Genomic DNA, 113,837 nt, shown 5'->3' with positions numbered 1-113,837 from the left:
CATGTACCCCGCCGGCGAGTACGACCTGGCGGGCTTCGCGGTCGGCGCGGTCGAAAAATCGAAGATCCTCACCGGCCAGAACGTGAAGCCCGGCGACGTGGTGCTCGGCCTGGCCTCGGCCGGTGTTCATTCCAACGGTTTCAGCCTGGTGCGCAAGGTGATCGAGCGCGCGGGCGCCGACCTGCCCGCCACGCTCGACGGCAAACCCTTCCGCGAAGCCGTGATGGAGCCCACCCACCTCTACGTGAAGCCGGTGCTCGAGGCGCTGGCCAAGCACCCGATCAAGGCACTGGCCCACATCACCGGCGGCGGCCTGCTCGAGAACATTCCGCGCGTGCTGCCCGAAGGCACCGCCGCCCACCTCAAGAAGGGCAGCTGGCCGCAGACCGAGCTCTTCGCCTGGCTGCAGAAGGTCGCCGGCATCGACGACATCGAGATGAACCGCACCTTCAACAACGGCATCGGCATGGTCGTGGTCATCGATGCGGCCGAAGCCGCCGCCTGCGCTGCCACGCTGCGCGCATCGGGCGAAAAGGTGCATGAGATCGGCGTCATCGCCGAGCGCGGCGCAGGCGCCGCGGTGGTCGTGGGCTGATCGCCCCAGGCTCCTGCCACAACCACACCGAGCAGCGCACCCGAACCCCGGATGGCCAAAAAGCCGCAACCCACCTTCGCCAACGCCGCCGCATCCCCCGCGGCGCCCATCGTCCGGCCCACGGCCTCGCGCGGCGTGATGCTCGCCAGCTACCTGCTGATGCTGGGCGCGCTGATGCTGGTGATGTGGGAGCACCTGCTGCCCGGCCTCATCTGCGTGTGCATCGGCTTCCTCGTCACGCGCCGGTTCGCCCGCCTGCTCGAAAAGGGGTTCCTCCGCATTCCGGCCATGCGCTCCAGCGCCGCTGGCTGGGCCGGGGTGCTGGCGGTGATCGTGGTGTTGCTGGCCCCGGCCGCGCTGGTCACGCTGGGGCTGTCGCAGGCGCGCGAGTACATCGTCGATGCGCCTGACCAGTACCGTGAACTGCTCGACTACACCGCCCGCACGGTGCTCGAACTGCGTTCCAAGCTGCCGCCCGACATCGCGACCTATCTGCCCGAGGGCGCGGCCGAGATCCAGCGCGTGATCGCCAACTACCTGCGCGCGCAGGCCGGCTCGCTCGCGATGGCTGGGCGCGCCTGGCTGCACGGGCTGCTCTTTTCCTATGTCGGGCTGATCGTCGGCAGCCTGGCGGCCGTGGCCGCGGTACCGCTGCGGCGCAAGCCCCTGGCCGAGCAGCTGCACCAGCGCGTGGAGACTTTCGGCGAAGCCTTCGCCCAGATCGTGGCGGCCCAGTTCTGGATCGCCGCCTTCAACACGCTGCTGACCGCCATCTTTTTGCTGTTCCTGATGCCGCTGTGGGGCGCCCACCTGCCCTACACGCCGGCACTCATCACCCTCACCTTCCTGGCGGGGCTGGTGCCGATCGTGGGCAACCTGGTCTGCAATTCGGTGATCACGCTGGTGGGCCTGTCGGTTTCGCCGGTCACGGCGGCGGCCTGCTTGATCTTCCTGATCGTGATCCACAAGGCCGAGTACGTGATCAACGCCAAGGTGGTGGGCGCCCGCACGCAGATGAGCGTGTGGGAGCTGCTGGCGGTGATGTTCGTGGCCGAGGCGGTGTTCGGGCCGGCCGGGCTGGTGGCGGCGCCGCTGTACTACGCGTACCTGAAGAAAGAGCTGCAGGCCGCATCGCTGGTCTGACGGCTTGGCAGGACAGCATCGATGTCCTGATCTGATCGGTTCTGGTCCGCTTCGGCGCGGACCGAACCCCTGGCGGCGCACAAGAATTGGCGGCATCATCCACTCCGCTTCCGCGCCAGCCACCGCCATGAAAACCTGTCTGATTGTGATCGACGCCCAGGAATCGTTCCGCCAGCGCGCCTATTGGAACGAAGGCGTCGCGGCGCCCTACTTCGCCGCCCAGAACGCGCTGATCGAAGGCGCCGCAGCGGCGGGCCTGCCGATCGTGCGCATCTTCCACGTCGACGAGCCCAGCAACGCGAGCAACCCGTTCGCCGTGGAATCGGGCCATGTCCACCCCATCGGCGGGCTCGTGCCGTTCCAGGCTGCCGCCACCTTCACCAAGCACCGCCACAGCGCGCTGGTCAACAGCGGGCTCGATGTCTGGCTCACCGAGAACGGCATCCGCCGGCTGATCGTGAGCGGCATCCGCACCGAGCAATGCTGCGAAACCACCACCCGCCACGCCTCGGACCTGGGCTGGGAAGTCGACTACGTGACCGATGCCACGCTGACCTTCGACATGGTTCAGCCGGATGGCCGGCCGCTGCTGGCGGCCGACATCAAGTCGCGAACGGCCGCCGTGCTGGCCGGCCGTTTCGCGACGATCTGCAGCGTGCCGCAGGCGCTGGAACGCGCTGGTTCAGCGGCATGACCGCCCTGCGCGTGCTGATCCTGGCCTACGACGGCGTCGAGGCGCTGGATTTCGTCGGCCCCTTCGAGGTGTTCACCACCGCCAGCCGCGTCAGCCAGCGCCTGCGGCGGGGCACGGCGGCGCCGTTCGAAGTCGCGTCGGTCGCGCTCGCATCGCCCGGCCAGCCCTTACAGGCGCGAGCCGGCCTGCAACTGCTCGCCGACCACACCATTGCAAGCAACCCTGTAGCCGACGTGCTGATCGTTCCCGGCGGCGTGGTCGATGCGCCAATGGCGAGCCCCGAGACCTTGCACTGGATCGCCGATTGCGCGGCCGGCGCGCAGATCGTCGCCTCGGTCTGCACCGGCGTCTTCCTGCTCGCCAGGAGCGGCGTGGTCACGCAGGAGGCCGTCACCACGCACTGGGAAGACATCGCCGACCTGCGCGCGCAGTTCCCGAAACTCGAAGTGCGCGACGATGTGCGCTGGGTCGACACCGGCCGCATCGTCAGTTCGGCCGGGATCAGCGCAGGCATCGACATGAGCCTGCACCTGGTCGAGCGCCTCGCAGGCCGTGCGTTGGCCGAACGCACCGCACGCCAGATGGACTACGCATGGACCCACAACAGCAGCCACCCATCCGCGTAGTTTTCGTGCTGCTCCCCGGCAGCCTCGTGCTCGACTGGGCCGGGCCGGCCGAGGCACTGCGGATCGCGAACCAGCGGCTCGTGGCGTCGGGCCGGCCCGAGCGTTTCGCGATCGAGTTCGCCAGCCCGCGGCCGACGTCCATGGCCTCGGTCGGCGTCGCGCTCGCCGGGCTCTCGCCCCTGCCCGCGCAATGGGACGGCCCCGCCTGGGTCGTGCTCGTCGGCCTGACCGGCCAGACCATCGCCATCGACAACCCCGAGACACAGGACCTGCTGCACTGGCTGCGCGGCCAGCGTTTCGAGCGCGGCCGCGTGGAGTTGGTCACGGTCTGCGCAGGCGCGGTGCTGGCCGCGCATGCCGGCGCGCTCGCTGGGCGGCGCGCCACCACGCACCACCATCACCTGGACGAACTGCGCATGGTCGAGCCGCGTTGCGACGTGGTGAGCAACCGCGTGTTCGTGATCGATCCGCCGCTCTACAGCAGCGCGGGCGTCACGACCGGCATCGACCTCGTGCTGCACCGCATCGCCGAAACCTGCGGCGAAGCGCTCGCGGCGCAGGTGGCGCAGACCATGGTGGTGGCGCAGCGGCGCGGCCCGCACGATCCGGAGCTCTCGCCCTTTCTCGCCTACCGCAACCACCTGCACGCCGCGCTGCACCGCGTGCAGGACGCCGTCAGCGAACAGCCGCAGGCTGACTGGAGCGTGCCGCGCATGGCGGATGTGGCCCACACCTCGGCGCGGCACCTCACGCGGCTCTTCGTGGAGCATGCGGGCGTGGCGCCGCTGGCCTATCTGCGGCGGCTGCGGCTTGCGGCGGCGCAACTGGCGCTGTCGTCAGGCGCGAGCGTGACGCGGGCGGCGGAGCTGTCGGGCTTCGGCTCCGACACGCAATTGCGGCGGGCGTGGCATCAGTTCGGATTGCCGGGCTCGCCGTCGGAAGCGAACGCGGCGCTGAAAAGCTAACGGTCAGTCCGTGCAGGCCCGCGCACGCGCACGCAGCAACGCCTGCTCGCGCGTGTTGCGCGTGAGCGAGGCGGCGCGATCGAATTCCTTGCGCGCCTCGTCGCGGCGGCCGAGCTTGAAGAGCAAGTCGCCTCGCACTGTCGGCAGCAGGTGGTAGCCCTTGAGCGCCGGCTCGTCCATGAGCGCATCGACCACCTCGAGCCCCGCCGCCGGCCCGAAGGCCATCGACAGCGCGACCGCGCGGTTGAGCTCGACGATGGGCGACGGCGCGAGTTCGGCCAGCGCGTCGTAGAGCGCGGCGATGCGCGGCCAGTCGGTTTCGTCGGCGGTGCGCGCGCGGCCGTGGCAGGCGGCGATGGCGGCCTGCAGGGCGTAGGGGCCGAGCGCGCCAAGCGCTTCGGCGCGCGCCAGGCCTGCGAGGCCGCGGCGGATCAGCATCTGGTCCCAGCGCGCGCGGTTCTGTTCGAGCAGCAGCACCGGTTCGCCCGAGGCGCCGACGCGCGCGGCCGTGCGGGAGGCCTGGATTTCCATCAGCGCCACGAGGCCGTGCACCTCCGACGCATCGGGCACCAGCCCGGCCACGATGCGGCCCAGGCGCATCGCCTCGTCGCAGAGCGCGGGGCGCATCCAGTCGTCGCCGGCGGTGGCGGAGTAGCCCTCGTTGAAGATCAGATAGAGCACCTCGAGCACCGAGGCCAGGCGCCCTTCGAGTTCGTGGCGGCGCGGCACCTCGAAAGGCACGCGCGCCTCGAGCAGGGTGCGCTTGGCGCGCACGATGCGCTGCGCCACGGTGGCTTCGGGCACGAGGAAAGCACGGGCGATCTCGTCGGTCGTGAGGCCGCCCATGAGCCGCAATGTGAGCGCCACGCGCGCCTCGGTCGAAAGCACCGGGTGGCAGGCAGTGAAGACGAGGCGCAAGAGGTCGTCGCCGATGTCATCGTCAAGCGCCGCATCGACCGCCTCGGCGAAATCGGCCTGCGCCATCTCGTGCTGCGCGTCGAGTTCGCGGCCGATCTCGGGCGCCTTGCGTTCGGCCAGCTGGCCGTGGCGCAGGCGGTCGAGGGCTCGGTGCTTGGCCACCTGCGTGAGCCAGGCGGCGGGGTTGTCGGGCACGCCGGCCCCGGGCCATTGCTCAAGGGCGGCGACCAACGCGTCCTGCGCCAGTTCTTCGGCCAGGCCCACGTCGCGCACCATGCGCGCGACGGTGGCGATGATCTTGGCCGATTCCATGCGCCAGACGGCGTCGATGGCGCGGTGGATGGCCGCTTCGTTGCTGCTGTCGCTCACGCTACATCCGCCTCTTTTGCGCTCATTGCGCGCGCTAGCATGCGGCCATGAAACAGTGTCTTCTGATCCTGTGCCTCATCCTGGGCAGCGCCCAGGCTGCCGAGGTGGAACGCAACAGCCTCGGCATGGCCTTCGTCAAGTTGCCGGCCGGCGAATTCATGATGGGCAGCGACGAGACGCCCGAAGCGCTGGCCGCCGCCTACCCCGAGCTGCCGAAGGAGCGTTTCACCAAGCTGGGCGACGAAGGGCCGGTGCATCGCGTGCGCATCACGCGCTCGTTCTGGATGGGTCAGCACGAGGTGACGGTTGGCCAGTTCCGCCGTTTTGTCGAAGCCTCGGGCTATGTGCCGGAATCGATCGCCGATGGCACCGGCGGCTACGGCTGGCGCGCCGACTACGACCCGGCCACGACCCGGCGCGGCGATGCCTTCGAAGGGCGCGACGTGCGCTACTCCTGGCGCAACCCGGGCTTTGCACAAAGCGACGAGCACCCCGTGGTCAATGTGACCTGGAACGACGCGCAGGCGCTTGCCGCTTGGCTGAGCAAGTCCGAAGGCAAGCACTATCGGCTGCCGACCGAGGCAGAGTGGGAATACGCCTGCCGCGCCGGCACCCGCACGCGCTACAGCGCGGGCGACGATCCGCAATCGCTGCTGCGCACGGCCAACGTGTTCGATGCGCGCACCGCCAGGTACTGGCCGCGCTGGGCGTCGATGGCGCTGAAGGGCGACGACGGCTTCGCGTTCACCGCGCCGGTCGGCAGCTTCGCGCCGAACGCCTGGGGCCTCTACGACATGCACGGCAATGCCTGGGAGTGGGTGGCCGATTGGCATGGCGAGGAATACTACGCGCGCTCCCCGGTCGACGACCCGCAGGGCCCGGCCGAGGGCACGGTGCGGGTGCGCCGCGGGGGCTCCTGGCACACCTGGCCCTTCTACGCGCGCGCCGCATACCGCAACTGGAACGCACCGGACACGCGCTACACGCTCGTGGGCATCCGGCTGGTTCGCGAACAGTAAGACGGTTATTTTTTCACCGTCTGCATCGACGGGAAGCTCTCGGCCACGGCCTGCAGGTCGGGCGAATAATCTTCCAGTTCCTGGATCTGCCGCACCTCGATGACCTCGTTCTCCCCGCCCGGGCAGCGCGTGGCCCATTCGATGGCCTCGGCGCGCGAGGCGACCTCGATGACCCAGTAGCCGCCCAGCACTTCCTTGACCTCGGCGAAGGGGCCGTCGACCACCTTCGGCTTGCGCCCCGGAAAGCTCACGCGCGCGCCCATCGAGGGTGGATGCAGGCCGTCGCAGCTGATCAGCACGCCGGCTTTCTGCAGGGATTCGTTGTAGGCCATCATCGCGGCCATCGCCTCGCGGTCCTCGGGCATCGTGCCGGGCGCGGCCGTCTCGTAGCCGTGGGGAATCATCAGCATCATGAATCGCATGGTGTGTCTCCTTGGGATTCGATGGGCTCAGCCGGCGGCGCCGGTGCGCTTGGCGGATTCGGTGCGCAGGCGTTCTTCCTGGGCCAGCAGTTCGGGGGTCATCGAATCACCGAAGTCGGTGGCTTCGAACACCTGGCGGATCTCGATCTCGCCTTCCTGGAAGGGGCTGCGCTTGATCCACTCGATGGCTTCTTCCTTCGACTTGACCTGCAGCAGCCAGAAGCCGGCCAGCAGTTCCTTGGTTTCGGCGAAGGGGCCGTCGATGACGGTGCGCTTCAGGCCCTCGCAGCGCACGCGCGCGCCCTTGGAACTGGGATGCAGGCCCTCGCCCGCCAGCAGCACGCCGGCCTTGACCAGCTCTTCGTTGAATTTGCCCATCTCCGTGAGGATCTCGGTGCTGGGCATCACGCCTGCTTCGGAATCCTTGTTCGCCTTGACCAGAATCATGAATCGCATGTCGTTTCTCCTGAGGGTTGATGAAATCGGGAGCCGTTGAAATTGCGTGCTCCTGTACTCACGTCGGACGAGCGGACGCCGGATCGACACCCTCGCATCGGTCCAGTTGTAATTTTGTATTTCTGAAATTCAGGGCAGGTAGCCGCAGAAACGCAGCACGTGGCCGTCGGGTTCGCGGATCGCGAATTCGCGCAGGCCCCAGGGTTGGGAGACGGGCGGCTCGATGACCGTCACGCCGCGCTTCACATAGGCGTCGTGCAGGCCGTCGATGTCCTTGCCTACATGGATGACGATTTCGCCGCGCCAGGGTGGAGTTCCGCGGGTGTTGCACTGCCAGAGGCGCAGGTAGACGGGATCGCCGTAGCTGCGGTCGCCCTTTTTCACCCGCGCATAGCTGGGCGGCTCGCCGGCGATGAAGTCGAGTTCGAAGCCCAGCACGTCGCGAAACCAGCGTGCGGCGCGGGACACATCCGATACGGGCAAGACCGGCTGCACACCATGGAATTCGTGCAGGGTGCCCAGGTCGGGCGCCGTGCCGCTCACGCCGGCCTTGGCGGTCATCCGTTGGCCGTTCGGCGCAAGGCGGCCACGCGCTCGGCGATGGCGTCGATGTCCAGGGCGTCCTCGGCGTGGGTCAGGTAGACCTCCAGGTCGTGCACCGCCAGCGCGGTGTTGCCCTGCTCCGCGTGCGCGATGCCGCGGTCGCGGTACTCGCCCCAGGCGCTGGGCAAGAGCGCGATCAGGCGATCCTGCACCGCGATGGCACGTTGCCAGTCTTCCTGCGCGCGGTGCACTTCCTTGAGGTTGCGCAGCATGCGGCCGATGATTTCGCGCGAACTGGCCGGCTGCAGGTAGAGGCCGAGCGGCACGTCGAAGTCGCCGACCAGCCCGTTGCTGCGCTTGTAGGGCTCCAGCCGCTCGCCCAGTTCTTCGCGCGAGAGCGACTTGCCGGTGAACGGATCGATCACCACCTGCCCCTTGGGCAGTGTCACCTTGAGCATGAAGTGCCCCGGAAAACCGATGCCGCGCGCCTGCAGCCCGAGGCCCTGCGCCAGTTCCATCCACAGCACCGCCAGCGAAATCGGAATGCCGCGGCGGGTGCGCAGCACGGCGTTCAGGTAGCTGTTGTCGGGGTCGTAGTAGTCGTTGACGTTGCCGCCGAAATTCAGGTCGTTGAAGAAGAACTGGTTCAGCGCGCGCAGCCGGGCGAGCGGTGCGGCGTCAGCCGGCAGGCGGCGCTTCAGGCGGGCGAGGAGCTGGTCGACGTCGCCGAGGACCTGCTGGACGTCGAGCTCGGGGTATTCGTCCTGCGCCAGGCTGGCGGCCGCCTCGAGCAGCGGGAAATGGTCATCGCTGCGGACGAGCGATTCGAAATATTCCAGAGCGGTTGGGACCTGAAATGTGAACGTCATGTGTCTTTGTAGAGGAGCATCCGGGGAGCGTCAAGGCGGGACACATGCGTATTGCACAGGTATCGCCAGGTGGCCTAACGGCGCATGAAACTGCGCAGCCGCACCCCGACGGCCGCCAGGATGGCGAAATAGATCAGCGCGGCGCCGGCGACTAGCGCGGCCAGAAGGCCGATGCGGTGCAGGGGCTGCGCGCGCAGGCCGATCCAGTCGAAATAGCGTGCGCCCCACACCAGGAAAGCCGCCAGCACCAGCGTACCGGCCAAAACCTGCAGCGTGAACTTGCCCCAGCCGGGTTCCGGCTTGTAGCTGCCGCGGCGCACGAGGCCCACCAGCAGCCAGGTTGCATTGACCAGCGCGCCGATGGCGATCGTGAGCGTCAGCGCCGCATGCTGCAGCACCGGCACCAGGAAGAAATTGAGCACCTGGGTGAAGACCAGCACGCCCACCGCGATCAGCATCGGTGTGCGCGTGTCCTGCTTGGCGTAGTAGCCCGGCGCGAGGATCTTGATGGCCACGATGCCGACGAGGCCCACGCCGTAGCCCATCAGCGCCAGGGTGGTGCGTTTCACGTCCTCGTCACCGAAGGCGCCGTTGTGGAAGAGCACGGCGACCAGCGGCTGCGCGAAGAACAAAAGCGCGATGGCGCACGGGGCCGAGAGCAGCACCACGAGGCGCAGGCCCCAGTCGAGGAGCGCGGAATAGCGCGCGTCGTCCTTGGCTGCGCGCGCGCTGGACAGCTGCGGCATCAGCACCACGCCGAGCGCGACGCCGAGCATCGCGGTGGGGAACTCCATCAAGCGGTCGGCGTTGACCACCCAGGTCACGCTGCCGGTTGCGAGGTGCGAGGCGATCTGCGTGTTGATAAGCAGCGAGATCTGCGCGACGCTCACGCCCAGCAGGGCAGGGAGCATCAGCTTCATCACCTTGCGGGTGGTCGGGTCGGTCCAGGCGGCGCGCAGCGCCTTGAAGCTCGCGCCGACGCGCGGCATCAGGTTGAGCGCGCGCAATGCCGGGATCTGCAGGGCCAGCTGCAGCACGCCCCCGACCAGCACGCCCACGCACTGCGCGTAGATTGGCTCGATGCCATAGCGCCGAAACAGCGGCGCGCCGACCACGATGGAAAAGATCAGCGCCAGGTTCAGCAGCACCGGCGACGCCGCCGGCACCGCGAACTTGCGCCATGTATTGAGAATGCCGCCCGCCAACGCCACCAGCGACATGAAGCCGATGTAGGGGAACATCCAGCGCGTCATGACGATGGCCGCGTCGAATCCCTTCAAGCCGCTGGCCATGGCCCAGACCAGGAGCGGCGCGCCGACCACGCCGGCCACGCAGACCACCAGAAGCGTCCAGGTCAGCAGCGTCGCGACGTGGTCGATCAGCTCCTTGGCGCCCTCTTCGCCGCCTTCGGTCTTGCGCCCGGCCAGCACCGGCACGAAGGCCTGGCTGAAGGCGCCTTCGCCGAAGACCCGCCGGAACAGGTTGGGGATGCGGAAGGCGACGTTGAAGGCGTCGGTGAGCGCGCTGACGCCGAACACCGAGGCAAAGAGCACATCGCGCACGAGGCCCGTGATGCGCGAGGCGAGGGTCAGGAGGGAGACGGTGGAGGCGGATTTGAGCAGGGACACGGTGGGCGAGTGTAGGGCCCCGAAAGCGACCGGAAACCGCGCCCAAAAGACCCGATTCGGAGGAAAAGCCAACCCGGCCTATAATGGAAGGCTTTGCTGCATCATCCTCAGACACCTAAGGAACTAAATCATGGCATCCGCCAAGCCCAAGAAAAAGAACCCGCGCCTCGCCTCCGGCCGTAAGCGCGTCCGCCAGGACACCAAGCTCAACGCTGCGAACACCTCGCTGCGCTCCAAATACCGTACCGCGGTCAAGAACGTCGAAAAGGCTGTTCTGGCTGGCGACAAGACCAAGGCAAGCGAACTGTTCGCGAAGGCCCAGAGCATCGTCGACACCGTCGCCGACAAGGGCATCTTCCACAAGAACAAGGCAGCCCGCGACAAGAGCCGCCTGTCGGCCAAGGTCAAGGCCCTCGCCCTCGCGCCTGAAAAGGCCGCCGCCTGACACCAGTCAGGCAAGCCCGGACCGGAATTCTCCGGTCCGCCGTTTGATCGGGGTGCGCTGCAGCAAAGTGTAAAAAACCGCCTTCGGGCGGTTTTTTCATGGGCGTTCGGTTTCGGATTTGCCGGTCAGTCGGCTTTGGGCTGCTCGACGGGAATCACTGGCGCGGCGGGCTCCGACCGCACAGCAGCCGCCACCGGCGTTTGCGCGGCCTTAGGTGCAGCCGGTGCGGGCGCCGCCGGACACACCTCGGAGACCTGCAGGTCGTTGTCCTTGGCGAAGTTCACGCAGAAATCCCAGGCCATGGGCTCGGCATCGCGCAGGTCGCGGTTCACGATCACGCACTTGACCCCGTTGATGCTCGTCGGCACGCACCACGGCGAATAGCTCAGATAGCTGCCCGGAAAGGCGCCGCCGGGCCGGAAGGAGCTCATGACGCCCGCCAGCCGCTCGGCCCAGTCGCTGGGGCGGAAGGTCCGGCCATCACGGGTGATGCCCTGGATGAAGATTTCTTTGGCGGTGGGGGAAATCATCGTTGATTGAGGCGACCGAAACAGGTGCTGCGGTGCAGCAACGGATTCTATCCGGGGCACTTTTTGCATCCTGAAGAGCGGGCATTGCTGTAATGCGGAATCCTCAACGAAGCCGTCAAAACGCACGCCTAGAATCCGCGTTCCCTATCTGGAGAACCCAATGAGCGCTACCGCCCAACCCACCTCGCCCCACGTCATGAACACCTACGGTCGCCTGCCGATCGCACTGTCGCATGGCCAGGGCTGCCGAGTCTGGGACACCGCGGGCAAGGCCTACCTCGACGGCCTGGGCGGCATCGCCGTCAACACGCTGGGCCACAACCACCCCGAGCTGGTGCCCGCGCTGCAGGACCAGCTGGCCAAGCTGATCCACAGCTCCAACTACTACCACGTGACCGGCCAGGAACAGCTCGCCACCAAGCTGACCGAGCTCTCGGGCCTGACCAACGCCTTCTTCTGCTGCACCGGCCTCGAAGCCAACGAAGCGGCCCTGAAGCTGGCGCGCAAGTACGGCCACGACAAGGGCATCGAGCGTCCCGAAATCGTCGTCTACGAAGCCGCCTTCCACGGCCGCAGCATCGCCACCCTGTCGGCCACCGGCAACCCCAAGGTGCAGGCCGGTTTCGGCCCGCTGGTCGAGGGCTTCATCCGCGTGCCGCTGAACGACATCGAGGCGCTCAAGAAGGCCACCGAAGGCAACCCCAACGTGGTGGCCGTGTTCTTCGAGACCATCCAGGGCGAAGGCGGCATCAACCCGATGCGCGTGGACTACCTGAAGCAGGTGCGCCAGCTTTGCGACGAGCGCGACTGGCTCATGATGATCGACGAAGTGCAGTGCGGCATGGGCCGCACCGGCAAGTGGTTCGCCCACCAGTGGGCGGGCATCAAGCCCGACGTGATGCCGCTGGCCAAGGGCCTGGGCTCGGGCGTTCCGATCGGCGCCGTGGTGGCCGGCCCGAAGGCCGCCAACATCTTCGGACCGGGCAACCACGGCACCACCTTCGGCGGCAACCCGCTTGCGATGCGTGCCGGCGTGGAAACCATCCGCATCATGGAAGAGCACAAGCTGCTCGAGAACGCCGCCACCGTCGGCGCGCACCTGAAAGCCGCACTGGAACGCGAAATCGGCGGCCTGCCCGGCGTGAAGGAAATCCGCGGCCAGGGCCTGATGCTCGGCATCGAGCTCGATCGTCCCTGCGGCGTGATCCTGAACCGCGCATGCGACGCCGGCCTGCTCCTGAGCGTGACCGCCGACAAGGTGATCCGCCTCGTGCCACCGCTCATCCTGAGCATTGCCGAGGCCGACGAAATCGTCGCGATCCTCGCGCCGATCGTCAAAAACTTCCTGTCGGAGCCTGCCGCGCAATGACGACCGCCACGACACAGCCCACCATCCGCCACTACCTGCAGTTCGCCGACCTCACGGCCGACGACTACGTCTACCTCTTCGATCGCATGGCGATCATCAAGAAGAAGTTCAAGACGTATGAAAAGCACCAGCCGCTGGTCGACCGCACGCTGGCCATGATCTTCGAGAAGGCCAGCACGCGCACCCGCGTGAGCTTCGAGGCCGGCATGTACCAGCTCGGCGGCAGCGTGGTGCACCTGACCACCGGCGACAGCCAACTGGGCCGCGCCGAACCCATCGAGGACAGCGCCAAGGTCATCAGCCGCATGGTCGACCTCGTGATGATCCGCACCTACGAGCAGACCAAGATCGATGCCTTCGCTGCGCACTCGCGCGTGCCGGTCATCAACGGCCTCACGAACGAGTTCCACCCCTGCCAGATCCTCGCGGACATCTTCACGTACATCGAGCATCGCGGCTCGATCCAAGGCAAGACCGTGGCCTGGGTGGGCGACGGCAACAACATGGCCAACACCTGGCTGCAGGCGGCCGAGATCCTGGGCTTCACGGTGCATGTGAGCACGCCCAGCGGCTACGAGGTCGACCAGTCGATCGCGGGCATCCGCTCGGGCGACAGCTACAAGGTCTTCAAGGACCCGATGGAAGCCTGCCGCGGCGCCGACCTCGTCACCACCGACGTCTGGACCAGCATGGGCTACGAGGCCGAGAACGAGGCACGCCGCAAGGCCTTTGCCGACTGGTGCGTCGACGAGGACATGATGCGCATCGCGCAGCCCGGCGCCCTCTTCATGCACTGCCTGCCCGCACACCGGGGCGAGGAAGTACAGGCCGAGGTCATCGACGGACCGCAGTCGGTGGTGTGGGACGAGGCCGAGAACCGCCTGCACGCACAAAAGGCGCTGATGGAGTTCCTGCTGCTCGGCAGGCTCTGACGAGCACCTGAAGAAGAAGGCGCAGCCGCGTGTCCCCTTGCCAGCAATGCGGCGCCTGCTGCGCCAGCTACCGGGTCGACTTCAGCGTGCATGAGCTCGACGACAACGGCGGCCGCGTGCCGTCGGGCCTTGCGGTCGAGGTGAACGACGCGCTCTGCCGCATGCGCGGCACCGACCACACGCCGATGCGGTGCGCAGCGCTCACCGGAAAGATCGGCCAGACGGTCGCCTGCGGCATCTACGAATGGCGCCCCAACCCGTGCCACGAGCTGCAGTCCGGCAGCGACGCCTGCGAACGGGCGCGCGCCCGGCACGGACTCCCCGCGCTGGACGCCTGAGCCACAGCATCTGGTCACGCGGTGTGTTGGAAATAACCGACACCACGACCCCTCGCCCGGCGCTAACTTCGCGCCATGCGTTCTCTGCAACCCCAACCCCGCGTCTGGGACATCTCCCCTCCGGTGCATGAAGGCGCGCCGGTGTTCCCCGGCGACACGCCCTACCAGCAGCGCTGGGCCGCGACCATTTCACCGGAGTGCCCGGTCAACGTCAGCGAGATCAAGCTCTCGCCCCACATCGGCGCGCATGCCGATGCGCCCCTGCACTACGACCCCGAAGGCCAGACCATCGGCCACGTCGATCTCGCGCCCTTCCTCGGCCCGTGCCGGGTGATCCATGCGATCGCCAAGGGGCCGCTGATCGAGTGGGAGCACATCGCCCACGCGGTCACCAGCGACCTGCCGCCCCGCGTGCTGGTGCGCACCTACGCCACCATGCCGGTCGGCCACTGGGACCCGCAACTGGCGGCCTACGCGCCCGCCACCGTCGAGCGGCTCGCCGCCATGGGCGTGAAGCTCATCGGCATCGACACCGCCAGCATCGACCCGGCCGACAGCAAGACGCTGGAGAGCCACCAACGCATCCGCCGCCTGGACCTGCGCGTGCTCGAGAACCTCGTGCTCGACGCCGTGCCCGAGGGCGACTACGAACTCATCGCGCTGCCGCTCAAGCTGGTGAGCGCCGATGCCTCCCCCGTTCGCGCCGTGCTGCGCGATCTTCCCCGCTGAAACCTGCCCCCATGACAACCCTTGCAGACTGCCGCGCGCTCGACGCGCAAGACCCGCTGCGCGCCCTGCGCGATCAGTTCATCCTTCCCGAGGGCGTGCTGTACCTCGACGGCAACTCGCTCGGCGTACTGCCCAAGTCCGCACCAGCCCGCATCGCCGAAGTGGTGACCAAGGAATGGGGCGAAGGCCTCATCCGCTCCTGGAACACCGCGAGCTGGTTCGACCTGCCGCAGCGCCTGGGCGACAAGGTGTCCCGGCTCATCGGCGCAGCGCCCGGCGAAGTGGTGTGTACCGACAGCACCTCGGTCAATCTCTACAAGGTGCTGTTCGCCGCGCTCTCGCAGCAGAAGGAAAGCGGCCGCAAGCTGGTGGTGAGCGAGCGCAGCAACTTCCCGACCGACCTCTACATCGCCGAGTCGCTGTGCCGCGAGCGCGGCTTCACGCTCAAGCTGATCGACGCGAGCGAACTTCCCGCGGTGCTGACAGACGAAGTGGCCGTGCTGATGCTCACGCACGTCAACTACCGCACCGGCGCCATGCACGACATGAAGGCAATCACCGCCGCCGCGCACGCAGCCGGCGCGCTCACGGTGTGGGACCTCGCGCACAGCGCGGGCGCCGTGCCGGTCGCGCTCAACGACAGCAACGCCGACTACGCGATCGGTTGCGGCTACAAGTATCTGAACGGCGGCCCCGGCGCACCGGCTTTCGCCTGGGTCAATACGAAGCACGCGGGCCAGTTCGAGCAGCCGCTGTCGGGTTGGTGGGGCCATGCGGCGCCCTTTGAATTCACGCCGCACTACCGGCCCGCGCCAGGCGTCGGCCGCTATCTCTGCGGCACCCAACCCATCATCGCGCTGGCGGGTCTGGAATGCGGCCTGGACACCGTGCTTGCCGCCGAAGCCTTCAACAAGGACCAGGGCGCGATGGCTGCGCTGCGCACCAAGTCGCTCGCGCTCACCGACCTCTTCATCGCACTGGTCGAAGAACGCTGCGCCGGACAAGGGCTCTCGCTCATCACCCCGCGCGACCACGCACAGCGCGGCTCGCAGGTCTGCCTCAGCCGCGAAGAAGGCGCCTACGCCATCGTGCAGGCGCTGATCGCGCGCGGCGTCATCGGCGACTACCGCGCCGGCGATTCGCAGATGCCCGACATCCTGCGCTTCGGCTTCACGCCGCTGTACGTCGGCTTCGAGGACGTGTGGAACTCGGTCGAACATCTCGTGCAGGTGCTCGAATCCGGCGAGTGGAAGCGCGAAGAATTCAGCCGCAAGAACGCAGTGACCTGAGCAACGCCTCCGCATGAAACACCGATTGATCGCGTTCTTCGCGTCGCTCCTGATGCTGGCTGCCCCGGCCTTCGCGCAGCAGCCGAACTTCACCCTGCCCCAACTCAAGGCCTTCGTCGCCATGTCTCCCGACGCCTTCCGGCAGGAGATCAAGCGCCAGGGCTTCTCTTACCGGGACAAGACCACGACCGAGTGGGTCAGCATGATCGAGTACGACAGGTTCGCGGGCGACCACACCACCAACGTCATGAAGTCCACCTATGTGGAAAGCCGCGCCGGCGAGGACAGCATCCAGTTCTCCACGACCGACAAGGCCGTCTTCGATGTGCTCGTGAAGGAAGCTCGCGCCGCGGGCTACGCACCGGCCGACAAGGGCCGCATCCCGGGCGGCGAGACCTACCAGGAGTTCAAGCGCAAGAACGAGGTCGTGCGCTTCGTCTATCCGAAGAAAGAATCCGGCATGGGCCTGTCTTCCTACACCGCCGTGGTCTGGCGATGACCGGCCGGCACACATCATGAGCATCGACAAATCCCCCGAGAACATCGTCCACGAAGAGAAAGCGCAGCTGGACTTCAGCAAGTCCATGAGCTACGGCGACTACCTGCACCTCGACGAGATCCTCAACGCCCAGCACCCGCTTTCGCCCGCGCACGACGAAATGCTGTTCATCGTGCAGCACCAGACCAGCGAACTCTGGATGAAGCTGATGCTGCACGAGCTGCGCGCCGCCACCACCTGCATCGCCAACGAGAAGCTGGCCGACGCCTTCAAGATGCTCGCGCGCGTGAGCCGCATCATGGAGCAGCTCGTGAGCGCATGGACCGTGCTCTCGACCATGACGCCGCCCGAGTACACGGCGATGCGCCCCTACCTCGCCAACTCCAGCGGCTTCCAGAGCGCGCAGTACCGCTGCATCGAGTTCGCGCTCGGCAACAAGAACGCCGCGATGCTCAAGCCGCATGCGCACCGCGCCGATCTGCTCGCGCAGGTCGAGGAGGCCTACCGCTCGCCGTCGCTCTACGACGAGTCGCTGCGGCTCCTTGCGCGCCACGGCCTGCCGGTGCCTGCCGACCGGCTGGAGCGCGACTGGACGCAGCCCTATGAATCGAGCGACGGCGTCGAGGCGGCATGGCTCGTGGTCTACCGCAACCCGCACGACCACTGGGACCTGTACCAACTCGGCGAGAAGCTCACCGACCTCGAAGACGCCTTCCGCCTCTGGCGCTTCCGCCATGTGACCACGGTCGAGCGCGTGATCGGGTTCAAGCGCGGCACCGGCGGCACGGGCGGCGTGAGCTACCTGCGCAAGATGCTCGATGTGGTGCTGTTTCCCGAAATCTGGAAGCTGCGCACCGACCTCTGAGCGTCACAGGCCGCGTGCAACAATCGCCGCGGCACCGGACCTTCAAGACTCGACAAGGCAGGCGATTCGTCGCTTTCCTTGTGCTGCGGGGCACCCCCGCGGTGGATGGATGGGTACACATTTCGGCGCGAAAGCATCACTGCGCTGTCGCGCAGCGCAGCTGGCGCATCACCGGCTGGTTGAAGGGCCGGTTGCCACCTTCGTTCCACTTCACCGCCTTCATGACGACGCGCGAACCGAGCTACAGGGAATGGATTGCACGCGGCCTCGCGCATGCCCTGTTGGCGGATGCGAGGCAGCCCGGCGGCACCACGCCGGATGCGTTGCGTGCGCGGGCCGAGGCGGCGTTGGGCGTCAACCTGCCGTGGCTGAAGCTGCTGGCAGAAGAACTCGGCAAGCGGTCGCTCGCAACTTGGGAGCGCACCGATCTTCCCGGACTGACGCAGGCGATCCTCGATACGCCAGCGCTGGAACTCGCCTTCGAACAGGATGAACTTCCCCGCATCCACAGGCTCATCCTGCGGCCTGCCGAGATGCTCCCGCGCCCGATGGGCCTCGATCACTTCGCCTTGCCTCGATTGCCCACGCTGGCCGATCTCGCGCTGTGGCTCGAACTCGAACCCGACCGCCTCGCGTGGCTCACCGCCGCGTCGCAAGCCTTCCGTACACCCGACGCATCGAGCCCTCGCCCCGCATCGCACTACCGCTACCAGTTGCAGCCCAAGCGCCTCGGCGGCCTGCGGTTGCTCGAGATTCCCAAGGCTGACCTCAAGCGTGTGCAGCGCCGCATCCTCGAAGACCTGCTGCAGCGGGTGCCGGTGCACGAGGCGGCCCATGGTTTCGTGCAGGAGCGCTCGGTGGCGAGCCATGCGGCCGCGCACGTTGGCCAGGAGGTGGTGATCGGCTTCGACCTGCGCGACTTCTTTCCCAGCGTTCGCGCCTCGCGCGTGCACGCGCTGTGGCGCACGCTGGGCTATCCCGAGGGCGTGGCGCGCGCGCTCACCGCGCTGTGCACGCACCGCACGTCGGCAGCGGTGATCGAACGCCTTCGCGACGATGGCGGGCTCGACTGGATGGGCGCCAAGCGTCTGGCCGAGCCGCATCTGCCGCAGGGTTCACCCTGCTCGCCCGCGCTGGCGAACCTCTGCGCCTTTCGCCTCGACCTGCGGCTCGAGGGCCTCGCGTGGGTTTTCGGCGCGACCTACACGCGCTATGCGGACGATCTCGTGTTCTCGGGGCCCGCGTCGCTGCGCGGACGGTTCAGCGCGCTGCGTGCCTGGGTCGATGGCATCGCCGCCGACGAGGGTTTCGCGCTTCATCCGCGCAAGGTGCGCTGCATGCCGCGGCATCACCAGCAGCGCGTGACAGGCGTGGTCGTGAACGAGAAAGCGAATACGCCGCGCGCCGACTTCGACCGGTTGAAGGCGGTGCTGCATCAGTGCGTGCTGCACGGCCCCGCGAGCCAGAACCGCGCGAAAGTGGCCGACTTCCGTGGCCACCTGCTCGGCCACATCGCGTGGATCGGCCAGTTCAATCCGGCGCGCAAGGCGAGGCTGATGCGCCTCTTCGAACGCATCGAATGGCCAGTCGTTTCGCAATCAACAGGCTGAACGCTCGCATGTACCGGTTGCCACACCCGCGCAAAGCGCTACATTTTTGGCAACAACGACGGAGGCCACTGCCATGCACAACATCCGGTTCTCACCCGACGAGATATCCACCTTGCGGGCACACGGCGTCGTGATGTTCGCGGACCGCGTGATCTTCGATGCGCAGCCGCCAATGCCGGCGCAGCAGATCGCCGCCGTGCAGGCCCTCTGCGCAGGACCGATTCCCGAGGCACTGGTCGCGTTGTGGCAAGAGACGGCGGGCGGGCGCCTCGACTACGACCTCGCGCTGCCGATGAACGGCAACATCGAGAGCGTGAGCTGGTCGGAACTCTTCTGGGACGGCAGCGACGGTTACCACGACCTGCAGGGCTGGATCGAGCACGAGCAGGCGCTGGCCAAAGACGCCGCCGCCGAGAACGGCGCGCCCTGGAACGGCAAGCTCACGCACCTGCCGTTCGGCGGCTTCGAGTACCTCGACCGCATCTACGCCGTGGTCGAGCCCGGCGAGGCGTACGGCCGGGTCATCGCATGGAAGCAGGGCCTGCCGCCGGCCTGGACGCACGCCTTGCACGAAGACACGTTGAGCACCATCGCACCGGACCTGCAAGACGCGTTCGCCGCGCTGCACCTCGACGAAGACCCGCTGGCCCCCACGAGCGATTACTTCTCGGGCCAGACCCTGCTGCAGTACCTGGACGACCGCCACCAGGACCACGGGCTGGACCTCGACCTGATGGACAAGCTGGTCACCTTCTATTGCCGCGCCGTGGTCGACTGGCGCACGCCGCTCGCGGACGGCACGCTGCGCCATCACCCGGCGCTCGCGCGCGCGGCGCTGCATCACGCAATCGCGACCGACGATGCGCCGCTGGTGGTCGATCTGGCGGCTTCGGGCGTGAGCTTCGACGGGCCGCAGCAAGGCAGCGCCCTCGCGACCGACGTGGCGTTGAGCCAGAGTGCCTTCTCAGCGGCCGCGGCCTTGGTGCGTGCGGGCGCGCCGGTGGCGGCCGACGCCTTGCGCAACGTCGATGGCCAGATCGCGCCCGAGCTCACGAGCGCGCTGCTGGCCAACGGTGCCGAGCCGAGCGTGGCGGCCATCGTCAAGTGCGTGGCATGCGGTGCGCCCGCGAGCGCGCATCTCATCGCCGATGCCTGCACCGAAGCCGGCATCGACGTGCCGCCGGCCTTTGTCGCGGAACGCGATGCGATGCTGGCGGAACTGGAAACGACGTTGGTGAAAGTGCGCGATGGCTCGCTCGGGCACTACCTCGGGCCGGAAGGGCTGGCGGAACGCATCGAGCACCTGCAGACCTTCAGGCTCTGAAGGTCCGAGGGTTCATTCAACCGCCGTACAGCCAGGGCTGGTCGAGCAAGCGCGCACCGAGCGTGCGCATCGCGAGGTCGCGCCCCAGGCGCACAGCGCCGGTCGCATGGAAGACCTCACCGTTGCGCCGTGCGCGCGCCTGCACCTGCGCGTTGCGCTGCCAACGCGCCTCGGCGTAGCGCGCGAAGGCTGCGGGCACCTCGGCCGCGCTGCCTTCGCCCAGTGCGTCAGCCAGCGCGACCGCGTCTTCGATGGCCATGCCGGCGCCCTGCGCAAGGTACGGCACCATCGGATGCGCCGCATCGCCCACCAGCGCGACACGTTCGTGCGCCATGTCTGCGGCGGAGGTCAACGGCGCGCGGTCGCTGAGCGACCAGGCGCGCCAGCCGGGCATCGCTTCGAGCAGCGCCTGCAGGCCGCCGCCGCTGCGGCCTGTGGCCTGCTGCAGGGCCGCGATGCTGCTGGACTGGTCCCAGTCACGTGCATCGCCGGCCGGTGCGGATTCGGCGATGACCACCACGTTGAGCCAGTCGCCGCCGCGCACCGGGTACGCCACGGCGTGGAGATGCGGGCCCAGCCACACATCGATCTGCCGGCGCCGCAATGCCGCGGGCAGGTCGGATTGCAAGGCCAATGCGCGCCATGCCGTGTGGCCGGTGCCGCGTGGTGGCTCCGCAGCCGCGGGCGTATCGAGTTGGCGCCGCACCATGCTCCAGAGGCCATCAGCGCCCACCAGCGCCTCGCCCTCCCAGGCGCGGGCATCGGCGCTCGAAACGCACACGAGGTCGTCGCTGGTCTCGACCTGCTTGATCTGCTCGGCCGTCACCAGCATGCCGGTGCCGCGCGCGCGCACCGCTTCGAGCAGCAGTGCATGCAGGTCGGCACGGTGTGCGCAGAAGTAAGGGGCGCCGTAGCGCTGCTGCATGGCATCGCCCAGCGGCAGGCGGGCCAGCACGGCATCGCTGCCGGCGCTGCGGACCACCAGTGCATCGGGGCGCGCCGCGATCTTCGCGAGGCCCGTGGCCAGGTCCAGTTGTTGAAGGCGCCGCGTGACGTTGGGTCCGAGCTGCACGCCCGCCCCGATCTCGCCGAAGACCGCCGCCTGCTCGAAGACATCGGCGCGGTGCCGGCCCCGCGAAAGCGCCAGTGCCGTGGCCAGCCCCCCGATGCCGCCCCCGGCGACGAGGATGTGCGTGGGCATGGATCTCAGCGGCTGTTCGAGAGGGCCGTGTCGGCTTCCGTGGCCTTGGTGTTGCCGGGTTTCTTGGGCGCGCAGCTGCCGCAGGTGTCGCACGAGCCGCAACCCGAGGTCTTGGCGAGCGAGGCGGCCAGCTGGTTGGCGCGCTCCTGATCGACCAGGCCGGCGCGCTGCGTGCCGGCTGCCAGCTTATGGGCCGCGCTGCGCCGCCAGCCTGCGGGCATCCAGCGCCAGACCGCGTAGAACGCGGCGGCTGCGACGATCAATCCGACGATCAGTTGTTGCGTCATTTCTTCTTCAAACCTTTCAGCGTCAAGGGCGGTTTTAACCCGCTCCGAGTGCCACTGCAACGTGGTAAGTGATGAAGCACGCCGCGTAGGCGAGCGCGAACAGGTAGCCCGCCATGATCCACACGTACTTCCACGAGGCCGTCTCGCGCTTCACGGCGGCCAGCGTCGAGATGCATTGCGGCGCGAACACGTACCAGACCAGGAGCGACAGCGCCGTCGCCAGCGACCAGCTGCCGGCGATCAGCGGCTCGAGCGCACCGGCCACGTCGTCGCCGGTGGCCGAGAGCGCGTACACCGTGCCCAGCGCGCCCACCGCCACTTCGCGCGCCGCCATGCCCGGCACCAGCGCGATCGAGATCTGCCAGTTGAAACCGATGGGCGCGAAGATGTATTCGAGCCCGCGGCCGATCATGCCGGCCAGGCTGTATTGGATGGCCGGGCCGGTCGCGCCTTCGGGTGGCGACGGGAAGGTCGAGAGGAACCACAGCAGGATCGTGAGCGTGAGGATGATCGTGCCCACACGCTGGATGAAGATCCAAGCCCGCTCGTAGAGGCCGAGCGCCAAGTTGCGCAGGTTCGGCCAGCGGTAGGCCGGCAGTTCCATCAGCAGCGGCGAATGCTGCGTGTTGTCGCGAAAGCGCTTCATCACCCAGGCCACGGCCATCGCCGAGACGATGCCGAACACGTACAACGCAAAGAGAACCACGCCCTGCAGGTTGAAGATGCCGCCAACGGTGCGCGCCGGAATGAAGGCCGCGATCAGCAGCGCATACACCGGCAGCCGCGCCGAGCAGGTCATGAGCGGCGCGATCATGATCGTCGTGATGCGGTCGCGCCAGTTGCTGATGGTGCGGGTCGCCATCACGCCCGGAATGGCGCAGGCGAAGCTGGAGAGCAGCGGAATGAACGAGCGGCCCGACAGGCCCACGGTGCCCATCACGCGATCAAGCAGGAAGGCCGCGCGCGGCAGGTAGCCCGAGTCTTCGAGCGCGAGGATGAAAAGGAACAGGATCAGGATCTGCGGCAGGAACACGATCACGCCGCCCACGCCCGCGATCACGCCATCGACCAGCAGGCTCTGCAGCATGCCTTCGGGAATGGCGGTCTTGAGCAGGCCGCCGAGCGCCTCGGTGCCGGCCTTGATGGCGTCCATCGGCACGTTGGCCCAGCTGAACACGGCCTGGAACATCAGGAACATCGTGACGGCCAGCACCAGCATGCCCCAGACCGGGTGCATCACCACGCGGTCGATGCGATCGCTGGTGGCGAGGCTGCCGACCGGCTCCTTCACAGCGAGGCCGAGGATGCGGCGCACCTCGCGCTGCGTGGCCAGAACGTCGTCCAGACCGGGCGCCTGCCAGGACTGCGGTGCGACGGCGGCGACCGGTGCGTCGAGCGCTTCGAGCAAATTCTTCGCGCCGCCGGTGTGAACGCCGACGGTTTCGATCACCGGCACGCCGAGTTCGCGCGAGAGCACGGCGGTGTCGACCGCGATGCCCTGCTTCTTGGCCATGTCGGTCATGTTGAGCGCCACCACCATCGGCAGGCCGAGCTTCTTCGCCTCGAGCACGAGGCGCAGGTTCAGGCGCAGGTTGGTCGCGTCGGTCACGCACACCAGCAGGTCGGGCAGGGCTTCGTTGCTCTTGCCGGTGACGATGTCGCGGGTGACGGCTTCATCGGCGCTGAGGGCGTTCAGGCTGTAGGCGCCCGGCAGGTCGAGCACGAAGACGCGGCGGCCCGTGGGGGTGCGCAGCGTTCCCTCCTTGCGCTCGACGGTCACGCCGGCGTAGTTGGCGACCTTCTGGCGGCTGCCGGTCAAGAGGTTGAAGAGCGCGGTCTTGCCGCAGTTGGGGTTGCCGAGCAGCGCGATGCGCCCCGGCTGGGCGGTGGGCGCGAAGCCGCCGGGTCCCTGGATGACGGCTTCAGCCATGGTTGGCGGCTCCCGGCGTGACGTGGATGAGCGCGGCCTCGTGGCGGCGCAGCGCGAAGGTGGTGTGCCCCAGGCGCACTGCCAGCGGCTCCCGGCCCGGAATGCCGCTCGCGACGATGCGCACCGCCTCGCCCGGCACGAAGCCGATTTCGGTCAGCCGCAGCACGAGCTCGCGGTCGTCCGCGCCCTCGGGGCGCGCCACGTCGAGCACGGTGGCCCACTGGTTGTTCGGAAGCTGGTCGAGGCGCAGGGCGACGGCCGTGGTGTTGGCCGGCGCGGTGCCGAAATCGTTTGTTCGCACGGTGGGGCGGCGCCCTGGAGACCGGGCGCACCTGTAAGCAAAACCTAGATGCTATCAATTCTCAATTGCAGCCACCTGACTAAAGCCCTATGACCACGAAGATCGGGGCTTTTCTACAGAGGGAATTCAGACGAGCTCGACGATGCGCGCCGACACCGAATTGCCATCGACGATGAGCTCGGCGACCGCGATCGGCAATTTGAATCGCCGCGGGCCGGCGCTGCCCGGATTGACATAGAGCACGCCGTCGCGCTCCTCGATCTTCGGCTTGTGGGAGTGGCCGGAGACCACCACACGGACGCCCGCCCCAGCGGGATCGATGTCAATCTGCGAAAGGTCGTGGATGGCGTAGATCACCACGCCGCCCACCTTCAGGAATTCCGACTCGCCGATGCCGTCGGCCCAGGGCTCCCAGTCGTTGTTGCCGCGCACGACCGTCAGCGGCGCGATGGCGGCCAGCGCTTCGAGGATGCCGGCGTTGCCGATGTCCCCGCCGTGCACGATGAAGTCGCAGCCTTGCAGGAAGGCGGTGGCTTCCGGCCGAAGGAGGCCGTGCGTGTCGGAGATGAGGCCGATGCGATGCATAAGTTGAAAGTTCTTCTCGCTAACCCGAGGGTGCGGCAATGCAGGTCGGGGGTGCCGTTTGGCAAAGGCATGATCGCCGCCATGCCCGAGGACATCATCGCACCCCCCACCGTTGCCGAAACGCCCGAAGCGGCACCGGCCCTTCCCCTTTCGCCACCTGCCGACCCACACGCTGCGCCCCATGCGAGCCTGCTGCACTGGATCGCGGCGGGCCTGCGCACCGCCTTCCTGCAGCCGCCGCGCATCGAAGCCGGGCCCGCGCCCTGGCAACTGTTGCTGCTCGTGCTGCTGCCGGAGTTGGTCTGGCTCGGCCTCGGCCGTTTCGAGGTGCGCGGGCCGGTCGAGCTCAGCCCCACGGTCGCGCTCTACCAGTTCTGGATGTGGGGCGCGCTCGCATGGCTGGGCTGGGGCGCGTTGCAGGGGCGGCCGGGCCGGCTCGCACGCTGGCTGGTGCTCGCCACCTGGGCCTCGTTCCCCGTCAACCTGCTGTTCATGAGCCTGACGCTTGCCCTCGCGTACGGCTGGTCCCCTGCGTTCCTCAAGAGCACGACGAACGTCTGGCTGGTCTACGGCGTCGGCTATGCGTGGATGCTGATCGCGATCACTCGCCTCACGGTGCGCGAGGCCGTCGTGCGCTGGCGGATCGCCTTGTTCGTGCCGGGGCTCGTGGTGCTGATGGCACTGGGTTTCTGGCAGTCGCTCAACATGCAGGAGCGCGTGTGGCACGTCGACTACGCCGCCGCGGCGGCCGCCCAGCCCCAGCGCCCGACGCTGGAACTCACGCAGGAAGTCTTCGAGCAGCAGCAGGCGCTGTGGGAGCACACGGTGGCCGGCCTCGGCGAGCGGCAGCCGGGGCAGGTCAATGTCTACGGCCTCGTGTTCGCGCCCTACGCCGCCGAAGACGTGTTCTTGCGCGAAAGCACGATGGTCGCCAAGCTGCTCGAAGAGCGCTTCGATGCGAAGCAGCGTGTGCTGCATCTGGCCAACCACGCGACCACCGCCGGCACGCTGCCCTGGGCCACGCCGCTCAACCTGCAGCGCGCCATTGCCGCGCTCGGCCAGCGCATGGACCGCGAGAACGACCTGCTCGTGGTCTATCTCACCTCGCACGGCGCGCACGACCACCAGCTGGCCGCCACGAACGGCGTGCTGACCGTGCCGTGGCTCACGCCCGAAGACCTGCGCAAGGCGCTGGACGACGCCGGCATCCGCCACCGCGTGCTGGCGATCTCGGCCTGCTACTCGGGCGGCTGGATCGAACCCCTGGCGAGCGACGACACGCTGCTCATGACCGCCGCCGACGCCACGCACACCTCGTACGGTTGCGGACGCCTGTCGGAGCTGACCTTCTTTGGCCGCGCGATGTTCGACGAGGAACTGCGCAAGACACACTCGTTCGAAACCGCCTTCGCGGCCGCGGTGCCCGTGATCAAGCAGCGCGAAATTGACGCCGGCAAGGACGACGGTTTTTCCAACCCGCAGATCAGCGTCGGCGAAAAGATCCGCCCGGTGCTCGACCAGCTTGCACTGCGGCTCGACGCCGCCGGCAAGTAGGCACGGCTACAAAACGGCGGCGACGATCAGGCGGCCAGCAACTGCCGCAGCACGAACGGCAGGATGCCGCCGTGCTTGTAGTAGTCGACCTCGATCGGCGTGTCGATGCGAAGGCGCACCGTCACCTCCTGGTGGTTGCCGTCGGGGCGGTGCACGACCAGCTTCACGTCCATCTGCGGCTTGAGCTCGCCGCCGATCACCACGTCGATTTTTTCGTCGCCCGTGAGGCCCAGCGTCTGCCATGAATCGGCGCCGCGGAACTGCAGCGGCAGCACGCCCATGCCGACCAGGTTGGCGCGGTGGATGCGCTCGAAGCTGCGCGCCACCACGGCCTTGATGCCCAGGAGCTGCGTGCCCTTGGCGGCCCAGTCGCGCGAGGAGCCGGTGCCGTATTCCTCGCCGCCGAACACCACCGTGGGGGTGCCCTCTTCCATGTACTTCATGGCGGCGTCGTAGATGAACATCTTCTGGTTGCCGGGCTGGAACAGCGTGACGCCGCCCTCTTCCTGCGTGCCGTTGGCATCCGGCGGAATCATCAGGTTCTTGATGCGCACGTTGGCGAAGGTGCCGCGCATCATCACGTCGTGGTTGCCGCGACGCGAGCCATAGCTGTTGAAGTCGGCCTTGGGCACGCCGTGCGCCTTGAGCCAGATGCCCGCGGGCGAGCTTTCCTTGATGGAGCCGGCCGGCGAGATGTGGTCGGTGGTGATCGAGTCGCCGAACAGCGCCATGATCCGTGCGCCCTTGAAGCCCGCATCGGCGGCATGCGGCTTCATCTTGAAGCCCTCGAAGAACGGCGGCTCGGCGATGTAGGTCGACTTGGGCCAGTCATACACCTGGCCCTCGGTGCCCTTGATGCTGCTCCAGAACTTGCCCGGGTCGGTCTTCACCTTGTCGTAGTTCGCGCGGAACGACTTGGCGTTCATCGCAAAGCGCAGGTTCTCGTCGATTTCCTTCGGGCTAGGCCAGATGTCGCCCAGGTACACGTCCTTGCCGTTCTTGCCCTTGCCCACGGGCTCGGTCATGAGGTCGGTCATCACGTTGCCCGCGATCGCGAAAGCCACCACCAGCGGCGGCGAGGCCAGGAAGTTGGCCTTCAGGTTCGGATGGATGCGCGCCTCGAAATTGCGGTTGCCCGACAGCACGGCCGCACCGATGAGGTCGTTCTTGGTGATGGCTTCGTTGATCTCGGGCGTGAGGTCGCCGGCATTGCCGATGCAGGTCGTGCAGCCGTAGCCCGCGAGGTAGAAGCCCAGCTTCTCCAGGTACGGCAAGAGGCCCGCCTTCTCCAGGTATTCGGTCACGATGCGCGAGCCCGGGGCCAGCGAGGTCTTGATGTGCGGCTTGACCGTGAGGCCCGCCTCCACCGCCTTCTTGGCCAGAAGGCCCGCCGCGAGCATCACGCTCGGGTTCGAGGTGTTGGTGCACGAGGTGATGGCCGCGATCAGCACGTCGCCGTTGCCGATGGTGACCTGGCCCTTGGGCGCGGGCGGCGCCGTCGCGCTCGTGTGGGCCGCGGCCTTGGTCGAGCGGTTGGCGACCATCTCGACCAGTTCGCGCGGCGAGCCGGCGGGCGGTGCGGCGGCCTCTTCGTCGTTGCCTTGGCCGGCAATGGCGAGCGGATAGCGCTGCTTGAGCTTCTCGGGCGGCTGGTTGAAGCCGTTCGCGTCGTTGGGCTTGCTGTAGAGCTCGGAGAACTTGGTGGACAGGTGGCCGAGGTCGATGCGGTCCTGCGGGCGCTTGGGACCCGCGAGGCTCGGCGACACGGTGCCCAGGTCGAGCTTGACGATCTTGGTGTAGTCGATGTCGCCCGGCGCGGGCATGCCGAACAGGCCCTGCGCCTTGTAGTAGGCCTCGAAGCGCTCGACCTCTTCCTTGGTGCGGCCGGTGCCTTCGAAGTACGCCACGGTCATTTCGTCGACCGGGAAGAAGCCCATCGTCGCGCCGTATTCGGGCGCCATGTTGCCGATGGTTGCGCGGTCGGGCACGGCGATCGATGCAGCGCCGGGGCCGAAGAATTCGACGAACTTGCCGACCACCTTTTCGGCGCGCAGGATCGCGGTGACGTACAGCACCAGGTCGGTCGCCGTCACGCCTTCGCGCAGCTTGCCGGTGAGCTCGAAGCCCACTACGTCGGGCGTGAGCATGTAGACCGGCTGGCCCAGCATCGCCGCTTCGGCCTCGATGCCGCCCACGCCCCAGCCGACCACGCCCACGCCATTGATCATGGTCGTGTGGCTGTCGGTGCCCACCAGCGAGTCGGGGTAGTAGGTGGGCACGTCCGCGTTGTCATGCGGGCTCTTGTAGACGCCGCGCGCGAAGTATTCGAGGTTGACCTGGTGCACGATGCCGAAGCCCGGCGGCACGACACGGAAGGTGTCGAAGGCCTGCATGCCCCACTTCATGAACTGGTAGCGCTCGTTGTTGCGCTGGAATTCCAGCTTCATGTTGAGGTCGAGCGCCTTGGGCGTGCCGTAGTAGTCGACCATCACCGAGTGGTCGACCACCAGGTCGACGGGCACCAGCGGCTCGATGGTCTTGGGCGACTTGTTCAGCTTGGCGGCCACGCTGCGCATGGCGGCCAGGTCGGCCAAAAGGGGCACGCCGGTGAAGTCCTGCAGCACCACGCGGGTGACGACGAACGGAATCTCGTCGGTGCGCTCTGCATTGGGCGCCCAGTGGGCCAACTCTTCGACATGCTTGGGCGAGACCTTCTGGCCATCGCAATTGCGCAGCACCGATTCGAGCACGATGCGGATCGACACGGGCAGCCGCCCGATGGTGGGATATTGCTTGGCCAGCTCCTTCAGGGACCAGTATTTGCCGGACTTGCCCGATGCGGTCTTGAAGGTCTTGAGGGTGGACGCAAAGGCGTGAGCCGGTGCTTTGGCCATAGGGGAACTCCTGTTGTTTCGTGGAAGCTCCTCAAGGATAGCGGGGTTCAATGTCAGCTGTTGTAGTCGGTCTTCCCTCTCGCGCTCCCTCCGCGCTATGTTCCTCATAGCGAGAAATGCCGGGTAGACGGGCGTTGCCGGCACCTCTCGCGTCGCCTCTCGTTCAGGCCAGTGCCATGCCGGTGCGGCTGCGGGTGCGGCGAAGGCCCGTCCACTGCAGCTCGGCCAGCACGACCACGCACAAGGCCTGCGCCAGCACCCAGGCCACGCCCAGCGCAGTGACCGCGAACATGCCGCTCACCAGCAATGCGATGCAGGCCACGGCCCAGCCGAAGTTGCCGAAGATCACGAGGCCGATCAGCGTGCGCGGCGGTGTGCTGCGGCTGGCCATGAAGGCGGCGAGCGCCGCATACGCCAGCAGGAACACGCCGGTGCCCATCAGCAGTGCGGCGGGCAGCCCGGTGAGCGCTGCCAATGCGTCGGTGAAGGCCACCTGCAGCGCACCGGTCGCGGCGCAGGAGGCGGCGTCGGCCCACATCACGTTGGGCAGGAAACGGGGGGAAGCGAAGACGGACATGTGAATCTCCTTGGGGGTCACTGGGGTGGTACGCCGCAAGCCAGTCCTGCCGCGTTGGAGCCAATGATTCCGCGGGGCATGCATCGCGTCGATGACTTGGGAGGTCATGGCGCCGCGCCGGCACCGCGCCAGAATGCGGGCCATGAACACCACCCGCAGCACCCATTCATCCAAGGCCGGCCAGCCCGGCGCGCGCGATCCGTTCGGCGCGCACCTACGGCACTGGCGCACCCACCGTCGCCTGAGCCAGCTCGACCTGGCGCAGGAGGCCGAGGTCTCGACCCGCCACCTGAGCTATGTGGAAACCGGCCGCGCCGCGCCCAGCCGAGAGATGGTGCTGCGGCTGGCCGAACGGCTGGAGGTGCCGCTGCGCGAGCGCAATGCGCTGCTGGTGGCCGCGGGCTTTGCGCCGATGTACCGGCAGCGTTCCCTGGACGATCCGGCGATGGCCGCGGCACGGCGCGCGGTCGACCTGGTGTTGAAGGGGCACGAGCCCTTTCCCGCGCTGGCCGTGGACCGTCACTGGAACCTGGTGGCGCACAACGCGCTGGTGCCGCTGCTGATGGAAGGTGCCGCGCCCGAGTTGCTGAAGCCGCCCATCAACGTGCTGCGCCTGAGCCTGCATCCCGAGGGCGTGGCGCCGCGCATCGCCAACCTTGCGCAATGGCGCACCCACCTGCTCGAGCGGCTGCTGCAGCAGATCGCGGCCACCGGCGACGCGGTACTGCAGGCGCTGCACGACGAACTCGCGGCCTACCCCGCGCCCACCGTGAGCCACGACGCGCCCGTCATCGACACGGCGCTGTCGGCCGTGGCCGTGCCCTTCCAGGTGGTCATGCCGAGCGGCGTGCTGAGCTTCATCAGCACCATCACGATCTTCGGCACGCCGGTCGATGTCACGCTGCAGGAACTCGCGGTGGAGTCGTTCTTTCCGGCGGACGAGCAGACGGCGGCGGCGCTGACGGCGTTGGCGGCGGCGCAGCAGGCGGGTTGACTGACGAGCCGGCAGGCCGATCGAGATCGCCCCGGCCGTCCGCGTTGCGCGGCGGGCCTTCGAAATCATCCACCTGGATGACCTTGTCCGCCGCCTTCAGGTAGGCCAGTGCCAGCTCCGGATCGGGCGCCGAACGAGCCGCCTCTTCCAGCGAGTTCGTGCGGCGCAGCACTTTGTTGAGCGCCGCCGCCGTGTCGCCGAGCTGCGCGCCCAGTTCCATCGCATGCATCAGGTCGCGCAAACCTCCGGCCGCCGCTTCGCTGAGGTCTGGCGCCAGGCGTTCGACGATGCGTGGGTTCGTGCGCAACAGGTCCGCGAGTTCGATGAGCTGCACATCGCGCAGCGGCGCCAGGTGCGCGGTGCGGCGCAGCACCAGCGCGCCAATCACGCGCCGGCCGGCTGTCGGCAAATTGGCATACAGATCGCGCAGGATCTTGCCGGCCTCGTCGAGCTGCAGCCGGATCGCGGCCTGCGCAAACGGCAGCAGCTCCGGCGCCGCATCGACGCGATAGCGCCAGACACAGGCGCTCGCCAGGTACAGGCGCGCGAGCACATCACCCAGCCGCGCCGACAGCAACTCCATGCGCTTGAGCTTGCCGCCGAGCATGCCCATCGCGAGGTCGGCGGTGAGCGCGTACTTGGCGCTCATGCGCGCAATGAGCCGTGCCTCGCGCGCCAGTTCCTGCGGCGGTGCGCCGAGCACCGGCGCGCCGAACAGGCTATGCCACAGGTTGACCGCCACATGCTTGCCGTGCGCGATGAGCGCCTTGCCGAGCGCGGCTTCGTCTTTCGCCTGCACGGCCGCCATTTCATCCAGCACATGCGGATGGCAGCGCACCGCGCCCTGCCCGAACACGATGAGCGCGCGCGTGAGGATGTTCGCGCCTTCCACCGTGATGGCGATCGGCGCCTGCCGGTACGCGACGCCCAGCAGGTTCGACGGGCCCGAGATGATGCCCTTGCCGCCGAGGATGTCCATGCCATGGTTGACCGCGCGGCGCCCCGCTTCAGTGAGCTGCACCTTGAGGATCGCGCTCGCCACGCTGGGCCGCTCGCCCTTGTCGAGCGCGGCGGCGGTGAAGCGCCGCGCCGCATCGCTCGCATAAAGCTCCGCCGACATCTGCGCCACCAGCCCGGCAATCGCATGGAACTTGCCGACTGGCAGGCCGAACTGTTCGCGGATCTGCCCGTAGCCGTTGCTCACGTACAGCGCCGTCTGCTGCATCGAAGAACCGAGTGCCGGCAACGAAATCGCGCGCCCCGCGGCCAGGCATTCCATGAGCATCCGCCAGCCCTGTCCGACTTGTTTTTCGCCGCCGATGATCCAGTCCATCGGCACGAAGACCTGGCGGCCGTGGATCGGGCCGTTCATGAAGGCGCTGTCCATCGGGCGATGGCGCCGGCCGATTTCCATGCCCTCGTGCGGCACGGGAATCAGCGCGCAGGTGATTCCCAGCTCGCGCTGGCCCTCGGGCCGGCTCTCGTCCACCGCATGGAAGGCCAGGCCCACCACGGTGGCGACGGGAGCAAGCGTGATGTAGCGCTTGTCGAAATCGACCAGGAAGCCACGCGTCAATTTGCCGTTGAACTCGCGCTCGACGATCACGCCTCGGTCCGGAATCGATGCGGCATCGGAACCGGCATAGGGCGATGTCAGCCCGAAGCACGGCAGCTCGCGGCCATCGGCCAGGCGCGGCAGGTAGTGCTCTTTCTGCGCGTCGGTGCCATAGCGCAGCAGCAGCTCGGCCGGCCCGAGCGAGTTGGGCACCATCACGGTGACGGCCGTGGCCACGTTGACGGTCGCGATGCGCGCCACCACCGTGGCGTGCGCGTAGTGGCCGAAGCCGAGGCCGCCGAACTCCTCGGGAATGATCATGCCGAAGAAGCGCTTCTCGCGGAGGAACCGCCACACCTCGGGCGGCAGGTCGTGCGCCTGGTCGATGGCGTGGTCGTCGAGCATGTGGCACAGCGCGCGCACCTCGTTGTGCAGGAAAGCCTGCTCGCGCTCAGTGAGTTGGTTGGGCCCCATGGACGTGAGCGCATCGAAGTCCGGACGCCCCGCGAAGAGCTGGCCTTCGTAACCGACGGTGCCGGCCTCGAGCGCCGCACGCTCGGTGTCGCCCAGCGGCGGCAGCGCCTTCGAGAAGGGCTGCATCGCCCATCGGCCGATCAATGAAGCCAGAGGCATGGGGTCTCCTTCGCCGCGACGGATGCGCGGATCGGCCTTCATGCTGAACTTCAGCGCGCCCGCGCCGGGCCGGTCAAGGGCGTCCCTGCGTGTCGGATGCGGACGCGCCCCAGCCCGCCCGCGATGAGGCCGGCTAGCGGCGCTTGGGAGCCTGTCCGGCCGGAGCTGCCGCAGGTGCCGGTGCAGCGGCGGTGGCCGACGGATCGCGCCAGCCGTATTCGACATAGCGGCGGATCACGAGACAGCCCGGCGGCGAATCGATCAGTGACACCGACGAGGTCGGCTCCCTGGGATCGGTGTAGACCGCGTAGATGGGCAGCAGGCGCGTCATCTGGTAGTCCTTGAGTTCCTGCTCGGCGACGCTCTGGCAGGTGAAGGGCGCCACCGAGATGCGCTCGGCCGACACGGTGCAGCTGCCGCCGTCGCCGGGAATCGCGGTGATCGAAGCCGCCACCCCGGCGTTCGGGTATTGGATACCGACCAGCGAGAACATCGGGCCGTCGTCGGGACGCTTGCGGTCCCAGTCGAGCAGCACGTCGTGGCCGCGGCTGCCCTGCACGGTGAGCGTCGCGAGCCGCGTGATGGCGGGCAGGCAGCGCTTGATGCCCACGCTGGTGGCGGCGCGCGTGAGCGTGTCCTGCGGCGCTGCGGCCGGTGCCTGGGGGACCAGCACGCCTTGTGCGAGCGCAGTGCCGGCAATGGCCCACGCAGCCACGGTTGTCGCAATGGACAGCAGCCGCGCGGATCGTTGTGTTGCAGCAGTCTTCATCCGGGGTCTCCTCTCACGTGTGCTCACGTGTAAAGGCTCTCGATGGCGGCGGTGTAGATGCGCACGTTCTCCTCGCCCTCGGGATCGAGCCTGGCGACGAGTTGGCGTGCGCGCTCACGGTAGGCCGGCAGGTTGGCGTCGTGCGTGGCAAAGGCCTCCTGCAGCGCGCGGCCGCCCTCCTCGCAGTCGAAGTCGTGGTAGCGGTAGCCGCAGTCGCCGATGAGGTGCGAGTTGTGGATCAGCGGATAGCCACCATAGAGCGCCTCGTAGTAGAGGTAGTTCTGCGCGTTCTCCCAGTGGTGCGCGAAGACGGCATCGACGTTGCCCGGCAGCACCTGGTACAGCGGAAAGCGACCCTCGAAGGTCGCCAGCCCGTGCTGCACGATGTTCAGGCTCTGCGCGAAGCCGACGAACAGCGGTTTTTCCTTGAGATGGAAGCTGTTGTAGACCCACACCCGCTCGAGCAGCCGCGGCTGCGCACGGTGCGCCGCCTCGCAGCCGAGCATGGGAATGAAGCTGGTCTTCACCATGCAGATGTTGGGCTCGAAGATGGCAACGCGCCAGTGCTTGCGGCCAGGCACGTAGTCGAAGCCCTTGTCCTTGTCGTCGCCTTCGGCACGCGCCATGGCTTTTTCCAGAACCATCGGGCTCCAGAGGTGCGGCATCAGCCGCACCGGCGCGCGGAAGGTGCTCGCGAAGTACGGCTTGCACGACACCTCGTACTCCGGCAGCGTCCAGACCTCGTCGTAGGGCGCGCCCGAGACCAGCATGCCGTGCGGCTTGTTGAAGATCATGCGTTCGATGTCGATCACGTAGTCGTTGCCCACGCGCATCGAGACGATCTTGCCGCCGCGCGCCTTGAACGCCACCGACCACTCGCGCGCCAGCTGAGCGCTCATCTCGATCATGAGATCGAGCTCCTGCGCGGCGGTGGCCATGTCGATGATCGGCACGGGCGAATCGGCCAGGAAGTTGGTGGCGTCCGCCGGGCCGCCGTCGCCGCCGCCCGCCACCAGCACGGTGCTGCCCACGCGCGGCGAGCGCATCAGGAGCATCACGAGAAACAGGCAGTTCTGGTAGACGCCGTTTTCCCAGAGGCTCTGCTCGCCCTTGCGGATGAAGATGGAAACGCCGACGCGGAGCTTCGCGGGCATCGCAGCGGCGGGTGAAGAGGTGTTCTGCGCTTCGCTCATGCGGCCTTCCTCACGCCATCGGCACGGAATGCGGGGTCGCCGCCCACGAGGTGCAGCAGCCGCTGCGCGTAGCCGTCGATGTTCGCCTGATGCAGTGGATCGATCGCATCGAACATGCGCTGGCTGCGGGCGCGGTAGTCGTCCAGTTGGGCGTCGTGCCCGCGCACCGCCTGCAGCAGCTGATCGGTGCCGGCGGCGATGTCGAAATCGGGGTAGTAATAACCGGCATCGCGCAGCCAGGGCGAGTTGTGCACCAGCGGGTAGTTGCCGTAGAGCGCGTCGAGATAGCTGTAGTTCTGATCGTTCTGCCACTGGTGCGACACCACCGCATCGGCAAACTGCACCATGAACCCCGCGAAGTCGTGCCGCCCGTGGAAGATGGCCTTGTGCTGTCGCACGATGTCCAGCGAGTTGGCCATGTAGAGCATCGTCGCGTGCTCCTTCAGGTGCAGGGTGTTGAGCACCTGCATCGAAGTGACGGCGTTCGGGTCGATGCGGTAGGCGCCGTCGCAGATCAGCATGGGCACGCTGCTGGACTTCACCACCGAGATGTTGGGCTCGAAGATCGCCACGCGGAAGCCGGGTTGCTCGGCGGTGCGCGGCGTGTAGCCGAAGCGATAGCCCGACGCTTCGACCTCGGCCACGCGCTGCTCCAGGAACTGCGGCGACCAGAGGTACGGGACCTCGTGCACCGGGCAGCGGTGCAGGGTGCGCATCATCGGTGCGAAGACGCCGTCCTTGGGCAGCAGCCAGACCTCGTCGCAGCGGTCGGGCTTGCTGAAGTGGCCCTTGTCGCTGAACACGATCGGCTCGGCCAGTGCCACGAAGGGTTGCCCCACACAGTGGAAGACGGCGCGCCCGCCGCAGGCGCGGAAATAGGAGAGCCATTGCACGTCGAGCGCACCGGCCATCTCGATGACCACGTCCAGCGCATCGGTCAGCTCGCGGGCGCGTCCGAAGGCCAGTCCCATGGCGGACAAGTCGACTTGAGGCGGCATGGCCTGCTGATCGCCCGCATCGACCAGCGTGACGGACTCGACGAAGTCGATGCGTTGCAGCAGCCGGGCGAGAAACAGGACGTTCTGCCCCATCCCGTTTTCCCAGATGTTCTGCCCCGCGTGGGTGAGGACTGAAATACCAATGCGCATGGGGGTGAGTGTGTACCAAAAAAAATGGCTCCCGCACCATCGGTGCAGGAGCCACGTTGCCGAGGCAACGCTGATTCAGTGGCTTATTTCCACTTCCAACCGATGCCGGCGTTCACGCCCCACTCCTTGCCGGTGGTCGACAGACCCGCGCCCCAGGACATCTTGCCGTCGTCCGACAGGGCCTTGAAGGTCAGCGCCACGGCGCTGTAGCCCTTGTAGTTGCCGAAGCCCACGCCCACGGTCTTCTCACCCGGGTAGAGCGTCGGCAGGTACGTGCCCGACATCGCAAAGGCCATCGCCGAGCCCGAGTAGGCGATGCGCGCCACCTCGCCGACCTGGCCCTGCACCTGGTTCAGCTGCTGCACGTTGACCGCATCGCCCGGCAGGATGCCTGGCGCCACGTTCGAGATGCGCGTGCCGCCCGGCGCCTGGCCGCCACCCAGCGTGATCTGGTTGTAGTTGACCGAGCCGTCCGGGTTGGTCGCGTACTGCACGCTGCTGGCCTTGGCTGCGGTCGATGCGGCCCTCAACTGTGCGACGTTGGTCGCATCGCTGTCGGCCGAGCCTGCCGCCACACCAGTGATCTGGCGGAACTGGCCATTGGCCGCGTCGCCCACGGACACTGCAGCTTGGGTGCTGGTCGTGGCCCTGATGGCTGCTTCCTGCTGCGCATTGGCGCTGCCGGGGATGTAGCCGACCATGCCGGCTGCGGTCGTCGCCTTGGACCCCGCGCCCAGCGCCACGCCACCGCTCTGTGTGACCACCGCGCCGAAGCCGATGGCCGTGCCTTGGGAAACGTTCTGCGCCTGGCTCAATGCAGTGCCGCCGGCGTCAGCCTTGTCACCAAACGCTGCACCACCGTTGCCTGCACGGGAATCCGCACCGAACGCCTGTGAACCCGTCGCCAATGCTCCGGCACCGATCGCGATGGCGTTGGCGCCGACAGCCTGGGCGCCAGAACCGATCGCGATAGCGTTGGTTTGGGTGGCTTGTGCGCCGAAGCCGATCGCAACGGTGCCGCTGGCCGTCGCCTTCGCGCTGTTGCCGGCTGCGAAAGAGTTGTCGCCGCTGGCCACCGACTGCGGGCCGATCGCCACGGCTTCCTGGCCGCTGGCCACCGCGTCAGCAGCGGTCGACTTGGCGTGGAAGTACTTGGTGCCGCCGTTGTAGATGCTGCTGACCGACGTGCTCAGGCTGCTGATGCCGCTGGTGGCAGTGCTCAGGCCCGAGGAAGTCGAGGTCGACAGGCTCGCCAGGCCGCTGGTCGCGCCGCCGACGCTGGTGGACAGGCTGGACAGGTTGCTGTCCGTCGTGCTCAGGCCGGTCGACAGGCTGTTGATGCTGCTCGTCGCAGTGCTCAGGCCGCTCGACGTGGACGTCGACAGGCTGTTGACGTTGCTGTTCGTCGTGCTCAGGCCCGTCGACAGGCTGCCGACGCTGCTGGTCACGGTGCTCAGACCGGTCGACAGGCTGCCGATGCTGCTGGTCGCAGTGCTCAGGCCGCTCGACGTGGAGGTCGAGAGGCTGTCGACACTGCTGGTGACCGTGCTCAGGCCAGACGATGTCGAAGTCGAAAGGCTGTTGATGCTGCTCGTCGCAGTGCTCAGGCCGGACGATGTCGAGGTCGAAAGGCTGTTGATGCTGCTGGTGGCAGTGCTCAGGCCCGACGAAGTCGAAGTCGACAGACTGTTGACGTTGCTGTTGGTCGTGCTCAGGCCGCTCGACAGGCTCGAGATGCCGCTGGTGGCGGTGCTCAGGCCCGTGGAGAGGCTGGTGATGCCGCTGGTGGCAGTGCTCAGACCGATGGACAGGCTGCCAATGCCGCTGGAAGCCGTGCTCAGGCCGGTCGACAGACTGCCGATGCTGCTCGTCGCAGTGCTCAGGCCGCTCGAAGTGGACGTCGAGAGGCTGCTCACGGTGCTGTCGGTCGTGCTCAGGCCGGTGGACAGGCTCGTGATGCCGCTGGTGGCGGTACTCAAGCCGCTGGACGTGGAAGTCGACAGGCTGTCAATGCTGCTCACTGCAGTGCTCAGACCAGACGACGTGGAGGTCGACAGGCTGCTCACGTTGCTGTTGGTCGTGCTCAGACCGGTAGACAAGCTCGATATGCCGCTGGTCGCGGTACTCAAGCCGCTCGACGTCGAAGTCGACAAGCTGTCGATGCTGCTGGTGGCAGTGCTCAGACCCGACGATGTTGAGGTCGACAAGCTGCTGATGCTGCTCGTCGCTGTGCTCAGACCCGACGAGGTCGAAGTCGACAGGCTGTCGATGCTGCTCGTGGCAGTGCTCAAGCCGGACGACGTGGAAGTCGACAGGCTGTCAATGCTGCTCGTGGCGGTGCTGAGACCCGACGATGTGGAGGTCGACAGGCTGCTGATGCTGCTGGTGGCCGTGCTCAAGCCGCTGGACGTCGAGGTCGACAGGCTGCTCACGTTGCTGTTCGTCGTGCTCAGGCCGGTAGACAGGCTCGAGATGCCGCTGGTGGCGGTGCTCAGGCCCGACGATGTGGAGGTCGACAGGCTGTCGATGCTGCTGGTGGCAGTGCTCAGACCAGAGGAGGTCGAGGTCGACAAGCTGCCGATGCTGCTTGTAGCTGTGCTCAAGCCGCTCGAAGTCGATGTCGACAGGCTGTCGATACTGCTCGTCGCGGTGCTCAGGCCGGACGATGTTGAGGTCGACAGGCTGGAGATGCTGCTGGTTGCAGTGCTCAAGCCAGACGACGTCGAGGTCGACAGGCTGTCGATGCTGCTCGTCGCAGTGCTCAGGCCACTCGAAGTGGACGTCGACAAGCTGCCAACAGTGCTGTTGGTTGTGCTCAGGCCAGTAGACAGGCTGGAGATACCACTGGTCGCAGTGCTCAGGCCCGACGAGGTCGAGGTGGACAGGCTGTCGATGCTGCTGGTAGCGGTGCTCAAGCCGCTCGAAGTGGACGTCGACAAGCTGCTGACGTTGCTGTTGGTCGTGCTCAGGCCAGTAGACAGGCTGGAGATACCACTGGTCGCAGTGCTCAGGCCCGACGATGTCGAAGTCGACAGGCTGTCGATGCTGCTGGTGGCAGTGCTCAAACCGGACGACGTTGAAGTCGACAGGCTGCTGATGCTGCTGGTCGCCGTGCTCAGACCAGACGACGTCGAAGTAGACAGGCTGGAGATACCGCTGGTCGCCGTGCTCAGACCACTCGAAGTCGAGGTCGACAGGCTGTCGATGCTGCTCGTCGCGGTACTCAGACCCGACGATGTGGAGGTCGACAGGCTGGAGATGCTGCTGGTTGCGGTGCTCAAGCCGGATGATGTCGACGTCGACAAGCTGCCAATGCTGCTCGTGGCAGTGCTCAGGCCGGATGACGTCGAGGTCGACAGGCTGGAGATACCGCTGATCGCCGTACTCAGCCCGCTCGAAGTCGAGGTCGACAGGCTATCGATGCTGCTGGTCGCAGTGCTCAGGCCCGAGGAGGTCGAAGTCGACAAGCTGCCGATGCTGCTCGTGGCGGTGCTCAGGCCAGACGACGTCGAAGTCGACAAGCTACTGACGTTACTGTTGGTTGTGCTCAGGCCAGTAGACAGGCTGGAGATACCGCTGGTCGCCGTGCTCAAGCCAGACGACGTCGAGGTAGACAAGCTGTCGATGCTGCTGGTCGCAGTGCTCAAACCAGACGACGTCGAAGTCGACAAGCTGTCGATGCTGCTCGTCGCTGTGCTCAGACCCGACGACGTGGAGGTCGACAGGCTGCCGATGCTGCTCGTTGCAGTGCTCAATCCGCTTGAAGTAGACGTCGACAGGCTGCCAATGCTGCTCGTCGCGGTGCTCAGGCCAGACGACGTCGAGGTTGACAAGCTGCTGATGCTGCTGGTCGCAGTGCTCAGACCAGAGGAGGTCGAAGTCGACAAGCTGCCGATGCTGCTGGTTGCAGTGCTCAAACCCGACGACGTGGAGGTCGACAGGCTGCTGATGCTGCTGGTGGCAGTGCTCAAACCGGACGACGTTGAAGTCGACAGGCTGCTGATGCTGCTCGTGGCAGTGCTCAAACCGGACGACGTTGAAGTCGACAGGCTGCTGATGCTGCTCGTGGCAGTGCTCAAACCGGACGACGTTGAAGTCGACAGGCTGCTGATGCTGCTGGTCGCCGTGCTCAGACCAGACGACGTCGAAGTAGACAGGCTGGAGATACCGCTGGTCGCCGTGCTCAGACCACTCGAAGTCGAGGTCGACAGGCTGTCGATGCTGCTCGTCGCGGTACTCAGACCCGACGATGTGGAGGTCGACAGGCTGGAGATGCTGCTGGTTGCGGTGCTCAAGCCGGATGATGTCGACGTCGACAAGCCTGCCAATGCTGCTCGTGGCAGTGCTCAGGCCGGATGACGTCGAGGTCGACAGGCTGGAGATACCGCTGATCGCCGTACTCAGCCCGCTCGAAGTCGAGGTCGACAGGCTATCGATGCTGCTGGTCGCAGTGCTCAGGCCCGAGGAGGTCGAAGTCGACAAGCTGCCGATGCTGCTCGTGGCGGTGCTCAGGCCAGACGACGTCGAAGTCGACAAGCTACTGACGTTACTGTTGGTTGTGCTCAGGCCAGTAGACAGGCTGGAGATACCGCTGGTCGCCGTGCTCAAGCCAGACGACGTCGAGGTAGACAAGCTGTCGATGCTGCTGGTCGCAGTGCTCAAACCAGACGACGTCGAAGTCGACAAGCTGTCGATGCTGCTCGTCGCTGTGCTCAGACCCGACGACGTGGAGGTCGACAGGCTGCCGATGCTGCTCGTTGCAGTGCTCAATCCGCTTGAAGTAGACGTCGACAGGCTGCCAATGCTGCTCGTCGCGGTGCTCAGGCCAGACGACGTCGAGGTTGACAAGCTGCTGATGCTGCTGGTCGCAGTGCTCAGACCAGAGGAGGTCGAAGTCGACAAGCTGCCGATGCTGCTGGTTGCAGTGCTCAAACCCGACGACGTGGAGGTCGACAGGCTGCTGATGCTGCTGGTGGCAGTGCTAAGACCGGACGACGTCGAGGTCGACAGGCTGCCGATGCTGCTCGTTGCAGTGCTCAATCCGCTTGAAGTAGACGTCGACAGGCTGCCAATGCTGCTCGTCGCGGTGCTCAGGCCAGACGACGTCGAGGTTGACAAGCTGCTGATGCTGCTGGTCGCAGTGCTCAGACCGCTCGAAGTCGAGGTCGACAGGCTATCGATGCTGCTCGTCGCGGTACTCAGACCCGACGATGTGGAGGTCGACAGGCTGGAGATGCTGCTGGTTGCGGTGCTCAAGCCGGATGATGTCGACGTCGACAAGCTGCCAATGCTGCTCGTGGCAGTGCTCAGGCCGGATGACGTCGAGGTCGACAGGCTGGAGATACCGCTGATCGCCGTACTCAGCCCGCTCGAAGTCGAGGTCGACAGGCTATCGATGCTGCTGGTCGCAGTGCTCAGGCCCGAGGAGGTCGAAGTCGACAAGCTGCCGATGCTGCTCGTGGCGGTGCTCAGGCCAGACGACGTCGAAGTCGACAAGCTACTGACGTTACTGTTGGTTGTGCTCAGGCCAGTAGACAGGCTGGAGATACCGCTGGTCGCCGTGCTCAGGCCCGACGATGTGGAGGTCGACAGACTACCGATGCTGCTGGTCGCTGTGCTCAAGCCAGACGACGTCGAGGTAGACAAGCTGTCGATGCTGCTGGTCGCAGTGCTCAAACCAGACGACGTCGAAGTCGACAAGCTGTCGATGCTGCTCGTCGCTGTGCTCAATCCGCTTGAAGTAGACGTCGACAGGCTGCCAATGCTGCTCGTCGCGGTGCTCAGGCCAGACGACGTCGAGGTTGACAAGCTGCTGATGCTGCTGGTCGCAGTGCTCAGACCGCTCGAAGTCGAGGTCGACAGGCTATCGATGCTGCTCGTCGCGGTACTCAGACCCGACGATGTGGAGGTCGACAGGCTGGAGATGCTGCTGGTTGCGGTGCTCAAGCCGGATGATGTCGACGTCGACAAGCTGCCAATGCTGCTCGTGGCAGTGCTCAGGCCGGATGACGTCGAGGTCGACAGGCTGGAGATACCGCTGGTCGCCGTACTCAGGCCACTCGAAGTCGAGGTGGACAGGCTGTCGATGCTGCTCGTGGCTGTGCTCAAGCCGCTCGAAGTAGACGTCGACAGACTGCTGATACCGCTGGTCGCCGTGCTCAGGCCGGATGACGTGGAAGTCGACAGGCTATCGATGCTGCTGGTCGCGGTGCTCAAGCCGGACGACGTCGACGTCGACAAGCTGCCAATGCTGCTCGTGGCAGTGCTCAAGCCGCTCGAGGTCGAGGTCGACAAGCTGCTGACGTTGCTGTTCGTCGTGCTCAGGCCAGTAGACAGACTCGATATGCCGCTGGTTGCAGTGCTCAAGCCGGACGATGTCGACGTCGACAAGCTGCCAATGCTGCTTGTCGCGGTGCTCAGGCCGGACGACGTCGAGGTCGACAGGCTACCGATGCTGCTCGTGGCAGTGCTCAAGCCGGACGACGTCGAAGTCGACAGGCTGGAGATGCCGCTGGTGGCCGTGCTCAGACCGCTCGAAGTCGAGGTCGACAGGCTATCGATGCTGCTTGTAGCCGTGCTCAAGCCGCTCGAAGTAGACGTCGACAGGCTGCCAATACTGCTCGTTGCAGTGCTCAGGCCAGACGACGTGGAAGTCGACAGGCTGCTGATGCTGCTAGTGGCAGTGCTCAGGCCGGAAGACGTCGAGGTCGAAAGGCTGCCAATGCTGCTCGTTGCAGTGCTCAAGCCAGACGACGTGGAAGTCGACAGGCTGCTGATGCTGCTGGTCGCCGTGCTCAGACCGCTCGAAGTCGAGGTCGACAGGCTGCCCACGCTGCTGTTCGTCGTGCTCAACCCCGAGGACAGCGAAGTGGCAACACCCTTCAGTTGGTCCACGATGACCACATCGGAACCGTCGCTGCCAGCACTGGCACCGGTGATCTGCCGGTTGCCAACGTTCACTTCACCCGACGAACTCTGTTTGCTGGTTAGCCCGAACGCGTCGTAATTGGTCTGGGCCGCCGCAGTCCTGCTGGCAACCGAACCCGCCCCCAGCGCCACGCTGTTGTCGCTGTTCGCGATCGCGCCCTGGCCGATCGCCACGCTGTTGGCCCCGATGGCCTGGCTGTCCGCGCCGGTGCTGTTGGCGTGGAAGTATTTCGTGCCGGTGTTGTAGATCGAGCTGACCGACGAACTGAGCGTGCCCAGGTTGCTGTTGGTCGTGCTCAGGCCCGTCGACAAGCTGCCGATGCCGCTGACGGAAGAGCTCAAGCCCGTCGAGAGGCTGCTCACGCTGCTGTTGGTCGTGCTCAAGCCGGTGGACAGGCTCGATATTCCGCTGGTGGCGGTGCTCAGGCCACTCGACGTCGAGGTCGAGAGGCTGTCGATGCTGCTGGTCGCGGTGCTCAAGCCGGACGATGTGGAGGTCGAGAGGCTGTTGATGCCGCTTGAGGTGGACGTCGACAGGCTGCTGATACTGCTCGTCGCGGTGCTCAAGCCAGACGACGTCGAAGTAGACAAGCTGCCGATGCCGCTCGTCGCAGTGCTCAAGCCAGAAGACGTCGAGGTCGACAGACTGCCGATGCTGCTGGTCGCAGTGCTCAGACCAGAAGACGTGGAAGTCGACAGGCTGGAGATACTGCTCGTGGCCGTGCTCAAGCCACTCGAAGTCGAAGTCGAGAGGCTGCTGATGCCGCTCGAAGTGGACGTCGAAAGGCTGCCAATGCTGCTCGTTGCGGTGCTAAGTCCCGACGACGTGGAAGTCGACAAGCTACCGATGCTGCTGGTTGCAGTACTCAGGCCGGACGACGTCGAAGTCGACAGACTGCTGATGCTGCTCGTCGCAGTGCTCAAGCCAGACGATGTGGAAGTCGAGAGGCTGCTGATGCCGCTTGAGGTGGACGTCGACAGGCTGCTAATGCCGCTCGTCGCGGTGCTCAAGCCAGACGATGTCGAAGTCGACAGGCTACCGATGCTGCTGGTCGCCGTGCTCAGACCAGAAGACGTCGAGGTCGACAGGCTGGAGATGCTGCTGGTTGCAGTGCTCAGACCCGACGACGTGGAGGTCGAGAGGCTGCTGATGCCGCTTGAGGTGGACGTAGACAGGCTGCTGATGCTGCTGGTCGCGGTGCTCAGACCAGAAGACGTGGAAGTCGACAGGCTGGAGATGCTGCTCGTGGCCGTGCTCAAGCCGCTCGAAGTCGAGGTCGAAAGGCTGCTGATGCGGCTCGTCGCAGTGCTCAGGCCAGACGATGTAGAAGTCGAGAGGCTGCTGATGCCGCTCGAAGTGGACGTCGAAAGGCTGCCAATGCTGCTCGTTGCGGTGCTCAGACCCGACGACGTGGAAGTCGACAAGCTACCGATGCTGCTGGTTGCAGTACTCAGGCCAGACGACGTCGACGTCGACAGGCTGCTGATGCTGCTGGTAGCCGTGCTCAGACCAGAGGAAGTCGAAGTCGACAGGCTGCGAATACTGCTGGTCGCAGTGCTGAGGCCAGACGACGTGGAAGTCGACAGGCTGCTGATGCCGCTCGAGGTAGATGTCGAGAGGCTGTTGATGCTGCTCGTGGCCGTGCTCAACCCGCTCGATGTCGAGGTCGACAGACTCGTGATGCTGGTCGAGAGGGTGGTGTTGCTGGTGCTCAATTGCGCCACGGTCACCGCGTCCTGCTGTGCCGAGCCATCGGCCAGATTGGTGATGCGTCGCGTCGGCGTGGCGCCGGAAGCCCCCACCGAGACTTCCGACGCCGGAGCTGCCGTGCCGGTCATGAAGCCGGCGCCGGTCGGCGAAGTCGCGGCGGTGGTCGAGCCCGAACCCAGCGCCACCGAGTTGTCGGTCCGCACCAGTGCTCCAGCGCCCAGGGCGACGGCGTTCACGCCCGTGCCTTGAGCCCCCTGCCCCACCGCGATGGCACCCGACTGGGTCGCATTGGCGTTGGTGCCGAAGGCGATCGCGCTGGTATTGCTGGCGTTGGCCTGGTCGCCCATTGCGACGCTGCGCAAGCCCGATGCCTTGCTCTGGTTGCCCACCGCCACCGCGGCGAAATTCGACGCGACGTTGCCGACGCCCAATGCCAGCGAATTGCCGCCGCTGGCGTTGGCCGCATTGCCGAATGCGGAGCTCGAACCACCAGTGGCCCTGGCGGTGACGCCAATCGCCGTGTCCTGTGTTCCCGATGCCAACGCGCCGTTGCCGAGGGCCGTTGCGTCGGTGTTGGCCGCGTTGGCGTTGACGCCGATTGCCGTACTGGTCCCGACACTCGCCCTCGCCCCGTTGCCGATGGCGGTGATGCCGCTGCCGCTGCCGGATGCATTGGCACCATCACCAATTGCCAGGGCAAAAATGCCATTGACGACCGCACCGCGGCCGACCGCGATGCCCGAGGTGGCCGTCGCGGCCACCGAAGACTGTCCACCGATCGCGATTGAATCTTTCGCCGCAGCGGACGCGCTCGCGGTGGCGTTGCCCCCCACCGCTACTGCGCCATCGGCGCTTGCATTTGCAAAGTTGCCCACCGCGGTGCTGGAGTTCCCGCTCGACGTCGTTGCTGTGCCGATCGCGACGCTATCTACTTTGCTTGCCGTCGCGGCATAGCCGAACGCAAGAGACCTGGTGCCTGCGGCATTCGCGATCGCTCCGAATGCAACGGACGCACCGGCCGTGGCTTTGGCGCCATTGCCGAAAGCCATCGCAGGCGACGTTCCATCAGTGCCGACGGCAAGCGAACCGACGCCGAAAGCAACGTCGTTCACGCCAACCGCATTGGCGTTCTGCCCAAGGGCCATCGCCGAGCCGCCGCTCGTCCGGGCATTGGTGCCGATGGCGAGCGTATTGCTGCCACTGGCCAAACTGTTCAGCCCTAAAGCCATCGCCCCCGAGCCCGCAGTGGCGTTGGCATTCTGGCCAATGGCAACACCCGACGACGCTGTGGCCGTCACGATGGATTCAGCGCCAATGGCAACCGAATTGGCGGCAAGTGCCCTGGCCGAAGCCGTCCCGTTGGCGCCGATCGCTGTCGCACCGATGCCATTGGCATTAGCTCCCGCACCCACTGCTGTTGCGAAGTTTGCATTTGCAACGGCGTCCGCCCCAAAGGCAGAGGAGTTCGCGCCAGCCGCCTTCGTGGTGTTGGTGCCCACGGCCACGGCGTTCAGGCCGCTCGCTACAACTTGACCACCAATAGCTACGGAATCCTGGCCTGACGCGTTGGCGCCGGTTCCGATCGCCAAGGAATCGCCCGAAGTCGTCGTGGCCGAATAGGCCTTGGCGCCGGCGCCAATGGCAATCGCAGTACCGGCACTGATCGCGGCGGCATTTGCGCCATTGCCAATAGCGACGTTGTTTGTCGAAGCAGCTATCGAGTTGAAGCCGACAGCCACGCTGCCTTGACCGGCAGCGTTGGCTTGCAGCCCCGAAGCCGTCGCCCATTTGGCAGCCGATGCAGCAAAACCCACTGCGGTGCCGCCGTCGCCGGTGACATTGGTGTACGTCCCGAAGTTCGTGACACCTAAGAAGTTGTTGCCTCGCGCATAACAGCCCGCGACCACCGAGAAATTTCCGCTTCCATCGGAGGGCGCCACGGCGGTGTAGCTGGTGACACCATCCGGCCCTGTTCCCACCGAGCCGGTTGCCCCGCAGACCGAGCCCCCAGGCGTCCCACCGGTTCCCAGGCCAATCGTGCTGGCATGAACACTTGGTGCGGAACCGACCACAAACGCCAGCATCGCAGCCGCAAAGACACTCTGGAAATTGAATCTAGCGAACACCGGGCCGTCAACGACGGCGTTGGATGCGTGCCCTGCTTTAGAGGCCTTGCCCCGCGCCTTGGTGATTTCGGCGGCGGCGACCCAAGCCCCAAGGGCTTCGTTCCAGATACTTCTAAATGACTTGTTCATGTGCTTTGGGCTCGTGGCGAATGGCCGATACGGATCGCTCGAAAGAGCAACGGTTGTCAGCGGACGACCACCGCTCGTTGCTCAATCAGTCAGGCGCAACGTGCGCCAGCGTTTACAGGAATGCTGGAATGTACGCAGTCATTTACATTCCTGAGGCAGTGCGACAGGACCAAAAAAACATAGGGATGATTTAGTTCACAAAATCTAACGATCGGTGTCCGACGCCGATCCCGATCGTTGCAGCCAAGAGACGGTGGGCGCGGCGCAACCTAAAATCGGCCGCCCTTTTCCTTCTTGGCTTTTGCCCGTCGTCGGGCCGCACAGGCTGCATTTCACGCAACAACTCATGACCCCCAGCACCGGCCTGCGCATCGGCATCACCATCGGCCTGCACCACGAAGCCGAAACCCTCTGGAACAACGGCATCAAGCAGAACGCCGTGTTCCTGGCCGAAGCGCTCAAGCATTGCCCGAGCGTCGCCTCGGTCGTGCTGGTCAACACCACGGCCATTCCCATCACACCCGCCTTGCCATGGGACCAGTCCCGTTGGCCCACCGTGACCTTCGAGGCTGCGAAGGACAGCGTGGACGTGCTGATCGAACTCGGTGGCCAGATCGATGGCGCGCAGACCGACTACCTGAAGCAGCGCGGCGCACGCCTCGTGTCGTACTGCTGCGGCTTCGAGTACGTGCACGCCATGGAGTCGATGCTGTTCAACAAGCCCCTCTGGGGCCAGAACCTGTACGTCAACCAGCGCTACGACGACATCTGGATGGTTCCGCAGGTCGCCAACATCAGCCAGCCGTTTTTCGAGGTGCTGCGCCGCACGGAGGCCCGTCCCGTGCCTTTCGTCTGGAGCCCGGTGTTTCTCGACGAACGCAGCCGCGCCCTGCCCGATGCCGGCGTGTACCAGCCGCGCAGCGGGCCGCGCCGGCTCAGCGTGATGGAGCCGAACATCAACGTCGTGAAGTTCTGCCTCTATCCAATCCTCGTTGCCGAGCTGTCGTACCGCGCCCGGCCCGACGCCATCGCCCTGCTGCAGGTCACCAATTCCGAACGGATGGCCAAGGAAAACATGGAATTCATCACGCTGATGAACCAGCTCGACCTGGTCCGCCAGCACAAGGCGGTGTTCCTGGGCCGGCATGAAACGCCCGTGTTCCTGGCGCAGAACACCGACATCGTGGTGTCCCACCAGTGGGAGAACCCGCTCAACTACTTCTATCTGGAAACCTGCTGGCAGGGTTACCCGCTGGTGCACAACGCGCACCTGTGCGCCGACCTCGGTTACTACTACCAAGGCAACGACGTGGCAGCCGGCAGCGCCCGGGTGCTCGAAGCCATCGACACCCACGATGCCGAGGCCACCGCCTACCGCGAGCGCCAGCGCGGCCTGATCGACCGTTACCTTCCCGGCAACGCAGCGGCCACCGAGGTCTACAACCAGTTGCTGCTCGGCCTGATGCAGCGTCCTGCCCGATGAACGGACACCTTTTCCATGCTTGACCCTTCCGAGCTTCGGCAGTTTTTCCCGGTGGTCGTGTCACCCAGCCACGACGGCAAGTTCTTCCAGAACTATGTGACCTCGCTGCTGAACTTCGCGATCGAATCCGAACGCGCCGGCATGCGCATGCAGGTGCTGTTTCACCAGGGCGAGAGCCTTGTGACGCGCGCGCGGAACAACTGCGTGGCCCAGTTCCTTGCCAATCCGAACTGGACGCACCTGTTCTGGATCGACGCCGACATCGGTTTCTCGGCGCAAGCCGCGTTCCGGCTGCTGCTGTCGGGCTACGACATCGCGGCCGGCGTCTATCCGCTCAAGCGCGAGAACTGGCCCGCCGAAGGCGTGCCGGCAGGCACGACGCAGCAGCAGTTCGAAGCCACCTTCACCCGCTACACGGTCAACGCGAAGGCGTCCGAGCTCACTTCGCAGGTCGAACTCGAAGTGCAGCCCGACGGCTTCATGAAGATGACCGAGGCGCCGACCGGCTTCATGGTGATCAAGCGCGCCGTGTTCGAACGCCTCATCGCGAGCTATCCCGACCTGAACTACGTGCCCGACAGCATCGGCGAAACCGACCAGGGTCTGCACTACCGCTTCTTCGACGTGATGGTCGACCCCGAGACGCGCCGCTACCTGTCGGAAGACTACGGCTTCTGCCGCCTGTGGTCGGGACTGGGCGAGTCGATCTACATCGACGCGAACTCCAACCTGAGCCACCAGGGTGCCAAGATGTACCGCGGCGATTTCGCCAGCTCGCTGTTGACCTCGCTGCCGCACGCGGTGGGTGGCCCCGTCGGCGCGACGATGGTGCTCAAGGGCCACGAATACCTGCAGCCGAACCTGCCTGGCTGAGCCAGGCGCAGCACCCAAGAAAAAGCCCCGTCGAGACGGGGCTTTTTCAATGGACCTGCGGGATGAAGATCAGGCTGCCGCCGTCTCCGCCACCTTGTAGTCGTCGATCTTGTCGAAGTTCAGGTATTGGTAGATCTGGCTGCTCGACGCATCGAGCACGCCGGTTGCGGCCATGTATTCCTCGCGCGTCGGGATGCGGCCCAGCCGCGAGCAGATCGCAGCCAGTTCGGCCGAGCCGAGGTACACGTTCGTGTTCTTGCCCAGGCGGTTCGGGAAGTTGCGGGTGCTGGTCGACATCACCGTCGCGCCTTCGCGCACCTGTGCCTGGTTGCCCATGCACAGCGAGCAGCCCGGCATTTCGGTACGGGCGCCGGCATTGCCGAACACGCCGTAGTGGCCTTCTTCGGTGAGCTGCTGCGCATCCATCTTGGTCGGCGGCGCGATCCACAGCTTGACCGGGATGTCGCGCTTGCCTTCGAGCAGCTTCGATGCGGCGCGGAAGTGGCCGATGTTGGTCATGCACGAACCGATGAACACTTCGTCGATCACGGCACCGGCCACGTCGCTCAGCGTCTTCACGTCATCCGGATCGTTCGGGCAGGCCACGATGGGTTCGTGGATCTCGGCCAGGTCGATCTCGATCACGGCGGCGTAGTCGGCGTCGGCATCGCCCTTGAGCAGTTGCGGGTCCGCAAGCCAGGCTTCCTGCGCGGCGATGCGGCGTGCCAGCGTGCGGGCGTCGGCATAGCCTTCGGCAATCATCCACTTCATCAGCGTGATGTTGCTGTTGATGTACTCCTGGATCGGTTCCTTGTTCAGGTGCACCGTGCAGCCGGCGGCCGAGCGTTCGGCCGAGGCGTCGCTCAGCTCGAAGGCTTGCTCCACCTTCAGGTCGGGCAGGCCTTCGATTTCCAGGATGCGGCCCGAGAAGATGTTCTTCTTGCCTTGCTTGGCCACGGTCAGGAGACCCGACTTGATGGCGTACAGCGGAATCGCGTTGACCAGGTCACGCAGCGTGACGCCCGGCTGCATCTTGCCCTTGAAGCGCACGAGCACCGATTCGGGCATGTCCAGCGGCATCACGCCGGTGGCGGCCGCGAAGGCCACGAGGCCGGAGCCCGCGGGGAAGCTGATGCCGATGGGGAAGCGGGTGTGGCTGTCGCCGCCGGTGCCGACGGTGTCGGGGGTCAGCAGGCGGTTGAGCCAGCTGTGGATCACGCCGTCGCCCGGACGCAGCGACACGCCGCCGCGGGTGGCCATGAAGTCGGGCAGTTCGTGGTGCATCTTGACGTCGACCTTCTTCGGGTACGCCGCCGTGTGGCAGAACGACTGCATCACGAGGTCGGCCGAGAAACCGAGGCAAGCCAGGTCCTTCAGCTCGTCGCGCGTCATCGGGCCGGTGGTGTCTTGCGAGCCGACCGAGGTCATCTTGGGTTCGCAGTACGTGCCCGGGCGAACGCCCGTGCCTTCCGGCAGACCGCAGGCGCGGCCGACCATCTTCTGTGCGAGCGAGTAGCCCTTCTTGGTGTCGACCGGGCTGGTCGGCAGGCGGAACAGCGTGGAGACCGGCAGGCCCAGCGCTTCGCGCGCCTTGGCGGTCAGGCCGCGGCCGATGATCAGCGGAATGCGGCCGCCGGCGCGCACTTCGTCGAAAAGCACCTCGCTCTTGACCTGGAATTCGGCGATGACCTTGCCCTCCTTCAGCGCCTTGCCTTCGTAGGGACGCAGTTCGACCACGTCGCCCATGTTCATCTGCGCCACGTCGAGCTCGATCGGCAGTGCGCCCGAGTCTTCCATGGTGTTGTAGAAGATCGGCGCGATCTTGCCGCCGAGGCAGACGCCGCCGAAGCGCTTGTTCGGCACGAAGGGAATGTCTTCGCCGGTGAACCACAGCACCGAGTTGGTGGCGCTCTTGCGCGACGAACCCGTGCCGACCACGTCGCCGGCATAAGCCACGAGGTGGCCGCGCGCGCGCAGGTCTTCGATGAACTTCACCGGGCCGCGCTTGCCGTCTTCTTCGGGGACGATGCCGGGGCGGGCGTTCTTGTGCATCGCCAGGGCGTGCATCGGAATGTCGGGACGGGTCGTCGCATCGGGTGCGGGCGACAGGTCGTCGGTGTTGATTTCGCCAGCCACCTTGAAGATGCTGACGGTGATGCTCTCGGGCACTTCGGGGCGGCTGGTGAACCACTCGGCATCGGCCCAGCTCTGCAGCACGCCCTTGGCGTTGGCGTTGCCCTTGTCGGCCTTTTCCTTGACGTCGTGGAACTGGTCGAACATCAACAGGGTTTTCTTCAGGCCCTCGGCCGCCACGGCACCGACTTCGGCGTCGTCCAGCAGGTCGATCATCGGGCTGATGTTGTAGCCGCCGAGCATGGTGCCGAGCAGTTCGGTGGCACGGGCGCGCGAAAGAAACGCGCTCTTCTCGGTGCCATGCGCCACGGCGGCGAGGTAGCTCGCCTTGACCTTGGCCGCGTCGTCCACGCCGGCGGGCACGCGATAGGTGAGCAGGTCCAGCAGGAAGGCGCCGTCCTTTTCGTTCGCGCTCTTGAGGAGCTCGATCGCTTCAGAGGTCTGCTTCGCGCTCAGGGGCAGCGGCGGGATACCGAGCGCGGCGCGTTCGGCAACATGGTCAACGTAGGCTTGCAACATCTTCTTTTCTCCGGAAACTGACTGGCGGGTGTGCAGCGCGGCAAGCAAGAGCCGCGCCGCATCCCGTGGGGACTCTTACTTCTTGGCCGGGTCGGCGCCTTCGAAAAGGCTCTTCGGCGGGTTCTTCTTCATTTCTTCGGCAAACGCGACCTGGGCGGCCGTCTGGCACTCGTCGGCGATGCGCAGGCCCGCCTTCTGGTTCATCAGCATCGACTTGTTGCCCAGCTGGAGCCACATGGCGCCGGCACGCGGGTCTTCGAGGCGGATGGCGCCGGTGCGGCTTTCGACCGGGTGCATGCGGTACTTCAGGCCTTTGGTGGTCACGTTGAAGAAGCCGGGCTTCTTCTCGTCTTCGGTCACCGTCACGTCAGCGCCGAGTTCGCACTGGGCCTTGCCGGTGGACACGCGCTTGGCGACTTCCAGGTCGGCGTCGGTCAGCACGACATTGGTTTCGTCGGCGATCGGCGTGACTTCCTCGACGGCCTTGGCCGCCTTGCGGGTGACCTGGCGCTTGGGTGGGGCCTTCTTCTTTGCTTCGGTGGACTTGGCAGCCGGCTTGGCGGGCGCCGCGTTTTGTGCCATGGCACCGAACGGCAAAGCCAGGGCCAGTGCGGCGATCAGGGCAATTTTCTTCATGTGTGGGTTTCCTTGAGGCTGGGTTCGAAGGTTTCGTTTCAGGAGGCCGCGAATGCAAACCAGGCTTTCGCCTCGGAGGGCAACGCGCGCCCTGTTGCGTGGGCGCGCGTCAGGATCTGCCAGAAGTGGCGGTAGCTCGCGCGGTCGTGCAATGTGCCATCAATTTGTGTCGGAGCCCAATCGGCGGCTGCGGCTTTTGCAATGATTTGTGTAGCAACCTGGATCTGCGCCTCTTCGGGCGCGAAGGCCTCGAGGATGGGGCGGATCTGGTTCGGATGGATGCTCCACATGCGTGTGTAGCCGAATTCGGTGGCCGCCTTGCGGGCCGCGACGCGCATCGCGTCGGTGTCGTTGAACTCGGTCACCACGCAGTGCGAAGGCACCTTGCCGTAGGCGTGTGCCGCCGAGGCGATGGCCAGCTTGGCGCGCACCACGAGCGGATGGGTGAACTGGCCGGCCGCGCCCATGCCATCGGCGGGAATGGCGCCGGCATGCGCCGACACGAAATCCATCAAGCCGAAGCTGAGCGACTGCACGCGCGGATGCGCGGCGATTTCGAAGGCGTTATGCACCGCCAGGGGCGATTCGATCAGTACGTGAAGCGGCAGCGCGTCGGCATCGGCCGCTTCGAGCGCAGCCACGGCCTGCAACACGTCAGCCAGCGATTCGACCTTGGGCACCATCAGGTGACTCAGGCGCTGACCGGCGCGTCCGGCGATGGTGATCACGTCGCCGGCGAAGGCCGGGTGATCGACCGGGTGCACACGCACGCCAACGCGCATGCCCGGCTTCGCAGCCAGCGCCAGCTCGGTGACGAGCGCGGCATGCTCCGCCTCGCCGCCCACCGGGGCGCCGTCTTCGCAATCGAGGGTGACGTCGAACACGCAGGCGCCGAACTCCTCGGCCATCTCGGCCTGGAGCGCGAGGCTCTTCTTCATGCGCGCTTCGACGCCGCTGTAGTGGTCGCACACGGGCAGCGTCACGGCGCCGGCCTGCGCGCCGAGCAGCACTTCACCCGGGTGGACGGCTTTGGTCATGCTTTCTTCTGCGCCACGATGAACATGCGCGGGAAGGCAAGCAGCCGCTTGCCGTCGGTGCGCGCCGGATAGGCCTCGTTCACGCGACGTTCGTATTCGGCGAGGTAGCTCGCCTGCAGGTCGGGCGGCAGCCGGTCGACGAAGGGTTTCAGCCCCGTGCCGCGCACCCATTCGACGATGGAAGCTGCGTCGGCCATGCGGTGCTGATAGATCGTGTGCCAGACATCGACATTGGCCGCATGCGGCGCCAGGAGGTCGTAATAACCACCCAGCGGCAGCAGCTTGGTGCGCAGCCGGTCGGCATCGCCGATGGGCTCGGCCCAAGGCGCTTCGGCAGCGAGCGCGCGCATCAGGCGGTGCGTGGGCTCCTGGCGGTTGTCGGGCATCTGGACGGCGAGCACGCCGCCCGGGGCCAGCGCGTCGAACAGGCGCGGGATCAGCGTTTCGTGATCCGGCACCCATTGCAGGGACGCGTTGGCATAAATGAGGTCGGGCGCTTTGTCTTGCGGCGCCCAGGTCGCGATGTCGCTCAACTCGAAGCGCGCACTGGGCAGGCGCTCGCGCGCGCTGACCAGCATGGCTTCGGAGTTGTCGGTCCCGAGGGCCTCTGCCTTCGGGAACCGGTTGACCAGCAGTTCGGTGGAGTTGCCCGGCCCGCAGCCGAGGTCGACCACGCGGTCGGCTTCGGCCAATGGCACCCGCGCCAGGAGTTCCTGTGCGGGTCGTGTGCGCTCGTCCTCGTAGCGACGGTAGAGCGCGGGGTTCCAGTCGAGCATGCGGTCCGCTTTGCTTGGCTTACAGCAGGTGGGCGACGCCGGCGCGTTCGCCTTCGAGCTCTTCGAGGGTCTTGTTGATGCGTTCCTGGCTGAATGCATCGATTTCCAGGCCTTCGACCAGCTTGTACTCGCCGTTTTCGCAGGTGACCGGGAAACCGAACATCACGTCCTTCGGAATGCCGTACTGGCCATCCGACGGGATGCCCATCGTGACCCACTTGCCGTTGGTGCCCAGGGCCCAGTCGCGCATGTGGTCGATGGCGGCGTTGGCGGCCGAGGCAGCCGACGACAGGCCGCGGGCTTCGATGATGGCCGCGCCGCGCTTGCCGACGGTCGGCAGGAAGGTGTTGGCGTTCCATTCCTGGTCGTTGATCATCTTGGCGACGCTTTCGCCGTTGATGGTGGCGAAGCGGTAGTCGGCGTACATCGTGGGCGAGTGGTTGCCCCAGACGGTGAGCTTCTCGATGTCGGCCACGGCCTTGCCGGTCTTGGCAGCGATCTGGCTGGCGGCACGGTTGTGGTCCAGGCGCAGCATGGCGGTGAAGTTCTTGCGCGGCAGGTCGGGCGCGCTCTTCATGGCGATGTAGGCATTGGTGTTGGCCGGGTTGCCGACCACCAGCACCTTGACGTTGCGGCTGGCAACTGCGTTCAGAGCCTTGCCTTGCGCAGTGAAGATGGCGCCGTTGACGGCCAGCAGCTCGGCGCGCTCCATGCCGGGGCCGCGGGGGCGCGAACCGACCAGCAGGGCGTAGTCGGCGTCCTTGAAGGCGGTCATCGGGTCGCCGTGGGCTTCCATGCCGGCCAGCAGCGGGAAGGCGCAGTCGTCCAGTTCCATCATCACGCCCTTGAGCGCCTTCTGGGCCTTCTCGTCGGGGATTTCGAGCAATTGCAGGATGACCGGCTGGTCTTTGCCGAGCATTTCGCCGGAAGCGATACGGAACAACAGGGCGTAACCGATTTGACCGGCGGCACCGGTAACGGCAACGCGGACAGGCTTTTTGCTCATGGGAAGACTCCAGAAGGTGGTGAAACGGTGTCGGCGCTCTCGTGGGGCGCCAAGGTCCGACGGGGAAAACAGTGTCCCGCGGCGCGAGACCGGCCCGCATTTTAAGCCGATTCAATGAGCCTCGTCTTATGTCTTATATAAGATATCCTCGGGGGCGACGCCAAGGCGCACCCCACCGCTGCCATGAACACCCCCACCGCCCTCGACGAGCCCCCTACGCCGTCTACGCCGTCTACGCCGTCCTTCAGTCCGCTCTACCAGCAGATCAAGACATTGATCCTGCAGAGCCTGCAGGCGGGCGAGTGGAAGCCGGGCGAACCCATTCCGAGCGAGATGGACCTGGCCGTGCGCTATCGCGTGAGCCAGGGCACGGTGCGCAAGGCCATCGACGAACTCTCGGCCGAAAACCTGGTGGTGCGGCGCCAGGGCAAGGGCACCTTCGTCGCCACGCATGCCGAGCAGCATGTGCAGTACCGTTTCCTCAAGCTGGTGCCCGATGCCGGCGACCCGAACATCGAAGGCCCCGCCGAACGCACGATCGTCGACTGCAAGCGCCTGCGCGCATCGGCCGACGTGGCGCGCGCGCTCGGTCTTCGCACCGGCGACGCCGTGCTGCAGGTGCGGCGCGTTCTTGCCTATGCGGGCGTGCCGACCATCCTGGAAGACCTCTGGCTGCCCGGCGCGCCGTTCAAGGGACTCACGGCCGAGCGCCTGCGCGCATGGCCCGGCCCGATGTACGCGCTCTTCGAAACCGAGTTCGGCGTGCGCATGGTGCGCGCCGAAGAAAAAATCCGTGCGGTGCTGCCCGATGCGGAGCAAGCTGCGCTGCTCGCGGTGACGTCGCAGATGCCGTTGCTGAGCGTCGAACGCGTGGCGCACACGTATCACGACATGCCGATGGAGCTGCGCCGAGGCCTCTATCGCACCGACACGCACCACTATCGCAACCAGCTCGGCTGACGAAGCATCGACATGGACCACCGAACCAACCGCCTCGAAGCGCCCGCACTGCGCGCACAACACGCTACGAAGTCAATAGCATCCGACTGCTGCGGTGCGCCGACTCGAACGCGTCCGATACGCAATGGTGCATTGCAATAGAATTTTGCGTTGTTTGCATTTCCGCAGAAGAGAAACAAAAGCGTTCGCTCTCAGAACAAGCCACCAACAAGCCACGAAAGCCCCTCAATGACAGAGCTTGCATCTCCCCCCCGGCCACCGCGTCGCGAATTCCGAAACATCAATGCGTTCACCGATCTCACGACGTACCGGCTCCCGCCGGCCGGCATCGTGTCGATCCTGCACCGCGTCAGCGGCGTGCTGATGTTCCTGTTGCTGCCGTTCATCATCTGGATGTTCGACACCTCGCTCTCTTCGGACTATTCGTTCGCTAAATTCAAGGCCGCATTCAACAGCGGCCTTGGTTTCGTTCCGGGATGGTTTTTCAAGCTCGTCGCACTCGCGCTGATCTGGGCCTACCTGCACCACTTCATCGCGGGCCTGCGCCACCTGTGGATGGACGTGAGCCACGCCGCCGTGACCAAGGAGTTCGGCCACACGTCGGCCGTCGTCACGCTGGCACTGAGCGTCCTGCTCACCGTGGTGCTCGGCGCCAAGCTGTTCGGCCTGTACTGAGAAGGAGCCACCCATGTCTGTGAACTACGGCTCCAAGCGCATCGTCGTCGGCGCTCATTACGGTTTGCGCGACTGGCTCAGCCAGCGCATCACGGGCGGCCTGATGGCGCTCTTCACGGTCATCCTGCTCGCGCAGATGATCTTCACGCGCGGCCCCATCGGCTACGACCTCTGGGCCGGCATCTTCGCCGCGCAGTGGATGAAGGTGCTGACCTTCTCCGTGATCGTCTCCCTGCTCTATCACGTGTGGGTCGGCATGCGCGACGTGTGGATGGACTACGTCCAGCCCGTCGGCATCCGTCTCGTGCTGCAAATTTTCACCATCGTCTGGCTTGTCGGTTGTGCGGGTTGGGCCATTCAAGTGCTTTGGAAGATCTGACCTGACATCCCCACCATGACATATACAAAAGAACAAATCACCAAGCGCAAGTTCGACGTCGTGATCGTCGGTGCCGGCGGCTCCGGCATGCGCGCTTCGCTGCAACTGGCACGCGCCGGCCTCAACGTGGCCGTGCTCTCCAAGGTGTTCCCCACCCGTTCGCACACCGTCGCCGCGCAAGGCGGCGTGGGCGCATCGCTCGGCAACATGAGCGAGGACAACTGGCACTACCACTTCTACGACACGATCAAGGGTTCCGACTGGCTCGGCGACCAGGACGCGATCGAGTTCATGTGCCGCGAAGCACCGAAGGTCGTGTACGAGCTCGAGCACTTCGGCATGCCCTTCGACCGCAACCCCGACGGCACGATCTACCAGCGTCCGTTCGGCGGCCACACGGCCAACTACGGCGAGAAGCCCGTGCAGCGCGCCTGCGCCGCGGCCGACCGCACACCGGCCACGCGATGCTGCACACGCTCTATCAAAAGAACGTCGAGGCGCGCACCCAGTTCTTCGTCGAATGGATGGCACTCGACCTCATCCGTGACGACGAAGGCGACGTGGTCGGCGTGACCGCGCTCGAAATGGAGACCGGCGACCTGCACATCCTGCAGGCCAAGACCGTGCTGCTGGCCACCGGCGGCGCGGGCCGCATCTTCCAGGCCTCGACCAACGCCTTCATCAACACCGGCGACGGCTTGGGCATGGCCGCACGATCGGGCATTCCGCTGCAGGACATGGAGTTCTGGCAGTTCCACCCGACCGGCGTGGCCGGCGCCGGCGTGCTGCTGACCGAAGGCTGCCGCGGCGAAGGCGCCATCCTGCTCAACAGCAACGGCGAACGCTTCATGGAGCGCTATGCGCCCACGCTGAAGGACCTGGCACCGCGCGACTTCGTCTCGCGCTCGATGGACCAGGAAATCAAGGAAGGCCGAGGCTGCGGTCCCAACAAGGACTACGTGCTGCTCAAGCTCGACCACCTGGGCGCCGACACCATCCACAAGCGCCTGCCCTCGGTGTACGAAATCGGCGTCAACTTCGCCAACGTCGACATCACGAAGGAGCCGATTCCCGTCGTGCCGACCATCCACTACCAGATGGGCGGCATCCCGACCAACATCAACGGCCAGGTCGTCATCCAGAAGGGCGAGGACAACAGCGCCGTGGTGAACGGCCTCTACGCGGTGGGCGAATGCTCCTGCGTGAGCGTGCACGGCGCGAACCGCCTGGGCACGAACTCGCTGCTCGACTTGCTGGTGTTCGGCCGCGCGGCCGGCAACCACATCGTCGAGTTCAACGACAAGCTGAAGGAACACAAGGAACTCCCGAAGGATGCGGCCGACCGCACGCTGGAGCGCCTGAACCGCCTCGAATCGACCACCACCGGCGAGTACGCGCAGGACGTGGCCGGCGAGATCCGCGCCGTCATGCAGCAGCACGCAGCGGTGTTCCGCAAGCAAGCCTCGATGGACGAAGGCGTCGTCAAGATCGCCGCCGTGCGCGAGCGCGTCAATTCGATCGGCCTGAAGGACAAGTCCAAGGTGTTCAACACCGCCCGCATCGAAGCGCTGGAAGTCGACAACCTGATCGAAGTGGCGCAGGCCACGATGGTCTCGGCCGCCGCCCGCCGCGAATGCCGCGGCGCCCACACGGTGGAAGACTACGAGCGTCCCGCGGACGATCCGGTCGCACCGCTCGGCCGCGACGACGCCAACTGGATGAAGCACACGCTCTGGTACAGCCAGGACAACCGCCTCTCGTACAAGCCGGTCAAGCTGCAGCCGCTCACGGTGGCCTCGGTTCCGCCGAAGGTCCGCACGTTCTAAGTCACGGCTCACAGTCAGCCAATAAAAGCATTCACAAGGTCACTACGATGAAGCGCACATTCCAGATCTACCGCTACGACCCGGACAAGGACGCCAAGCCCTACATGCAGACCATCGAGATCGAACTCGACGGCCACGAACGCATGCTGCTGGACGCCCTGATGAAGCTCAAGGCGCAAGACCCGACGCTGTCGTTCCGCCGCTCGTGCCGCGAAGGCGTCTGCGGTTCCGATGCGATGAACATCAACGGCAAGAACGGCCTGGCCTGCCTCACCAACATGCTCACGCTCAAGGGCACGATCGTGTTGAAGCCGCTGCCGGGCCTGCCCGTCATTCGCGACCTGATCGTGGACATGACGCAGTTCTTCAAGCAGTACAACTCGATCAAGCCATACCTGCAGAACGACAACGTGCCGCCCGAGAAGGAACGCCTGCAGTCGCCCGAAGAGCGCGAAGAGCTCAACGGCCTGTACGAATGCATCCTGTGCGCGAGCTGCTCCACGAGCTGCCCGAGCTTCTGGTGGAACCCCGACAAGTTCGTCGGCCCGGCAGGCCTCCTGCAGGCCTACCGCTTCATCGCTGACAGCCGCGACGAAGCCACGGCCGAACGCCTGGACAACCTGGAAGACCCGTACCGCCTGTTCCGCTGCCACACGATCATGAACTGCGTCGACGTGTGCCCGAAGAACCTGAACCCCACCAAGGCCATCGGCAAGATCAAGGAATTGATGGTGCGCCGCGCCATCTGATCCTTCTTCAAGAAGAAACCACCATGCAAACCGCCGACGAACTCCAGCAGCCGCTCAGCGAACGTGCGCTGAGCAAGCTGAAATGGCGTTGCCGGCGCGGCCTGCTCGAAAACGACCTGTTCATCGCCCGCTTCTTCGAGCGGCACGAATCCCACATGACCAATGGTCAGGCGGGAGCGATGGAGACATTGATGGACCTGTCGGACAACGACCTCCTCGACCTTTTGCTGCGCAGGAAGGAGCCCGAGCCCGAATGGGCCGGTGCCGAGGTGGTCGCATTGCTGCAATTGATGCGCACCGACGGCGCCCAGCGCCCCGCAATTTCTCCTTCGTCCTGAATCCTCCTCTGAAAGTAAATCGAAATGAAAGCATCCGATACCAAGGCCACGCTGTCGTTCAGCAACGGCGGCGACAGCGTCGAACTGCCGATCTACAAGGGCACCGTCGGCCCCGACGTGATCGACATCCGCAAGCTGTACGCACAGACCGGCATGTTCACCTATGACCCGGGCTTCATGTCGACCGCCGCCTGCCAGTCAGCCATCACGTACATCGATGGCGACAAGGGCGAGCTGCTGTACCGCGGCTACCCCATCGAGCAGCTCGCGACCAACTGCGACTTCCTGGAAACCTGCCACCTGCTGCTGTACGGTGAACTGCCCGACGCCGGCAAGAAGGCCAACTTCACCAAGCTCGTGACGAACCACACGATGGTGAACGAGCAGATGCAGTTCTTCCTGCGCGGCTTCCGCCGTGATGCCCATCCGATGGCCATCATGACCGGCCTGGTGGGCGCGCTGTCGGCCTTCTATCACGACAGCACGGACATCAATAATCCCGAGCACCGCGAGATCGCCGCGATCCGCCTGATCGCGAAGATGCCCACGCTCGTGGCCATGGCCTACAAGTACACGATCGGCCAGCCGTACATGTACCCGAAGAACGACCTGAGCTACGCCGGCAACTTCCTGCACATGATGTTCGCCACGCCTTGCGAGGAGTACAAGGTGAACCCGGTGCTCGAGCGCGCGCTCGACCGCATCTTCATCCTGCACGCGGACCACGAGCAGAACGCCTCGACCTCGACCGTGCGCCTGTGCGGCTCGTCGGGCACCAACCCCTTCGCGGCCATCGCGGCCGGCGTGGCCTGCCTCTGGGGCCCGGCCCACGGCGGCGCGAACGAAGCAGCGCTCAACATGCTGTACGACATCCAGCGCGAAGGCGGCGTGGAAAAGATCGGCGAGTTCATCAAGAAGGTCAAGGACAAGAACTCGAACGTCAAGCTCATGGGCTTCGGCCACCGCGTGTACAAGAACTACGACCCGCGCGCCAAGCTGATGCAGGAAACCTGCAACGAAGTGCTGACCGAGCTGGGCCTGGAACAGGACCCGCTCTTCAAGCTGGCCAAGGAGCTGGAAAAGATCGCCCTCGAAGACGAGTACTTCGTCTCGCGCAAGCTCTACCCGAACGTGGACTTCTACTCGGGCATCGTGCAGCGCGCCATCGGCATCCCGGTGCCGCTGTTCACCGCGATCTTCGCGCTGGCCCGCACGGTCGGCTGGATCGCCCAGCTGAACGAAATGATCGGCGACCCCGAGTACAAGATCGGCCGCCCGCGCCAACTGTTCGAAGGTTCGCCCAAGCGCGATGTGAAGCCGATTTCGGCTCGCTGAGCGGTTCGCGAAACCCTCGCCCCTCAAAAAAGCTGCCTTCGGGCAGCTTTTTTTATTGCCCGTTCGAGATGCCTCTCTTCGCAGGCCGGCAGCAATGCCATCTCAGATGACGATGGCCACAGCAGGAAATAGGTAAGAAAATAGCCACCTCATCGCAAAACGCGATGCCCCACACCCCATGAGCACGTCCGAACGCAATTTCGCCCGCCGCATCGACCTCACGTCGTTGCAGTTGTTCGTGGCTGTTTGTGAACTGGGCAGCATTGGTCGCACGGCCGAGCGCGAATTCATCGCGGCATCGGCCATCAGCAAGAGGCTGTCGGACTTGGAGGCCACGCTGGGCACCACCCTGCTCTATCGGCATGCGCGCGGCGTGGACCTGACCCCGGCCGGTGAAAGCCTCCTGCACCACGCCCGCTCGGTGCTCTACAGCTTGGAGAAGATGCAGGGCGAGCTCAGCGAATACGCCGATGGCGTGCGTGGCCACGTACGGGTGCACGCCAACATCTCGGCCATCGTGCAGTTCCTGCCCGAGGACCTGGGCGTATTCACCCGGGCGCATGAAGCCATCAAGATCGACCTGGAGGAGCACCTGAGCAGCGAGGTGATCCGCGCGGTGCAGGAAGGCGCGGCCGACCTCGGCGTGTGCCATGTGGCGGGCGGCGCGGGCGAGTTGCAGAGCCTGTCGTACCGGCACGACCGCCTCGCGCTGATCGTGCCCACGGGGCATGCGCTGGCGTCGCACGGCGCCGTCGACTTCATCGACTCGCTCGACTTCGACCACGTCGGCCTGCACACCAACAGCTCGATCTACGTCGCGATGCACGAGGCGGCGCTGGGCGCGGGGCGCAGCGTCAAGCTGCGCATCCACGTCACCGGCCTCGATGCCATGTGCCGGATGATCGAGAACGGCCTGGGCATCGGCGTGATGCCGCAGCGCGCCTTCGAACTCATGCAGAACGGCATCGGCCGCGGCCTCGTGAGTGTGGCGCTCAACGACGCCTGGGCGGCGCGCGAAATCCGCCTCGTGGCGCGCGACTTCTCCACGCTGCCGGTGGCGGCGCGCACGCTGGTGAACCACCTGCACGCGGCGGCCGATTCTGCCGACGCTCCCGAACAGCTCGCGGCCCGGGCCGCATAGACAGACAATCCATTTCCCCACGAAAGAAGAGACCGACATGGCACGCACGCTCTACGACAAGATCTGGGACGAACACGTCGTCCACACCGAGGAAGACGGCACCGCGATCCTCTACATCGACCGCCACCTGGTGCACGAAGTCACCAGCCCGCAAGCCTTCGAAGGGCTGCGCGAAGCGGGCCGGAAGCTCTGGCGCATCAGCTCTGTAGTGGCCACCGCCGACCACAACACGCCGACCACCGGCTGGGAACGCGGCTACGAAGGCATCGCCGACCCGACCAGCAAGGAGCAGGTCACCACGCTGGACAAGAACATCGCGGAATTCGGCGCCGCCGCTTTCTTTCCGTTCCTGAGCAAGCGCCAGGGCATCGTGCACGTGATCGGCCCGGAGTCGGGCGCGACGCTGCCGGGCATGACGGTCGTCTGCGGCGACTCGCACACCTCCACGCACGGTGCGTTCGGTGCGCTCGCGCATGGCATCGGCACCAGCGAGGTCGAGCACGTCATGGCCACGCAGACGCTGCTGGGCAAGAAGGCGAAGAACATGCGGGTGAAGGTCGAAGGCAAGCTGCCCCTCGGCTGCACCGCCAAGGACATCGTGCTGGCCATCATCGGCAAGATCGGCACCGCCGGCGGCACGGGCTACACCATCGAATTCGCGGGCTCCGCCATTCGCGACCTGAGCATGGAAGGCCGCATGACGGTCTGCAACATGGCCATCGAGGCCGGCGCGCGCGCCGGGCTGGTGGCGGTCGACGAAAAGACCATCGCCTACATCAAGGGCCGCCCGCTCGCCCCGACCGGCGTGGAGTGGGAGCAGGCCGCCACCTACTGGCGCACGCTGCAGTCCGACCCCGGCGCGGCCTTCGACGCCGTGGTCGAGCTCGACGCCGCGCAGATTCCGCCGCAGGTCACCTGGGGCACCTCGCCCGAGATGGTGGTCGACATCAACGGCCGCGTGCCCGATCCCGACAAGGAAAAGGACGCCAGCAAGCGCGGCGCCATCGAGCGTGCGCTGGTCTACATGGGCCTGGAGCCGAACAAGGCGATGAACGACATCTTCATCGACAAGGTGTTCATTGGCTCGTGCACCAACAGCCGCATCGAAGACATGCGCGAAGCCGCTGCAGTCGTGAAGAAGCTCGGCCAGAAGGTCGCCAAGAACGTGAAGCTCGCGATGGTCGTTCCCGGCTCCGGCGTGGTGAAGGAACAGGCCGAGCGCGAAGGCCTGGACGTGATCTTCAAGGCCGCAGGCTTCGAATGGCGCGAACCCGGCTGCTCGATGTGCCTCGCGATGAACGCCGACCGGCTCGAACCCGGCGAGCGCTGCGCATCGACCTCGAACCGCAACTTCGAAGGCCGCCAGGGCGCCGGTGGCCGCACCCACCTCGTGAGCCCGGCGATGGCCGCCGCTGCCGCCGTGCACGGCCATTTCGTCGACGTGCGCACCTTCGCCTGACCTGGAGACATCACATGCAGAAATTCACCGTGCACAAGGGCCTCGTGGCCCCCATGGACCGCGAGAACGTCGACACCGACGCGATCATTCCCAAGCAGTTTCTCAAGTCGATCAAGAAGACCGGCTTCGGCGTGAACCTGTTCGACGAATGGCGCTACCTGGACGCCGGCTTCCCGGGCCAGGACCCGGCCACCCGCAAGCCGAACCCCGACTTCGTGCTGAACCAGCCGCGCTACGCAGGCGCCTCGGTGCTGCTCGCGCGCAAGAACTTCGGCTGCGGCTCATCGCGCGAGCACGCGCCGTGGGCGCTGGATCAGTACGGCTTTCGCGCGATCATTGCGCCGAGCTATGCGGACATCTTCTTCAACAACAGCTTCAAGAACGGCCTGCTGCCGATCGTGCTGTCCGAAGCACAGGTCGCACAGTTGTTCGATGAGGCCTTTGCCTTCCCGGGCTACTCGCTGACCATCGACCTGGAGCGCCAGGTGGTCGTGAAGCCGGACGGCGGTGAGCTCGCGTTCGACGTGCAGGCTTTCCGCAAGTACTGCCTGATCAACGGCTTGGACGACATCGGCCTCACGCTGCGCCACAAGGACAAGATCAAGGCCTTCGAGACCGAGCGCCTGGCGCAGAAGCCGTGGCTCGCGCACACGATGATCTCGTGATCAGCCTCACCATTTCCGCATTCAAAAAACCTCAGACCAACTTATGAAAATCGCAGTTCTCCCGGGTGACGGCATCGGCACCGAAATCGTGGCGGAAGCCGTCAGGGTGCTCGACGTCCTCGACCTGAAGTTCGAGATGGAGTCGGCGCTGGTCGGCGGCGCAGCCTACGAGGCACACGGCCACCCGCTGCCTGAATCGACGCTCAAGCTCGCCAAGGAATCCGACGCGGTGCTGTTCGGCGCAGTCGGCGACTGGAAGTACGACAAGCTCGACCGTCCGCTGCGCCCCGAGCAGGCCATCCTGGGGCTGCGCAAGAACCTGGGTCTGTTCGCCAACTTCCGCCCCGCGATCTGCTACGAGGAACTGGTCGACGCTTCGAGCCTGAAGCCCGAACTGATCGCGGGGCTGGACATCCTCATCATTCGCGAACTGACCGGCGACATCTACTTCGGCCAGCCGCGTGGTCGCCGCATCGCGACGGATGGGCACTTTCCGGGCGCCGAGGAAGCCTTCGACACGATGCGCTACTCGCGTCCCGAGATCGAGCGCATCGGGCGCGTGGCCTTCGAAGCGGCCCGCAAGCGCAGCAAGCGCGTGACCAGCGTCGACAAGAACAACGTGCTGGAAACCTCGCAGCTGTGGAAAGACGTGATGCTCGACATCGCGAAGGAATATCCGGACGTGGAACTCGACCACATGCTGGTCGACAACGCAGCCATGCAGCTCGTGAAGGCGCCCAAGAAGTTCGACGTGGTGGTCACCGGCAACATGTTCGGCGACATCCTCTCGGACGAGGCCGCGATGCTGACCGGCTCGATCGGCATGCTGCCCTCGGCGTCGCTCAATTCGAGCAACCAGGGTCTGTACGAGCCCAGCCACGGCAGCGCGCCCGACATTGCCGGCAAAGGGGTTGCCAATCCTTTGGCTACAATCCTGTCCGCTGCCATGATGCTCCGCTTTTCACTCAACCAACCCGAAGCTGCCGACCGTATCGAGTCGGCGGTCAAGGACGTGCTGGCCTCGGGGCTGCGCACGGGTGACATCTGGTCAGAAGGTACGAAGCGCGTCGGCACCCGCGAAATGGGCGACGCGGTCGTTGCAGCAATCACCAAAAAGACGATTACCGGCTAACCGCAGCCCGCTTCGTCACGCCCCTCCCCGGCTCGACGAGTCGGGGGCAAGAAAAGACAACTTCTTTCTTTTTCATAAGGGCAAACTGAAATGGCGAACGCATCTCAACCTCTGGTCGGCCTCGTAGGCTGGCGCGGCATGGTCGGCTCGGTCCTGATGGACCGTATGCAGGCCGAAGGCGACTTCGGTCTCATTGAGCCGGTCTTCTTCTCGACTTCCAACGCCGGCGGCAAGGCCCCGGCGATGGCCAGGAACGAAACCGCGCTGAAGGATGCGAACGACATCGACGCCCTGAAGAAGTGCGACATCGTCATCACCTGCCAAGGCGGCGACTACACCAGCGAAGTCTTCCCCAAGCTGCGCGCCGCGGGCTGGACCGGCCACTGGATCGACGCCGCCTCGACCCTGCGCATGCAGGACGACGCGGTCATCGTGCTGGACCCGGTCAATCTGCCCGTGATCCAGAACGCGCTCACCAACGGTGGCAAGAACTGGATCGGCGGCAACTGCACCGTGAGCTGCATGCTCATGGGCGTAGGCGCCCTCTACAAGGCCGGTCTGGTCGAGTGGATGACCAGCATGACCTACCAGGCAGCCTCGGGCGGCGGCGCGCAGCACATGCGCGAACTGCTGACCCAGTTCGGCACCCTCAACACCGAAGTGCGCGCCCTGCTGGACGACCCCAAGTCGGCCATCCTCGAAATCGACCGCAAGGTGCTGCACAAGCAGCAGAACCTGAGCGCCGCTGAAACGGCCAACTTCGGCGCCCCGCTCGGCGGCTCGCTGATCCCCTGGATCGACAAGGACCTGGGTGACGGCATGTCCAAGGAAGAATGGAAGGCCGGCGCCGAGACCAACAAGATCCTTGGCCAAGGCGCAGGCTTCGGCACTGCCGCTGTGCCGGTCGACGGTTTCTGCGTGCGCATCGGCGCCATGCGCTGCCACAGCCAAGCGCTGACCTTCAAGCTCAAGAAGGACGTGCCCCTGGCCGACATCGAAGCGATGATCGCCGCGGACAACCAGTGGGCCAGCGTGGTGCCGAACACCCGCGAAGCCACCCTGAAGGACCTGACGCCGGTGGCGGTGACGGGCACCATGAACATTCCGGTCGGCCGCATCCGCAAGCTGGCGATGGGCCCCGAATATGTCGGCGCCTTCACCATCGGCGACCAGCTGCTGTGGGGTGCGGCGGAACCGCTGCGCCGCATGCTGCGCATCCTGCTCGAAGCCTGATGCGGGTCGCTCAGGCCCTCGAATCTCGGATTGTTGCAGTTTGGCAACGAAAAGTGTGTTCGTAAGTATGCGCGCACTGGGTAGAACAGGCGCATTGCCTTGTCAGCCCGGGGTGATGATGCTAACGTCCTCTTACAAATTCTGGGCCTGAGCCGCCCCTATCAGCATGACAAGACATCTGTTGCCCGCGGCCCGCCCATCGGCCGTTCGCCCCGCCCCATCGTTCAGCGGTTGGCGCCTTTCCATATTGGGTGCGGCCGCCGCCGTGGCCCTGGGAATGGCCAGCACCGACGCCAGCGCGTTCACGCTGGGACAGCTGAAGGTGCAATCGGCGCTGGGCGAACCGCTTCGCGCAGAGATCGATGTGACCGAGATCGCGACCGCTGAAGCGGACGGTCTGAAGATCAACATCGCCACCCCTGAAGCCTTCAAGAACGCAGGCATCCCCTACAACTCGGCATTGGGCGACGTCAAGGCGACGCTGCAGCGCCGTGCGGGCGGCCAGTATGTGGTGCGCCTGAGCGGCAGCCGCCCGCTCAGCGACCCCTTCATCGACCTGCTGCTCGAAGCCAACGGCTCCTCGGGCCGCATCGTGCGCGACTACACCGTCCTGCTCGATCCGCCGGTCACGCGACAGGCAGCCGCCCCAGCCGTGCCGATCGCGCCCCAGATCAGCACCCCGGTCGAGCGCCCTGCCGTTGCGGCAGCCCGCGCACGCCGCGAACGTGCCGCGGCCGCTGCATCCGCAGCGCCGCCCGTCGCGGCAGCTGCGCCCGCGCCCGCAACCCCGGCCACCGCTCCCGCAACGGCGGCAGCAACGGCGCCCCGCGCAGGCGGCGAGCAAGTCACGGTTCAGCGCGGCGATACCGCCGGCAAGATTGCCGGTGCCCACAAGCCGGCCGACGTGTCGCTCGACCAGATGCTGGTCGCCCTGCTGCTCGCCAACCCCGATGCGTTCATTGGCGGCAACGTCAACCGCATCAAGGCAGGCGCCGTGCTCGAACTGCCGGGCGCCACCGAGGCGAGCGCCGTTCCCGCCGCCGAGGCACGCCGCACGGTCACAGCGCAAAGCCGCGACTTCGGCAACTACCGCCAGCGCCTCGCAGAGAACGCCCCGACGTCGAACGTCGCCGCCGCCAGCCGCAAGGCCTCGGGCAAGCTGCAGGCGAACGTCGAAGACCGCAATGCGGCGGCCAGCGCCCCCGACAAGCTCACGATTTCGCAAGGCAGCGCCTCCACTCGCGCGGCCGACGAAAAGGTCGCGCAGGCCCGCCAGGCGCAGGAAAGCAGCAACCGCGTGGCGGAGCTGTCCAAGAACATCAACGAGCTGAACAAGCTCAAGGCGGGCGCCGGCTCCTCGGCACCCGCTGCCGCACCAGCACCTGCCGCGCCCGGCATTCCTGTGCCGACGCCATCAACCAGCGCCACGACGCCGCCGGTCGCCGCCAACCCGGCGCCCGCAGTCGTTGTGCCTGCCCCCACGCCCGCACCTGTGGCAGCACCCGCTTCCGCAGTGACGGCCGCCGCACCGACGCCTGAAGCAACGGCCGCACCCTCGCCTGCGCCAGTAGCGGACCCGGCCGTCACGCCCCCAGCCGCCGCCGCAGTGCCCGCGGCAGCCGCCAGCGCCGCGGTCGCGACGCCCGCACCGGCTGCCGCTCCGAAGCCGGTGGTCAAGGCCGCTCCGCCTCCGCCGCCGGAACGCAGCTTCTTCGAAGAATTGCTCGACAACCCGCTGATGCTCGGCGGCGCCGCGCTGATTGCGCTTCTGGTCGGCTTCCTGCTGTACCGCGTGTTGGGCCGCCGGCGCGAGGAAATGAGCGAAAGCGTGTTCCTCGAGAGCCGCATTCCGAAAGACTCGTTCTTCGGTGCCAGCGGCGGCGAATCGGTCGACACCAAGCATCGTGGCGACTCCAGCGTTTCGTCGCTGTCGTACTCGCCGAGCCAGCTCGATGCGGGCGACGTCGACCCCGTCGCCGAGGCGGACGTCTACCTGGCCTACGGCCGCGACCTGCAGGCCGAGGAAATCCTGCGCGAAGCACTGCGCCTGAACCCGGACCGCACCGCCATCCACCTCAAGCTGCTCGAGATCCACGCCAAGCGCCGTGATGTGCGCGCCTATGAAGGCCTGGCCACCGAAGTGCACAAGCTGACCGGCGGCTCGGGTTCCGACTGGAACCGCGTGGTCGACATGGGCAAGGACCTCGATCCGGGCAACCCGCTGTACGAATCGGGCGCCCCCCGCAGCGCAAGCCAGGCCGAAACGGCGGCCTTCGCAGGCGCCCTGGCGTCCGCCGCCAAGCCGCCAGTGACCGCAGTGCCGACGCCCGTTGCACCGCCGCCGATCGCCTCGGCCCCGCCGCCCGCCTTCGTGCCTTCCGTGGCACCGCTGGACTTCGACCTGGACCTGAGCCAACCGATGCCGCTGGCACCGGCACCAAGCCACGCACCGGTCGGCGCGAGCCTGCCGAAGTCGGCCTATGCACCCGCTCCGACGACGGCACGCCCCGCAGCACCGCTGTCCAATGGCCATGTGACGCCGCCCGTCGACCTCGAGAACGATTTCGACACGGCACCCGGCGCCCTCACGCCCAATACGCGTCCCTTGAACCTGAACGATGCAGACAACACGCGTCCGGCCACGCTGGGCAATGCGTTGCCTGCCGACTCGGGCTTCATCGAGTTCGACATGAGCGCACTGGCAGGCCTGCCGGCCCGCTCCAACGGCGCGTCCGAACCGGCGCGCGCCGGCAGCTCGTTCGAGGACGAAGGCGAAGACAGCCCCCACGCCGTCAAGCTCTCGCTGGCGCGCGAACTGCAAGCCATCGGCGACGTCGAAGGCGCGCGCTCGCTGGTCGAGGAAGTCGAAGCTGAAAGCGCCGGCGACCTCAAGTCGCAAGCCAAGCAACTGCTCGCGGAACTGCGCTGAGCCATTGCTGTTTCCGTTTCTGAATTCGTGAGGCTGGCGCTCGGCATCCGCTACAACGGCCAGGCGTACGAGGGCTGGCAGAGCCAGCGCTCGGGCCGCACGGTGCAAGACAAGCTCGAAGCGGCCCTCGCGAAGTTCGCCGCAGACCCATCAGGGCGCATCGGCACGCTGTGCGCAGGCCGCACCGATGCCGGCGTGCACGCGCTGATGCAGGTGGTGCACTTCGACACCGAGGTCGAACGCGAGCCCTTCTCCTGGATGCGCGGTACCAACCGCTTCCTGCCCGACGACATCGCGGTGCAGTGGGCGCAGCCGGTGCCCGACGAGTTCCATTGCCGCGCCAGTGCCCTCGCGCGCCGCTACCTCTACGTGCTGTCGCAATCGCCGGTGCGGCCGAGCCTCGATTCGGGCCGGGTCGGCTGGTCGATGCATCCGCTCGATGGCGACGCGATGCGCAAAGCCGCCGCCGTGCTCATCGGCACGCATGACTTCAGCTCGTTCCGCGCCTCGGCCTGCCAAGCCAAATCGCCTGTGAAGAATCTGCGCCGCATCGAGATCACGCGTGTCGGCGACGGCGAGCGCTGCCGCTGGCATTTCGAGTTCGAGGCCGATGCCTTCCTGCACCACATGATCCGCAATCTGATGGGCTGCCTCGTGCGCATCGGCCGCGGCGATGAGCGGCCCGAATGGATCGCCGAGGTGCTCGAGGCGCGCAGCCGCAAGGTCGCGGCGCCCACCTTCTCCGCGGACGGTTTGTACTTCCTCGGCCCGTTGTACGACGCCAAGTGGGGTCTGCCGGCCGAGGCGACGCTGCAGGCCGGCGGTGCTCTTTATGATGGCCCGCCATGACGTCTTCGCCTCCCCGCACCCGCATCAAGATCTGTGGCCTCACGCGTGAGGCCGACGTGGATGCCGCGGTCGAAGCGGGTGCCGATGCCGTCGGTTTCGTGCTCTACGCCAAAAGCCCTCGCGCCATCACGGCTGAACGTGCCGCCGAACTTGCCGCTCGCCTTCCCCCCTTCGTCACGCCAGTGCTGCTGTTCGTGAACGAGGATGCTCCCAAAGTCATAGCATCGCTTGCCCGTGTGAGCGGCGCCATCGCACAGTTCCATGGCGAAGAGACGCCCGAACAGTGCGAGGAAGCCACCGGCCCCGGCCGTTTTCGCTACATGCGCGCCGCCCGCATTCCGCTGGGGGCTGCCGGTGCCGGCTTCGACCTCGTAAAATACGCGTCCGATTACTCCCACGCCCAGGCCATCCTGCTCGACGCCCATGTCGAAGGTTATGGCGGTGGCGGCAAGGCTTTCGATTGGTCACTTCTTCCACCCGCCGTCGACGCTCACCTCGTCTTGAGTGGTGGGCTCACACCTGCAAACGTGAGCGATGGCATTCGCATCCTGCGGACGCGCTGCAAGACGCTGTCCGTTGATGTGAGCTCGGGCGTCGAAATCGACGGTCCCGGGAACAAGGGCCTGAAGGACGCCGGAAAGATCCGGCAATTCGTCGCCGCCGTCAGGGCGGCAGACGCCTCGTCCTTCTCCAGTTAGCCGCCGCACCCGATCGTCATTCGGGCTGCGGCCCAACGATCGAGAACCATGCAAAGCCATTTCCAGGATTACCAGCAACCCGACGCCACCGGCCACTTCGGCAACTACGGCGGCACCTTCGCGAGCGAGACGCTCACCCACGCGATCAACGAGCTGCGCGACGCGTATGCGAAGTTCAAGGACGATCCGGCCTTCCTCGCCGAATTCCACTACGAGCTCAAGCACTTCGTGGGCCGGCCCTCGCCGATCTACCACGCCGCGCGCACCAGTCGCGAGATGGGCGGCGCGCAGATCTACCTGAAGCGCGAGGACTTGAACCACACCGGCGCCCACAAGATCAACAACGTGATCGGCCAGGCGATGCTCGCGCGCCGCATGGGCAAGCCCCGCGTGATCGCCGAGACCGGCGCGGGCCAGCACGGCGTGGCCACCGCCACCATCTGCGCGCGCTACGGCCTCGAATGCGTGGTCTACATGGGCAGCCAGGACGTGAAGCGCCAGAGCCCCAACGTCTACCGCATGAACCTGCTGGGCGCGACCGTGGTGCCGGTTGAATCGGGCAGCAAGACGCTGAAGGACGCGCTGAACGAGGCAATGCGCGACTGGGTCACCAATGTGGAAAACACCTTCTACATCATCGGCACCGTGGCCGGCCCGCACCCCTATCCGACGATGGTGCGTGACTTCCAGAGCGTGATCGGCACCGAGTGCATCGCGCAGATGCCCGCGATGCTGGCCGCCGACGGCATCACCGGCGAAGCCGAGGGCAAGCAGCCCGACGTGGTGGTCGCCTGCGTGGGCGGCGGCAGCAATGCGATCGGCATCTTCCATCCCTACATTCCGTTCGCCGGCACCCGGCTCGTCGGTGTGGAAGCGGCGGGCGAAGGCCTGGACAGCGGCAAGCACGCCGCCTCGATCCTGCGCGGCAGCCCCGGCGTGCTGCACGGCAACCGCACCTACCTGCTGCAGAACGAGGACGGCCAGATCACCGAGACCCACAGCATCAGCGCCGGCCTCGACTACCCGGGCGTGGGCCCGGAGCACGCGCACCTGGCCGACATCGGCCGTGCCGAGTACGTCGGCGTCACCGACATCGAGGCGCTCGAAGCCTTCCACTACCTGTGTCGAACGGAGGGCATCATTCCCGCGCTCGAATCCAGCCATGCCGTGGCCTATGCGCTGAAGCTTGCGAAAACCATGCGCCCCGACCAGTCGATCCTGGTGAACCTCTCGGGCCGCGGCGACAAGGACATCGGCACCGTCGCCGACCTGTCGGGCGTCGATTTCTACGACCGCCCCTCGATGCGCGGTCTGAGCGTGAAGGGAGGCAAGTGATGAGCCGCATTGCCGCCACCTTCAAGACGCTTCAGGCGCAGGGCCGCAAGGCGCTGATTCCGTATGTCACCGCCGGCTTCCCCTTCGCCGACATCACGCCCGAGCTGATGCACGGCATGGTCGAGGCGGGCGCCGACGTGATCGAGCTGGGCGTGCCTTTTTCCGACCCGATGGCCGACGGCCCCGTGATCCAGAAAGCCGGCGAGGCCGCGCTGGCGCTGGGCGTCGGCATGAAGCAGGTGCTCGCCATCGTGGCGGCGTTTCGCCAGAAGGACACGACCACGCCGGTGGTGTTGATGGGCTATGCGAACCCGGTCGAGCGCTATGACCTCGTGCACGGCAAACAGGCCTTCATTCGCGACGCATCAGCCGCCGGCGTCGACGGCCTGCTGATCGTCGACTACCCGCCCGAGGAATGCGAGGCCTTCGCCGCCGACCTGAAGGCCGCGAACATCGACCTGATCTTCCTGCTGGCGCCCACGAGCACCGACGAACGCATGGCCCAGGTCGCGCGCATCGCAAGCGGCTACGTGTACTACGTGTCGCTCAAGGGCGTGACCGGCGCGGGCCATCTGGACACCGAGGCGGTCGGCCAGATGATCCCGCGCATCCGCCGGCATGTGAGCATCCCGGTCGGCGTGGGCTTCGGCATCCGCGACGCGCGCACGGCGCAGGCGGTCGGTTCGGCGGCGGACGCCGTCGTGATCGGCACCAAGATCATCCAGCTGATCGACGGGCAACCGCGCGAAAAGGTGGTGCCCGCGTTGCGCGAATTCCTCGCCGGCATTCGCGAGGCGCTGGACGCCCTGCCGGCGGCTACCCCCAAGAATGCGGCTGGCCGATAATCTCGGTTGCCCTCACCCCCAGCCCCTCTCCCTCCAAGGAGAGGGGAGCTAATTCCGGAGTCCTATGAGCTGGCTTGAAAAACTGCTACCCGCCAAGATCGCACAAACCGACCCTGCCGAGCGCCGCCAGGTGCCCGAGGGCCTGTGGATCAAATGCCCGGCCTGCGAGACGGTGCTCTACAAGACCGACCTGGAGCACAACCAGAACGTCTGCCCGAGCTGCAGCCACCACCACCGCATCGGCGCCCGCGCGCGCCTGGACGCGTTCCTCGATGCCGAAGGCCGCTACGAAGTCGGCCAGGAAGTGCTCCCGGTCGACGCCCTGAAGTTCAAGGACAGCCGCAAGTACCCCGAGCGCCTGAAGGAAGCCCTGGAAAACACCGGCGAGACTGACGCGCTTGTCGTCATCGGCGGCTCGGTCCACAGCATCAACGTGGTCGTGGCCTGCTTCGAATTCGAATTCATGGGCGGCAGCATGGGCAGCGTGGTCGGCGAGCGCTTCGTGCGCGGCGTCGAGACCGCCATCGAGCAGAAGGTGCCGTTCATCTGCTTCACCGCCACCGGCGGCGCGCGCATGCAGGAAGGCCTGCTCTCGCTGATGCAGATGGCCAAGACCAATGCCGCGCTCACGCGCCTGGCGAAGAAGGGCCTGCCCTACATCAGCGTGCTGACCGACCCGACCATGGGTGGCGTGAGCGCCGGCTTCGCCTTCGTGGGCGATGTGGTCATTGCAGAGCCCAAGGCGCTGATCGGCTTTGCCGGCCCGCGCGTCATCGAGTCGACCGTGCGCGTGACGCTGCCCGAAGGCTTCCAGCGCGCCGAGTTCCTGCAGACCAAGGGCGCGATCGACTTCATCAGCGACCGCCGCGAACTGCGCAAGACGATTGCCAGCACGCTCGCGATGCTGCTGCGCCAGCCAGCCGATGCGGTGAGCTGAACGGCGAGCCACGAAGCGCGACAAGCCAAGGCAAAAGGGCCCGGGTGCAATGCACCCGGGCCCTTTTTGTTTGTTTTTTGCTGGCTGCGACTCAGAAAGTCAGTTGATAGGCAAACACCAGCAGACTGCTCAACACGATCGCAATCACCTGCAGCACCACGATGGCGGCAAGGGGCGACAGGTCCACGCCGCCGATCAGCGGGATGAAGCGGCGGAATGGCCGCACCAGCGGGTCCGCCAAACGGGAAATCAGGTCGAGCAGCATCGGCGACGCGCCCGGCACCCACGACAGCACGGCATAGACCACCAAGAGTGCGGTCAGCCCCGAGATCGCGAGCTGCAGCAATCCCACGAGCGACACCAGCGGCAAGGTGGCGATGCGGCCGAGATTGCCGATCAGGAGCCACAGCAGCAGGAACTTCAGCAGCACCAGCAGCCAGGCGGCGATCAGGCTCGCCAGGTCCCAGCGCTTGACCGAAGGCACGATGCGCCGCAGCGGCAGCACGATCCAGTCGGTGATCGCGAAGATGAAGCGTCCGAGCGGGTTGCCGAACGGTACCCGGTGGTACTGCATGTACAGGCGCAGGAGGCAGGCGCCGCCGAGCAGGCCGACGATCACGTCGAGAAGGAACGAAGGAATCTGGTAGAGCATGGGGGCGCGGTCGTGAGCGGAATGCGATGATAGCCACGCAAGGTTTTTAGATGACGACACAGCCCCTTTTGCATTCACTGCCATTGTTCCCGCTCGGTACGGTCCTGTTCCCGGACGGCCTGCTTCCTTTGCGCATCTTCGAGGTACGTTATCTCGACATGGTCGGCAAATGCCGCAAGGCCGACGCGCCGTTCGGCGTGGTCAGCCTCACGAGCGGCAGCGAGGTCCGTAAAGCCGGTGCCGATGCGGAAAGCTTCGCGACCATCGGCACGCTGGCCGTCATCCGCGAATTCGAATCGCCGCAAAGCGGCCTCCTTCAGATCGAATGCGTCGGCACGCAGCGCTTCCGCGTTCGCAGCACCGAATTGCAGAAGCACGGCCTGTGGGTCGCCGAGGTGGAAGCGGTGATCGAAGATGTCGCGCTCGAAATCCCGGACGACCTCAAGCACACGGCCACCGCGCTGCGGCGCTTGGTCGACACGCTCGAAGAACGCCGCCGGGCCGAGGGCTCCAAGACTGTGCGGCTGCCCATCGGCGAGCCCTACCGGTTCGACGACTGCGGCTGGGTCGCGAACCGCTGGTGCGAGCTGGTGCCGATGCAGCTCGAACTGCGGCAGCGGCTGATGGAACTCGACAGCCCGCTGATGCGGCTCGAACTGGTGAGCGATCTGCTTGCACGCACGGGCATCACTGAATAGTTCGCTATATTTTCCGTAGCGCATCGCGCAGGATTGGCGGGCACTGTGAGCCAGTTTCACTCGAACCTGATCGGCTAAAATCCCGGCTCGCGCACGCTCCTGTTGCGCTCACCCGCTCCCCATGTCCGATCACCTGACCCCTCCCATTCCTACGCCCGCTGCCGCTCCTGTCGCAGCCCCTGCAGTCGACGACAACAAGCTCATCGCCGAACGCCGCGAAAAGCTCAAGCTGCTGCGCACCGCGCAGGTCGAGGGCAAGGGCGTTGCGTTTCCCAACGACTTCAAGCCGGGCCATCGCGCCGCGGCGCTCGTCGCGGCGCACGATGCGGTCGAGGCCGAAGCGCTCGAGGCGCAGGCCGTTCCCGTGAGCGTGGCGGGCCGGATGATGCTCAAGCGCGTGATGGGCAAGGCCAGCTTCGCAACGCTGCAGGACGCCACGGGCCGCATCCAACTCTACGTGACGCGCGACGCCGTCGGCGAAGAAGCCTATGCGGAATTCAAGCGCTGGGACCTGGGCGACATCCTGGGTGCCGGAGGCACGCTGATGAAGACCAAGACCGGCGAGCTCTCGGTCAAGGTGACCAAGCTGCGGCTGCTCACCAAGAGCCTGCGCCCGCTCCCCGGCGACTTCTACGGCATGGCCGACCAGGAGCAGAAGTACCGCCAGCGCTATGTCGACCTGATCACCGACGAAAGCGCACGCACCCGCTTCACCGCGCGCAGCAAGGCCGTGAGCGCCCTGCGCGAATTCATGGTGGCCAACGACTTCCTCGAAGTCGAGACGCCCATGCTGCACCCCATTCCGGGCGGCGCGAACGCAAAGCCCTTCAAGACGCACCACAACGCGCTCGATCAGGAGATGTTCCTGCGCATCGCGCCCGAGCTGTACCTGAAGCGCCTGATCGTCGGCGGCTTCGAGCGCGTGTTCGAGATCAACCGGAGCTACCGCAACGAGGGCATCTCGGTGCGGCACAACCCCGAGTTCACGATGATGGAGTTCTACGCGGCCTACTGGAACTACCGCGACCTGATGGACTTCACCGAGACGCTGATCCGCACTATCGCCGACAAGGCCGTGGGCTCGCAACAGCTTTCGTACGGCGGCAAGCCCGTCGACCTGGCCCAGCCCTTCGAGCGCCTGACGATCCGCGAAGCGATCCTGAAGCACACCGACGCCGGCGATGGCGTCGACGACACCGCCTGGCTCATCAACGGCCTGCGCAAGTTGGGCCTGAGCGAGGAAAAAGACAAGCTTTCGCAGCGCAGCCTCGCGAGCCTGCAGGTGATGTACTTCGAAGAAACCGTCGAAGAGAAGCTCTGGCAGCCGACCTTCATCATGGAACACCCGACCGAGATCTCGCCGCTGGCACGCGCCAACGACGAGCGCCCCGAGGTCACCGAGCGCTTCGAGCTTTACATCACAGGCCGCGAATTCGGCAACGGCTTCAGCGAGCTGAACGATGCCGAAGACCAGGCCGCGCGCTTCAACGCGCAGGTGGCCGCCAAGGACAGCGGCGACGACGAAGCGATGTACTACGACCACGACTTCGTGCGCGCGCTCGAATACGGCATGCCGCCCACCGGTGGCTGCGGCATCGGCATCGATCGGCTGATGATGCTGCTGACGGATTCGCCGAGCATTCGCGACGTGATCCTGTTCCCGGCGCTGCGCCGCGAAAGCTGAAATGAGGACGACTGACTGCCATGCCTGAAAAAAACGACTTGACCCCAACTGCGGCGCCGCACGGCATCGAAATACCGGGAGGCGCCGAACTGCGCGCTTTCCACGATGCCGCAAATCGCCTGTTCTTCGAGTCGCAAGGCATGCTGGCTGCGCCGGCACAAGGCGATGCCTGGACCGCTGTCGCGCGCAACCACGAGAACAACATGCGCCTGTGGGCCGAAGAAGATCTTGCGCGCAGGCGCCAGGTTGCCGACGCCGACATCGTGGCCAACAAGCGCCACATCGACGGCTTCAATCAGGCACGCAACGACGCCATCGAGCAGATGGACGACCTGATCCTGATCTCGATCGGCCCCGACCGCCTCAATGGCCAGTCTCGCCTCAACAGCGAGACCGCGGGTTCGATCATCGATCGCCTCTCGATCGGCAGCCTCAAGCGCTACCACATGGCGCAACAGGTGCTGCGTACGGACACCGATGAAGCGCATCGCGAGACCTGCCGCGCCCGCGTGGCACGGCTGGAAGAACAGACGGACGATCTGCTGGCCTGCCTTCACGCTTTGCTGCAAGACTGCGCAGCGGGCCGTGCTCGATTCAAGACCTATCGCCAGTTCAAGATGTACAACGACCCGAGCCTCAACCCGTGGCTGGTCAAGGAGCGCAGCCAGCACGGCTGACGCTTGGGCGCATCAAAGCGCCAGCAACTGCTGTCTCAGGTCTTCCACGGCGCTGCGCCAGTCGCCTGTCGTCGGTTGGCGCACCAGGCGAACCGATGGATACCACACCGATTCGGTTTCCTCGTTGAAGTGACGCCAATCGAGCGACCGCCCGGCCAGGAACCAGGTGGGGACGCCCAGGGCCCCTGCCATGTGCAGCGAGTACGAATCGATCGCCACCACACCATCGAGACCCGAGAAAAGCGCCCCTGTATCGTCGAACGTGGAGGTCTCGGGGATCACGGAGCAATTCGCGTTCAGGCCCGAGCGCATGAACTGCCGCAACGCCACACCCCGCTGCGAAATCACCCAGTGGACGTTGGGCAATCCGAACAGCGGCAACAACGTGCCCAAGGGCACGCTGCGAAGACTCCCGTCGCCCATGTCGCTGTGCCATGCGATGGCGATGCAGCGACGTCCGGCCGCACGCTTGCGGATCAACGCCAACTGGGCGTCGGCCGGACGGCTTGGCGGCGGTGTGAGATAGCGCTGCGTCGGCAACGGCCCCTCATCGAGGAAGAGGTTGCAGCACAGGCCGAAGATGGATGTCCAGCGGTCGGCGGTGCGGAGTTCTTCGAGCGACCCGATGCGTACGTCGGGAATGCTCTGGAACAGGCCTCGAATGCGTTCGGTGGGCAATGCAAGGACAACTTCGCGTGCACCCCGCTCGCGCAGCGTTCGCGCATAGCGAATGAATTGGATGTAGTCGCCAACCCCGCCATGAGGCCGGACCAGGATCGATTTGCCTTCGAGCGATTCACCTTCCCACATCCGATCGAGGTCGACATTCGGGTCGGGGTAGTACTGGGCCCAGAAATCCCTTGTCGTGTAGCGCTGGTATTGAGCCATCCCCTGGCGCTCGCCAAGGCACATCCTGGCCATTCCCACCTGGTGGATGAGATAGTTATCCCCGGGCATCTCGGCAAGGGCCGCCTCGTGGCTCGCGAGCGCCTCCCGTGTGAGGCCCAGCATCCAGAGGTGGATGCCGGGCCAGGCGCGATCCGAGCCGTAGGGTCTCGTGTAGTGCTCACGATAGATCGCTGCTTTTTCGCGTCCCATGTCGATCAGGCCCAGCTGCGCGCAGCAGACCACGAACTCGCGCAAAAAAGAATGCCTCCCGAAGAAATCGCCCCGGGTCAACTCGATGCCTCGCCGGGCAACCTCCAGTGCCGGTGCGAACGCCATCTGCCCCATCAGGCTCAGGCAGAGCGCGTTCACCCATCGGATGTCCTGCGGCTGATCGCGCTGCAACGCCCGGGCCAAGGACTCCGCCTCTTCCGTGCGGCCGCTGCCGGCCAGCAGGGCGAGGCGCCCACCCACATCGTGCTCACTCATTGCAGCTCCCTGTCAAAAAGTACGCAACACGATGTCGGGGAGGTCGGACGCACACGGAATATCCAGGGGTCCGGGTATTGGGTCGAGAGAAGGCACGAATCGGTCGCGGTCGTTTCGCAGCAGCGTCAGCTTCACGACATCGGGTACAGGCACGCCCTCGATGATGCGGAAGGCCGCCCTGTTATTCGCATGCAGGTGAACGGGCGTGTGCCGCGCCGTCAGCAACGCCATGCGCCGCAAGAACAGGTCCAGATTGGCAGGCTCGGCCAACAGGCAAAGGCCATGCAATTCGGCAGTGATGATTCTGAAATGAGAAAGAAGCTCGTCTGTACAGGAATTCAAGGCGCCCCATTCCGTGCTCCCGACATTGAACTTCAGCACCATGTCGAACGAAGATTCCAGCGCATGTCTCGCCAGGATTTCCGCCAGGCTGACCATATCCGCCGAGTTCTCGGCTGCCCACCCCATGCGATGAAAGTGAAGGTTTCCATGCGTCTCCGGCTTTTCGGCGGCCGGGTCGTACTGGTAGACCTGAATGCCGCGCACGGCGAAGTGGCGATCAAAGCCCGCGTCTTGCTCGGCGCCGATGGAAACGATGGCGCTCAGGCCCTCGATATCGTCCGGAAGAATGTAGCTCCCGGCCCCCTCGCCTCCCACGCGGATCTTCGGCAGAGCGGCCGGCTTCTGCGGTCGCATCATGCCCATCAGTTTCACAATATCCGATTGGCTGATTCTCGATGTCATGAATCAGTTTATCGTACGCAATTCGATGCTCGACCGAACCCGCCAAGCGCCTTGCACGAGGCTGGCCGACAGGTTCACTACACTCCCCAGCCCAGCCGCATGCCCGCACATCTGCGCGCATTCATCGGTGGCCCCTCCGTCATCGCTCATTTCCATGCACTCGCACGCGCCTTACTGATTGAATGAAGTCTCAGCAACTCGACACACTGGGTATCGACTTCGGTACGTCCAATTCCGCCATCGCCTGCGTCGGCGGGGACGGCGTCGCCCGCCTTCTGCCGCTCGAAGGCACAGCCGGCACCATGCCCACGGCCATCTTCTTCAATGCCGAGGAACGCAGCACCCATTTCGGACGAGAGGCCATCGCGCTGTATCTCGCGGGCACCGAGGGACGCCTCATGCGCTCCCTCAAGAGTCTTCTGGGCAGTGCCCTGATGCAGGAGAAAACGGCCATCCACGAAGGGCTCGTGAGTTTCGAGGACATCATTGCCCGTTTTCTTCATGAGCTGGCGACGCGCGCCAGCCAGGAACTCGGCGAACGGCCCGAACGCGTGGTGATCGGGCGTCCCGTCCACTTCGTCGACGACGATGCCAAGCGCGATCTTCGTGCGCAGGAGAGCCTGTTTCAGGCTGCGCGCACGGCGGGCTTTCGCGACATTTCCTTCCAACTCGAGCCGATCGCGGCGGCTTTCGACTACGAGCAGCGCGTCCGCCGCGAATCGCTGATCCTCATCGCCGACATCGGTGGCGGCACCTCGGACTTCACCGTCGTGCGCGTCGGGCCGGAGCGCATCGCACGCGAGGACCGCAGCGACGACGTGCTGGCGACCAGCGGCGTTCACATCGGCGGCACCGATTTCGATCAGCGGCTCAACCTCGAACGGGTCATGCCGCAGCTCGGATTCAGACACACCGGCTCGCAGGGGCGCGAAGTCCCGAGCAAGGTCTTCTTCGAACTGTCATCCTGGCACCTGATCAACTGGCTTTACGCACCCAAGGCCATCCGCCAGGCCCGGGAGCTGCGCAGCAGCTATGCCGACACGCGCCTGCACGATCGGCTGATGGCAGTGCTCGATGGCCGTCACGGCCACCGTGTCGCCAACGAGGTCGAGAGAGCCAAGATCGAGAGTTCCGTCACCGACGCCGAAGTTGCGATCGACCTGTCGTGCGCCGAACCTGGCCTCGCTGGCTCGCTGTCCCCCTTGGAGATGGGCCAGCAGCTCGCGGCGCCGCTGGAGAGCGTGGTCGCATGCGCCCATGCCTGCGTGAAACGGGCGGGGCTGCGCAGCGGCGACCTCGATGCCATCTACTTCACCGGCGGCTCTTCGGCGCTGCGTCCGTTCCAGCAAGCCATGCGCAAGAGCTTCGCCGATGTGCCGCTGGTCGAGGGCGATCTGTTCGGCGGGGTTGCCGCCGGGCTGGCCTACGCCGCTCGCTCCGCGCGCCGGACGTGAAATATCTCGCGGCTTACGGCCCGGCACTGCAGGCGCAGGTACTTCAGTTGCTGGCCGATGACGGCTTGGGTGCGCTGCTGCAGCGGCGCTACCCTGCCAGCGCGCACGACGTCCGCACGGACAAGGCGCTGTACGAGTATGTGATGACGCTCAAGAACGAATTCCTGCGCAATGCCGCACCGCTCTCGAAGGTCGCATTCGACAGCAAGCTGCACGTGATCCGCAATGCGCTGGGCACGCACACCACCGTGTCCCGCGTGCAGGGCGGCAAGCTCAAGGCCAAGCGCGAGATCCGGGTGGCGAGCCTCTTCAAGGAAGTGCCGGAGCCTTGGCTGCGCATGATCGTGGTGCACGAACTCGCGCACATGAAGGAGCGCGATCACGACAAGGCGTTCTATGCCCTGTGCACCCACATGGCGCCGGACTATCACCAGCTCGAACTGGATCTGAGGCTGTACCTGACCCATCTCGACAACGGCGGCGCTAGGCTCTGGGAAGCCTGAACGCCCCCCGACAAGGCCGCAAGGGCCGAAGATCAAGCGCCCGACGGCAATCCGGACAGTGCATGGCGCGCCTGCTTGTAGACGTGCGAGGCTGCCAGCGCTTCCCATTCAGGCGCCGGTGCCTCCGGCAGCAGCGAACGTCGACGCGCCTCGCTCGCGGCGGCCGGCCGCCACCGCTTCGCATGGCTCGCCGCCTCAAAGCCTTCCAGCAATTCGTCGAGCTGCGCTCCATCCCCGATGCTCTGATTGCACAGAAGCGCCAGATCGCATCCCGCATCCAGAGCCGCCAGCGCGGCCTCGGCGAAGCTCAACAGCTCCCCATCGATGTATCGCCCCGCCTCCATGCTCAGGTCGTCGCTGAAGATCGCACCATCGAACGCGAGCCGGGTGCGCAGCACGTCCTTGAGCCACTTCGACGAAAAACCCGCCGGACGTGCATCGACCTTGGAATAGATGACGTGTGCCGGCATCACCGCAGCAAGCGTGCTGGCGAGCCAGTCGTACGGCTTGGCGTCGTCCGCCAGGATCGTCCTGAGACCGCGTCGATCGACCGGGATCTCGACATGCGAATCCGCCTTCACGAATCCATGCCCCGGAAAGTGCTTCCCGCAATTGCGCATGCCCATCTGCAGCATGCCGTGCATCACGCTCTTGGCCAACAGCGACACCACACGCGGATCGCGGTGGAAGCTGCGGTTGCCGATCACGCTGCTGCCGCCGTAATCCAGGTCGAGCACCGGTGCAAAGCTAAAGTCGATGCCGCAGGCACGCAGTTCACCGGCGAGCACCTGCCCTGCTGCTGTCGCGGCCTGCGTGGCGCGCATCGCGTCGCGCATCCACAACTCGCCCAGTGAACGCATCGAAGGCAGATGCGTGAACCCGTCCGTGCGAAAGCGCTGCACGCGCCCGCCCTCGTGGTCGACGCAGATCAGCAGGTCGGGGCGAATCGCCTTGATCTCGGAATTGAGCGCGGTCATCTGCGCGCGGTCTTGCCAGTTGCGGGTGAAATGGATCACGCCGCCGACCAGTGGGTTGGCGAGGCGCCGACGGTCGGCGCCGTTGAGTTCGGTGCCCGCCACATCGATGATGAGCGGCGCGTGGATGCTTGTCGTCGTCGCGGTCATGCTTCGTTCTTGATGTCTTTGTGCTCCACCACGACGAAGCTCGCGGCGTATTCGGTTTCGTCGGTCACCGTGACGTGCGCGGTGAGGCCCTTGGCCTCGAACCAGTCCTTGAGCTCGCCGTGCAGCACGATGACCGGCTTGCCGCTGCGCAGGTTGGCGATTTCGCACAGGCGCCAGGTCATTGGCATCCGCATGCCGAGGCCGATGGCCTTGCTGAAGGCCTCCTTGGCAGAAAAGCGGGTGGCGAGATAGCTGAGCCCCCGCTTGGGCCAGCGCGCACTGCGGGCTTGCCAGACCGCGAATTCGCCATCGCTCAGCACCTTGCGCGCGAACCGTTCGCCCTGGCGCTCGAAGGTCGCGGCGATGCGGCGCAGGTCGCAGATGTCGGTGCCGATGCCGTAGATCATGCAGGCCGGGCCTGTTGCTGCGCCTCTGTGATGCAGCGCAGGTATTCGCGCGTGGTCGCGGTGTAGCCGAGTTCGAGCGCGTCGGCGACGAACGCGTGGCCGATCGAGACCTCGTGAACGCCGCGCACGGCGCGGAGGAACGCGGTCAGGTTGTCACGGCTCAGGTCATGGCCGGCGTTGACGCCGAGGCCCGCGGCCTGCGCCGCGCGCGCCGATTCGACGTACCGCGCGAGCACAGCCTCTTCGTCGGCGGTGCCGCGCGATGCGGCATAGCCCTCGGTATAGAGCTCGACGCGGTCCGCGCCCACCGCCTTGACCGCGGCCATCATCTCGGGAATCGGGTCCATGAACAGGCTGACGCGCACGCCCAGCGCCTTGGCTTCGGCGATCAGAGGGCGCAGGCGCTCGGCGTCGTCGGGAAAGCTCCAGCCGTGGTCGCTCGTCGACTGGGATTCGCTGTCGGGCACGAAGGTCGCCTGGTGCGGACGCAGTTCGCGCACGAAGTCCATCAGGTTGTGGAAGGGGTTGCCTTCGATGTTGAATTCGATGCCCGGCCAGTCTTTTGCAAGCAGAGCCGAGAGGTCGCTCACGTCGTGGGCGCGAATGTGGCGCGCATCGGGCCGGGGGTGCACGGTGATGCCCTGGGCGCCGGCGGCGAGGCATGCATTGGCTGCGGTCAGCACGCTTGGAATACCCAGATGGCGCGTGTTGCGGACCAGCGCCACCTTGTTGAGGTTGACTGACAGGGAGGTGATCGTGGGGCCGGCGTTGCCTGAAGTGCTCATAGTGCTTGCAGATCTCTCATCATTTGCCGCGTGCGCAGCGTGGACACGCCGCAATGGTAGTTGAGCAAGGCGCGCAGCTGGTTTCTGAGGGCGCTGTTGCTGCCGGCGTTCATGGTGGCGATCTCGCGCAGGGTTGCCGTGAAGGGCGCGCGGTCGTCGAGAACGGATTGCAGGGCTTGCCAGTCGGCGCCGGCCAGCCCGACCTCGTCGTCCGCAGCCGAACGCAGGCCGGCTTCCGGCACAAGGCTGTAGCGCACGGCGTCGTCGAGCGGCTCCAGGGTCAGCGTCTGCACGTCCAGCGAAGGCAGCAAGCCGACTTCGCGCAGCAGGATCAACTCGAAAGCGCGTAGCGCGGCGGCCTGCGTTGCGGCCTGAGCCCCGGCATGGTCGCCCGCGAGCACCTGCACCACGCCGGCATAGGCGTCGAACAGCGCTTGATGGGCATCATCGCGCGCCAGCAAACGCAGCAGCAACTCGTTGATGTAGTAGCCCGAGAGCAGCGCCTCGCCCGTCGGCATGACATGGCCGCCCATCCATTCGGCACCCTTGAGCGTGCGGATCTCGGCATCGCCGCCGTAGTTGAGCTGCAGCGGCTGCAGCGGCAACAGCACCGGCCGGAAATTGGAACTGGGCCGCTTCGCCCCCTTGGCCACGAGCGCGATGCGCCCGTGGTGCCGGGTGAAGACCTCCAGGATCAGGCTCGACTCGCTCCAGTCATAGCGATGGAGCACATACGCCGGTTCGTGCGAAACGCGGTGGGCAGTGGCCACTTCATTCGTAGCCGAAGGAACGCACGCGCGCCTCGTCGTCGGCCCAGCCGGAACGCACCTTCACCCACAATTCGAGGAACACCTTGGCGTCGGCCAGCTTCTCGAGCTCGACGCGCGTTTCCATGCCGATGCGCTTGATGCGTTCGCCCTTGTCGCCGATCACCATCGCCTTGTGGCCGTCGCGCTCGACCACGATCGTGGCGGCGATGCGCAAGAGGCGCTTCTGGCCCTTCTTCTGGGGCGGCTCTTCCTCGAACTTGTCGATGATGACGGTCGAGGTGTAGGGCAACTCGTCGCCGGTGAGGCGGAAGAGCTTTTCGCGCACCAGCTCGCCGGCCAGGAATTTCTCGCTGCGGTCGGTGAGTTCGTCCTCGGCGTAGAACCAGGGCTGTTCGGGCAGGTACTTTTCGCAGATACCGAAGAGGCGCTCGACGTCCTTGGCGTTCTTGGCCGACATCGGCACGAACTCGGCGAAGGCGTGCTTCGCCTGCATGGTCTGCAGCCAGGGCGCGATATCGCCGCGGCGGTGCACGTTGTCCAGCTTGTTGGCGAGCAGCACGGTCGGAATGCCCTTGCCGAGCAGCTTGAGCACGCGCTCATCGGCCGGCGTAAAGCTGCCGGCCTCGACCACGAAGAGGATCAGGTCCACGTCGCCGACCGCGCCCTGCACAGTCTTGTTGAGTGACTTGTTCAGCGCGTTGGCATGCAGAGTCTGGAAGCCCGGCGTGTCGACGAACACGAACTGCGTCGCTCCCAGCGTGCGCATGCCAGTGATGCGATGCCGCGTGGTCTGCGCCTTGCGCGAGGTGATGCTGATCTTCTGGCCGACCAGCGCATTGAGGAGAGTCGATTTGCCCACATTGGGCTTGCCGACGATGGCGATGAGGCCGCAGTGTTGGGGGCCGCCTGCGGCAGCGCCGTCGCCTGCTGCATCTTGGGGTCCGGCTTCTGGATTGGTAACGTCGTTCATTGTGATTTCACGCAGCTCCGCGTGCCTTGAGCCGGATCAGCATGGCAGCCGCGGCAGCCTGCTCGCCGGCGCGGCGCGAGCCGCCGATGCCGCGTTCGCGAAGGCCCAACTCGGGCACCTCGCACTCGACATCGAAAGTCTGTTTGTGCGCTGCACCCAGCGTCGCTGCCACGCGATACACCGGCAGCTTCATTTTGTGGCCCTGCAGCCATTCCTGCAATTCGGTTTTCGGGTCCTTGGCCGCCGCCTCCATGCGCGGAGTGATCTCGACCGATTCGTACAGCCGACGCACCAGCGCCTCGGCGGCCGCGAAACCGGCATCGAGATAGACGGCGCCGATCAGCGCCTCGAGCGCGTCGGCCAGGATCGAAGGCCGGTTGGGACCGCCCGAGCGCGCCTCGCCCTCGCCGAGCCGCAGCAGCGGTGACAGCTGAAGTTCGAGCGCCAGGCGATGCAGGGTGTCCTGCTTGACCAGGTTGGCCCGCACGCGCGACAGATCGCCTTCGGGCAGGGCCGACAGGCGCGTGTACAGCAGGTGCGACACCGCCAGATTGAGCACCGAATCGCCGAGGAATTCGAGGCGCTCGTTGTGGTCGGCCGAGAAACTGCGGTGCGTGAGCGCGAGTTGGAGCAGCCGCGTATCGGAGAACGAATGCTTGAGGCGCGCCTGCAGCGCGACGAGGCTGCCGTCCACCTTTTTCAGCGCCGCGTTCAGTGGGTCTCGCCCTTGTACTTGAGCGTCAGGTAGGCCGGGCCGAACAAGGGGATCTCCCGTTCGTAGGCATACGAGACGACAACCTTGTCGCCGACCTTCTTGATGTCCAGATCACGGCCGCTGACCGACTTGAAGTCGTCGATGGCCTGGGCGCGATCGAAGATGGCGCGCACTTCGGGCACGGTCGTGCCCTCCTTGGCCTTGTTGGCGGCCTTGTCGATGGCTTGCCATTCGATCAGCGTCGGAATGACCTGTGCGACGACCACGCCCAGACAGCCAAGTACGACCGCAACGAACAGCAGGCCAATGAACGAAATGCCGCGCTGGTGCGCGGCCCTGCTGCGGATGGACCGGTTTGCTCTCATGCCCTCTTACCCCTCGAACAGTGTTGATGACTGCTTATTGAAATGGACCGATGCGGCCGAAATCGCCGAAGTTCATCCAGACGAAGAACGCCCTGCCCACGATGTTCTTGTCCGGAACGAAGCCCCAGAAGCGCGAATCCGCCGAATTATCGCGGTTGTCGCCCATCATGAAATACTGGCCGGCGGGCACCTTGCAGACCACGCCTTCGACGGAGTAGCGGCAGTTCTCGCGGAACGGAAAGTCGCTGGCGCCCGGCACGAAGGACGGTGCGCCTTCGTCGTTGAGGATCTTGTGCTGCTTCTCGCCGAGCTTCTCGTCGAACTGCTTGAGCAGGCGCATCGATTCGCCATCGAGATAGTCGGGCGCCGCGACCTTGGAGACCGGCTGGCCGTTGATCGTGAGCTTCTTGTTCAGGTAAGCCACTTCGTCGCCCGGGATGCCGACCACGCGCTTGATGTAGTCCATGCTGGGCTTGGGCGGATACCGGAATACCACCACATCGCCACGCGCAAGCGGCGTGCCGTCGGTGATCTTGGTGTTGATGACCGGCAGGCGCAGGCCGTAGGTGAACTTGTTGACCAGGATCAGATCGCCGGTCAGCAGCGTGGGCATCATCGAGCCCGAGGGAATCTTGAAGGGTTCGTAGAGGAACGAGCGCAAAAGGAACACCACCAGGATCACCGGGAAGAGGCCCGCCGTCCAGTCGAGCCACCAGGGCTGCATCAGCAGGCGCTCGCTGGCCTTGGTGTCGGCCGTGTCGACTTGGGTGATGCCCTGGGCGGCCAGCCGCGCGTTGCGTTCGGTCATCGAGGCTTCGAGCCCGGCTGCCGCTTGCTCGCGCCGGGGCAGGAAATAGAAGCGCTCGGCCAGCCAGTAGAGGCCGGTGACCACCGTGGCCACGAACAGCAGCAATGCGAAGTTGCCTTCGATCGCGCCGAAATACCAGGCGCCGACATAGCTGGCGAATGTCGCAAGGACCAGGGAGGTGATGAGTGCCATTTTTTGATCAGTCTTCGACTTGCAGAATCGCGAGGAAGGCCTCTTGCGGGACCTCGACGGAACCGATCTGCTTCATTCTTTTCTTGCCCGCCTTCTGCTTCTCGAGCAGCTTCTTCTTGCGGGTGATGTCGCCGCCGTAGCACTTGGCCAGCACGTTCTTGCGGAGCGCCTTGATTGTCTCACGCGCAATGATGTTGACCCCGATGGCCGCCTGGATCGCCACGTCGAACATCTGGCGCGAAATGATCTCGCGCATCTTCGAGACCACCGCCCGGCCGCGGTACTGCGACTGGGTGCGGTGCACGATGATCGAGAGCGCATCGACCTTCTCGCCGTTCAGCAGGATGTCGACCTTGACCACGTCGGACGCACGGTACTCCTTGAACTCGTAGTCCATGGAGGCATAGCCCCGGCTGACCGATTTCAGCTTGTCGAAGAAGTCGAGCACGATCTCGCCGAGCGGCATCTCGTAGGTCAGCATGACCTGACGGCCGTGGTAAGCCATGTTCATCTGCACGCCGCGCTTCTGGTTGGCCAGCGTCATGACGGCGCCGACGTATTCCTGCGGCATGTAGAGATGCACGGTCACGATCGGCTCGCGGATCTCGCTCATCTTGCCGACGTCGGGCATCTTGGACGGGTTCTCCACCATGATGACTTCGCCGTCGTTGCGCACCACCTGGTAGACCACGCTGGGCGCGGTCGTGATCAGGTCCTGGTCGAATTCGCGCTCCAGGCGTTCCTGCACGATCTCCATGTGCAGCAGGCCGAGGAAGCCGCAGCGGAAGCCGAAGCCCAGCGCCTGGCTCACCTCGGGCTCGTAGCGCAGCGACGAATCGTTGAGCTTGAGCTTCTCGAGCGCGTCGCGCAGCGAGTCGTACTCGCTGGCTTCGGTCGGATAGAGACCGGCAAACACCTGCGGCTGGATTTCCTTGAAGCCCGGCAGCGCCTCGGTTGCTGTGGCAGCGGCGCCGCCCGTGCCCGCCTTGATCAGCGTCACGGTGTCGCCGACCTTGGCGGCCTGCAGTTCCTTGATGCCCGCGATGATGTAGCCCACTTCGCCGGCTTCGAGCGAAGGACGCGGTTCATTGGCGGGCGTGAAGACACCGATGTTGTCGGCGTTGTACATGGCGCCGGACGCCATCATCTTGATGCGCTCGCCCTTGACCAGCCGGCCGTCGACCACGCGCACCAGCATGACCACGCCGACGTACGGATCGAACCAGCTGTCGACGATCATCGCGCGCAGCGGGCCGTCGGGGTTGCCGCGCGGCGCCGGCATCTTGGCGACGATGGCCTCGAGGATCTCGTCGATGCCCATGCCAGTCTTGGCGGAACACGGAATCGCGTCGGTCGCGTCGATGCCGATCACGTCTTCGATTTCAGTGCGTGCGTTGTCGGGATCCGCGTTGGGCAAATCCATCTTGTTGAGCACCGGCACCACTTCGACGCCGAGGTCGAGCGCCGTGTAGCAGTTGGCCACCGTCTGCGCTTCGACGCCTTGCGATGCATCGACGACGAGCAGCGCACCTTCGCATGCCGACAGCGAGCGGCTCACTTCATAAGAGAAGTCGACGTGGCCCGGCGTGTCGATCAGATTGAGGTTGTAGACCTGTCCATCGAGTGCCTTGTAGTGCAGCGCGGCGGTCTGCGCCTTGATGGTTATCCCACGCTCTTTTTCGATGTCCATCGAATCGAGCACCTGCGCTTCCATCTCGCGTTCTGCGAGGCCGCCGCAACGCTGGATCAAACGGTCTGCGAGCGTCGACTTGCCGTGATCGATGTGCGCAATGATCGAAAAATTTCTGATGTGATTCATCAACGGGAACGCTTAAGTACTTGAATTGGCTCGTGCCCAGCAGTGAGCGGGCAAGAAAAAAGGGCGCGTCTTCTGGAGACGCGCCCTGAACCAACAAGCAATGGCAACTGCAGTAGTTGGAACTTCATTGTAGGCAAAAAGGGAGGCACGTACATCCGGGAACAGGGTCCAAAGGGCTCGTTGCGGGTCCACAACATCAAAGATATATACAGGTTATCCACAGATTCGGTGGAGCAGTCTATGAACAACTTGTGGGCGATCTGTGGAGCACCGGTGGACTGCTGTCTGACATCTCGCATCGTGAAGGTCGTTGCACTCCTTATGCGCTGACCGGCCGCCGCGAGTGCTCTATTCTACCGAAAACCGTCCTTAGCCTTCCAAGAAGTTAGTGAACGCAAACAAAAATCGAGGTTTTTGGAGGCCCATATTTTTTTAGGGACCTGCGCCTGATCGTCGTAAACACCTCAAAAAAACGGCCCCAAACCCGACTGCCGGGTGGGGCCACTTGACGGCAGCGCCGTATCAGCGTGCGGGACGGATCAGGGCGTATTGCGCCCAGTCGCCGCGGCGGAACAGCACGCTGAGCGCCTTGCCCTTGTCTGCCTTGGCCAGTGCGGCCTCGAACTCGCGGGTGTTGGCCACCTCGATGTTGCCCACTGCCAGGATGATGTCGCCCTCGCGGAGGCCCGCACGTGCAGCACCTTCGCTGGCGGCATCGACCTTCACGCCGCCCTTGAGCTTGAGCTCCTTCTTCTGCGCATCGTTGAGGTCGCTCACAGCGAGGCCCAGCGACTTGGCAGCGGCGGAAGCCGAGGGCTTCGGTGCCGGCTCCTCGCGATCGGACGCGCGCTTGGCCGGCTTGTCGGGCTCGATCTCGGCAATGGTCACGCTCAGGTCGCGCGAGCTGCCGCGGCGGAACACCGTAAGCGTGCTCTTCGTACCGGGCTTGGTGTTGCCCACCAAGCGCGGCAGGTCACTCGGCTTCTCGATGGCCTTGCCGTCGAACTTGGTGATGACGTCGCCCGGCTCCACGCCGGCCTTCTCGCCCGGCGAGCCCGCTTCGACGCCGCGCACGAGTGCACCCTGCGCCTTGCCCAGGCCGATGGCCTCTGCGACGTCCTTCGTGACCTGGTCGATCTGCACGCCGATGCGGCCGCGGGACACGCGCCCCGAGGTGCGCAGCTGTTCGCTCACGCGAATCGCCTCGTCGATCGGAATCGAGAACGAGATGCCCATGAAGCCGCCCGAGCGCGAATAGATCTGGCTGTTGATGCCCACGACTTCGCCGCGCATGTTGATCAGCGGGCCGCCCGAGTTGCCGGGATTGATGGCCACGTCGGTCTGGATGAACGGCAGGTATTCACCAGTGTCGCGTTGCTTGGCGCTCACGATGCCGGCGGTGACGGTGTTCTCCAGCCCGAAGGGCGAGCCGATGGCCATCACCCATTCGCCGACGCGCAGCTTGGAGATGTCGCCGACCTTCACCGCGGGCAGGCCTGTGGCTTCGATCTTGACGACCGCGACATCGGTGCGCTTGTCCGCGCCGATGATCTTGGCCTTGAACTCGCGCTTGTCGGGCAACGTGACCAGCACCTCGGAGGCATCTTCCACCACGTGCGCGTTGGTCATGACGTAGCCATCGGCCGTCAGGATGAAGCCGGAGCCCACACCGCGTGGGCGCTCCTCTTCCTGGGGCTGCTGCGGCCTGTTGGGACGCGGCCCCTGGCGCGGCGTGCCCGGCGCGGGCTGCCCGAAGAAACGACGGAAGAACTCCTGCATCTCCTCGTCCATCTCGCCGTTGCCGGCGCCGCGCTGGGCGACCTTCTCGACCGTGCGGATGTTGACGACGGAGGGGCCGACCTGGTCAACCAGATCGGTGAAGTCAGGCAGCGTGCGCGTTTGCGCGTGGACGGGCTCGACCGGAAGGAAAGTGGCTCCGGCTGTCAGTGCGAGCGCGAAAGCCAGCACGCCGGAACGAAGCTTGTGTCCTTCGACTTTGAACATCATCGGTTTTCTTTCAAAAGAACAGAGAGCGGCTAAAACAACAAAGGGCTATGAGTCTGCGTTGCGAGCTTGGTTCAGCGCAATCCGCGGGGCAATGGCCAGTCAGTGTGTCAACGCGTGCGGGCGAGGCTTTGGGCGAATGCGTTGAGCGTCTGCTGCGGCACTTCGCCCACCGCGGTCAGCCACCAGTCACTCGCGGGTTCGGGCAACCGCCGGCGGATGGCGTTGGTGGCGCCGATGGTCAGCACGCCGTCCCGCGGCGCGCGCGCGGCATCGTAGCGCTCGATGAAGAGCGAGACCGAGGCCAAGCCGTCGGAGAAAGTCCACTGGACCGTGGCCGCATCCTGCTTCGACTTGTCGCTGCCGGTGGCGGGCCGGCGGAAGAAACTGCGGGGCTTGAAGCCGGCCACGGGCGCGCTGAGCGTCCAGCCTTCCTCCTGTGCGGCCGTGCGCTCGAGCTCGAGCTTTTCGACGCGATAGCCTGCGGTGTTGGTCATCATCTGCGCGAGCGCCTGCGCCTTCACCGGCGCATCGAGCTGCAGTTCGGAAAACGCCGACTGCTCCACCACCCGCGATTCGCTGTCGATGGTCTGCAGCTTCACCACCAGGCCCGAACGGCGCTCGCTCCAGATGCGGTAGCCGAAACGCAGGCCGTCGTGCGGCACCAGCTGCACCACATCGGCATCGAAGCCAGCCACGCGGTCCTTGCCGATCGCGCGCACGTCGTAGAAATCGCCGATCGACGAATCGGTCTTGTCCGGCAGGTTGGGAAAGAGATCGAGGTTCTCGCGCTTTTCCACCTTCACGACCTTCGCCTCGGGCAGGAAGGTCATGACATTGCGATTGCGCCGGAAGGTCGAGCGCGGCGGCCCCGACAGGGCTTCGATGCGCTCGATCTGGTGATCGCCGTCCCTCACATGCCAGATGCGCGCGCTCGACAGGTCGCCGCCCGGCGCCGACACCACGAAGGTGCCCACGTAATTGCGTTGCCGCGCACCGGTGTGCATGCGCTGCAGCCAATCGGCCACGCTCATCGCCGGCGGCTCGTCCGTCTGCGCCGAAGTCGCACCCTTGGTGGTCGCCGGTCCGGAACGGTTTTGTGCGGTGGCAACCTGCGCGAAGCAAAAGGCTGCAAACACAAGCACGAACGCGCGTGCGGAGATCGGCATCTGAACGGTCATTGCGGGCAGTGACGGGCGCGCGATCAGCGCGTAGGTCCCTCGAAGGTGGCGTTGCGCAGGAAACCGGAGGGCATTTGCGAAGCGCCGCCAGCCTGCTGGTGCGCTTCGAGCAGTTGATCGAGGCGCGGATCGCGCAGCATGACTTGCGGATTGCCGTTGCCGACCATCACGCGGGTCGGCGTCAGCGTGGTGCCTGAGGGCTGCTGGCTGTTGACGGCCGCTGCCGCCAGAACCGAATTCACCGCCGGCTGCTGCTGCGCCGCGATCTGCGCGCCGGCCTGCGAACCAGCCGTGCCGCTGCCGATCAGCGTCCAACTGATCGCTGCCACGGCGACCATCGATGCGGCGCCTGCCACCAGCTTCCAGCGGAAGACCGGCTCATTGGCCGCATCGGCCCTGCGTTGAACCTGAACGGCGACCGGTGGCGTCACCGGCTGCAGCGCAGGCATCGCGACCACCGGCTCCGCGGCCAGTCGCTGCTGAAAGCGCGCGAGGAACGCCGCACTGTCGCTGCACGGCGAATGAGAACCCGAGCGCAGCACATCGCCCACCACGTGGTACGCGTGCCAGGCCGCGCGCGACTCGCCCTCGGTGCAGACGGCTTCGATCGCTTCTGCGAACGCCTCGCCCTGCAAATGACCATCCGCAAGTGCGGACACCTGTTCCCGAACCGTCATCGTCTGATTCATTTCATTCACCTGCTTACTTACCAACGCTTGCCGGACTGGTTGTCGAGCAGCGGTTTGACCCTGGCCGAAATGGCTTCGCGCGCCCGGAAAATACGTGAGCGCACCGTGCCGATAGGGCAATCCATGACCTCGGCAATCTCTTCGTAACTCATCCCCTCGATCTCGCGCAGCGTGACGGCCTGGCGCAACTCGGCAGGGAGCGCTTCCATGGCCGCCTCGACGGCGCTGGCGATTTCATTCGCCGCCATGACCGATTCGGGGGTTTCGTCGCTGATTGGTTCGTTTCCGGGACGGTAAGTTTCATCGTCGTCCTCAGAAGAAGGCCTCAGGGCGCTTTCGGAGATGGTCGGGTCGCGCTTCATGTCCACCAGAGCCTTCTTGGCGGTATTCACCGCGATCCGGTAGAGCCAGGTGTAGAACTGCGCCTCGCCGCGGAACTGGTGCAGCGCGCGGTAGGCGCGAATGAAGGTTTCCTGGGCGATGTCTTCGACCAAGTCGACATCGCGCACCATGCGGCCGATCAGCCGCTCGATGCGGCGCTGGTACTTGATGACCAGGAGTTCGAAGGCCTTCTGGTCGCCCGCGACCGTGCGCTGGACCAACTGGAAATCGACCTCGCCCGGGCGCGGGGCCTCGGCCGACGCGTCGGTCAGGCCGGACTCCGGTGGTACGGGCGGGGGGGACGTTGTCATCGATGGGATTTCAGGGCGCGTCAGCGGGAGCCGTGGCGCGCCACGGATCGCCCGCAGGCTCGGCGGCCGGCGCGCGCGAATAGACCGCCCGGCGCACATCGCGCCAACGCTCCGGCATGGCCCGCTGCTCGAGCCAGACCCAGCGCGCGGCGCGGCCAGGCTCCGAGAGCCTGACCAGCATCAGCGTTTGAAAATCGAGCGCGACCATGGCCCGCGCTACACGAACACCGCGGGTCGGATCAGCCCCCGTCAAGGACCAATAGAGCCCGTCGAAGTGCAGTGTGGCGGCCCCATCGCGCCGCAAGCCGAAGCCCGCGGCAACGCCAGAGAAGACGACGCTGAGAACCAGCAACAACTGGCGCCATCCGGCGCTATCGAAGAGATAGCAGGAAGCGCCCGCGCAGCAGGCACCCAAGGTCCAGAGAACGACAAGAATCCGGGTAGCGCCACGCGAGCGCCCCACCGGATAGGTCACCGACGGCGCGCTGTGCATGAGAGAGCAATGCTCAAGCGCGCTTGAACACCAGCGTGCCGTTGGTGCCGCCGAAGCCGAAGTTGTTCTTGACCGCGACATCGATCTTCAGATCGCGCGCCTCGTTGGCGCAGTAGTCGAGATCGCACTCCGGATCCTGGTTGAAGATGTTGATGGTCGGCGGGCTCTTCTGCTCGTGCAACGCAAGCACCGTGAACACCGATTCGATGCCGCCCGCGCCGCCCAGCAAGTGGCCGGTCATGGACTTGGTCGAATTCACGACGAGCTTCTTCGCGTGATCGCCGAAGGCGAGCTTGACCGCGTTGGTCTCGTTGAGGTCGCCGATCTGTGTCGAGGTGCCATGCGCGTTCAGGTACTGGACCTGGTCGGCATTGACACCCGCGTTGGCCAGTGCCATCGCCATCGAACGGCGGGGGCCGTCGACGTCGGGGGCGGTCATGTGGTACGCGTCGCCAGTCAGGCCGAAGCCCGCGACTTCCGCATAGATCTTGGCGCCGCGCGCCTTGGCATGTTCGTACTCCTCGAGCACCAGCACGCCGGCGCCCTCGCCCAGCACGAAGCCGTCGCGGTCCTTGTCCCACGGGCGCGAGGCCGTGGCGGGATCGTCGTTGCGCGTGCTCAACGCGCGAGGCGCGGTGAACCCACCGATGCCCAGCGGGGAAATGGTCGACTCGGCGCCGCCCGCGATCATGACGTCGGCATCGCCGTACTCGATCATCCGTGCCGACGTGCCGATGGCATGCAGGCCCGTGGTGCAGGCGGTGACGACGGCAATGTTCGGGCCCTTGAAGCCGTACTTGATCGACACATGCCCCGAGATCATGTTGATGATCGATGCCGGCACGAAGAACGGCGAAATGCGGCGCGGGCCGCGATTCGCGTATTCGGCGTGCGTCTCTTCGATCATCGGCAGACCGCCGATGCCCGAGCCGATGTTGCAGCCGATGCGAACGGCCTTTTCATAGGACAGCGCTTCGCCGGTCGGCAGTCCGCTGTCCTGCACCGCCTGGATGGCGGCGGCAAGCCCCAGATGAATGAAGCGGTCCATGTGACGCGCTTCTTTCTCCGAGATGTATTGGGTGATGTCGAAACCCTTCACCTCACCGGCGAACTTGCAAGCGAAGGCGCTTGCATCGAACGCGGTGATGTTCGCAATGCCCGACTTCCCGGCCAACAAGTTGGCCCAGGATTCGGTTGCGGTGTTTCCGACAGGAGCGATGCAACCGAGTCCGGTCACGACGACGCGGCGTTTGGTCATGCCGGCAAACCTTTCTGGAAGCGCTGAACAGTTGCTGGTCGGCGCGTGCGGTTCGATAAAAAGCCGCCGGCCGCAGTCGCAGTGTCAGCTGGCCAATCAGGCCTTTTGATTCTTGGTGGCGTAGTCGACGGCGTTTTGCACCGTGGTGATCTTCTCGGCATCTTCATCGGGGATCTCAATGCCGAACTCGTCTTCGAGTGCCATCACGAGTTCGACCGTGTCGAGCGAGTCAGCGCCGAGGTCGGCCACGAAGGCCTTTTCGTTCGTCACTTGGGACTCTTCCACGCCGAGTTGCTCGGCGATGATTTTCTTGACACGTGCTTCGATATCGCTCATTTGGTTCCCTCTGAGGGTTGTAGGTAATCGGTGGATTTTAGCCGGGCGGATTGTGGCATTTGCCTCACCCCCGGTACGGGAAAAGATTGCGCCTTGCGGCTACATGTGCATGCCGCCATTCACATGCAACTCCTGCCCGGTCACATAGGACGCCTGGGGCGATGCGAGGTACGCCACCGCATGCGCGATGTCGGCTGGCTTGCCCAGATGTCCCAGCGGGATCTGCTGCAGGAGTGCTTGTTGCTGCGCCTCGGGGAGGCTCGCCGTCATGTCGGTTTCGATGAAGCCCGGCGCGACGCAGTTGACGGTGATGTTGCGGCTGCCCAGTTCGCGGGCCAGGGCGCGGGTCATGCCCGCGACGCCGGCCTTGGCGGCTGCGTAGTTGGCTTGGCCGGCATTGCCGGAGGCGCCCACCACGCTCGTGATGCTGATGATGCGGCCGTAGCGCTGTTTCATCATCGGTCGGATCACCGCGCGCGAGAGGCGGAACACGGCCTTGAGATTGGTGTCGAGCACCGCGTCCCAGTCGTCGTCCTTCATTCGCATGGCGAGCGTGTCGCGCGTGATGCCGGCGTTGTTGACCAGCACGTGGATCGCGCCGTAAGCCTGCACGATCTCGTCGATCAGCGCCTCGACGGCTGCCGCGTCATTCACATTGAGTGCACGGCCACGGCCATCGAATGCGCTCAGGGCCGAAGTGATCTTGGCCGCACTGTCTTCGGTGGTGCCGGTGCCGACGACCTTCAGGCCGCGCTGCGCCAGCTCGAGCGCAATCGCTGCGCCGATGCCGCGCGATGCGCCGGTGACCAGGGCGACTTGCCCTTCGAATTTGGGAATGCTCATATAAAAAGTATCGGGGCCTTGGGCCGTTCAGCCGGCGAGCGATTGTCGGACGTCCGCGAGCGTCGCCGGGTCGTACACCGACGCAGCTTCCAGATCGGGGGCGATGCGCTTGACCATGCCGGCCAGCACCTTGCCGGGCCCGCACTCGATGATGGCGGCTACACCGCGCAGTTTCAAGGCCTGAACGCTCTCGACCCACCGAACCGGGCCGGCGGCCTGGCGCACCAGGGCGTCGCGGATGCGATCCGGATCATTCTCGACAGCGACGTCGATGTTGTTCAGCACCGGAATCTGCGGCGCGGCGAGCGTGAGGGTGGCGAGCTTTTGGCGCAGAGCCTCGGCAGCCGGCTTCATCAGGCTCGAATGGAAAGGGGCCGAAACGGGCAGCAGCAGCGCGCGCTTCGCGCCATTGGCCTTGAGCAGCTCGCAAGCCTTGTCGACGGCGGCCTTGCTGCCGGCGATCACGGTCTGCGCCGGGTCGTTGAAATTCACGGCTTCGACGATTTCAGCGCTGCCTGCGCCGAAGGAAGCCGTCGCTTCCGCGCAGCCCGCCACGACCTTGGCGGACTCCATGCCCAGCACGGCAGCCATGGCGCCGACACCGACGGGAACAGCCTGTTGCATGGCCTGCGCACGAAAACGCACCAGCGGCGCGGCTTGCGCCAGGGTCAGCACACCGGAAGCGACCAGCGCTGAATACTCGCCAAGCGAATGACCAGCGACCACGGAAGGCGTTGCACCACCTTCGGACAGCCAGGCGCGCCAAGCGGCGACACCGGCGACCAGCATCACGGGCTGCGTGTTGGTGGTGAGTGCCAGATCTTCCTTGGGGCCGTTCTTGATCAGCGCGCCGATGTCTTCGCCCAGCGCTTCGGAAGCTTCGCGCAGCGTTTCGGCCACGGCCGGATGGTCGCTCCAGGCGTCGAGCATGCCGACAGCCTGCGAGCCCTGACCCGGGAATACAAAAGCAAAGGATTTCATTGTTCTATGTCATATCGCATCGCAGCCCTGGAGAGGACCGCAATACGCTACAGAGTGAGCAGCACGGCGCCCCAGGTGAAACCACCGCCCACGCCTTCGAGCATGAGGGTTTCGCCCTTCTTCACCTTGCCGGAGCGCACCGCTTCGTCGAGAGCCAGTGGAATCGAGGCGGCCGAGGTATTGCCGTGCTCGTTGACCGTGACGATCAGCTTCTCGCGCGGCAGCTTCAGCTTCTTCGCCGTGCCTTCCATGATGCGGATGTTGGCCTGGTGGGGAATCAGCCAGTCGATATCCGCATCGGTCTTGCCGGCCTTGGCCAGCGCGGTGCGCGCCGCTTCTTCAAGCACCCGGACCGCCAGCTTGAACACAGCCTGGCCATCCATGTGCAGAAGCGGCGTACCGAGCACATTGCCGCCGGACACATGGCCTGGCACGCAAAGAATGCCGACATGCTTGCCGTCGGCATGTAGATCGCTCGACAGGATGCCGGGCTCGTCGCTGGCTTCGAGGACCACCGCACCCGCGCCGTCGCCGAACAGCACGCAGGTCGTGCGGTCGTTGAAATCGAGGATACGGGAGAACACTTCGGCGCCGATCACCAGCGCGCAACGCGCAGTGCCGGTGCGAATCATCGCGTCCGCCACGGTCAGCGCATAGACAAAGCCGCTGCAGACCGCCTGGACGTCGAACGCCGGACAGCCGGCGATGCCAAGCTTGTTCTGAAGGATGGCGGCCGACGACGGGAACACCATGTCGGGCGTCGAGGTCGCGACGATGATCAGGTCGACGTCGCTCGCCTTGCGGCCCGCGGCTTCGAGTGCGTGCTTCGCAGCCTCGAGACCGAGATCGCTGCTGCCGACATCCGGCGCTGCAAAGTGGCGCGCATGGATGCCGGTGCGCTCGACGATCCACTGATCGGAGGTTTCGATGCCGCGCGACGCCAGTTCCTTGGCGAGATCGTCATTGGTCACGCGGCGTGGGGGCAGATAGCTGCCGGTGCCGGTGATGCGTGAAAAAGGGGTCATCAAACGTGAAGGGCCGTCGCGTCGACCGGCACCGCCGGTTCCTGCCGCGCGAGCAAAGGCGCGGCGTGGGCGATGCGGGCCCGCACGCGATCGAGCAGGTTGTTGCGAGCGGCATCATAAGCGCGATCCAGCGCATGTCCGAAAGCCACTTCGTCGGCCGAGCCATGGCTCTTGAAAACCAGGCCGCGAAGCCCCAACAAGGCCGCCCCGTTATACCGACGGTGATCCAGCCTGTTTTTGAACGCTTTTAGGACCGGATAGGCAACAATTGCCGCAGCCTTGGTAAAAATGCTTCGCGAAAATTCAACGCGAATGAACTCGCCGATCATCGAGGCAACGCCCTCACTGGCTTTCAGTGCCACGTTTCCGACGAAGCCGTCGCACACGACGATATCGGTCGTGCCCTTGAAAATATCGTTGCCTTCGACGTTGCCGTAGAAGTTCAGATCTTTGGAATTAGCGGCCGTACGCAACAAGTGGCTTGCCTTTTTGATCGTTTCGCTGCCCTTGATAGCCTCTTCGCCAATATTGAGCAGACCGACCGAAGGCGCCTCGTTCCCAGTCAGCGCCGAGACCAGCGCCGAACCGAGCACTGCGAACTGAAGCAGATCCTCGGCATCGCAATCGACGTTCGCACCCAAATCGAGCACGGTGGTTGCGCCACCTTTCGCATTCGGAAGTTGCGGCGCGATCGCGGGACGATCGATGCCGTCGAGCGTCTTGAGCAGGTAGCGCGCGATCGCCATCAGCGCGCCGGTGTTGCCGGCGGAGATGGCCGCCTGAGCGGCGCCATCCTTGACTTGCTGAATCGCGATTCGCATCGAAGAGTCTTTCTTCTTGCGCAGCGCAATTTCAATGGGATCGTCCATGCCCACCACTTCGCTGGCAGCAACGATACGGGCGCGTGGATGCGCGGCGAACCCCGCCAATGCGGCTGGCGCACCGACCAGCAGCAACGAAGCTTCGCTGTGTCGCTCGAGAAACGCGCGGCAGGCCGCGAGCGTGACTCGCGGCCCGTGGTCGCCCCCCATGCAATCCACGGCGAGCGTGATTGCGGAAGGCGCAGCAGTGAATTCGGGAGAAGAAGGCGTAGCCATCAAAACAAAGGCCCGACGCTACAACGAAAGTAGCTTCGGGCCTTGGCCTTGGAGTGCGAAATCAGGCTTCGGACTTGTTCTTGAGCACCTGACGGCCACGGTAGAAACCGTTCGGGCTGATGTGGTGGCGCAGGTGCGTTTCGCCAGTGGTCGGCTCCACGGCGATGCCGGGCACGACCAGTGCATTGTGGGAACGGTGCATGCCGCGCTTGGAAGGCGACTTCTTGTTTTGCTGGACGGCCATGATGGCTCCTGGACTGTTAGGTGAGTGACTGGATACGGGCTCAAGCGGTGGCGATACAAAAAAGTGAGCGGCATGTATGGAATGCCCCTGCCTGTTATCTCTGTATCGCTGCTCACGGCGGCGCGCGCGAAGCCCATGATTATAGCCTAGCTGCCGGGAAAGGGCTACTTGCCCTCTTCCGGCTTGCGCGAACGCAACGTTCCGAGCACCGCGAACGGGTTCGGCTTGGCTTCCTCGGCTGCGTTGAAATCGTCATCGCTGGACGACAAGCGAACCGGCTCGGGACAGACATCGTGGACAGGCATGACGGGAATTTCCATCAACAGCTCGTCCTCGATCAGGGTGTGCAGGTCGAAATCCCTGCTGATGACCAGCAGGTCTTCGTCGGCTTCATCGTCTTCGGCTTCCGCCGTGGCCTCGTCGGCGACGAAACGGAACCAGCGGTCCACCACGAGCTCCGTCTCGACGGGTGCCAGGCAGCGCTGGCAAGTCAGCGGAACGATCGCCTCGGCTTCCAAGTGCAGCCAGGGCGCGGCCTTGCCGTCGGCGCCCGGACGCTCCTCGCCGGTGGCTTTCCAGTGGACGACGGCGCTAGCAGCCGGATCCGCCAGTTCAGCGACAAGGCGCACGTAATTGGGAACCGGGTCGGCGGCATTCAGGGTTGCGGCTGCGGCGGCGAAGCCGGCCACGTCGAGCCGTTCGGGGGCAAATTCTCTCTTCATCCGCGCCAGTCTAGCGCGCCAACAGCTTCACTGGCATGGTGCGAGCCAGAAGGTTTTTGCGTGGCTCACGCACAATCCTCCCCATGCAACGCCCCGTGATCCTCGCCTCGACCTCGCGCTATCGCCGCGAACTGATGACCCGCCTGCACCTGCCCTTCGATGTGCACGCCCCTGAAGTCGACGAAACCGCGCTGGCCGGCGAAACGCCCCGCGCCCTCGCCGAACGCCTCGCCCTGGAAAAAGCCAACGCAGTCGCCGCCCGCTTTCCAGAAGCCGTGGTCATCGGCTCCGACCAGGTGGCCGACCTCTCGGGCGAGGCGCTAGGCAAGCCCGGCGACCACGCCCGCGCCACCGCCCAGTTGCGCCGGATGCGCGGCCAGACACTGATCTTCCAGACGGCAGTCGCCGTCGTCTGCCACGCCACTGGCTTCGTCCAGCGCGACCTGGCGCCCGTGCGCGTCGTGTTCCGCGACCTCAGCGATGCCGCCATCGAGCGCTACCTCCAGGCCGAGCAGCCTTACGACTGCGCCGGCAGCGCCAAGAGTGAAGGCCTCGGCATCGCCCTCTTGAGCGCCATCGACAGCGACGATCCGACCGCACTGGTCGGCCTCCCGCTGATCCGCACCTGCCAGATGCTGCGCGCCGCGGGGGTCGAACTCCTGTGACCCACGGCAAGCTCTACCTCGTTCCCGCGCCGCTCGATTTCGGCTGCGACGTCCAAGCCCCGCTGCAAGACGCGCTGCCGCTCGGCACCCTGCAGGTGGCGGCCGGCATCACGCACTGGATTTGCGAGAACGCAAAATCCGCCCGCGCCTACCTCAAGCGCATCGACGCGGTCGCGCCGCTGGCCGCTCCGCTGCAGGCGCAAGACATCCAGGAGCTCCCGCGTGAAGTGCACAAGAAAGGCGACCACGCCGGCCAGTTCGACGCCCGGCCGCTGCTGGCCGCCGCGCTCGAAGGCCACGACGTCGGCTTGCTGAGCGAAGCCGGCATGCCGGCGGTGGCCGATCCGGGCTCCTCGGTGGCGCGCGCCGCGCACGACCTGGGGATCACTGTCGTGCCGCTGACCGGCCCGGTCTCGTTGCTGCTGGCGCTGGCTGCGAGCGGCCTGAATGGCCAGAACTTCGCCTTCGTCGGCTACCTGCCGCAGGACGCGAGCGAGCGCCAGACCCGCATCCGCGAGCTCGAAGCGATCGCGCTCAAGACCGGCCAGACGCAGCTCTTCATCGAAACGCCCTACCGCAATGCCGCACTGTTGCAGGCGCTGGTTCAGACGATGCACCAGAACACCCGCCTCGCCGTCGCGCGCGGCCTGACCCTCGCAACCTCCCATGTGCGCAGCGAAACAGTGAAATCCTGGCGCGCGAAGCCGCAGACCGCAACCGACGAACGCCTGCCCGCCGTGTTCGCGATCGGCCGCTGACGATGATGGTGGTGACCGCCAGCACGCGCTGGGCCTCGCGTGCGCAGTTCTTTTCTTCCGGCTTCATCTTCGCGACCTGGGGCGTGCATGTGCCCACGGTCAAGGCGCACTACGGCCTCGACGAGGCACAGCTCGGAATAGCGTTGCTCGCCGCAGGCGCCGGCGCAATGTTCGGCCTGACCAGCGCGGGCCGCTGGATCGGCCGCCACGGTCCGCGACGGATCGCCGCCCTTTCCGGCTGTGTTTATGCACTGCTGCTCGCCGGCCTGATCGCCATGCCGGGCTACTTCGCACTGATGGGTTTGCTGGCCGCGTTCGGCCTCGTCACCAGCGTGTTCGACGTCGCCATCAACACCGAAGCAGCCCAGCTCGAAATGCAAAGCGGCAAACCCCTGATGAGCGGCATGCATGGCATGTTCAGCCTGGGCGGCATGGCCGGCGCAGCGAGCGGTAGCGCGGTGCTTGCCGCGGGCATGAGCGCGCAGGCGCATCTGCTACTGGTCGCAGCGGTGATGTTGCTGCTGGTCGCCCTGTCCTCGACACGCATGCTGCCCAAGGCGGCCACGGGCAACACAGCCGGTGCCGACCACAGTTTTCGCCTGCCCCGCGGCCCGCTCGCGGTGCTCGGGGTTCTGGCCGCACTGGGCCTGATCGCCGAAGGCGCGATCTACGACTGGAGCGTTCTCTATATGCAGCAGGAGCTCGGCAGCCCGCAGAAGCAGGCGGCGCTGGCCTATGCGGCCTTCTCCGCGGCCATGGCGGCTGCGCGTTTCGGCGGCGACGCGATGCGCGCCCGCTTCACCCCGATTGCCTTGCTGCGTGGAAGCGGCGCACTCGCCGCTGCATCGATGACGCTGGTGCTGCTGACCGACCTCCCCTGGCTCGCGCTGGTCGGCTTCGCAGGCGTCGGGGTCGGCTTTGCAAACGTGGTGCCGATCCTGTTCGGCGCTTCGGCCCGCGTGCCAGGCGTCGAGCCCGCCAGCGGCATCGCGTCGGTATCGGCCGTGGCCTATCTGGGATTCATGGCCGGCCCCGCGGTGATCGGCCTGCTGGCGCGGGCCAGCTCGCTGACCGCCGCGCTCTACGTGGTGGTGATCTTCGCCGCGGCGCTGGCAGCCTCGGCCCGCTTCACACGCAGCGAAGCGGCCTGAGAGCTTTTGATCTGCTTCAGCGCAGCGCGGGTGTCGCCACCTGCAGCGAGCGCACTGAGGCTTCGCCCATCGCCGCGCCGAACTTCTTGGCCAGTTTCTCGGCCACGTTGTCGCGGCGGGTGTAGTCGATGACCTCTTCGGCCTTGATCACCTCGCGCGCCACGAAATCGACGTTGCCGAGCTGGTCGGCCAAGCCGTACTCGACCGCCTGCTCGCCGCTCCAGAACAGGCCGCTGAACAGGCCCGGGGTGTCGAGCTTCAGCCGATCGCCGCGGCCCGTCTTCACCACGTTGATGAACTGCGCGTGGATCTGGTTGAGCATCGTCTGGGCGTGTGCGCGCTGTGCATCGCTCATCGGGCTGAACGGATCGAGGAAGCCCTTGTTCTCGCCAGCCGTGAGCAGGCGGCGCTCCACGCCCACCTTGTCCATCACGCCGGTGAAGCCGAAGCCGTCCATCAGCACGCCGATGCTGCCGACGATGCTGGCCTTGTCAACGAAGATCTTGTCGGCGCCGGCGGCAATGTAATAAGCGGCCGAAGCGCAGGTCTCCTCGACCACCGCGTAGACCGGCTTCTTGTGCTTGGCCTTCAGGCGCTTGATCTCGTCGTTGATGATGCCGGCCTGCACCGGGCTGCCGCCCGGCGAGTTGATCAGCAGCACCACGCCCTTGGCGCCCTCGTCCTCGAAGGCGGTCTTCATGGCGGCCACGACGAACTCGGCGCTGGCGTCGCCGCCCGCTGCGATCTCGCCCTTGATCTCGACGACCGCCGTGTGGGCCGTGGTCTTGGCGGTGCTCGGCGTGCTGCGCGAGAGCGCGAACCACGCCAGGAAGATGAAAAACGCGAGCCATGCGAGACGCACGAAGGTCTTCCAGCGGCGCGTGGCCTTCTGCTCGCCGAGCGCGGCGAAGGCAAGCTTTTCAAGCGTTGCGCGCTCCCAGCCGGGGCGCTGTGTAGGGTCTTGAGCCATGTTCTTGGGGGTGGTGAGGGGAGCTACCGGTTCCAACGGATCGAAACCCTCGGGGTCCCTGCGATTCGGGTCGGTCATGTGTCAGAAGGTGAGAGGTTGGAGGTTCCAGGCAGTATGCCAGTGCACCACGCCGTCTCGTTCGCTCAAGGCGATCTTCACGAGGCCGCCGCGGCAGGGGCCGCCCATGCATTCGCCGGTGTCGGGCTGGTAGACCGCGCCGTGGGTGGCGCACAGCAGCCACTGGCCGGTGTCGTCGAAGAAGCGGTCGGGCTGGAAGTCCATTTCCATCGCCACATGGCTGCACCGGTTGAGGTACGCATGCGGCTGGCCCTCGAAGCGCACCGCGAAGGCGCGGCAGGTTTCGCCGCCGTGAACCACATCGAAGGGCACGGCGCGGCCGCCTTCGACGAGGTCTGAGGCGTTGCACAGCGGGATGCACTCTTCGCTCATGACGAAATTCTCAGGCGTTGTCGAGGAGCCACGTTTCGAGCGCGGGCACCGAATGGGCGACGAAGAGCGGCTTGAACTCATCGAAGCTCGACGGCTCGTGCGCGCCATAGCTCACACCCACGCTTGCGCAGCCGGCATTTGTCGCGAGCTGCAGGTCGTGCGTGGTGTCGCCGATCATCAGCGTGCGCTCGGCGGGCACGTCGAGTTCTTCCATCAGCTCCAGCAGCATGCGCGGATGCGGCTTGCCGAAGGTTTCGTCGGCGGTGCGCGAGGCATCGAAGCGGTCGCGCAGGGCGACGGACTTCAGCGCTTCGTTCAGCCCGCGGCGCGACTTGCCGGTGGCCACGGCCAGCTTGTGGCCGCGCGCCCGCAGGGCATCGAGCATCTGCAGCACGCCGTCGAACAGCACCAGGTCATCTTGATGCTGCAGGTAGTGGTAGCGATAGCGCGCGCCGAGTTCGGCGTACTTTTCCTTCGGCACATCGGGCGCCGCGCGCGCGAGCGCTTCCGCGAGCCCGAGGCCGATCACCCAGGCGGCATCGTTCTCGGTGGGCTTGGCGCCGCCGACATCGATGACCGCGGCCTGGATGCAGCGCACGATCAGGCGCGTGGAGTCGTAGAGGGTGCCGTCCCAGTCGAAGGCGATCAGGTCGAAGCGGGGAGGTCTGGCGGAAGAATCAGTCATGGGCCGTGGGAGTGGGGTGTTGGGCCAGCGTCTGGAGCGCGGAAGGGGGCATCAGCGCGTGCAGTTCGGGCGGCAGGTCGGCCTGCAGCGCGACGCGCTCGCCGCCCGCCGGGTGATTGAACTGCAAGCGCCATGCGTGAAGAAACATGCGCTTCAAGCCGAGCTTCTGCAACGTGCGCTGGCGCTCGAAGTCGCCATATTTGTCGTCACCCGCGATCGCATGGCCGGCCGAGGCCAGGTGCACGCGGATCTGGTGGGTGCGGCCGGTCTTGATCGTCACCGCCAGCAATGACAGCGGCGTGGCGTCGCCCGGCAGCGTGAGCCGCGCGAGCACGCGAACCAGCGTGATGGCGCGCATCGCGTCCGGATGGTCCTTGGCGACCACACGCACGCGGCGCTCGCCGGCACCGGCGCCGGAACCGTCGGGCAGCAAGTATTTGGCGAGCGGCGCATCGAGCACCTTCTTGTTTGCGGGCCAGTCGCCTTCGACCAGCGCCAGGTAGGTCTTGCCGGTTTCGCGCTCGCGGAACTGGTCCTGCAGCGCGACCAGCGCGCTGCGCTTCTTGGCGACCAGCAGGATGCCGGAGGTTTCGCGGTCCAGCCGGTGGACCAGCTCCAGGAACTTGGCGCCCGGGCGCGCCGTGCGCAGCTGCTCGATCACGCCGAAGCTCACGCCGCTGCCGCCGTGCACCGCCACGCCGGCGGGTTTATCGATGGCCAGCACGGCGTCGTCTTCGAGCAGCACCGGGAATTCACGGGCAGGTGCGGGCGGCGTTGCGCCCTCTTCGGCGCGCGGCGAAATCCGCACCGGCGGGAGCCTCAGCACATCGCCGACCTCGATGCGGGTCTCGGCCTGCACGCGCCCCTTGTTGATGCGCACCTCACCCGACCGGATGATCCGGTAGACATGCGTCTTGGGCACGCCTTTCAGATGGCGGAACAGGAAGTTGTCGAGCCGCTGCCCCGCGGACTCCGCGTCGACGGTGATGAATTTGATGGCCGCATGCGCGCCTGCCTCGGCCCCGGCATTTCGATCTGCGGGATTTGGAGCGGTCTCGGGGCTTTGCTTCGCACCTATAATGTTTTTCACCAGCGCGGTCGTGTAAGTGCTTGATTAGACAGAAGTTTAGAGCACTGACGATCATGCTGTGAGGTCGATGCCGCTTTGGCGCCGAGCTGCAAACCCCGCGCAATTGCGCAAAGTGGCAGGCCCGGCACCCAAGTCAAGCCGACACCCACGAAACACCGATACGGAATACCCAGCCTGCAGCTTCCAAGCTGCCGGCGGATCGAAGCGAGTCCCTTGTTGTGTTGATGCTGCTGATTCAAATATGCCTTCGCTGGCCGACCTGGCTTCTGCCAGCGGCCTCCGGCATTGAATCATCCGCAGCGCGCGCCCCCCTTGCGCAACCGGCGATCGAAAAGATCGCCACTCAACACCGAATCTGGCTCGCGCCCATCCACGCGCCCCCACCCCGGCTGTCTTCTTGAGCTGACGCTCGAGAGGCCTGCTCGCGCCTGGCGCGGCAGCGACAGCATCCGGGGCCAAGCGGCAATTCCCTGGTTTCGCGGGCGTCGTCCGTGCATCGTTGGCTCGTCAAGAGCCGGTAAACGATACATATAAGGACAACGCATCATGAAGCGGATGCTGATCAATGCCACGCAAGCCGAAGAACGGCGCCTGGCCATCGTCGACGGGCAAAAGCTCCTCGACTACGAAATCGAGATCGAAGGGCGCGAACAGCGCAAGGGCAACATCTACAAGGCGGTCGTGACGCGCGTCGAGCCCAGCCTCGAAGCCTGTTTCGTCGACTACGGCGAAGACCGCCACGGCTTCCTGCCGTTCAAGGAAATCTCCAAGCAGTACTTCGCCGAAGGCGTGTCGGCCAGCCAGGCCCGCATCCAGGATGCGATCCGCGAAGGCCAGGAACTCACCGTCCAGGTCGAAAAAGAAGAACGCGGCAACAAGGGCGCGGCCCTCACCACCTTCATCTCGCTGGCCGGCCGCTATGTCGTGCTGATGCCCAACAACCCCCGCGGCGGTGGCGTTTCGCGCCGCATCGAGGGCGACGACCGCGCCGAGCTCAAGGAGGCGATGGACCAGCTCGAGTACCCCAAGGGCATGAGCATCATCGCGCGCACCGCCGGCATCGGCCGCTCGGCGCCCGAACTCCAGTGGGACCTGAACTACCTGCTCAAGCTCTGGTCCGCCATCGACGGCGCGGGCAAGGGCGGCAAGGGCGCCTTCCTGATTTATCAAGAATCGTCGCTCGTGATCCGCGCGATCCGTGATTACTTCAATCACGACATCGGCGACATCCTCATCGACACCGACGACATCTACGACCAGGCGCAGCAGTTCATGGCGCACGTCATGCCCGAGCATGCCGCCCGCGTGAAGCGCTACCGCGACGACGCGGCGCTGTTCAGCCGCTTCCAGATCGAGCACCAGATCGAATCGGCCTACGCCCGCACCGTGCAGCTGCCTTCTGGCGGCGCCATCGTGATCGACCATACCGAGGCGCTGGTCTCGGTCGACGTGAACTCGGCCCGCGCCATCAAGGGCGGCGACATCGAAGAAACCGCCACCCGCACCAACCTCGAAGCCGCCGACGAAGTGGCCCGCCAGATGCGCCTGCGCGACCTGGGCGGCCTGATCGTCATCGACTTCATCGACATGGACGAGTCGAAGAACCGCCGCGAAGTCGAAAGCCGCCTGCGCGATGCGCTGCGCCAAGACCGCGCCCGCGTGCAGTTCGGCTCGATCAGCAAGTTCGGCCTGATGGAAATGAGCCGCCAGCGCCTGAAGCCGGCGCTCAGCGAAGGCTCGTCGATCCCCTGCCCCCGTTGCGGCGGCTCGGGCCACATCCGCGACACCGAATCGAGCGCGCTGCAGATCCTGCGCATCATTCAAGAGGAGTGCCTCAAGGACAACACGGCCGCCGTGCACGTCCAGGTGCCGGTCGAAGTGGCTTCGTTCCTCTTGAACGAAAAGCGCCCCCGAAATCGCCAAGATCGAACTCAAGCAGCGCGTCACCGTGCTGATGGTGCCCAACAAGACGCTCGAAACGCCCAACTACAAGCTCGAACGCCTGAAGCACGACGATCCGCGCCTGGATCACATCGAAGCCAGCTACAAGATGGCCGACGAGATCGAAGATCCGACGGCAGTCACCCGCCGCTCGCAGGAGCCGACCAACAAGCAGACGCCGGTCATCAAGGGCGTGCTGCCCGACGCGCCCGCGCCGGTCGTTCCGCCCAAGCCCGAAGCGGTGCGCGCGCCTGTCGCGGCACCCGCACCGGTCGCACCGCCTGTGGTGAGTGCACCGGTTCCGGCGCAGAGCGGCTTCTTCGGCTGGATCAAGAGCCTGTTCGGCGGCACGCCGGCCGAAGCGAAGGCGCCCGCGCCGTCCGCGATTCCGGTCGAGGCACCGAAGCCCCGCCGCGATGGCCGTCCGGGCCGCGATGGCGAAGCCCGCGGCGGTGCACGTGACGGCGAACAGCGCCGTGGCGGCCGCGGTGGCGAAGGTCGCGGCGAAGCGCGCGGTGAAGGCGGCGAACGCCGTGGTGGCCGTGACGGCGAACGCCGCGGCGGCCGCGGTGGCGAGCGCCGCGAAGGTGGCCGTGGCGAAGGACGCAGCGAAAACCGTGAAGGCCGCAGCAGCGAACTGCGCAACGACGCAGCCGCAGGCCAGCCGCGTGAACAACGCGAGCCGCGCGAGCAGCGTGAACCCCGCGAACCGCGTGAGGCACGCGCCCCGCGCGACGGCGAACAACGCCGTGGCGGTCGTGGCGAGCGCCGCGAAGGCGAAGGCCGCAACGCACCGGCCGAGGCACTGGTCGACGGCAACGTCAACCTCGAAGCCCAGCAGGCAGCGCCCGGCGCAGACGAAGTCAACGCAGCGGAACGCGCACCGCGCGCCCGCGGCGAGCGTCGTGAACGCGGCGAGCGCAGCGACCGTGGCGAACGCGGTGAGCGCAGCAACGACCGCGGCGGTGAACGCAACGGCGACGCCCAACCGCGCGGCGAAGCCGTCGCCGGTGAAGACGCCCCGCAAGGCGAACGCCAGCCCCGCAACGGCCGCGACGAGCAACGCGCCCCGCGCGGTGACCGTGGCGAACGCGGCGAGCGCAACGACGGCCGCCGTGAGCGCCGCAACGATGCACCGCCCGCCGCCAACGAAGGCGAAGCGCGCGTGGCTGAAGTGGCGTCCGCCGATGGCGAACAAGGCATCGACAACGCGGGCAACGACCAGGCACCGCGCCGCGAAGGCGAAGAGCAGCGCCGCGGTCGTTCGCGTGACCGTTACGGCCGCGACCGTCGCGAACGTGGCCCTCGCGAAGAGAGCGAAGCCGGTGCACCGGCCGCCGAAGGCGCCGTCGCAGCCGCTGTGGAAGCCACCGGCGAGTCGTACGAAGCGCCGGTCGCGCGCCAGCAGCCACTGCCGCTGGTGTCGGAACCCGTCGCCGAACGCCAGGTGAGCGAAGTCGCCGCAGCCCCTGAAGTGCGCGAACCCGCACCACAGCCGCAGCCGCGCTTCGAGCGCCCTGCAGCCGCGCCGGTCGCAGCGCCCATCGTGGTCGAAACCGCCAAGGCAGCACCCGCCGGCAACGGCCGCGCCCTGCCCAAGGTGCAGGCCTTCGAACTGCCGCTGAACGAACTCGCGCAGATCGCCGAGAACTCGGGCCTGCAGTGGGTCAACTCGGATGCCGATCGCATCGCGCAAGCGCGCGCCGCGATCGCCGCCGAGCCGAAGCCGGTGCATGTGCCGCGCGAACGCCCACCGGTGATCGTGCTCGACGAAGGTCCGCTGGTGCTGGTCGAAACCCGCCGCGACCTGGGTTCGATGTCGCTGCCGTTCGAGAAGACGGCCACCGACGCACAGGCGCCGGGCGCACACTGAGCACGAAGCAAGCTCGCAAATGAAGAACGGCGCCTCTTTGGCGCCGTTTTTTTATGCCCGCTCGCCGACCGGCAGCTCCGGCATTTCCAGGATCATCTGGCCGAAGCGGCAGGCGCACAGCGTCTTGCCGCTCACTCCAGATCAGCGCGAACTCGACGCTCGGCAACGGCGGCAGGCCGTAGCGGTCGTCGACGATCTTCGTGCCCGGTCGACCTCTTCAAATCGAGTTCCCCAGCCCGTATCGCCACGCGCAGATCGATGTGCATGCTCACGCAGAACTCCAGGCGCACCGCGAGAAACGCCCGCGCGAACTGCGACAGCAAGGGCGGCAAGCGATGACCCATGAAGTTGTCCGGCGCACCGAAGCGCACCGCACCTCGCCCTGAATGAATCAGGTCAGGTGCTGGGCGCTTGCGCCGCGCGCTTCCAGGCGGCGGCGGCCTGTTCGGCGTCCTCGCGCGCTTCGGCCAGCTCGGCCAGCGCGAGCCAGGCGCGGCGATAGAGTTCGGCGTCCTGCAACGCGAGCCCGGCCTGCGTCAGCAGTTGCTGCGCCTTGCCCCAGAGCTGGCGCTTCATGCAGGCCATGCCGGCGAGGTATTGCAGGTTCGCGTCGCGCGGGTTGTTGCGCTGGGCGGTTTCGATGCGGGACAGCCAGTCGGCGTCCACCGAGTCGAGCCCCGCCTCCAAAGCGCGCGCGAGCTTCACGCGCAGCGCATCGCCGAGGCCGCGCGGGTTCGCCACCATGCGGTCCCAGGCGGGCAGCAGCCAGTCGCGTGCGAGTGCCAGGTCGCCATGCAGCACCACCATGCGCTGCGCGCCGTGGATCGCCACCTCGGGCATCTGGCGTTCGTTGCTGTCGAGTTCGGACCAGGCACGCATCAGCTGCGCCGGGTCGTGTGCGCCCGACAGCAGCTCGGTTGCCAGGCCGCGCATGATGCTTTGCGCCGCCGCATCCGAAAAGGCGCGGTGCTTGGCCAGCAGGCGGGCGGTTTCAAGTGCTTCGAGCGTGCGCCCGTCCTGCCGCGCCGCCTTCAGGCGAAGGCGCAGGGCCAGCGTGCGCCGCTGCGCGCCCTGCGGGAGTTCTTCGAGACGGGCGAGCGCCGCGGCCGCATCGCGGTCTTCGAGCGCCCAGCGCGCGGCGCGCAACTGCACGCCTTCGCGCGTCTCGGGGCTTGCGAGCACCGTGCGGTCGACGCTCTCGTTGAGCGCCTGCTGCAGATGCGCATCGCGCGCTGGCTTGTCCTGCAGCGCCTGCGCGCTCTCGGCGGCCAGCAGGTGCGAGAGCACGCGCACCTGCTGCGCCTGGGGCAGGTTGGCATCGAGTGCAGCCAATGTTTTTTCCTGCACCAACGCCGACTGGGCCGCCTTGCGCGCGCGCGAGAAGCGGCCGGCGATCAACTGCACCATCGCATCGAGCAACGCGGCATGCAGCGTGCGTTCCTTCTGCTGGAGGCGCCACTGGCGCGCCTGTGTCGGCAGCGAGAACAGCGCGGCCAGCGCACGCAGCGCAACGTGCAGCAACACGAAAGTGCCCAGCAGGATCACGAGCACGAGGTTCAGCGACAGGTCGACGCGCCAGGGCGGCCAGAACACCGTGATCGTGCCCTGGTTGTTGCCCGCGAAAAGAGCCACTGCCGCGGCGACGGCGAACAGCGCGAGGAGCCAGATTGCAGCGCGCATGTCAGCGACCGCCGCCGGGCCGCCCCAAGGCGGGTCGAGCCTCCCCCTCGGGGGGTGGCGAATTACACGGAGCGAAGCGAGTGAAAAGCCGGGGGGTCATTGTTCAGCGCCCTGCGGCCGCGGTGGCCAGTGCCGCGAGCGTGTCGTCGACGCGTGCCGGCTCGGTGGTCTTCACCTGCGCCTGCAGTTGCTGCAGCAGCGTGGCCGCGGCCTGCGTGCGGCGCGATGCGGGGTCAAAATAGCGGTTGAGCGATGCAGTCACCTGGCCCAGTTCGGTGCGCGTGGCATCGACCTGGCGCGAGAGCAGCGAGAGGCGCGCATTGAGCAGCTTGAGCTTGAGGTTCTCGCGCAGGAAGTAGGTCTGCTCGGGCGCCAGCAGGATCGCCTCGGGGCTCTGGATGCGGCCGACGCGCACCAGCGAACGGACTTCGCCGCGCACCGTGAGCAGCGCACGCTGCCACCAGGGCGCATCGGCCGGAATCGGTTCGGGCTGCCATGCGTTGACGCCCGTGCCGCGCACAGCCACCGCATTCAGCGTGGGCAGGTCGTCCACGTTGCGCATCAGCTCGTCGAGCTTTTGCAGCGCCTCGGCGCTGTCGACGCTCGAGTTGCTGCGGAGGCGGTCTGCG

Annotated in this window: 102 protein-coding genes and 4 pseudogenes (2 of these 106 only partly in view); 48 read left to right on the top strand and 58 right to left on the bottom strand. The window is 65.9% G+C overall.

Going from position 1 to position 113,837, the window contains the following annotated elements:
- The 5 genes from purM to QF040_RS33155 all read left to right on the top strand — a co-directional run.
- Positions 1-595 carry the 3' portion of a phosphoribosylformylglycinamidine cyclo-ligase gene (gene purM / locus QF040_RS33175; RefSeq protein WP_429614437.1) on the top strand. Its footprint begins 446 nt before the window's first position, so only the last 595 of its 1,041 coding nucleotides appear in the window; its start codon lies off the left edge, out of view; its stop codon occupies positions 593-595.
- A gap of 51 nt (positions 596-646) precedes the next feature.
- Positions 647-1,738, top strand: coding sequence for an AI-2E family transporter (locus tag QF040_RS33170; protein WP_429614436.1), 1,092 nt, complete (start codon positions 647-649; stop codon positions 1,736-1,738).
- Between the two features lie 127 nt (positions 1,739-1,865).
- The gene (locus QF040_RS33165; RefSeq protein WP_429614435.1) at positions 1,866-2,432 is read left to right on the top strand and encodes an isochorismatase family protein; all 567 of its coding nucleotides are present in this window, start codon (positions 1,866-1,868) and stop codon (positions 2,430-2,432) included.
- Positions 2,429-3,058 carry a DJ-1/PfpI family protein gene (locus QF040_RS33160; RefSeq protein ID WP_429614434.1) on the top strand — a complete coding sequence of 210 codons (630 nt, stop codon included), beginning with the start codon at positions 2,429-2,431 and terminating at the stop codon, positions 3,056-3,058. The genes QF040_RS33165 and QF040_RS33160 overlap by 4 nt, the downstream gene beginning before the upstream one ends.
- The gene (locus QF040_RS33155) at positions 3,025-4,023 is read left to right on the top strand and encodes a GlxA family transcriptional regulator (protein ID WP_429614433.1); all 999 of its coding nucleotides are present in this window, start codon (positions 3,025-3,027) and stop codon (positions 4,021-4,023) included. The genes QF040_RS33160 and QF040_RS33155 overlap by 34 nt, the downstream gene beginning before the upstream one ends.
- 3 nt (positions 4,024-4,026) lie before the next feature.
- Here QF040_RS33155 and QF040_RS33150 read toward each other — a convergent pair whose 3' ends face one another.
- Positions 4,027-5,253 (bottom strand): RNA polymerase sigma factor, encoded by a 1,227-nt coding sequence (locus QF040_RS33150; RefSeq protein ID WP_429614728.1) that lies wholly within the window; start codon positions 5,251-5,253, stop codon positions 4,027-4,029.
- Positions 5,254-5,357: 104 nt separating this feature from the next.
- On the opposite strand from QF040_RS33150, the gene QF040_RS33145 reads away from it, so the two are divergent.
- Positions 5,358-6,329 (top strand): formylglycine-generating enzyme family protein, encoded by a 972-nt coding sequence (locus tag QF040_RS33145; RefSeq protein WP_429614432.1) that lies wholly within the window; start codon positions 5,358-5,360, stop codon positions 6,327-6,329.
- 5 nt (positions 6,330-6,334) lie between these two features.
- Here the strand turns inward: QF040_RS33145 and QF040_RS33140 are convergent, their stop codons facing one another.
- The 5 genes from QF040_RS33140 to murJ all read right to left on the bottom strand — a co-directional run bounded on the left by QF040_RS33140 (position 6,335) and on the right by murJ (position 10,247).
- Complete coding sequence (locus tag QF040_RS33140) at positions 6,335-6,751, bottom strand: YciI family protein (protein ID WP_013540064.1); 417 nt, start codon at positions 6,749-6,751, stop codon at positions 6,335-6,337.
- A 27-nt stretch (positions 6,752-6,778) separates the two neighbouring features.
- A complete protein-coding gene (locus QF040_RS33135) occupies positions 6,779-7,207 on the bottom strand; it encodes a YciI family protein (RefSeq protein WP_429614431.1) in 429 nt (142 codons plus the stop codon).
- A 129-nt stretch (positions 7,208-7,336) separates the two neighbouring features.
- Complete coding sequence (locus QF040_RS33130) at positions 7,337-7,768, bottom strand: bleomycin resistance protein (RefSeq protein WP_429614430.1); 432 nt, start codon at positions 7,766-7,768, stop codon at positions 7,337-7,339.
- Positions 7,765-8,619, bottom strand: coding sequence for a SirB1 family protein (locus QF040_RS33125; RefSeq protein ID WP_013540061.1), 855 nt, complete (start codon positions 8,617-8,619; stop codon positions 7,765-7,767). Before QF040_RS33125 ends, QF040_RS33130 begins: the two co-directional genes overlap by 4 nt.
- A 74-nt stretch (positions 8,620-8,693) precedes the next feature.
- The gene (gene murJ, locus QF040_RS33120) at positions 8,694-10,247 is read right to left on the bottom strand and encodes a murein biosynthesis integral membrane protein MurJ (protein ID WP_429614429.1); all 1,554 of its coding nucleotides are present in this window, start codon (positions 10,245-10,247) and stop codon (positions 8,694-8,696) included.
- 130 nt (positions 10,248-10,377) lie between these two features.
- On the opposite strand from murJ, the gene rpsT reads away from it, so the two are divergent.
- Positions 10,378-10,692, top strand: a complete 315-nt coding sequence (rpsT, locus tag QF040_RS33115; protein ID WP_007831346.1) for a 30S ribosomal protein S20 — start codon at positions 10,378-10,380, stop codon at positions 10,690-10,692.
- Positions 10,693-10,817: 125 nt separating this feature from the next.
- On the opposite strand, the gene QF040_RS33110 is transcribed toward rpsT, so the two are convergent.
- Positions 10,818-11,222: a DUF3579 domain-containing protein gene (locus QF040_RS33110; RefSeq protein WP_429614428.1), complete on the bottom strand. Its 405-nt coding sequence runs from the start codon at positions 11,220-11,222 to the stop codon at positions 10,818-10,820.
- A gap of 160 nt (positions 11,223-11,382) precedes the next feature.
- Between QF040_RS33110 and QF040_RS33105 the strand changes: the two genes are divergently transcribed.
- From QF040_RS33105 to QF040_RS33065, 9 genes are all read left to right on the top strand, one after another.
- Positions 11,383-12,591: an aspartate aminotransferase family protein gene (locus QF040_RS33105; RefSeq protein WP_429614427.1), complete on the top strand. Its 1,209-nt coding sequence runs from the start codon at positions 11,383-11,385 to the stop codon at positions 12,589-12,591.
- Positions 12,588-13,523 (top strand): ornithine carbamoyltransferase, encoded by a 936-nt coding sequence (argF, locus tag QF040_RS33100; RefSeq protein ID WP_429614426.1) that lies wholly within the window; start codon positions 12,588-12,590, stop codon positions 13,521-13,523. The genes QF040_RS33105 and argF overlap by 4 nt, the downstream gene beginning before the upstream one ends.
- 29 nt (positions 13,524-13,552) lie before the next feature.
- Positions 13,553-13,861: a YkgJ family cysteine cluster protein gene (locus QF040_RS33095; RefSeq protein WP_429614425.1), complete on the top strand. Its 309-nt coding sequence runs from the start codon at positions 13,553-13,555 to the stop codon at positions 13,859-13,861.
- Positions 13,862-13,936: 75 nt separating this feature from the next.
- Complete coding sequence (gene kynB, locus QF040_RS33090) at positions 13,937-14,590, top strand: arylformamidase (protein ID WP_013540055.1); 654 nt, start codon at positions 13,937-13,939, stop codon at positions 14,588-14,590.
- 11 nt (positions 14,591-14,601) lie between these two features.
- Entirely contained in the window at positions 14,602-15,879 is a 1,278-nt protein-coding gene (gene kynU / locus QF040_RS33085; RefSeq protein WP_429614424.1) for a kynureninase, read from the top strand.
- Positions 15,880-15,892: 13 nt separating this feature from the next.
- The gene (locus QF040_RS33080) at positions 15,893-16,378 is read left to right on the top strand and encodes a hypothetical protein (protein ID WP_429614423.1); all 486 of its coding nucleotides are present in this window, start codon (positions 15,893-15,895) and stop codon (positions 16,376-16,378) included.
- 16 nt (positions 16,379-16,394) lie between these two features.
- Complete coding sequence (gene kynA, locus QF040_RS33075; protein WP_429614422.1) at positions 16,395-17,243, top strand: tryptophan 2,3-dioxygenase; 849 nt, start codon at positions 16,395-16,397, stop codon at positions 17,241-17,243.
- Positions 17,244-17,464: 221 nt separating this feature from the next.
- Entirely contained in the window at positions 17,465-18,853 is a 1,389-nt protein-coding gene (locus QF040_RS33070; protein ID WP_429614421.1) for a reverse transcriptase family protein, read from the top strand.
- Positions 18,854-18,926: 73 nt separating this feature from the next.
- Entirely contained in the window at positions 18,927-20,177 is a 1,251-nt protein-coding gene (locus QF040_RS33065; RefSeq protein WP_429614420.1) for an SMI1/KNR4 family protein, read from the top strand.
- 16 nt (positions 20,178-20,193) lie between these two features.
- On the opposite strand, the gene QF040_RS33060 is transcribed toward QF040_RS33065, so the two are convergent.
- The 5 genes from QF040_RS33060 to QF040_RS33040 form a co-directional block, all read right to left on the bottom strand.
- Positions 20,194-21,378, bottom strand: a complete 1,185-nt coding sequence (locus tag QF040_RS33060; RefSeq protein WP_429614419.1) for an FAD-dependent monooxygenase — start codon at positions 21,376-21,378, stop codon at positions 20,194-20,196.
- A gap of 5 nt (positions 21,379-21,383) precedes the next feature.
- Positions 21,384-21,665, bottom strand: a complete 282-nt coding sequence (locus tag QF040_RS33055) for a DUF6587 family protein (protein ID WP_429614418.1) — start codon at positions 21,663-21,665, stop codon at positions 21,384-21,386.
- Between the two features lie 34 nt (positions 21,666-21,699).
- Complete coding sequence (gene feoB / locus QF040_RS33050) at positions 21,700-23,595, bottom strand: ferrous iron transporter B (protein ID WP_429614417.1); 1,896 nt, start codon at positions 23,593-23,595, stop codon at positions 21,700-21,702.
- Positions 23,588-23,896 (bottom strand): FeoA family protein, encoded by a 309-nt coding sequence (locus tag QF040_RS33045; RefSeq protein WP_257858508.1) that lies wholly within the window; start codon positions 23,894-23,896, stop codon positions 23,588-23,590. Before QF040_RS33045 ends, feoB begins: the two co-directional genes overlap by 8 nt.
- Before the next feature lie 126 nt (positions 23,897-24,022).
- The gene (locus tag QF040_RS33040) at positions 24,023-24,481 is read right to left on the bottom strand and encodes a metallophosphoesterase family protein (RefSeq protein ID WP_429614416.1); all 459 of its coding nucleotides are present in this window, start codon (positions 24,479-24,481) and stop codon (positions 24,023-24,025) included.
- Positions 24,482-24,562: 81 nt separating this feature from the next.
- On the opposite strand from QF040_RS33040, the gene QF040_RS33035 reads away from it, so the two are divergent.
- Positions 24,563-26,035, top strand: coding sequence for a C13 family peptidase (locus QF040_RS33035; protein ID WP_429614415.1), 1,473 nt, complete (start codon positions 24,563-24,565; stop codon positions 26,033-26,035).
- Between the two features lie 26 nt (positions 26,036-26,061).
- Here the strand turns inward: QF040_RS33035 and QF040_RS33030 are convergent, their stop codons facing one another.
- Positions 26,062-28,929 carry an aconitate hydratase gene (locus tag QF040_RS33030; protein ID WP_429614414.1) on the bottom strand — a complete coding sequence of 956 codons (2,868 nt, stop codon included), beginning with the start codon at positions 28,927-28,929 and terminating at the stop codon, positions 26,062-26,064.
- A gap of 163 nt (positions 28,930-29,092) precedes the next feature.
- The gene (locus QF040_RS33025) at positions 29,093-29,506 is read right to left on the bottom strand and encodes a hypothetical protein (RefSeq protein WP_429614413.1); all 414 of its coding nucleotides are present in this window, start codon (positions 29,504-29,506) and stop codon (positions 29,093-29,095) included.
- Positions 29,507-29,648: 142 nt separating this feature from the next.
- Between QF040_RS33025 and QF040_RS33020 the strand changes: the two genes are divergently transcribed.
- Entirely contained in the window at positions 29,649-30,500 is an 852-nt protein-coding gene (locus tag QF040_RS33020) for a helix-turn-helix domain-containing protein (protein WP_307599434.1), read from the top strand.
- On the opposite strand, the gene QF040_RS33015 is transcribed toward QF040_RS33020, so the two are convergent.
- From QF040_RS33015 to QF040_RS32995, 5 genes are all read right to left on the bottom strand, one after another.
- On the bottom strand, positions 30,403-32,688 hold the full coding sequence (locus QF040_RS33015) for an acyl-CoA dehydrogenase (protein ID WP_429614412.1): 2,286 nt from the start codon (positions 32,686-32,688) through the stop codon (positions 30,403-30,405). The genes QF040_RS33020 and QF040_RS33015 overlap by 98 nt on opposite strands.
- Before the next feature lie 133 nt (positions 32,689-32,821).
- Complete coding sequence (locus tag QF040_RS33010) at positions 32,822-33,457, bottom strand: hypothetical protein (protein WP_429614411.1); 636 nt, start codon at positions 33,455-33,457, stop codon at positions 32,822-32,824.
- Positions 33,458-33,480: 23 nt separating this feature from the next.
- A complete protein-coding gene (locus tag QF040_RS33005; protein ID WP_429614410.1) occupies positions 33,481-34,650 on the bottom strand; it encodes a DUF2827 domain-containing protein in 1,170 nt (389 codons plus the stop codon).
- Positions 34,647-35,798 (bottom strand): DUF2827 domain-containing protein, encoded by a 1,152-nt coding sequence (locus QF040_RS33000; RefSeq protein WP_429614409.1) that lies wholly within the window; start codon positions 35,796-35,798, stop codon positions 34,647-34,649. Before QF040_RS33000 ends, QF040_RS33005 begins: the two co-directional genes overlap by 4 nt.
- Before the next feature lie 83 nt (positions 35,799-35,881).
- Complete coding sequence (locus QF040_RS32995; RefSeq protein ID WP_429614727.1) at positions 35,882-36,499, bottom strand: YadA-like family protein; 618 nt, start codon at positions 36,497-36,499, stop codon at positions 35,882-35,884.
- Positions 36,500-36,554: 55 nt separating this feature from the next.
- Here QF040_RS32995 and QF040_RS32990 point away from each other — a divergent pair, with 55 nt between their 5' ends.
- Positions 36,555-36,968, top strand: coding sequence for a hypothetical protein (locus QF040_RS32990; RefSeq protein ID WP_429614408.1), 414 nt, complete (start codon positions 36,555-36,557; stop codon positions 36,966-36,968).
- A gap of 2 nt (positions 36,969-36,970) precedes the next feature.
- Here QF040_RS32990 and QF040_RS32985 read toward each other — a convergent pair.
- Both QF040_RS32985 and QF040_RS32980 read right to left on the bottom strand, forming a co-directional pair.
- Positions 36,971-44,669, bottom strand: a pseudogene (locus tag QF040_RS32985) (ESPR-type extended signal peptide-containing protein); the annotation flags it as partial.
- A gap of 51 nt (positions 44,670-44,720) precedes the next feature.
- Positions 44,721-46,691, bottom strand: a pseudogene (locus QF040_RS32980) (ESPR-type extended signal peptide-containing protein); the annotation flags it as partial.
- Between the two features lie 346 nt (positions 46,692-47,037).
- Between QF040_RS32980 and QF040_RS32975 the strand changes: the two are divergent.
- A complete protein-coding gene (locus QF040_RS32975) occupies positions 47,038-48,174 on the top strand; it encodes a DUF2827 domain-containing protein (protein ID WP_429614407.1) in 1,137 nt (378 codons plus the stop codon).
- A 15-nt stretch (positions 48,175-48,189) separates the two neighbouring features.
- The gene (locus QF040_RS32970) at positions 48,190-49,047 is read left to right on the top strand and encodes a hypothetical protein (protein WP_429614406.1); all 858 of its coding nucleotides are present in this window, start codon (positions 48,190-48,192) and stop codon (positions 49,045-49,047) included.
- A 69-nt stretch (positions 49,048-49,116) separates the two neighbouring features.
- Here the strand turns inward: QF040_RS32970 and QF040_RS32965 are convergent, their stop codons facing one another.
- The 5 genes from QF040_RS32965 to QF040_RS32945 all read right to left on the bottom strand — a co-directional run bounded on the left by QF040_RS32965 (position 49,117) and on the right by QF040_RS32945 (position 55,154).
- Positions 49,117-51,699 carry a bifunctional aconitate hydratase 2/2-methylisocitrate dehydratase gene (locus QF040_RS32965; protein WP_429614405.1) on the bottom strand — a complete coding sequence of 861 codons (2,583 nt, stop codon included), beginning with the start codon at positions 51,697-51,699 and terminating at the stop codon, positions 49,117-49,119.
- A gap of 75 nt (positions 51,700-51,774) precedes the next feature.
- Positions 51,775-52,335: a hypothetical protein gene (locus QF040_RS32960; protein ID WP_429614404.1), complete on the bottom strand. Its 561-nt coding sequence runs from the start codon at positions 52,333-52,335 to the stop codon at positions 51,775-51,777.
- Positions 52,336-52,373: 38 nt separating this feature from the next.
- The gene (locus tag QF040_RS32955; RefSeq protein WP_429614403.1) at positions 52,374-53,372 is read right to left on the bottom strand and encodes an HpcH/HpaI aldolase/citrate lyase family protein; all 999 of its coding nucleotides are present in this window, start codon (positions 53,370-53,372) and stop codon (positions 52,374-52,376) included.
- Entirely contained in the window at positions 53,369-54,148 is a 780-nt protein-coding gene (gene tam, locus QF040_RS32950; RefSeq protein WP_429614402.1) for a trans-aconitate 2-methyltransferase, read from the bottom strand. The genes QF040_RS32955 and tam overlap by 4 nt, the downstream gene beginning before the upstream one ends.
- A gap of 19 nt (positions 54,149-54,167) precedes the next feature.
- Complete coding sequence (locus QF040_RS32945; RefSeq protein WP_042578072.1) at positions 54,168-55,154, bottom strand: malate dehydrogenase; 987 nt, start codon at positions 55,152-55,154, stop codon at positions 54,168-54,170.
- A 183-nt stretch (positions 55,155-55,337) separates the two neighbouring features.
- On the opposite strand from QF040_RS32945, the gene QF040_RS32940 reads away from it, so the two are divergent.
- From QF040_RS32940 to accD, 18 genes and pseudogenes are all read left to right on the top strand, one after another.
- Complete coding sequence (locus QF040_RS32940; RefSeq protein WP_429614401.1) at positions 55,338-56,114, top strand: GntR family transcriptional regulator; 777 nt, start codon at positions 55,338-55,340, stop codon at positions 56,112-56,114.
- Positions 56,115-56,342: 228 nt separating this feature from the next.
- Positions 56,343-56,789: a succinate dehydrogenase, cytochrome b556 subunit gene (sdhC, locus tag QF040_RS32935; protein WP_306879728.1), complete on the top strand. Its 447-nt coding sequence runs from the start codon at positions 56,343-56,345 to the stop codon at positions 56,787-56,789.
- A 13-nt stretch (positions 56,790-56,802) separates the two neighbouring features.
- On the top strand, positions 56,803-57,168 hold the full coding sequence (gene sdhD, locus QF040_RS32930; protein ID WP_013540025.1) for a succinate dehydrogenase, hydrophobic membrane anchor protein: 366 nt from the start codon (positions 56,803-56,805) through the stop codon (positions 57,166-57,168).
- Positions 57,169-57,183: 15 nt separating this feature from the next.
- Positions 57,184-58,994, top strand: a pseudogene (gene sdhA, locus QF040_RS32925) (succinate dehydrogenase flavoprotein subunit).
- A gap of 47 nt (positions 58,995-59,041) precedes the next feature.
- Positions 59,042-59,743: a succinate dehydrogenase iron-sulfur subunit gene (locus QF040_RS32920; RefSeq protein WP_013540023.1), complete on the top strand. Its 702-nt coding sequence runs from the start codon at positions 59,042-59,044 to the stop codon at positions 59,741-59,743.
- A 23-nt stretch (positions 59,744-59,766) separates the two neighbouring features.
- Positions 59,767-60,081, top strand: coding sequence for a succinate dehydrogenase assembly factor 2 (locus QF040_RS32915; RefSeq protein ID WP_013540022.1), 315 nt, complete (start codon positions 59,767-59,769; stop codon positions 60,079-60,081).
- A 24-nt stretch (positions 60,082-60,105) separates the two neighbouring features.
- Positions 60,106-61,416 (top strand): citrate synthase, encoded by a 1,311-nt coding sequence (gene gltA, locus QF040_RS32910; RefSeq protein WP_306879734.1) that lies wholly within the window; start codon positions 60,106-60,108, stop codon positions 61,414-61,416.
- Positions 61,417-61,594: 178 nt separating this feature from the next.
- The gene (locus QF040_RS32905) at positions 61,595-62,557 is read left to right on the top strand and encodes a LysR substrate-binding domain-containing protein (RefSeq protein WP_429614400.1); all 963 of its coding nucleotides are present in this window, start codon (positions 61,595-61,597) and stop codon (positions 62,555-62,557) included.
- A gap of 37 nt (positions 62,558-62,594) precedes the next feature.
- Positions 62,595-64,016, top strand: a complete 1,422-nt coding sequence (gene leuC, locus QF040_RS32900; RefSeq protein ID WP_429614399.1) for a 3-isopropylmalate dehydratase large subunit — start codon at positions 62,595-62,597, stop codon at positions 64,014-64,016.
- 14 nt (positions 64,017-64,030) lie between these two features.
- On the top strand, positions 64,031-64,681 hold the full coding sequence (gene leuD / locus QF040_RS32895) for a 3-isopropylmalate dehydratase small subunit (RefSeq protein WP_306879740.1): 651 nt from the start codon (positions 64,031-64,033) through the stop codon (positions 64,679-64,681).
- Between the two features lie 43 nt (positions 64,682-64,724).
- Entirely contained in the window at positions 64,725-65,813 is a 1,089-nt protein-coding gene (gene leuB / locus QF040_RS32890; protein WP_306879742.1) for a 3-isopropylmalate dehydrogenase, read from the top strand.
- 90 nt (positions 65,814-65,903) lie between these two features.
- Positions 65,904-67,046, top strand: coding sequence for an aspartate-semialdehyde dehydrogenase (gene asd / locus QF040_RS32885; RefSeq protein WP_429614398.1), 1,143 nt, complete (start codon positions 65,904-65,906; stop codon positions 67,044-67,046).
- Positions 67,047-67,323: 277 nt separating this feature from the next.
- Positions 67,324-69,975: a FimV/HubP family polar landmark protein gene (locus tag QF040_RS32880; protein ID WP_429614397.1), complete on the top strand. Its 2,652-nt coding sequence runs from the start codon at positions 67,324-67,326 to the stop codon at positions 69,973-69,975.
- Positions 69,976-70,002: 27 nt separating this feature from the next.
- Positions 70,003-70,824, top strand: coding sequence for a tRNA pseudouridine(38-40) synthase TruA (gene truA / locus QF040_RS32875; protein ID WP_429614396.1), 822 nt, complete (start codon positions 70,003-70,005; stop codon positions 70,822-70,824).
- Positions 70,821-71,522: a phosphoribosylanthranilate isomerase gene (locus QF040_RS32870; RefSeq protein WP_429614395.1), complete on the top strand. Its 702-nt coding sequence runs from the start codon at positions 70,821-70,823 to the stop codon at positions 71,520-71,522. The genes truA and QF040_RS32870 overlap by 4 nt, the downstream gene beginning before the upstream one ends.
- Before the next feature lie 48 nt (positions 71,523-71,570).
- On the top strand, positions 71,571-72,857 hold the full coding sequence (trpB, locus tag QF040_RS32865) for a tryptophan synthase subunit beta (RefSeq protein WP_429614394.1): 1,287 nt from the start codon (positions 71,571-71,573) through the stop codon (positions 72,855-72,857).
- Positions 72,857-73,702: a tryptophan synthase subunit alpha gene (gene trpA / locus QF040_RS32860; protein ID WP_429614393.1), complete on the top strand. Its 846-nt coding sequence runs from the start codon at positions 72,857-72,859 to the stop codon at positions 73,700-73,702. Before trpB ends, trpA begins: the two co-directional genes overlap by 1 nt.
- A gap of 64 nt (positions 73,703-73,766) precedes the next feature.
- Positions 73,767-74,639 (top strand): acetyl-CoA carboxylase, carboxyltransferase subunit beta, encoded by an 873-nt coding sequence (gene accD, locus QF040_RS32855; protein ID WP_013540010.1) that lies wholly within the window; start codon positions 73,767-73,769, stop codon positions 74,637-74,639.
- 91 nt (positions 74,640-74,730) lie between these two features.
- On the opposite strand, the gene QF040_RS32850 is transcribed toward accD, so the two are convergent.
- On the bottom strand, positions 74,731-75,291 hold the full coding sequence (locus QF040_RS32850) for a YggT family protein (protein ID WP_429614392.1): 561 nt from the start codon (positions 75,289-75,291) through the stop codon (positions 74,731-74,733).
- Positions 75,292-75,341: 50 nt separating this feature from the next.
- Here QF040_RS32850 and QF040_RS32845 point away from each other — a divergent pair, with 50 nt between their 5' ends.
- From QF040_RS32845 to QF040_RS32835, 3 genes are all read left to right on the top strand, one after another.
- Positions 75,342-75,989, top strand: coding sequence for an LON peptidase substrate-binding domain-containing protein (locus QF040_RS32845; protein WP_429614391.1), 648 nt, complete (start codon positions 75,342-75,344; stop codon positions 75,987-75,989).
- Between the two features lie 121 nt (positions 75,990-76,110).
- A complete protein-coding gene (lysS, locus tag QF040_RS32840) occupies positions 76,111-77,673 on the top strand; it encodes a lysine--tRNA ligase (protein ID WP_429614390.1) in 1,563 nt (520 codons plus the stop codon).
- Positions 77,674-77,693: 20 nt separating this feature from the next.
- Positions 77,694-78,350 carry a DUF4254 domain-containing protein gene (locus QF040_RS32835; RefSeq protein ID WP_429614389.1) on the top strand — a complete coding sequence of 219 codons (657 nt, stop codon included), beginning with the start codon at positions 77,694-77,696 and terminating at the stop codon, positions 78,348-78,350.
- A 12-nt stretch (positions 78,351-78,362) separates the two neighbouring features.
- Here the strand turns inward: QF040_RS32835 and QF040_RS32830 are convergent, their stop codons facing one another.
- Positions 78,363-79,724, bottom strand: coding sequence for a hypothetical protein (locus QF040_RS32830; RefSeq protein ID WP_429614388.1), 1,362 nt, complete (start codon positions 79,722-79,724; stop codon positions 78,363-78,365).
- 12 nt (positions 79,725-79,736) lie between these two features.
- Positions 79,737-80,468 (bottom strand): hypothetical protein, encoded by a 732-nt coding sequence (locus QF040_RS32825; protein WP_429614387.1) that lies wholly within the window; start codon positions 80,466-80,468, stop codon positions 79,737-79,739.
- 182 nt (positions 80,469-80,650) lie between these two features.
- On the opposite strand from QF040_RS32825, the gene QF040_RS32820 reads away from it, so the two are divergent.
- A complete protein-coding gene (locus tag QF040_RS32820) occupies positions 80,651-81,922 on the top strand; it encodes an Hsp70 family protein (RefSeq protein WP_429614386.1) in 1,272 nt (423 codons plus the stop codon).
- Positions 81,919-82,425: a M48 metallopeptidase family protein gene (locus QF040_RS32815; RefSeq protein WP_429614385.1), complete on the top strand. Its 507-nt coding sequence runs from the start codon at positions 81,919-81,921 to the stop codon at positions 82,423-82,425. The genes QF040_RS32820 and QF040_RS32815 overlap by 4 nt, the downstream gene beginning before the upstream one ends.
- Positions 82,426-82,457: 32 nt before the next feature.
- On the opposite strand, the gene nagZ is transcribed toward QF040_RS32815, so the two are convergent.
- The 22 genes from nagZ to QF040_RS32705 form a co-directional block, all read right to left on the bottom strand.
- Positions 82,458-83,549, bottom strand: coding sequence for a beta-N-acetylhexosaminidase (gene nagZ / locus QF040_RS32810; protein ID WP_429614384.1), 1,092 nt, complete (start codon positions 83,547-83,549; stop codon positions 82,458-82,460).
- Complete coding sequence (acpS, locus tag QF040_RS32805) at positions 83,546-83,956, bottom strand: holo-ACP synthase (protein WP_013539999.1); 411 nt, start codon at positions 83,954-83,956, stop codon at positions 83,546-83,548. The genes nagZ and acpS overlap by 4 nt, the downstream gene beginning before the upstream one ends.
- Complete coding sequence (locus QF040_RS32800; protein ID WP_429614383.1) at positions 83,953-84,741, bottom strand: pyridoxine 5'-phosphate synthase; 789 nt, start codon at positions 84,739-84,741, stop codon at positions 83,953-83,955. Before QF040_RS32800 ends, acpS begins: the two co-directional genes overlap by 4 nt.
- Positions 84,738-85,511, bottom strand: a complete 774-nt coding sequence (gene recO, locus QF040_RS32795) for a DNA repair protein RecO (protein WP_429614382.1) — start codon at positions 85,509-85,511, stop codon at positions 84,738-84,740. The genes QF040_RS32800 and recO overlap by 4 nt, the downstream gene beginning before the upstream one ends.
- Before the next feature lies 1 nt (position 85,512).
- The gene (gene era, locus QF040_RS32790) at positions 85,513-86,481 is read right to left on the bottom strand and encodes a GTPase Era (RefSeq protein WP_429614381.1); all 969 of its coding nucleotides are present in this window, start codon (positions 86,479-86,481) and stop codon (positions 85,513-85,515) included.
- A gap of 7 nt (positions 86,482-86,488) precedes the next feature.
- The gene (gene rnc, locus QF040_RS32785; RefSeq protein ID WP_429614380.1) at positions 86,489-87,175 is read right to left on the bottom strand and encodes a ribonuclease III; all 687 of its coding nucleotides are present in this window, start codon (positions 87,173-87,175) and stop codon (positions 86,489-86,491) included.
- A 17-nt stretch (positions 87,176-87,192) separates the two neighbouring features.
- Positions 87,193-87,561 carry a DUF4845 domain-containing protein gene (locus tag QF040_RS32780; protein WP_429614379.1) on the bottom strand — a complete coding sequence of 123 codons (369 nt, stop codon included), beginning with the start codon at positions 87,559-87,561 and terminating at the stop codon, positions 87,193-87,195.
- A gap of 34 nt (positions 87,562-87,595) precedes the next feature.
- Positions 87,596-88,561, bottom strand: coding sequence for a signal peptidase I (gene lepB / locus QF040_RS32775; protein ID WP_429614378.1), 966 nt, complete (start codon positions 88,559-88,561; stop codon positions 87,596-87,598).
- 7 nt (positions 88,562-88,568) lie between these two features.
- On the bottom strand, positions 88,569-90,380 hold the full coding sequence (gene lepA, locus QF040_RS32770; protein ID WP_429614377.1) for a translation elongation factor 4: 1,812 nt from the start codon (positions 90,378-90,380) through the stop codon (positions 88,569-88,571).
- Positions 90,381-90,902: 522 nt separating this feature from the next.
- A complete protein-coding gene (locus QF040_RS32765; RefSeq protein ID WP_429614376.1) occupies positions 90,903-92,387 on the bottom strand; it encodes a DegQ family serine endoprotease in 1,485 nt (494 codons plus the stop codon).
- A 107-nt stretch (positions 92,388-92,494) separates the two neighbouring features.
- Entirely contained in the window at positions 92,495-93,565 is a 1,071-nt protein-coding gene (locus QF040_RS32760) for a MucB/RseB C-terminal domain-containing protein (protein ID WP_429614375.1), read from the bottom strand.
- A gap of 23 nt (positions 93,566-93,588) precedes the next feature.
- Entirely contained in the window at positions 93,589-94,254 is a 666-nt protein-coding gene (locus tag QF040_RS32755) for a sigma-E factor negative regulatory protein (RefSeq protein WP_429614374.1), read from the bottom strand.
- Between the two features lie 17 nt (positions 94,255-94,271).
- Entirely contained in the window at positions 94,272-94,946 is a 675-nt protein-coding gene (gene rpoE, locus QF040_RS32750; protein ID WP_080898215.1) for an RNA polymerase sigma factor RpoE, read from the bottom strand.
- A gap of 10 nt (positions 94,947-94,956) precedes the next feature.
- Positions 94,957-95,439 carry a hypothetical protein gene (locus tag QF040_RS32745; protein WP_429614373.1) on the bottom strand — a complete coding sequence of 161 codons (483 nt, stop codon included), beginning with the start codon at positions 95,437-95,439 and terminating at the stop codon, positions 94,957-94,959.
- A gap of 13 nt (positions 95,440-95,452) precedes the next feature.
- Complete coding sequence (gene fabF, locus QF040_RS32740; RefSeq protein ID WP_429614372.1) at positions 95,453-96,697, bottom strand: beta-ketoacyl-ACP synthase II; 1,245 nt, start codon at positions 96,695-96,697, stop codon at positions 95,453-95,455.
- A 96-nt stretch (positions 96,698-96,793) separates the two neighbouring features.
- Complete coding sequence (gene acpP / locus QF040_RS32735; RefSeq protein ID WP_007830471.1) at positions 96,794-97,033, bottom strand: acyl carrier protein; 240 nt, start codon at positions 97,031-97,033, stop codon at positions 96,794-96,796.
- 99 nt (positions 97,034-97,132) lie between these two features.
- The gene (gene fabG, locus QF040_RS32730; protein WP_093434874.1) at positions 97,133-97,876 is read right to left on the bottom strand and encodes a 3-oxoacyl-ACP reductase FabG; all 744 of its coding nucleotides are present in this window, start codon (positions 97,874-97,876) and stop codon (positions 97,133-97,135) included.
- A 27-nt stretch (positions 97,877-97,903) separates the two neighbouring features.
- Positions 97,904-98,857 (bottom strand): ACP S-malonyltransferase, encoded by a 954-nt coding sequence (fabD, locus tag QF040_RS32725; protein WP_429614371.1) that lies wholly within the window; start codon positions 98,855-98,857, stop codon positions 97,904-97,906.
- 47 nt (positions 98,858-98,904) lie between these two features.
- Positions 98,905-99,882 carry a beta-ketoacyl-ACP synthase III gene (locus QF040_RS32720; RefSeq protein WP_307684692.1) on the bottom strand — a complete coding sequence of 326 codons (978 nt, stop codon included), beginning with the start codon at positions 99,880-99,882 and terminating at the stop codon, positions 98,905-98,907.
- Entirely contained in the window at positions 99,882-100,979 is a 1,098-nt protein-coding gene (gene plsX, locus QF040_RS32715; RefSeq protein ID WP_429614370.1) for a phosphate acyltransferase PlsX, read from the bottom strand. Before plsX ends, QF040_RS32720 begins: the two co-directional genes overlap by 1 nt.
- 61 nt (positions 100,980-101,040) lie before the next feature.
- On the bottom strand, positions 101,041-101,223 hold the full coding sequence (rpmF, locus tag QF040_RS32710) for a 50S ribosomal protein L32 (protein ID WP_007830466.1): 183 nt from the start codon (positions 101,221-101,223) through the stop codon (positions 101,041-101,043).
- A gap of 164 nt (positions 101,224-101,387) precedes the next feature.
- Complete coding sequence (locus QF040_RS32705) at positions 101,388-101,945, bottom strand: YceD family protein (RefSeq protein ID WP_429614369.1); 558 nt, start codon at positions 101,943-101,945, stop codon at positions 101,388-101,390.
- Positions 101,946-102,028: 83 nt separating this feature from the next.
- Between QF040_RS32705 and QF040_RS32700 the strand changes: the two genes are divergently transcribed.
- The 3 genes from QF040_RS32700 to QF040_RS32690 are packed head-to-tail and all read left to right on the top strand — an operon-like array spanning position 102,029 to position 104,519.
- Positions 102,029-102,610 (top strand): Maf family protein, encoded by a 582-nt coding sequence (locus QF040_RS32700; protein WP_429614368.1) that lies wholly within the window; start codon positions 102,029-102,031, stop codon positions 102,608-102,610.
- Positions 102,607-103,368: an SAM-dependent methyltransferase gene (locus QF040_RS32695; protein WP_306879817.1), complete on the top strand. Its 762-nt coding sequence runs from the start codon at positions 102,607-102,609 to the stop codon at positions 103,366-103,368. Before QF040_RS32700 ends, QF040_RS32695 begins: the two co-directional genes overlap by 4 nt.
- A gap of 2 nt (positions 103,369-103,370) precedes the next feature.
- On the top strand, positions 103,371-104,519 hold the full coding sequence (locus QF040_RS32690) for an MFS transporter (protein ID WP_429614367.1): 1,149 nt from the start codon (positions 103,371-103,373) through the stop codon (positions 104,517-104,519).
- A gap of 16 nt (positions 104,520-104,535) precedes the next feature.
- Here the strand turns inward: QF040_RS32690 and QF040_RS32685 are convergent, their stop codons facing one another.
- From QF040_RS32685 to QF040_RS32670, 4 genes are read right to left on the bottom strand one after another with little or no spacing between them, the layout of a single operon-like run.
- Positions 104,536-105,567, bottom strand: a complete 1,032-nt coding sequence (locus QF040_RS32685; RefSeq protein ID WP_307599471.1) for a S49 family peptidase — start codon at positions 105,565-105,567, stop codon at positions 104,536-104,538.
- Between the two features lie 3 nt (positions 105,568-105,570).
- Positions 105,571-105,939 carry a Rieske (2Fe-2S) protein gene (locus QF040_RS32680; protein ID WP_429614366.1) on the bottom strand — a complete coding sequence of 123 codons (369 nt, stop codon included), beginning with the start codon at positions 105,937-105,939 and terminating at the stop codon, positions 105,571-105,573.
- Between the two features lie 10 nt (positions 105,940-105,949).
- Positions 105,950-106,624, bottom strand: a complete 675-nt coding sequence (locus QF040_RS32675) for an HAD family hydrolase (RefSeq protein WP_013539975.1) — start codon at positions 106,622-106,624, stop codon at positions 105,950-105,952.
- Positions 106,617-107,714: an RluA family pseudouridine synthase gene (locus QF040_RS32670; RefSeq protein WP_429614365.1), complete on the bottom strand. Its 1,098-nt coding sequence runs from the start codon at positions 107,712-107,714 to the stop codon at positions 106,617-106,619. The genes QF040_RS32675 and QF040_RS32670 overlap by 8 nt, the downstream gene beginning before the upstream one ends.
- Before the next feature lie 546 nt (positions 107,715-108,260).
- Here QF040_RS32670 and QF040_RS32665 point away from each other — a divergent pair.
- Positions 108,261-111,528: pseudogene (locus tag QF040_RS32665) on the top strand (Rne/Rng family ribonuclease).
- Between the two features lie 131 nt (positions 111,529-111,659).
- Here the strand turns inward: QF040_RS32665 and QF040_RS32660 are convergent.
- The 3 genes from QF040_RS32660 to QF040_RS32650 form a co-directional block, all read right to left on the bottom strand.
- Entirely contained in the window at positions 111,660-111,872 is a 213-nt protein-coding gene (locus tag QF040_RS32660; protein WP_429614364.1) for a hypothetical protein, read from the bottom strand.
- Positions 111,873-111,924: 52 nt separating this feature from the next.
- The gene (locus QF040_RS32655) at positions 111,925-113,208 is read right to left on the bottom strand and encodes a heme biosynthesis protein HemY (protein WP_429614363.1); all 1,284 of its coding nucleotides are present in this window, start codon (positions 113,206-113,208) and stop codon (positions 111,925-111,927) included.
- 103 nt (positions 113,209-113,311) lie between these two features.
- Positions 113,312-113,837, bottom strand: the end of a protein-coding gene (locus QF040_RS32650; protein WP_429614362.1) for a uroporphyrinogen-III C-methyltransferase. 581 nt of this gene lie beyond the right edge of the window; the window shows 526 of its 1,107 coding nt (coding positions 582-1,107); its start codon lies off the right edge, out of view; its stop codon occupies positions 113,312-113,314.

Origin of the sequence: Variovorax sp. W2I14, from assembly GCF_050435205.1 — a bacterium.
Lineage (GTDB): Bacteria > Pseudomonadota > Gammaproteobacteria > Burkholderiales > Burkholderiaceae_C > Variovorax > Variovorax paradoxus_C.
Note: the sequence above shows the minus strand (reverse complement) of the source record. Positions and strands in the feature narration are given on the sequence as shown.

Excerpts from the sequence above, each read along its gene's own strand:
- trpB (WP_429614394.1), top strand. The coding sequence starts at position 71,571 with ATGCAAAGCCATTTCCAGGATTACCAGCAACCCGACGCCACCGGCCAC.
- QF040_RS32800 (WP_429614383.1), bottom strand. The coding sequence starts at position 84,741 with ATGAGCACTTCAGGCAACGCCGGCCCCACGATCACCTCCCTGTCAGTC.
- QF040_RS32720 (WP_307684692.1), bottom strand. The coding sequence starts at position 99,882 with ATGACCCCTTTTTCACGCATCACCGGCACCGGCAGCTATCTGCCCCCA.
- QF040_RS32915 (WP_013540022.1), top strand. The coding sequence starts at position 59,767 with ATGCAAACCGCCGACGAACTCCAGCAGCCGCTCAGCGAACGTGCGCTG.
- QF040_RS32690 (WP_429614367.1), top strand. The coding sequence starts at position 103,371 with ATGATGGTGGTGACCGCCAGCACGCGCTGGGCCTCGCGTGCGCAGTTC.
- leuB (WP_306879742.1), top strand. The coding sequence starts at position 64,725 with ATGAAAATCGCAGTTCTCCCGGGTGACGGCATCGGCACCGAAATCGTG.
- asd (WP_429614398.1), top strand. The coding sequence starts at position 65,904 with ATGGCGAACGCATCTCAACCTCTGGTCGGCCTCGTAGGCTGGCGCGGC.
- QF040_RS32675 (WP_013539975.1), bottom strand. The coding sequence starts at position 106,624 with ATGACTGATTCTTCCGCCAGACCTCCCCGCTTCGACCTGATCGCCTTC.
- feoB (WP_429614417.1), bottom strand. The coding sequence starts at position 23,595 with ATGGCTGAAGCCGTCATCCAGGGACCCGGCGGCTTCGCGCCCACCGCC.
- QF040_RS33000 (WP_429614409.1), bottom strand. The coding sequence starts at position 35,798 with ATGCGCATTGGTATTTCAGTCCTCACCCACGCGGGGCAGAACATCTGG.
- QF040_RS33055 (WP_429614418.1), bottom strand. The coding sequence starts at position 21,665 with ATGACGCAACAACTGATCGTCGGATTGATCGTCGCAGCCGCCGCGTTC.
- QF040_RS32850 (WP_429614392.1), bottom strand. The coding sequence starts at position 75,291 with ATGCTCTACCAGATTCCTTCGTTCCTTCTCGACGTGATCGTCGGCCTG.
- QF040_RS32705 (WP_429614369.1), bottom strand. The coding sequence starts at position 101,945 with ATGAAGAGAGAATTTGCCCCCGAACGGCTCGACGTGGCCGGCTTCGCC.
- QF040_RS32660 (WP_429614364.1), bottom strand. The coding sequence starts at position 111,872 with ATGGGTCATCGCTTGCCGCCCTTGCTGTCGCAGTTCGCGCGGGCGTTT.
- gltA (WP_306879734.1), top strand. The coding sequence starts at position 60,106 with ATGAAAGCATCCGATACCAAGGCCACGCTGTCGTTCAGCAACGGCGGC.
- QF040_RS33035 (WP_429614415.1), top strand. The coding sequence starts at position 24,563 with ATGCCCGAGGACATCATCGCACCCCCCACCGTTGCCGAAACGCCCGAA.
- QF040_RS32975 (WP_429614407.1), top strand. The coding sequence starts at position 47,038 with ATGACCCCCAGCACCGGCCTGCGCATCGGCATCACCATCGGCCTGCAC.
- rpoE (WP_080898215.1), bottom strand. The coding sequence starts at position 94,946 with ATGACAACGTCCCCCCCGCCCGTACCACCGGAGTCCGGCCTGACCGAC.
- QF040_RS33165 (WP_429614435.1), top strand. The coding sequence starts at position 1,866 with ATGAAAACCTGTCTGATTGTGATCGACGCCCAGGAATCGTTCCGCCAG.
- QF040_RS33030 (WP_429614414.1), bottom strand. The coding sequence starts at position 28,929 with ATGGCCAAAGCACCGGCTCACGCCTTTGCGTCCACCCTCAAGACCTTC.
- argF (WP_429614426.1), top strand. The coding sequence starts at position 12,588 with ATGACGACCGCCACGACACAGCCCACCATCCGCCACTACCTGCAGTTC.
- QF040_RS33010 (WP_429614411.1), bottom strand. The coding sequence starts at position 33,457 with ATGAAGACTGCTGCAACACAACGATCCGCGCGGCTGCTGTCCATTGCG.
- QF040_RS32825 (WP_429614387.1), bottom strand. The coding sequence starts at position 80,468 with ATGACATCGAGAATCAGCCAATCGGATATTGTGAAACTGATGGGCATG.
- leuD (WP_306879740.1), top strand. The coding sequence starts at position 64,031 with ATGCAGAAATTCACCGTGCACAAGGGCCTCGTGGCCCCCATGGACCGC.
- leuC (WP_429614399.1), top strand. The coding sequence starts at position 62,595 with ATGGCACGCACGCTCTACGACAAGATCTGGGACGAACACGTCGTCCAC.
- QF040_RS32940 (WP_429614401.1), top strand. The coding sequence starts at position 55,338 with ATGAACACCCCCACCGCCCTCGACGAGCCCCCTACGCCGTCTACGCCG.
- QF040_RS33130 (WP_429614430.1), bottom strand. The coding sequence starts at position 7,768 with ATGACCGCCAAGGCCGGCGTGAGCGGCACGGCGCCCGACCTGGGCACC.
- fabD (WP_429614371.1), bottom strand. The coding sequence starts at position 98,857 with ATGAAATCCTTTGCTTTTGTATTCCCGGGTCAGGGCTCGCAGGCTGTC.
- QF040_RS33005 (WP_429614410.1), bottom strand. The coding sequence starts at position 34,650 with ATGAGCGAAGCGCAGAACACCTCTTCACCCGCCGCTGCGATGCCCGCG.
- plsX (WP_429614370.1), bottom strand. The coding sequence starts at position 100,979 with ATGGCTACGCCTTCTTCTCCCGAATTCACTGCTGCGCCTTCCGCAATC.
- QF040_RS32780 (WP_429614379.1), bottom strand. The coding sequence starts at position 87,561 with ATGAGAGCAAACCGGTCCATCCGCAGCAGGGCCGCGCACCAGCGCGGC.
- accD (WP_013540010.1), top strand. The coding sequence starts at position 73,767 with ATGAGCTGGCTTGAAAAACTGCTACCCGCCAAGATCGCACAAACCGAC.
- QF040_RS32700 (WP_429614368.1), top strand. The coding sequence starts at position 102,029 with ATGCAACGCCCCGTGATCCTCGCCTCGACCTCGCGCTATCGCCGCGAA.
- QF040_RS32870 (WP_429614395.1), top strand. The coding sequence starts at position 70,821 with ATGACGTCTTCGCCTCCCCGCACCCGCATCAAGATCTGTGGCCTCACG.
- kynA (WP_429614422.1), top strand. The coding sequence starts at position 16,395 with ATGAGCATCGACAAATCCCCCGAGAACATCGTCCACGAAGAGAAAGCG.
- QF040_RS32970 (WP_429614406.1), top strand. The coding sequence starts at position 48,190 with ATGCTTGACCCTTCCGAGCTTCGGCAGTTTTTCCCGGTGGTCGTGTCA.
- kynB (WP_013540055.1), top strand. The coding sequence starts at position 13,937 with ATGCGTTCTCTGCAACCCCAACCCCGCGTCTGGGACATCTCCCCTCCG.
- acpS (WP_013539999.1), bottom strand. The coding sequence starts at position 83,956 with ATGATCTACGGCATCGGCACCGACATCTGCGACCTGCGCCGCATCGCC.
- QF040_RS33020 (WP_307599434.1), top strand. The coding sequence starts at position 29,649 with ATGAACACCACCCGCAGCACCCATTCATCCAAGGCCGGCCAGCCCGGC.
- QF040_RS32765 (WP_429614376.1), bottom strand. The coding sequence starts at position 92,387 with ATGATGTTCAAAGTCGAAGGACACAAGCTTCGTTCCGGCGTGCTGGCT.
- kynU (WP_429614424.1), top strand. The coding sequence starts at position 14,602 with ATGACAACCCTTGCAGACTGCCGCGCGCTCGACGCGCAAGACCCGCTG.
- QF040_RS32685 (WP_307599471.1), bottom strand. The coding sequence starts at position 105,567 with ATGACCGACCCGAATCGCAGGGACCCCGAGGGTTTCGATCCGTTGGAA.
- QF040_RS33140 (WP_013540064.1), bottom strand. The coding sequence starts at position 6,751 with ATGCGATTCATGATGCTGATGATTCCCCACGGCTACGAGACGGCCGCG.
- QF040_RS33080 (WP_429614423.1), top strand. The coding sequence starts at position 15,893 with ATGAAACACCGATTGATCGCGTTCTTCGCGTCGCTCCTGATGCTGGCT.
- QF040_RS33025 (WP_429614413.1), bottom strand. The coding sequence starts at position 29,506 with ATGTCCGTCTTCGCTTCCCCCCGTTTCCTGCCCAACGTGATGTGGGCC.
- QF040_RS33105 (WP_429614427.1), top strand. The coding sequence starts at position 11,383 with ATGAGCGCTACCGCCCAACCCACCTCGCCCCACGTCATGAACACCTAC.
- QF040_RS32760 (WP_429614375.1), bottom strand. The coding sequence starts at position 93,565 with ATGACCGTTCAGATGCCGATCTCCGCACGCGCGTTCGTGCTTGTGTTT.
- QF040_RS33040 (WP_429614416.1), bottom strand. The coding sequence starts at position 24,481 with ATGCATCGCATCGGCCTCATCTCCGACACGCACGGCCTCCTTCGGCCG.
- rpsT (WP_007831346.1), top strand. The coding sequence starts at position 10,378 with ATGGCATCCGCCAAGCCCAAGAAAAAGAACCCGCGCCTCGCCTCCGGC.
- QF040_RS32945 (WP_042578072.1), bottom strand. The coding sequence starts at position 55,154 with ATGAGCAAAAAGCCTGTCCGCGTTGCCGTTACCGGTGCCGCCGGTCAA.
- QF040_RS33060 (WP_429614419.1), bottom strand. The coding sequence starts at position 21,378 with ATGCCCACGCACATCCTCGTCGCCGGGGGCGGCATCGGGGGGCTGGCC.
- tam (WP_429614402.1), bottom strand. The coding sequence starts at position 54,148 with ATGCTCGACTGGAACCCCGCGCTCTACCGTCGCTACGAGGACGAGCGC.
- lepB (WP_429614378.1), bottom strand. The coding sequence starts at position 88,561 with ATGGCACTCATCACCTCCCTGGTCCTTGCGACATTCGCCAGCTATGTC.
- QF040_RS33015 (WP_429614412.1), bottom strand. The coding sequence starts at position 32,688 with ATGCCTCTGGCTTCATTGATCGGCCGATGGGCGATGCAGCCCTTCTCG.
- QF040_RS32905 (WP_429614400.1), top strand. The coding sequence starts at position 61,595 with ATGAGCACGTCCGAACGCAATTTCGCCCGCCGCATCGACCTCACGTCG.
- QF040_RS33145 (WP_429614432.1), top strand. The coding sequence starts at position 5,358 with ATGAAACAGTGTCTTCTGATCCTGTGCCTCATCCTGGGCAGCGCCCAG.
- QF040_RS32880 (WP_429614397.1), top strand. The coding sequence starts at position 67,324 with ATGGCCAGCACCGACGCCAGCGCGTTCACGCTGGGACAGCTGAAGGTG.
- trpA (WP_429614393.1), top strand. The coding sequence starts at position 72,857 with ATGAGCCGCATTGCCGCCACCTTCAAGACGCTTCAGGCGCAGGGCCGC.
- lysS (WP_429614390.1), top strand. The coding sequence starts at position 76,111 with ATGTCCGATCACCTGACCCCTCCCATTCCTACGCCCGCTGCCGCTCCT.
- fabF (WP_429614372.1), bottom strand. The coding sequence starts at position 96,697 with ATGACCAAACGCCGCGTCGTCGTGACCGGACTCGGTTGCATCGCTCCT.
- QF040_RS32830 (WP_429614388.1), bottom strand. The coding sequence starts at position 79,724 with ATGAGTGAGCACGATGTGGGTGGGCGCCTCGCCCTGCTGGCCGGCAGC.
- nagZ (WP_429614384.1), bottom strand. The coding sequence starts at position 83,549 with ATGACCGCGACGACGACAAGCATCCACGCGCCGCTCATCATCGATGTG.
- QF040_RS32820 (WP_429614386.1), top strand. The coding sequence starts at position 80,651 with ATGAAGTCTCAGCAACTCGACACACTGGGTATCGACTTCGGTACGTCC.
- rpmF (WP_007830466.1), bottom strand. The coding sequence starts at position 101,223 with ATGGCCGTCCAGCAAAACAAGAAGTCGCCTTCCAAGCGCGGCATGCAC.
- QF040_RS33155 (WP_429614433.1), top strand. The coding sequence starts at position 3,025 with ATGGACCCACAACAGCAGCCACCCATCCGCGTAGTTTTCGTGCTGCTC.
- QF040_RS33125 (WP_013540061.1), bottom strand. The coding sequence starts at position 8,619 with ATGACGTTCACATTTCAGGTCCCAACCGCTCTGGAATATTTCGAATCG.
- QF040_RS32920 (WP_013540023.1), top strand. The coding sequence starts at position 59,042 with ATGAAGCGCACATTCCAGATCTACCGCTACGACCCGGACAAGGACGCC.
- QF040_RS32995 (WP_429614727.1), bottom strand. The coding sequence starts at position 36,499 with ATGGTCGGCTACATCCCCGGCAGCGCCAATGCGCAGCAGGAAGCAGCC.
- sdhD (WP_013540025.1), top strand. The coding sequence starts at position 56,803 with ATGTCTGTGAACTACGGCTCCAAGCGCATCGTCGTCGGCGCTCATTAC.
- QF040_RS32835 (WP_429614389.1), top strand. The coding sequence starts at position 77,694 with ATGCCTGAAAAAAACGACTTGACCCCAACTGCGGCGCCGCACGGCATC.
- QF040_RS33070 (WP_429614421.1), top strand. The coding sequence starts at position 17,465 with ATGACGACGCGCGAACCGAGCTACAGGGAATGGATTGCACGCGGCCTC.
- QF040_RS32960 (WP_429614404.1), bottom strand. The coding sequence starts at position 52,335 with ATGAAGAAAATTGCCCTGATCGCCGCACTGGCCCTGGCTTTGCCGTTC.
- era (WP_429614381.1), bottom strand. The coding sequence starts at position 86,481 with ATGAACGACGTTACCAATCCAGAAGCCGGACCCCAAGATGCAGCAGGC.
- QF040_RS32655 (WP_429614363.1), bottom strand. The coding sequence starts at position 113,208 with ATGCGCGCTGCAATCTGGCTCCTCGCGCTGTTCGCCGTCGCCGCGGCA.
- QF040_RS32745 (WP_429614373.1), bottom strand. The coding sequence starts at position 95,439 with ATGCACAGCGCGCCGTCGGTGACCTATCCGGTGGGGCGCTCGCGTGGC.
- QF040_RS33150 (WP_429614728.1), bottom strand. The coding sequence starts at position 5,253 with ATGGAATCGGCCAAGATCATCGCCACCGTCGCGCGCATGGTGCGCGAC.
- fabG (WP_093434874.1), bottom strand. The coding sequence starts at position 97,876 with ATGAGCATTCCCAAATTCGAAGGGCAAGTCGCCCTGGTCACCGGCGCA.
- acpP (WP_007830471.1), bottom strand. The coding sequence starts at position 97,033 with ATGAGCGATATCGAAGCACGTGTCAAGAAAATCATCGCCGAGCAACTC.
- QF040_RS33135 (WP_429614431.1), bottom strand. The coding sequence starts at position 7,207 with ATGCGATTCATGATTCTGGTCAAGGCGAACAAGGATTCCGAAGCAGGC.
- QF040_RS33170 (WP_429614436.1), top strand. The coding sequence starts at position 647 with ATGGCCAAAAAGCCGCAACCCACCTTCGCCAACGCCGCCGCATCCCCC.
- QF040_RS32965 (WP_429614405.1), bottom strand. The coding sequence starts at position 51,699 with ATGTTGCAAGCCTACGTTGACCATGTTGCCGAACGCGCCGCGCTCGGT.
- QF040_RS33065 (WP_429614420.1), top strand. The coding sequence starts at position 18,927 with ATGCACAACATCCGGTTCTCACCCGACGAGATATCCACCTTGCGGGCA.
- sdhC (WP_306879728.1), top strand. The coding sequence starts at position 56,343 with ATGACAGAGCTTGCATCTCCCCCCCGGCCACCGCGTCGCGAATTCCGA.
- QF040_RS33110 (WP_429614428.1), bottom strand. The coding sequence starts at position 11,222 with ATGATTTCCCCCACCGCCAAAGAAATCTTCATCCAGGGCATCACCCGT.
- QF040_RS32955 (WP_429614403.1), bottom strand. The coding sequence starts at position 53,372 with ATGACCAAAGCCGTCCACCCGGGTGAAGTGCTGCTCGGCGCGCAGGCC.
- QF040_RS33160 (WP_429614434.1), top strand. The coding sequence starts at position 2,429 with ATGACCGCCCTGCGCGTGCTGATCCTGGCCTACGACGGCGTCGAGGCG.
- QF040_RS32755 (WP_429614374.1), bottom strand. The coding sequence starts at position 94,254 with ATGAATCAGACGATGACGGTTCGGGAACAGGTGTCCGCACTTGCGGAT.
- QF040_RS32845 (WP_429614391.1), top strand. The coding sequence starts at position 75,342 with ATGACGACACAGCCCCTTTTGCATTCACTGCCATTGTTCCCGCTCGGT.
- lepA (WP_429614377.1), bottom strand. The coding sequence starts at position 90,380 with ATGAATCACATCAGAAATTTTTCGATCATTGCGCACATCGATCACGGC.
- QF040_RS32680 (WP_429614366.1), bottom strand. The coding sequence starts at position 105,939 with ATGAGCGAAGAGTGCATCCCGCTGTGCAACGCCTCAGACCTCGTCGAA.